Source organism: Bradyrhizobium sp. SPXBL-02 (assembly GCF_051853065.1).
GTDB lineage: Bacteria > Pseudomonadota > Alphaproteobacteria > Rhizobiales > Xanthobacteraceae > Bradyrhizobium.
Genome location: NZ_CP182474.1, coordinates 1126177 through 1239462, shown reverse-complemented (window position 1 = coordinate 1239462; position 113286 = coordinate 1126177). Strand labels below are relative to the sequence as shown.

Here is a 113286-nt window from a genome sequence, read left to right as displayed (position 1 = left end):
TCCCAGCCACACGATTGCCAAACGCTTGACCTAGATCAAGCGGCCTTGGTGGGGATTGAGCCGACCTCGCTGGGGGCCAACCACAGGGCATCGAACATGCGCGTCATCGGCAGGATGCTGTTCGTTTCCGCGATTGCCGTCGCATCGCTGGGCGCGATGTCGCAGCAGCAACACTCGGTTCAACCCGCAAGCGACCAGGAGATCCGCATCGGCAATGTCATGCCGTATTCGGGGCCGCTGTCGGAGTTCGGCGCGATCGGCCAGGCGGAAGCGGCCTATTTCGACATGGTCAACGCGCGCGGCGGGATCAACGGCCGCAAGATCCGGTTCATCACCCGCGACGACAATTCCGATCCGGCGACCGCGCTGGAGCTGACGCGCAAGCTGGTCGAGACGGACGGCGTGCACCTGATGTTCGGCTCGTTCGGCACGCCGGGCAATCTCGCCACGCGCCGGTACCTGAACGAGAAGAAGATCCCGCAGCTGTTCGTTGCCACCGGCGACGAGGAGCTGAGCCAGCCGAACGCGTTTCCCTGGACCATGGGCTGGCAGCCGTCGTTCCGGTCGGAGGGGCGCATCTATGCCAACTACATCCAGGCCTATTACCCCAGAACGAAGATCGTCGTGCTCTGGCAGAACGACCAGTTCGGACGCATGCTGTACAAGGGGATTCAGGAGGGCCTTGGCGATCTCAACCGCCACGTTCTCGTCGACATCGCCTTCGACCTTGCCGATGAGCATCTCGACGGGCACATCTCGATCCTCAAGCGCGCCGGCGCCGATATCTTCGTCTTCCTCGGCGTGCCCTCGACCGCATCCAAGGTGATCAAGCTGGCAGCGTCCATGAATTGGCGCCCGGTCTTCATCGTCAACGATGCCTCCGCCTCGATCGCCAATGCGATGGCACCCGCGGGGCTGGAGAATTCCGCGGGTGTGATCTCCGCAGCCTTCCTGAAGGATCCGAGCGACCCGGCCTGGAAGAACGATCCCGCCATGAAGGACTGGTTCGCCTTCATGGACAAATACCATCAGGTCGAAAGCACCAACAATAGCGCAGCCGTCTATGGCTACGCCGCGGCCGAGGCACTGACGCAGGTGCTGAAGCAATGCGGCGACGATTTTTCGCGCGAGAACATCATGCGCCAGGCGGCCTCGCTCAGGGACGTCAATCCCTCCCTGGCGTTGCCCAACATCCGGATGAGCACCTCGCCGAACAATTATCTGCCGATCAGGCAGATGCGGCTGGTGCAGTTCGACGGCCGGTCGTGGCAGCAGTTCGGGGACGTGATCGAGACGGCGTTCACGGAAGGTGCGGCAAGGTGAGGTGACTCTGACCCTCCCCTGGAGGCGCAGTGCTGTCGCATTTGAGAGCTTTTCCGTGCGGCCATCCTTCGAGACGCCCGCTTTAGGCGGGCTCCTCAGGATGAGGACGGAGTGCGCGGAAGCAGTTTCAACTCGCACTGACGCCAAATAGCCTCATTCCGGCTTAAGCGAGGCCAGCGCGTCTCCAGCAGCGAGCGCACGCGGGTCCTTTTCGTTTGATCACGGATGCTTAAGATCGGCGCGACCTGCAGCCGCTCCGCCGGGAGAGACCCATGACCGAGACCATCCGCATCAAGCGCTTTGTCGCACGCGCCGTGATCGTGCCGATGAACCTGCCGCTCCAGACTTCGACCGGGGCGGTCGCCAAGGCGCCGCTGGTGCTGATCGACTGCGAGACCGACCACGGCGCTATAGGCCATGCCTACCTGTTCTCGATCACGCCCTCGGCCCTGAAGCCGCTGACGGCGATGGTCACGGAAATGTCAGACCTCGTCGCCGGCGACGAGCTGCTGCCGTTCGAGATCGAGCGCAAGCTGAGCCGGCGCTTCACGCTGCTGGGCCTCGCCGGCCTGCAGCGGCTGGCGCAATCCGGCATCGACATGGCGGCATGGGACGCGCTGGCGCGCACGCGCGGCCTGCCGCTGGCGCGCCTGCTCGGCGGCGCGCCGAAGCCGGTGCGCGCCTACAATTCGAAGGGCCTCGGCATCATGCCGGCGGGCGCGGCGGTGGAGGAAGCGCACAAGCTGCTGGCGGAAGGGTTTCACGCCGCCAAGATCCGCGTCGGCCGGAGCGATGCGCGGGAGGACCTCGCCGTCGTGCGCGCGGTGCGCAAGGCCGTCGGCGACGAGGTCACGCTGATGTGCGACTACAACCAGGCGCTGACGGTCACCGAAGCGATCCGCCGCGGTGAGATGCTCGACGACGAGGGCCTCACCTGGATCGAGGAGCCGATCCGCCACGACGATTATGAGGGCAATGCCCGCATCGCCGACGCGCTGCAGACGCCGGTCCAGATCGGCGAGAACTTTGACAGCGCCTTTTCCATGCAGAGCGCCCTCGCCGCGGAGGCCTGCGACTACGTGATGCCTGACGTGCAGCGCATCGGCGGCGTCACCGGCTGGCTGCGGGCCGCATCGCTCGCCCATGCGGCCGGCATCGAGATGTCGTCGCACCTGTTCTCGGAGATCAGCGCGCATCTGCTCTGCGTGACGCCATCAGCGCATTGGCTGGAATATGTCGACTGGGCCGATGCGGTGCTGGCAACGCGGCTGCAGATCAAGGACGGCTTTGCGCTGCCGAGCGAGGAGCCCGGCAACGGGATCGCGTGGGACGAGGCGGCGGTCGCCAAATATCTCGTCAAATAGAACGACCTCCTACGGCCGAACGGCGGCAATCATGTTCAGCTCGACCGGCGCGCCCCGCGGCAACTCGGCGACACCGACTGACGTCCGCGTGTGACGGCCGCGATCGCCGAGGCGCTCGATCAGCCGGTCGGAGGCACCGTTCATGACTTGCGACTGCTGGGTAAATCCGGGCGCTGAAGCAACATATCCAACGACTTGCAAGACCTGGACGATCCTGTCCTCGCCGCCCGTTGCGTGGTTGATCGCCGCAATGCAGAGATCGGCGCAGAGGGCCGCAGCCTCCTGCGCGGCCGCGATATCGACGCCAGCGCCGACCTTGCCTGCATACAGCAGGTCCTCGCCGCGACGGGGCAGCTGACCGCTGACATAGGCAATTCCATCATGGATGATCACCGGCAGATAGTTGCCGCCGGGCTTGTTGATGCTGCTCATCTTGAAAGCCTGCCTTCTTTTCATCTCCGGCACAGCGACGCATTTCGCCGAACGCCGTAACCCGATCGCACCAGGCTCGTTGCCGTGGTGGCCGACCGGACAATGGCAGGCGGCGAGTCGTGGATCAAGGCGGTGCAGATCCAGCTCCGACAAGACCTCGCCTGCACGCATTGCACGGCGGCGGTGCGCGGGAGCAAACGCGACGTTCCGTCATCCTGAGGCGCGAGTGGCGCGATGCAAATGCATCCCGCCGGGAGCCTCGAAGGATGAAGGCCCGGATACAACCGGGCCGTCGCCATTCGAGGGCCGCTGAAGAAGCGGCCACGTCCAGCGACAACGGCTTCGCCGTTGCGCGGGGGTGACGGTCCGCATGTATCTGCCGGCTGCATCAGCATCGTCATTGCGAGCGCAGCGAAGCAATCCAGACTGCTGCCTGCGGAAAGACTCTGGATTGCTTCGCTGCGCTCGCAATGACCGGCCCCATCATTGCCACGGCGAGACAGATCGTCCGCATCGTGCCCGTCATCGTGACCCGCCCACATCGCGCTTGTAGCGGAAGTCGCAATGGGAGGCGCCTTGCATGATGGTCTGCGTGCGCGTGAGCTTGATGTCGGGACCAAAACCTTCCGCGGTGGCAAAGTCCGCGGTGCAGATCAGGAGGAAACCGAGCTCCGGCTCGCCCAGGGCCTTGTAGAACTCGGCATAGGCGCAGCGCGTCACGTCGAAAGCGAACGCGTCATGCGTCTGCTCCACCACATCATAGGCGAGCGCATCGTCGCGGGCATAGGTGCGGAAGGCCGAGGACACGGCCTTGCCGAGATCGCGCTCGTTCTTGGCCTTCCAGAATTCCTCGCCGAAGCGGCGATAGAGATCGCCGAGCGCCTTGCGCACCAGCGCGTTGGCGCGCGTCTCGCCGAGCTCGGCCTGCAATGCCTTGACCAGCGGCACCAGCACCTGCGCCTGGATCTTTGCCTGTTCGATGACGGATACGGTCATGGCAGCCTCGCGTCGGAGACACTATCGTAGACCTGATGGAGCGTGCGCGTAATCCGGGGCGGTGCCCGAGGGGATAGAGCCCTGGATTGCGCTGCGCTCCATCCAAGCTACGGATGTTCCAATGATACCGAGGAGGCCGCACCAGTCCGTCTACGCTCTTCGAGCTACGCCGGACACGCTTCGCAATGAGATTCGCGGCTTGCCGAGCCGAGCTCGCGGCGGCAGCCCGCCTGCGCCCGTTGGGCTTCGGCGCGGCATCCTTCACTCTGCTATCGCGAGCGAAGGATGGTGGGCACGACAGGGATCGAACCTGTGACCCCTACCATGTCAAGGTAGTGCTCTCCCGCTGAGCTACGTGCCCTAGAGGTCATTTCATCGGTGGGGTCCCTATAACGGCTCAGGGGACCCGGCGCAAGGACGGAACGGGGCCGATTTAGGCCGCCAGCATCTTGTTCACTTCGCTGACCAATTCGCGCAAATGCACGGGCTTGGACAGCACCTTGGCGTTCTTGGGGGCGTCCGAATCCGAGTTCAGGGCGACCGCGGCAAAGCCGGTGATGAACATGATCTTGATGTCGGGATCGAGTTCCGAGGCCCGGCGGGCCAGCTCGATGCCGTCCATTTCCGGCATCACGATGTCGGTCAGCAGCATCTCGAACGGCTCTTCCCGCAGCCGCTGATAGGCGGCCATGCCGTTGTCGTGGGACGAGACCTGAAAACCGGCGTTTTCCAGCGCCTTGACCAGGAAACGGCGCATGTCGTTGTCGTCTTCGGCGAGCAGGATCTTTGGCATGGCAGGAAACGTCGAATCCCCAGAGGATATCAGCAGAGGTCACTAAGCCCGACAGAGGGTAAATTTGGGGTGAAAATCTTAACCCTGCGGCGGCCCCGCTGCCGGCTCTTTGTGGACCGTAACGAACTCCGAATCAATCGAGCCGGATCTGCGGGTCCACATCCCGATGCCCGCACGGTTAAGACCTGTTCCAATCGGCCAATACATCTTTTCGCTTGGCAGAATGGTTGCGATTCCGGACAATGACGACACATAAGAGCCGCGTGATCGGCCGAATCATTGAATCCGGAGCTTGTCCGGATCGTGCGGCACGAAGGGACGAAGCCTGAGAAGATGACCCGGTTTGACGGCGACATGTCGCCAGCCTTCGAGATCTTCGAGCCCGCCGAATGGCGTGCGCCTGTCATCTTCAACTCGCCGCATTCCGGCTCGACCTATCCTGAGGAATTCCTGGCGGCCTCGCGGATCGACCTGCCGACGCTGCGGCGGTCGGAAGATTCGTTCATGGACGAGCTGATCGGCCATCTGAGCGCGCGCGGCTTTCCGACGGTGCGGGTCAACTTTCCCCGCTCCTATGTCGACGTCAACCGCGAGCCCTATGAGCTCGACCCGCGCATGTTCACGGGCCGCCTGCCGAGCTTCGCCAACACCCGCTCGATGCGGGTCGCCGGCGGCCTCGGCACCATTCCGCGCGTGGTTGGCGACGGCCAGGAAATCTATCGCGACCGCATCCTGGTCGATGATGCGCTGGGGCGCATCGAGACGCTGTACAAGCCCTACCATCGCGCGCTGCGCCGGCTGATCAACAAGGTGCACCAGATGTTCGGCACGGTGGTGCTGGTGGACTGCCATTCGATGCCCTCGGTCGGCGTCAGCAGGGACGAGCCGCGCCGGCCCGACGTCGTGATCGGCGATCGCTACGGCACCAGCTGTACGCCGCTCTTGCCCGATCGCGTCGAGGAGACCATGAGCGGGCTCGGCTATTCGATCGGCCGCAACAAGCCCTATGCCGGCGGCTTCATCACCGAGCATTACGGCAATCCCGCAAGCGGCCTGCACGCCGTGCAGCTCGAGCTCAACCGCGCGATCTACATGGACGAGCGGCGGCGCGAGCGCAGTGCTCGCTTTGCGCAAGTGGCCTCCGACTTCGGCGTTCTCGCCGACGTGCTGGCGACCACGATTCCGTTCGCCGACCTCGGCCCGTTCCAGGCCGCGGCGGAATAGGACTCAGCTTCTCTCCAACGACGAGACCTTGCGCGCGAGTGCGCTTTCACTTCGCAAGCTTGCGCGCCCCAAAATGAAAACGGCGGGGCTAAGAAAAAAGGGCCGCTCGCGAATGACGCAAGCGGCCCAAGTCTAGGGAGGAAACGCCCAAGGAGGGCAGCGGTAACGCAGAGCGCTACCGCACCGCAACAATATGCGGCCGCGCCGCACAAAGTGCAAGGGCTTTTGCGCCGTTTCCCATGCAAATCGCACATGGCTCAGTTGCTTCCATGGAAACCCAGATTCAGTTTCTTTGATAAGGAAATTCAATGGGTTGATAGTCGTTTGCATACGAACAAGGCAACCTCGGAACTAAGTTTTCAACTCCGTGATCGATATTTGGCCAGCAGATGACTGGAATGGGGCAGCGCGCTTCGGCATCCAAAATACCAGGGCGCAACATCAAGACAGCGCTGCACGCGGCAGGCGAATTGAGCTAGGCAGGAGGCAAGCTTCATCCAACCTTCGCTTCGAGGATTTCGCCTGTGACGGTGATCGACTTCTCCGCCTTCATCGATCGGCTTGCCACCGCCTCCGGCGAAACCATCCTGCCGTTCTTCCGCACCTCGCTGTCGATCGACGACAAGAGCAAGACCAAGGATTTCGATCCCGTGACGGAGGCCGACCGCGCCGCCGAGGCGGTGATGCGGCGGCTGATCAAGGCCAACTTCCCCCAGCACGGCATCGTCGGCGAGGAATTCGGCAGCGAGCGCGAGGACGCCGACTACGTCTGGGTGCTCGATCCCATCGACGGCACCAAATCCTTCATCGGCGGCTTTCCGATCTGGGGCACGCTGATCGCGCTGTTGCACAAGGGCACGCCGGTTTTCGGCATGATGCACCAGCCCTTCATCGGCGAGCGCTTTTCCGGCGACAACGGTTCGGCCAATTATAAGGGGCCGTCGGGCGAGCGCCGGCTCCAGGTCCGCCGCTGCGCTTCGCTGTCGGAGGCCACGACCTACACCACCAGCCCGCTGCTGATGAACGAGAGCGACCGCGCCATCTTCGGCCGCATCGAGAGGAGCGCGCGGCTGTCGCGTTATGGCGGCGACTGCTACTCCTATTGCATGCTTGCCGCCGGCCACGTCGACCTCGTGGTCGAGACCGAGCTGAAGCCCTACGACATCGCGGCGCTGATCCCGATCGTAACCGGCGCAGGGGGCGTCGTCACCACCTGGGAAGGCAAGCCGGCCCAGGGCGGCGGCCGCATCATCGCGGCCGGCGACGCGCGGGTTCACGAGGAAGCGTTGAAGCTTTTGAACCAATAGCAAGGGAAGCGGAGGGCTTGCATGATTCTCTCAAGCAGGCTGCTCGTTACATTGTTCTTGGGATTGTTCCTGCTGCTGCCATCGCTGGCATCGGCGCAGAACTTTCCGGCCAAGCCGATCAAGCTGATCGTGCCGTTTTCCGCCGGCGGGCCCAACGACATCATCGCCCGGGTCGTCGGCCAGCGCATGTCGGAACTGTGCGGTCAGCCGGTGCTGATCGACAATCGCGGCGGACAGGGCGGCGTGCTCGGCACCGACGCCGTAGCGAAGAGCCCGCCCGACGGCTACACCATCGCGATCACTTCGGCTGGCGCCCTCGCGATCAGCGCGAGCATGGAGAAGGTCGCCTACGACACCCTCACCGACCTCACCCCGGTGACGCTGGTCGCGATCGTGCCGGAAATGCTCGTCGTCGCCGCCAACGTCCCCGCAAAGGACGCCGGCGAATTGATCGCGCTGGCCAGGGCGCAGCCGGGCAAGCTCAACTTCGCCTCAACCGGCGCCGGCAGCCTGCCGCATCTCGCCGGTGAATTGTTCAAGCTGACGGCCAGGATCGACATCGTCCACGTGCCCTATCGCGGCGCCGCGCCTGCGGTGAACGACCTCCTGGGGCAGCAGGTGCAGATGGCGTTCCTCGATCTCCCGGCGCTGCTGCCGCAGGTCAAGACGGGCGCCCTGCGCCCCATTGCCGTCGGCTCGGCCGAACGTGCCCCGACCGCGCCTGACGTCCCGACCACCGCGGAAGCGGGCTTTCCCGATCTGCGCATCGAGAACTGGTACGGCATGGTCGCGCCCAAGGGCACGCCGAAGGAGATCATCGCCGCGCTGCATGGCCTCGTCACGAAGGCAATGGCGGATCCCGCGGTGAAGGAAAAGCTGAGCCAGCAAGGCGCGACGCTGATCGGCGATGAGCCGGAGCATTTTCGTCAATTCATCGCCGACGAAACCAAGAAGTGGGCGAAGGTGATCAAGGACGCCGGCGTGGAGACGGCGAAGTAGACTTGCTGACCCTCCCCTGGAGGGGGAGGGTCGATCGCGCGAAGCGCGAGCGGGGTGGGGTGATCTCTCCACGCGGGCACTGTTGGATGTGGAGAGACCGTCACCCCACCCCGTCTCACATTTCGCTCCGCTCAATGTGAGCCGACCCTCCCCCTCCAGGGGAGGGTAAGAGCGCCCCTCACACCGCCTCGGCCCTGAGATGCTCCACCAGCATCTTGGCCGGCCGCGGCAGCGTCTTGAAGCTGCGCGCGCAGATCACGAGGCGGCGGTTGGCCCAGGCATCGCGCAGGCGGACCATGGCAAGCGGCATAGTCTTGGCGCAGCGGCGGGCGGCGGCTTCGGGCACGAGTGCGACGCCGACATCGGCGGCGACCATCTGGCAGATCGCGTCGAAATCGCGCAGGCGGGCGCGGACATGCTGGCGGATGCCGAGCCGCGCCGCGTGCCTGGAAATATGCATCTGGAGCGCGGTGGCGCTGGTCAGGCCGACGAAGTCGCAAGCCCCCGCCTCCTGAAAGTCGATCTGGCGGCGGCCGGCGAACGGACCGCGTTTCGAGGTCACCAGCGTCAGGCGATCCTTGCTGAAAGGGAAGCGCTCGATATGCTCCGGCAGCGCGTGCTCGGCGGCGAAGCCGAGGTCGGCAGCGCCTGCGGCGATCGCCGCCGCGATATCGGTGCTCTCGCGTTCCTCGATGTCGACGGCGACGTCGCGATGCTCGCGCAGGAAGCCGGCGAGCGCCTTCGGCAAATGCTCCGACAGGCCCGACGTGTTGGCGAGGAAATGCACGCTGGCGCGCACGCCGCTGGCAAAGCCGGCAAGATCGCCGCGCATGGCGTCGATCTGATGGATCACGAGCCTGGCATGATCGAGCAGGCTCTCGCCGGCCGCGGTCAACTCGATGCCGCGGCGCCCGCGCTTGAGCAGTACGACGCCGAGCGCATCCTCCAGGCCCTTGATGCGCGCGCTGGCCGAGGCCAGCGCCAGATGCGAGCGCTCCGCACCGCGCGTGATGCTGCGCTGGTCAGCGACCGCGATGAAGAGCTGGAGATCGACGAGGTCGAAGCGCATGAAATGTCTCTTCTTTGTTGTTGGAGTATGATCTTGTCGGAAAACCGCTTCGCACTTTTCCGGATCATGCTCCAGCCTTCGTTGGTAGCGAAGGCTGTCTCCGTAACCTCCAGATTGTGCGCCCGCGCGGCTTCGGTCAATGTATTGAGATGATCGACCCGCTGCTCATTCTCATCGCCGTCGTCTTCCTGCTCGCCGGATTCGTCAAAGGCGTGGTCGGGCTCGGCCTGCCAACGGTGTCCATGGGCCTGCTCGCCGTGAGCATGGCGCCGGGCCGCGCCATTGCCATCGTCATCGTTCCCGCCATCGTCACCAACATCTGGCAGACCTTCGTCGGTCCGTATTTGCGCGACATCCTGCGGCGGCTGTGGCCGCTGATGATCGGCACCGTGATCGGCTGCTGGCTCAATGCCGGCGCGCTGACCGGACCTCACGCGCGCTACGGCACGATCGTGCTCGGCGCCCTGCTGGTCGTCTACGCCGTGATCGGGCTGAACAAGTTCCACTTCCGCGTCGCGCCCGAGAACGAGAAATGGGTCGGTGGCGTGGTCGGCGTCATCACCGGCGTGATCTCGGCCTCGACCGGCGTGCAAGTGATCCCGTCGATGCCGTTCATGCAGGCGATCGGCATGGAGAAGGACGAGCTGGTGCAGGCGCTCGGCGTGTTCTTCACTACCGCCACGCTGGCGCTCGCCTTCAACCTGACCGCGGTCGGATTGCTGACGCCGGCCAATGCCGTGCCGGGCGCGATCGGCCTCGCCATGGCCTTTGCCGGCATGTTTATCGGCCAATCGGTGCGGGCGCGGATGCCGGCCGAAGCGTTTCGCCGCTGGTTCCTGATCGCGATGATCCTGCTCGGCCTGTATCTCGCCGGCAGTGCGCTGGTGAAGGAGTTTGCCTGAGAGAAGACCGGTAGGGTGGGTTAGCGCAGCGTAACCCACCACTGTTCGTATCCGCAGAGACAGAAGAGGTGGGTTACGCCTAGCGACTGCGCTTCGCGCAGCCGCAAGGCTAACCCACCCTACGCAGCCCGCTCATTCGTTCGAGCGAGTTACCGGCTCTCCAGCATGGCGACACGGATGCCGAGATAGATGAAGAGGCCGCCGAGCGCGCGGTTGACCCAGGCAATCGCCGCCTCGGACTGACGCAGCCGGTGCGCGGCCCTGGCGGCGAACGCGGCGAGCACCAGGCACCACAGCGTCCCCGTAAAGATGAAGATCAGGCCGAGCGTCAGGAAGGCGAGCGGCTTGTGCGGGGCATCGGCTGCGACGAATTGCGGCAGGAAGGCCAGGAAGAACAGCGCGACCTTGGGATTGAGCGCATTGGTGAAGACGCCCTGGAGGAAGACCCGCGAGAGCGAGCTGCGCACCGGCTCATCGATGCTCGAAGCCAGCACAGGGCGCGACCACAGCATCTGGAGGCCGGCGACGACCAGATAGGCCGCGCCGACCAGCTTCAGGATCGAGAAGGCCGTGGACGAGGCCATCAGCAGAGCCGAAAGCCCGATCGCCGCGCCCGCGACATGGACGAAGCAGCCGCAACTGATGCCCAGGGCGGCAGCGGCGCCGCCGCGCCAGCCCATCTGCATGCTGCGGCCGATCACATAGACCGAATCCGGCCCCGGCGTGATGTTGAGCAGCACGCCCGAGAGGATGAAAAGCCCGATTTCGTGAATACCCAGCATGAAAGGTGCCCCGCTGCCGTCCTGGCGGTCCCAGTTCCGCTTAGTCGGTTCGCCCGTCCCCGTCCACCGCCGGGATTGCGTAGGATTTACCTCGAATTTGCAATGCGGATCATGCTTCCGCTCCTGCGCATCTGCTCTATAAAGGCGGGGTTCTTGAAATGCGGGATTCGCGGTAACCGCCACGCTGTGGCCGGTCACCTATCCCATGGGAGCTTTGCGGATATGGAAAGACGTCTGGCCGCCATCGTCTGCGCCGATGTCGCCGGCTATTCGCGCATGATGGGCAGCGACGAGGCCGGCACTCATGCCGCCTTCAAGGCCCATCGCGCCGCGATCCATCCCATCATCCTCAATCACGGCGGCCGCGTCGTGAAGAACACCGGCGACGGCTTCCTGCTGGAATTCCCCTCGATCGTCGGCGCCACCGAGGCAGCGATCGCAATGCAGACGCTGATGGCCGAGCGCAACCACCATCTGCCGGCCGATCGCGCCATGCAGTTCCGGCTCGGCATCCACATGGGCGACGTGATCGCCGACGAGGACGAGGTGTTCGGCGACGACGTCAACATCGCCGTCCGCCTGGAATCGGTGGCGAGCCCCGGCGGATTCGCGATCTCGGCCAAGGCCTATCGGGAGGCCAGCAAGCATCTCACCGTGCCGCTGACCGATGCCGGCAACCATCGCTTCAAGAACATCAAGGATGCGATCGAGGTCTTTACCTGGACACCCGAAGGCGCGCCGGCGCTTGCTCCCGAGCTCCGGGAGGCCTCGGTTCTCTCGCAGCAGTACCGTACCGCGATCGTCGGCGTGCTGCCCTTTGCCAATCTCAGCGACGCCCAGGACGAATATTTCTCCGATGGCCTCACCGAGGACCTGATCCATGCGCTGTCGCTGCAATCCTTCTATCGGGTGCTGAGCCGCAACTCGACATTCGCCTTCAAGGGCAAGAACGTCGGCACGCGGCTGATCGCGCGCGAGATCGATGCGACTTACCTGATCCAGGGCTCGGTGCGACGCGCCGGCGCCAAGATCCGCGTCACCGCCGAACTGATCGCGCCGGAGACCGGCGAGCAGCTCTGGACCGGCCGCTACGACCGCGACATCGGCGACCTGTTCGCGATGCAGGACGAGATCACGACCAACCTGTCCGCCGCCATCGCCACCGAGATCGTCCGTGCCGAGGCTTCGGCGCCGGCGCGGCTCTCGACCGACGTCTCCGCCTGGGACCGCTTCCTCAAGGGGCTGTCGCATTACTACCGGCAGACCAAGGAGGATCTGGCGGCCGCCGTCGAGCTGTTCCGCGAGGCCATCGGGCTCGATCCCAAACTGTCGATCGCGCACGCCTATCTCGCCACGATCCAGATCCAGAGCATCCAGTTCGGCTGGGTCAAGGGCACGCGCGAGATGTGGGCCGAGGCGATGAACCTCGCCGAAACCAGCGTGCGGCTCGACCCGCGCTCCTCCTTCGCGTTCTCGATCCTGTCCTGGGCGCATGCGATGGAGGGGCATCACGAGGCGGCGATGGACGCCGCCAAGCGCGCGGTCGCGCTCAATCCCTACGACAATGGCGCACGCGGCGTGCTCGGCATCTGCCATTTCATGATCGGCGAGCACCGCGAGGCGATCGAGCTGTTCTCGATGGCCGCGCAACGCGACAACAGCGACCCGCGCTACCAATGGGCGGCGCTGAACGCGTTCAGCCATTATCTGTTGCGCCAATATGACGCGACACTGTCATGGGCGCGCGAGCAGCTCTACATCAACCCGAATCACATGCAGGCGCTGGCGATCCGGGCCGCGGCGTTGGCGCAGCTGGGACGAAACGACGAGGCCAGCGAAGCCGCCCGCGTGCTGATGGCAAATTATCCAACGCTGAACGTCGACAGGCACTTGCGCAACTTCCACTGGAAGCGGCCCGAGGACCTCGCCCATTATCGCGAGGGGCTGCTGAAGGCCGGCGTGCCGCTCGGCAAGCTGACGCTGGTTCAGAGCGACGTGAAGCGGGCCGCCGAATCCTGAGCGAAAGCCCGCTCTTGTTGACAGGACAGTGAAATCCGCCACACTTCGTCACACGCTGAAGTAGTATATCGTGCTGTCGGTTTGTTAGGACTTTCCGCGCTCTAACGGCGCGCCTGCTTTCCACGATTCGCTGTTTTCAGGATTTGGGCCATGCACGACCCCGCTTCGAAACCGCCCTTCGACCCCTCGATTCAAGTCTCGCCGAACAATCCCTGCCCGTTCCTGCGCGGCCTCGTCGGCGAAGGCTTCGTCGAGGGCGGCATCGTCCCGCTCAACACGCTGTCGCAGACCATCGCCAATGCGAGCGGCGAGACCGGGCTGAAGAAGGTTTCGGCGCGCATCCAGGTCCGTGGCGTTGCGATGATCGCCAACGGCCTCAAGCATATCCTCAAGAGCATCGTTTCGGGCGCGCAGCTCGACGCGCTGCGCGGGGGGCCACTGGACAAGCGCGGCGCCGGCTCGCGCATCCTCGGCGTCGACGGCAAGGTCAACGAGGACGAGATCGCGCGCCTTGCCAGCTTCGGCCGGACCTACACCGACCCGAACACCGGCAACAGCGAGCCCGGCCTCAACGCCGCGGAAATCAAGACCTTCATGCGCGACAACCTCAAGCGCGCCGGCAGCGCCGCACGCTGGTACTACCCGCTGCTGATGAAGTTCGAATGGCCCGTCCTCTTGAAGATCCTCGGCAAGGGCAAGCCGGGCGAAGAGCGCTATCTCAGCGTGGCCGACGTGCGCACGCTGTTCGAACAGCGCCAATTCCCCGACCGCATCAACCATCGGATCGTGTCGCAGCCGCTGCTGTCATCTTGCCAACTCCGCTTTCGCTGGGCGGTCGCGCTCACGGCCGTTGTCATCGGCGTTGGCCTCATCGCCTTGGTCGCCGTCGCCGAATTTCCCAATCAGGTTCGCGCCATGCTGCCCCAGAAGGGCGTGCTGGTGAATCTCCTGCCGCCGCCCCTGCCCGCGATGCCCGAAACCAAGGCTGCCTATTGGCTCGAGCAGAACTGGTCGCTGAAGGACCGGCACTGGTTCCACCACGCCAGCCAGGGCACCGCGACGTTCCCGGTGCCCTATGAGTGGTTCGTGGCGCTGGAGCAGCCGCAGCTTCACCTGTTCTCGAAGCCCGGCATGATCAAGGACAGCGCTTATCTCGAGCGCTTCGGCTTCATCCCGAGCCCGCAATCGGTCCAGGTCGACACGGCGACGCTGCGCCGGTTCGGCTACGCCAATGTCTACGAGACCACGCAAGCGTCGGACTGGTCGACGCGGTGGACGCCGGCGGAGAACGTCGACGGCCTGCCGGTCGGCTTCGCGCGCATGACCGGCGTCGTCGATCCCGCGACGGGTCGGCGCGAAGAGGACAAGATCGGACTAACCTGCGCCGCCTGTCATACCGGCCAGATCCACTATCAGGGCGTCGACGTCCGCTTCGACGGCGGCCCGGCGATGACCGACCTGAAGAAGCTCGAGCTCGCAACCGGCCTGTCGATCGCCTACACGCTGTACGTCCCGTTCCGCTTCCAGCGTTTTGCCGATCGCGTGCTCGGCCCCGACGCCAGCAAGACAGACCGCGCCGCTCTCAAGCAAAGGCTCAGCGCGATCGGCAGCTTCCTGATCGACTGGGCCAAGAACTACGAAAAGACGATCGAGGCCAAGAAGACCTGGGACGGCAAGCAGCAGCAGGACACCGAGGAAGGGTTCGGCCGCCTCGATGCCCTCAACCGCATCGGCAACCAGGTGTTTTCGCAGGATCTCGCGCTGAGCGGCGTCAAGGGATTCGAGAAGAACCTGCACGCCCAGGACGCGCCCGTCAGCTACCCCGCGATCTGGACGGTGCCGTGGTTCAAGTTCGCCCAATACGACGCCTCGATCGAGCAGCCGCTGATCCGCAACGCCGGCGAAGCGCTCGGCGTGACCGCCCTGCTCAACCTGTCCGACGCCTATCCGGAGGACAGGCTGTGGCGCTCCTCGGTCAACATCAGGACACTCGGCTGGATCGAGGACATGCTGAGAGGCCCCGATCCATTCAAGGCGGCTGATACCACAACGGGTCCGAAGTTCGGCGGCCTGCTCGCACCGAAATGGCCCTCGCACATCCTCGGCGACGCCTGGAAGCTGAAGTCAGATCGGGTCGAGCGCGGCCGCGCCATTTACGCGGAGATGTGCTCCGGATGCCATCTGCCTGATATCAACAGTCCGGCCTTCTGGTCGTCGAAGCGCTGGGAGCCGAGCGGCGACAGCAAGGTGCTGAATGCGGTGACGATCCCGCTCGACGAGATCAAGACCGATCCCGAGCAGTCCCTCGTTCTCAGCAAGCGGACCGTCGACGTGCCCGGCTTCCTGAAGGTCAACACGGCCGACCTGCAGACATGGTGGCAGTGCCAGATCCCGACCGCGAGCGCTTCGCCCAACGAGATGGTCTACGCGCTCGGCCTGATGACGGTGGTCGATCTGGTCGCCCGCAAATGGATGGACGACGAGGACATCCCGGAGGCCGAACGGGCGCACATCTGGAATCTCGCGCGCAAGAACTGTCTCAATCCGGCGCCCGATCCGCGCTATCGCGCGCGGCCCTTGAACGGCATCTGGGCCACCGCGCCTTACCTGCACAACGGCTCGGTGCCGTCGCTGTACTGGCTGCTGAAGCCACAGAACGAGCGCCCGCAGAAGTTCTGCATGGGCCGCCGCGACTATGACCCCGACACCGTCGGTTTCGCAGTCACCGCCAACGAGCGCTGCAAGACCGGTGAAACGGAGTTCTCCGCGACGGGCTCCGACGGCGAGCCGATCCAGGGCAACAGCGTGCTCGGCCATTCCTTCGAGCGCAAGGACGGCGAGCCGAAGCGCCCCGGCGTCATCGGTCGCATCTTCAAGGACGACGCCGAGCGCTACGACCTGATCGAGTATCTGAAGACGCTGTAACGCGACCCGTACTTCGTCATTGCGAGCCAACGGGTCCGCGCGAAGCGCGGCCCGATGACAGGCTCCGCGAAGCAATCCAGACTGTCTCCGCGGAAACAGCCTGGATTGCTTCGTCGCAAGAGCTCCTCGCAATGACGGAGAACGAGGATTCTCCCCCTTGTCGCCGCCCTCACTTGAACAGCGGCGTGCCCGGCACGAAGGCGTCGAAGGCGGCCCAGAACTGGGCGCGGTAGCGGTCCTGCTCCTGGAGGATCTCGTGCTTGGCGCCGGCGATCACGAGATGGGAGCCGGCGCGCAAGTGATAGGCGAATTCCTCGATCGCCGCGGTCGAGACCACGGCGTCGTTGGAGGCCGCCAGCATCAGGATCGGCTGGCGGATCTGCGAGGGGTAGTTCACGCGCTTGAAGGTGTGCATGGCCCGAAAGGCGGTATCGGCCCAGGCGACGGTCGGCGAGGCCAGTCCGAGCGTCGGGTCTTCCTCCAGGATCGCGGCATTGCGCGCATAGCGGACGGGATCGCTGGTCAAGGGGTTGTTGATGAAGGGTTCGAGCCCGGTGAGGCGGTCGCTGCCGCCGGGAACGTAGCGGCCGCCCTGCCCCAGCAGGCGCATCGTCTTGAGCAGCGCACGCACCGGCAGCGAGGTGGTGCGCCCGGGCAGGTCGATCATCGGCGCGGACAGCACCATGCGGTCGAACCAGCGCTTGCCGGCATGGGCCACCCGCAGCAGCACCGTGCCGCCCATGGAGTGGGCCAGCGCGAAGAACGGCGGCGGGCAATCCGGCAGTACCACCTGCTGCACGAAGGTCTCGACGTCGATCTCGAAATCGGCGAAGTCGCGCACATAGCCCTTGCGCGGATCGCGCAGGCGGCGCGACGAGTGCCCCTGCCCGCGCCAGTCGATCATCGCCACCGCAAAGCCGCGGTCGCGCAGGTCGCGCACGGTCTCGAAATATTTCTCGATCTGCTCGCTGCGCCCGGTGAAGACGCAGACCGTACCCTTGCGGTTCGCCGGCGGCGCCCAGCGCGCAAAGCGCAGCTCGACGCCATCAGGGGTCTTGATGGTGCCGCTGACGACGTTTTCGGGGACGGGATTGGCGGGAATCGAGACCAGCGTCATTTGGGCGTGCTTGGGCGGGAAGTGCTGCAATTCAAGGGGCCAAAGCGCCGAAAAGGCGCCTGTCCCGCCCTCTTGAACGCCGTCTCGTTCCACCCATATCACCTTCGTGCAGGCCGCTACCAGTGTTTCGGAACCGGAACATCAGGCTGCACACAGACTAAAGCCCGGCCCGATTGGCGGGCGGGTTACCAACAGTCGCTCAATGGAGGACTTGACCATGCGTAGCTACGATCTCACTCCGTTCTATCGTTCCACCGTCGGCTTCGACCGCCTCTTCAACCTGCTCGATCAGGCCAGCTCCGACGGCAGCCCCGGTTATCCCCCCTACAACATCGAGCGCACCGGCGAGAATGCCTACCGCATCACCGTTGCGGTCTCGGGCTTTGCCAAGGATGAGCTCTCCATCGTCGCGAAGGAAAACACCCTGACGATCAAGGGCGAGAAGGTCGCGAGCGAGAACTCGAAATCCGAAGTGCTCTACCGCGGCATCGCCGCGCGTGCCTTCGAGCGCGCCTTCCAGCTTGCCGACTTCGTGCAGGTGAAGGACGCTTCGCTCGAGAACGGGCTGCTTCACGTCGACCTCGTCCGCGAGATTCCCGAGGCCAAGAAGCCGCGCCAGATCGCGATCAACGCCGGCGCAAAGGCGCAGGTGATCGAGAACTCGGCCGCGCAGGCCGCCTAACCAGGCAACAACCGAAACGACTTCCAGGTTGCGAAAACGCCCCGGTGCCCGGGGCGTTTTTTTGCACTGCATCACAGAACGGTGAAGGCGTAACGCTGCGGCCTCGCGCGCCGTCCTTTGGGCATCGACCCCAAACAAGACGGAGAAAGATCATGTCACTCTGGCGCAGCCTTTTCGTCGCCGCGAGCCTTTTGGCGGCTCCCCTCAGCCTTGCTCATGCGCAGACACCGCAGACGGTGAAGGCGAAGAACGTCGTGCTGGTGCACGGTGCCTGGGCCGACGGCTCGAGCTGGTCGGAGGTGATCCCGATCCTGCAGGCTGCAGGCCTGCATGTGACGGCCGTGCAGAATCCGCTGTCCTCGCTCGCGGACTCCGTCGAAGCGACCAAGCGGGCGCTGGCCGAGCAGGACGGGCCGACCGTGCTGGTCGCGCATTCCTGGGGCGGCACCGTGATCAGCCAGGTCGGCACCGACCCGAAGGTCACCGGCCTCGTTTACGTCGCCGCACGCGCGCCCGATGCGAACGAGGATTTCGTCGCGCTGTCGAAGCAGTTTCCGGCCGGGCCGGCGCGCGCCGGCATCGTCGAGCGCGACGGCTACACTAAGCTCTCGGAAGAGGCCTTCCTGAAGTACTTCGCCAACGGCGTGAAGCCGGAGCAGGCCAAGGAGCTCTACGCCGTGCAATGGCCGACCGCGGCCTCGATCTTCGCCGGCCGCACCACGGAAGCGGCCTGGCGCTCCAAGCCGAGCTGGTACGCGGTGTCGAAGAACGACTACACCATCAACCCCGATTTCGAGCGCTTCCTCGCCAAGCGCATCAACGCCACCACGATCGAGCTCGATGCCGGCCACCTCTCGCTGGTGTCGCACCCTAAGGAGGTGGCGAATCTGATCCTGGATGCGGCGGGGTATCCGCGGAGCTGACGCGCAGTCATTTCACGCAAAAGCGCCCGAGGGGTTCTCGGGCGCTTTCCGTTTGCTGACGCCTAGTCCAGCCCCTGCGCGGCGGGCATGTCCTGCGTCGGCAGGATCGTTGGGGCCAGCCTGGCCTGACCCACGGTTGGCGCGGCAGCTTGCGGTGCGGCCTCGGCCGGCTTGGCTTGCACCACGGCAGCTTGCTGCGCGGGCTGGGCCTGCACTGCCTGCACCTGCTGCGCCGCGGGCTCGGCCGGCTTCGCAGCGATCGGCGTCTCGGCGCGCCGCGGGGCGGGCTTGGGCAGCGGCACGGCGCGGCTTGCCACATGCGGGATCGACGCCGGCGGGCGCGGCGGACCGCTGCGGATCACGGTCGGCGGCGGCAGCGCGGTTTGTGGCCCGTAGGGCGCGACCCGGCGTTCGTCATAGGCCGGCGCCATGCCATAGGCATCAGCGGCGGGCATGAAGCGGATGATCCGCCCATCGCGGGCGTCGATCACCAGCCGGCCATCGTCGCCGCTTCTGTCGATCACCGCGATGGTGTAGACGCTGCCGCGCAGGCGCGGAATGCCGAGCGGCGAGAAGCCGTTTTCGCGCAGCACGGCGTAGACCTCGGTCGGCGGCAACACGGCCAGCGCCGGGCCGCGTTCCTCGTAGCCGTAACCGTAGCGCGGCGGCGGAGCGACCTCCGGCGGGGCGTAGGGCCCGTCGAAATCCGACACCGCGATGACGGCCCCTCTCGCAATACCGCTCGCGGGAACCTGGGCATGCCCCGCACCGGCAGCCAGCGCCAGCGCGGCGGCCGCCACACATCTTGTGAAAAACTTCATGATCGAGACGCTCCTGTCAGGCCCCCCGGTGGCCGCCCTCTTTCGCTTCTCGCGGCGTGGCGCGCCTTCCGAAGGGTTGATCCGAAGCTTCATTGGGGATTTCGGCGCCGCCGGGGCCGGATCAGGGCGCGTTTGCCTCAAAACCGGGGCCGCGCAACTTTTGGAAAGCGATTGATTGACTTCTGCGGAATCGGGACTTCCGCGCGCTTGTGTGCTAGACAAAAATTTGGCAAGGTGATGGTTAGGACAGGAAGACTGTCTCATTTTGCCTGCGGTTCCGGCATAGGGATTGCAGCGAGAACTGGTGCTCTCGAGCGCCGGCAAGGTACCAGGCAAAGCCGTTCTCGGGGACGAAGAACGCCTAGGCCTGAATTTAAGAAAATGCGGCTCGCAGAGGACGAGCGGTGGCCCAGGATCGGGTGCCGCGGGACGCCGAAGGTGCGCCGAAGATGGCGGTGAGGCAGCTTGCCGCATGGAGAGGACAGGAACAATGAACGGGTCGCAATTCGAGCGCGCAAACATCGTGGCAGAAGAGCTGTCGGCGACGGTCGCCTCGAAAACGACCGATCCGATCACCTCACCGATTCAAGAGCACAATTCGCGCCCCCAAGCCGAAGGCCTGTACGATCCGAGCCTGGAGAAGGATTCTTGCGGCGTCGGCTTCATTGCCAACATCAAGGGCAAGAAGTCGCACGAGATCGTCTCGGACGCGCTGAGCATCCTCTGCAACCTCGAGCATCGCGGCGCCGTCGGCGCCGACCCGCGCGCCGGTGACGGCGCCGGCATTCTGGTGCAGATCCCGCACGCCTTCTTCAGCCGCAAGGCTGGGGAGCTCGGCTTCACGCTGCCGCAGCCCGGCGAATACGCCATCGGCGCGCTGTTCATGCCGCGCGACACCGCCTGGCGCAACGTCATCAAGAGCATCATCGCCGACCAGATCAAGGAAGAGGGCCTCACCCTGCTCGGCTGGCGCGACGTGCCGACCGACAATTCCTCGCTCGGCGTCACCGTGAAGCCGACCGAGCCCGCCTGCATGCAGGTGTTCATCGGCCGCAACGGCACCGCCAAGACCGAGGATGAGTTCGAACGCCGGCTCTACATCCTGCGCAAGTCGATCTCGCAGGCGATCTACCAGCGCCGCGACCGCGGCCTCGCCGGCTATTACCCGTGCTCGATGTCCTGCCGCACCGTGATCTACAAGGGCATGTTCCTCGCCGACCAGCTCGGCAAGTACTATCCCGATCTGCACGAGAAGGATTTCGAGAGCGCGCTGGCGCTGGTGCATCAGCGCTTCTCGACCAACACCTTCCCGGCGTGGTCGCTGGCGCATCCCTACCGCATGATCGCGCATAACGGCGAGATCAACACGCTGCGCGGCAACGTCAACTGGATGGCGGCGCGCCAGGCCTCGGTGAGCTCCGAGCTCTACGGCAAGGACATCAACCGGCTGTGGCCGATCTCCTACGAGGGACAGTCGGACACCGCCTGCTTCGACAACGCGCTCGAATTCCTGGTGCAGGGCGGCTACTCGCTGCCGCATGCCGTGATGATGATGATTCCGGAGGCGTGGGCCGGCAATCCCTTGATGGATGAGAAGCGCCGCGCCTTCTACGAATATCATGCCGCGCTGATGGAGCCGTGGGACGGCCCCGCCGCGATCGCCTTCACCGACGGCCGTCAGATCGGCGCCACGCTCGACCGCAACGGCCTCAGGCCGGCGCGCTATCTCGTCACCAAGGACGATCGCATCGTCATGGCGTCCGAGATGGGCGTGCTGACGATCCCCGAGGACCAGATCATCACCAAGTGGCGGCTGCAGCCCGGCAAGATGCTGCTGGTCGACCTCGAGCAGGGCCGCCTGATCCCGGACGACGAGATCAAGGCTTCGCTTGCCGCCAGCCATCCCTACAAGGAGTGGCTGGAGCGGACCCAGATCGTGCTCGAAGACCTGCCGAAGGTGCCGACGACAGGCGTGCGCTCGAACCTGTCGCTGCTCGATCGCCAGCAGGCATTCGGCTACAGCCAGGAAGACATCACCATCCTGATGACGCCGATGGCGGCCACCGGCGAGGAAGCCGCGGGCTCGATGGGCAACGACACGCCGATCTCGGCGCTGTCGGACAAGGCCAAGCCGCTGTTCACCTACTTCAAGCAGAACTTCGCGCAGGTCACCAACCCGCCGATCGACCCGATCCGCGAGGAGCTGGTGATGAGCCTCGTCTCGATCATCGGGCCGCGGCCGAACCTGTTCGACCTGCAGGGCATGGCCACCACCAAGCGCCTCGAAGTGCGCCAGCCGATCCTGACCGACGCGGACCTGGAAAAGATCCGCTCGATCTCGGAGGTGGCGGAGTCGCACTTCAAGTCGCGCACGCTGGACACCACCTTCCACGCCGGTCTCGGCGCGGCCGGCATGGACCAGGTTCTCGACGAGCTCTGCGCGCGCGCCGAAAGCGCGGTGCGCGAGGGCGTCAACATCATCATCCTGTCCGACCGCATGGTCGGCACCGACCGCGTGCCGATCCCGGCACTGCTCGCCTGCGCCGCCGTGCATCATCACCTAATCCGCGTCGGACTGCGCACCTCGGTCGGCCTCGTCGTCGAATCCGGCGAGCCGCGCGAAGTGCATCACTTCGCCTGCCTTGCCGGCTACGGTGCCGAAGCGATCAATCCGTACCTCGCGTTCGAAACCATCATCGCGATGAAGGACCGCCTGCCCGGCTCGCTCGACGACTATGAGATCGTCAAGCGCTACATCAAGTCGATCGGAAAGGGCCTGCTCAAGGTGATGTCCAAGATGGGCATCTCGACCTACCAGTCCTATTGCGGCGCGCAGATCTTCGACGCCGTCGGCCTCAAGGCCGACTTCGTGTCGAAGTTCTTCGCCGGCACGCATACCCGCGTCGAAGGCGTCGGCCTCGCCGAGATCGCGGAAGAAGCCGTGCGCCGTCATGCCGACGCGTTCGGTGAGGCGCAGGTCTACAAGACCGCGCTCGACGTCGGCGGCGAATATGCCTATCGCAGCCGCGGCGAGGACCATGCCTGGACTGCCGAGTCGGTGTCGCTGCTGCAGCACGCCGCGCGCGGCAATTCGCAGGAGCGTTACCGCGCCTTCGCCAAGATCCTGAACGAGCAGTCGGAGCGCCTGCTGACGCTGCGCGGCCTGTTCCGGATCAAGAGCGCGGAGGAGGAGAAGCGCAAGCCTGTGCCGCTCGACCAGGTCGAGCCGGCCAAGGACATCGTCAAGCGCTTCGCCACGGGTGCGATGAGCTTCGGCTCGATCTCGCGCGAGGCGCACACCACGCTCGCGATCGCAATGAACCGGATCGGCGGCAAGTCGAACACCGGCGAAGGCGGCGAGGAAGCCGACCGCTTCAAGCCGATGCCGAACGGCGATTCCATGCGCTCGGCGATCAAGCAGGTCGCCTCGGGCCGGTTCGGCGTCACCACGGAGTATCTCGTCAACTCCGACATGATGCAGATCAAGATGGCGCAGGGTGCCAAGCCCGGCGAAGGCGGCCAGCTGCCCGGCCACAAGGTCGATGCCACCATCGCCAGGGTGCGACACTCGACGCCGGGCGTCGGCCTGATCTCGCCGCCGCCGCACCACGACATCTACTCGATCGAGGACCTGGCGCAGCTCATCTACGACCTCAAGAACGTCAACCCGACGGGCGACGTTTCGGTCAAGCTGGTCTCCGAGATCGGCGTCGGCACGGTCGCCGCGGGTGTCGCCAAGGCGCGCGCCGACCATGTCACCATCGCGGGCTTCGAGGGCGGCACTGGCGCTTCGCCGCTGACCTCGATCAAGCATGCCGGATCGCCGTGGGAAATCGGGCTCGCCGAAACCCACCAGACCCTGGTGCGCGAGCGGCTGCGCAGCCGCATCGTGGTCCAGGTCGACGGCGGCTTCCGCACCGGCCGTGACGTCGTGATCGGCGCGCTGCTGGGCGCCGACGAGTTCGGCTTCGCCACCGCGCCGCTGATCGCGGCCGGCTGCATCATGATGCGCAAGTGCCACCTCAACACCTGCCCGGTCGGCGTCGCGACCCAGGATCCGGTGCTGCGCAAGCGCTTCACCGGCCAACCCGAGCACGTGATCAACTACTTCTTCTTCGTCGCCGAAGAAGTCCGCGAGATCATGGCGAGCCTCGGCTTCCGCACCTTCAACGAGATGGTCGGCCAGGTTCAGCTGCTCGACCAGACCAAGCTGGTTGCGCATTGGAAGGCCAAGGGCCTCGATTTCTCCAAGCTGTTCGTCAAGCAGAAGGAAGAGAAGGGCCAGAAGATCTATCACTCCGAGCGCCAGAACCATCATCTGGAGGCGGTGCTCGACCGCTCGCTGATCGAGCAGGCAACGCCTGCGCTCGACCGCGGCGCGCCGGTGAAGATCGAGGCCGCGATCAACAGCACCAACCGCTCCGCCGGCGCGATGCTATCCGGCGCGGTCGCCAAGATCTACGGCCATGCCGGCCTGCCGCACGACACCATCCATGTCAGCCTCAAGGGCACCGCCGGCCAGGCCTTCGGTGCCTGGCTCGCCCACGGCGTCACCTTCGAGCTCGAAGGTGAAGGCAACGACTATGTCGGCAAGGGCCTCTCGGGCGGCAAGATCATCGTCAAGCCGCCGAGGAACTCCGCCATCGTGCCGGAAGAGAGCATCATCGTCGGCAACACCGTGATGTACGGCGCGATCGAGGGCGAGTGCTACTTCCGCGGCATCGCCGGCGAGCGTTTTGCCGTGCGCAACTCGGGCGCGGTCGCCGTGGTCGAGGGCGCGGGCGATCATTGCTGCGAATACATGACCGGCGGCATCGTGGTCGTACTCGGCAAGACCGGGCGCAACTTCGCGGCCGGCATGTCCGGCGGCATCGCCTACGTGCTCGACGAGGCCGGCGACTTCGACAAGCTGTGCAACCTCAGCATGGTCGAGCTCGAGCCGGTGCTGTCGGAGGAGCTGATCAACGCCGGCACCTACAACCATGCCGGCGATCTCGAGGCGCATGGCCGGGTCGACGTGTTCAAGAACCTGCTCGCCTCCGACGTCGAGCGGCTGCACGTCCTGATCTCGCGCCACGCCAAGGCAACCGGCTCCAAGCGCGCCGCCGAGATCCTCGCCAATTGGAAGGATTGGCTGCCCAAATTCCGCAAGGTGATGCCGGTCGAGTACCGGCGCGCGCTGCGCGAAATGGCGGCCAACGCGGACGCCGAGCCGAAAATCGCGATCGGGGCGTAGGGCATCACATCCCGTCATTGCGAGCGCAGCGAAGCAATCCAGAAACTCTCCGCGGAAACAGACTGGATTGCTTCGTCGCAAGAGCTCCTCGCAATGACGGCGAGTAAGAAACGGAACGAACTTAAGCGGCAGGGACTTCGGGTTTAATGGGCAAGATCACGGGTTTTCTGGAAATCGAACGGCACGACCGCAAGTACAGCCCGGTCGCCGAGCGCGTGAAGCATTACAAGGAATTCGTCGTTCCGCTCTCCGAGAAGGAGGTGCGCGACCAGGCCGCGCGCTGCATGAACTGCGGCATTCCCTATTGCCACGGCACCGGCTCGGTCGCGCCGGGCACGCCGGGCTGCCCGGTCAACAACCAGATTCCCGACTGGAACGATCTCGTCTACCAGGGCAATTGGGAAGAGGCCTCGCGCAACCTGCACTCGACCAACAATTTCCCGGAGTTCACGGGCCGCATTTGTCCGGCGCCGTGCGAAGCCTCCTGCACGCTCAACATCGACGACAACCCGGTCACCATCAAGACCATCGAATGCGCGATCGTCGACCGCGCCTGGGACAATGGCTGGCTGAAGCCTGAAGTGGCCGCGGAGAAGACCGGCAAGAAGGTCGCGGTGATCGGCTCGGGTCCGGCCGGCATGGCGTGCGCGCAGCAGCTGGCGCGCGCCGGCCACGACGTCCACCTCTACGAGAAGTACGCCAAGGCCGGCGGCCTGCTGCGCTACGGCATCCCCGACTTCAAGATGGAGAAGGGTGTCATCGACCGCCGCGTCAAGCAGATGGAAGCCGAAGGCGTTACCTTCCACTACAACAGCCACGTCGGCGCTGAAGGCAATGTCGATCCGCGCGAGCTGCTCAACGAGTACGACGCGGTCGCGCTGACCGGCGGCGCGGAGGCTCCGCGCGACCTGCCGATCCCCGGCCGCGAGCTCGCCGGCATCCACTACGCCATGGACTTCCTGCCGCAGCAGAACCGCCGCGTCTCCGAGGAGCCGCTCGGCGGCGTCCAGGAGATTTTGGCGGGCGGCAGGCACGTCGTCGTCATCGGCGGCGGCGACACCGGTTCGGACTGCATCGGCACCTCGCTGCGCCAGGGCGCGCTCTCGGTGACCCAGCTCGAGATCATGCCCGCTCCGCCTGAGCGCGAGAACAAGGGCCTGACCTGGCCGAACTGGCCGCTGAAGATGCGGACGTCCTCGAGCCAGGCCGAAGGAGCGGTGCGCGAATACGCCGTGTTGACCCAAAAATTCTCCGGCGAGAACGGCCAGGTCAAGAAGCTGCATTGCGTGCGCGTCGACGACAAGTTCAAGCCGATCGCCGGCACCGAGTTCGAGCTCGACGCCGAGCTCGTCCTGCTCGCGATGGGCTTCGTCCACCCTGTCCACGAGGGCCTCCTGAAGCTGCTCGCGGTCGACCTCGACCCGCGCGGCAACGTCAAGGCCAACACGCTGGACTACCAGACCTCGCGCCCCAACGTGTTCACCGCCGGCGACATGCGCCGTGGCCAATCGCTGGTGGTCTGGGCGATTCGCGAGGGGCGGCTGTGCGCGCGGTCGATCGATACGTTTTTGATGGGGAAGACGGACCTGCCGCGCTGAGCCTTTTGCTCCGCCGTCAGATCAGCAAACGGTGTCATCGCCCGGCTTGACCGGGCGATCCAGTATTCCAGAGAGAGTTGTCATTGAAACGATAGGCCGCGGCGTACTGGATGCCCCGGTCAAGCCGGGGCATGACAGCGGAGTGGGTGGCGGGCTTCACTCCAAGACGTGCGGAAAGTGCTGCGCGTCCCACTCGTCAAGCCGGAACAGCACCTTGCCGTATTCGAGAAGCTTGTCGCTCGGTCGATAGGGTCGCGTCGAAACTTCAACGTCCGATGCAACTTCACTTGGCATCAAGTGAAAGTGCTCTTTGGTCTCGCTCAGGGCCAGCAATTGCTTCACAAGAACGTCTCGGCCTTCGGGATTAAGCCATAGCTCGAATTCACCGGCCGAGTTGATGTCCAAAGTAATTCGAGCTGCCATCGTAGCTACTCCTCAATTCTGCAGCCTCACCCCCAGCATCACCACCGTCCCCTGCGAGCTCGATCCCGGCTGGTTCGAATCCAGGATGTCGTGGCGCAGCGTGCCCTTGACCCAGATGTTGCGGTTGAGCTTGTAGATCAGGCTGCTTTCGAGCGAGTAGGTCTTGTCGTTGCGGTTCTGGCCCTGGTAGTCGAGCGTGCCGTAGGTGAACTTGCCGACCGCGGTGAGCCAGCGGCGGAAGTCGTGGTCGACTTCGGCGGAGTAGGTGCGCACCAGCACGCCGGAGGAGCCGGGGACCGTGGTCTCCGAGATCTGCGTGTCGGTGAAGAACTTCACCGTGGTGAGGCCGCTGGCGCTCCAGATCAGGGAGCCCGTGGTGAGGAAGCCCGAGAGCCGGCTGAGGCGCGGGTCGGTGTAGCTGCGCGCGGAATAGCCGACCGAGATCTCGCCGGTGAGGATGCGCGAGAACTCGAACGACGAGCCGACCTTGGCATAGCCGCCGTTCGAATCGCGCAAGTAGCCGTTGCGGTCGGCGGCTTGGTCGTGGACGCGCCTGTCGCCCTGGACCTCGACGAAGGGTTTCAGGCCAGGCTTGAGGTCGTAGGAGAAGCGGCCGACGCCGCCATACTGGTTGAAGTTGCGGTCGTCGTTGCTGAAGGTCGAACCATCGGTGAGCTTGGAATCGGTGTAGGCGGTGCGATCGATGGTGGCGCCGGCGGCGACCTGGAAGCGGTTGAAGGTCTGGTCGAAGCCGAGCGTCGTGCCGTAGGCAGCGTAGACAGGATATTTCTGCAGGCCGGCCTGCACGTTGGGGCTGCCGGGATTGTCGGTGGCGAGCCGCAGGCGCAGCTGCGAGGTCAGCTTGAAATCGCGGGTGACGTCGAGCCGGCCGTCGACATGGCCGTTGAAATCGGGACGGTTGGCCTCAACCGGCGACGGCGAGGCGAAGCCGTTGATCGTCGCCGGCATGTCGTTGGTGTAGCCCGAGAACGAGCCGCGCAGATCAGCGACCAGCGCGTGGCGCTCCCAATCGGACACCACGAGCAGATCGGGCGCGACCACATAGGCGGGCGAGCCGACCGGCTTGTTGAGGCGCGTCGGATTGCTGTCGTAGCCGGCGGAGAGCTCGAGCCCGCCCTTGATCAGGAAGCTGCCGGCATAATCGCCGACCGCGCCGAACGGATCGTTATCGGCCTTGAGGCGGCGGCGCAGCGGCTGGCCGGGCGCGTTGCCCGCCATCGCTGCCGGCACCGGCACCTTGTGCGCGGTCTCGGACGGCGGCGTCGCAATGCGCGGTGGGCCGAGCGTCGTGGCCGGCGTTGTTGCGGGTGGCGGCGGCGAACCGGGACCGGCGCGCTTCGGCTTCGGCTGGCCCGGATAGAGCTTGGGCTGCTGCCGCTTGCGGTTGAGCGAATCGTAGCCGGAGCCGCTCGCGCCGGTGGCAGCGGGCAGGCCATAGGTCGGGACCTGACCGACACGCGAGCTCGCCGGCGTCTGCTGGCGCTGGCGCGGGTCGGCATTGGGATCGGGCAGTTTCGGCAACGCGTCGGAGGGCGCCTGCAGAACGCCGGCGGTGCGGCGGGTCGGCAGCGTATCGGGCGAGGCGAAGCCGCCGCGGTTGGGATTGAACAGGTCGGGCGTGAGGCTCTGGGCGGCCGCCGGGCTGCTTCCGAGGGCAGTCAGCGCGAGGCACGGCAAAGCGGCGCGCAGGAAATGCGCGACAGTGCTCCGGCCCCTGCCTGGAGACGACCCCACGATGGAATTACCCCAACGAAATCAAATACTTTCTCGATCATCCCCGCCGGCCGGCCGGAACCATCGTTAATGGAGTTAAAACAATTATGGTTAATGAGCCGTTGAGGGCGCTCGGGCGCGCGTCGCCTCGCTGATCGGGGCGTGCTAAGCAGGCGCCAATGGGCGAACGCCCCCCTTCCCTGGACCAGACCATGCCGAGCTCGAAACCGCTGATGACCCAATCATCCGGCTCCATTCCCGATAGCATCGAATCCGCGCTCCGCACCCTGGAGACGGAGAGCGGCGGCATCAACGCGCTCGCTGCCGCGCTGCGCGGCCCGCTGGGCGAGCCCTTCGCCAAGGCGGTCGAACTGATCCGCAACGCCAAGGGTCGCGTCATCGTCACCGGCCTCGGCAAGTCGGGCCATATGGGCCGCAAGATCGCAGCGACCCTGGCCTCGACCGGCACGCCCGCCTTCTTCGTGCACGCCGCCGAAGCCGGCCATGGCGACCTCGGCATGATCACGCCCGACGACGTCATCATGGCGCTGTCCTGGTCCGGCGAGCAGCCGGAGATGAAGAACCTCGTGAACTATTCGGCGCGCTTCGCGATCCCCATGATCGCGGTGACCTCGAACGCTTCGTCGTCGCTCGGCCAGGCCGCCGATCTCGTCATCGAGCTGCCGAAGGCGCGCGAGGCCTGCCCGCACAATCTGGCGCCGACCACCTCGACGCTGATGCAGGCCGCGATCGGCGACGCGCTAGCGATCGCGCTGCTCGAGGGCCGCGGCTTCACGGCGCTGGAATTCGCGCATTTCCACCCGGGCGGCAAGCTCGGCGCGATGCTGAAATTCGTCCGCGACTACATGCGCACCGGCGCGGAGATTCCGCTCAAGCCACTCGGCACCGAGATGTCGGAAGCCGTGGTCGAGATGTCGGCCAAGGGGCTCGGCTGCGTCTGCATCGTCAACGATGCGGGCGAGGCCGTCGGCATCATCACCGACGGCGATCTGCGCCGCCACATGCGGCCCGATCTTTTGACGGTGACCGTCGACGAGATCATGACCAAGCAGCCCAAGTCCGTTCCGCCCTCGATGCTCGCGACCGAGATGATCGAGGTGCTGAACACGCGCAAGATCACCACGCTGCTGGTGACGGAAGCGAACAAGGTGGTGGGGATCGTGCACCTGCACGATCTGCTGCGCGCGGGCGTGGCGTAGGGTTTGCGCCCTCTCACCTCGTCATTGCGAGCGCAGCGAAGCAATCCAGACTGCCTCCGCGGAGACAGTCTGGATTGCTTCTTCGCAAGGGCTCCTCGCAATGACGGTGGAGAGACCTACGCCGGAAACCGCGCCGCGTTCTTCTCCAGCGGCAAGCGCAGCCCTTTCGCCAGATACGACACCGTGCGATAGAAGCCGCACAACAGCATGATCTCCAGGATCTGCGCCTCGTCGTAATGCACGGAGAGCGCGGCGAACTCCTCGTCCGTAAGTGTCGCGCGATGATGCAGCGCGTCCACGGCTGCGATCAGCGCCCGCTCGGCCGGCGACCAGCAGGCCGACGTCGCATCACCCAGCACCGTCGCATGCACCTCCTCCGCGGTGAGCTTCGCCGGCCCGGCAAAGATCGCGACATGCACGCCCCATTCGTATTCGCATCCGTTCAGCGCACAGGTGCGGTCGATGACGATCTCGCGCTGGCGCAGCGAGAGCGGCCCCGGATCAAGCAGGCCGCCGGCGCGAAACTTGTCCCAGGCCCGGCCATGGCCCGCCATCACCCGGAACAGCACCAGCGGCGGCGCACCGCGCATGATGCGGTCGAATTGCGCCTGGATCTCCGGGGGATAAGGCGGCGAGAGCGGGGCGATGCGCGGTGAGGCCTGGGACATCGCAGCAGACATGGCAGAAGACATGGGCCGTCTCCATTGCTACATTTATCGTAGCAATACGCTACATTATTTGTAGCACAACGCAAGAGGCGACGATGGCGAAACAGGCCGGCTCGACGACACGCAGCGTCCGCGGCTCGCGCACCGGGCGGCCGATCATGGCACTGCTCGACCTGCTCGGCCGCCGCTGGGCCTTGCGGATCCTGTGGGAGTTGCGCGAAGAGCCCCTCACCTCGCGCGCCCTGCGCAGCGCCTGCGACGAGGCCTCGCCCACGGTGCTGCAGGCACGGCTGACCGAGCTGCGCGAGGCGGGCTTCGTAGAGCTGGGTGCCGGTGGAGGTTACGGACTGACGCCGCTGGGCCGGGAGTTGTGCGAGACGTTCATGCCGCTGCACAGGTTTGCGGAGAAATGGCGCAACAAGAACGGCGCCTAAGTCCGGCGACGCCGTCTCAACAAACTCGTCATTGCGAGCGAAGCGAAGCAATCCAGACTGCCGCCGCGGAAAGATTCTGGATTGCTTCGTCGCAAGGGCTCCTCGCAATGACGGCGGTTAAGCCGCCGCCACGGTCAGGTTCGCGCCGTCCACCTGCACCACCTTCACCCGCGTGCCGGCCGGCGTATCGGGGCCCGCAACACGCCACACCGTGTCGCCGATGCGCACGGTGCCGGTGCCGTCGATGATCGGCTTCTCCAGCGTGAACTCACGGCCGAGCAAGGCTTCGGTGCGCTTGTTGAGGAACGGGCTGGCGCTCGCATCCGGCTTCGGCTTGGCGAGGTGGCGCCAGACCGGCACGGCAGCGGCGGCAAAGATCGCGAACATCACGAGCTGGATCTGCCAGGAGATGGCAGCCGCGAACGAGATCAGGCCGACCAGCAGCGCAGCCAGCCCGAGCCAGAACAGGAAGATGCCCGGCGCCAGCACCTCCAGCGCCATCAGGATGAAGCCGAAGATCAGCCAATTCCAGTTGCCGAGCGATACGAACATGTCGGTCATGACACGACCTCTGTAAAATACCCCGTTATTGCGGCGGCACTGCGGGCGGGATCGGACCCGACGACGGGACCGATCCGCCGCGGCGCGCGGCAGCGGCTGCGGCACTCTCGCCGAACGTCGCCTTGGCGATCTCGCCGATACCGGCGAGCGAGCCAAGCATGCTCACGGCTTCCACCGGCAGCATGATGATCTTCTGGTTCGGCGCATCCGCGAACTGGCCGAACGCCTTGATATATTTGTCGGCGATGAAATAGTTCAACGCGGCGACGTCGCCCTTGGAGATGGCTTCCGACACCACTTGAGTCGCCTTGGCTTCGGCCTCGGCGAGACGCTCGCGCGCCTCGGCGTCGCGGAAGGCGGCCTCGCGGCGGCCTTCGGCCTGGAGGATCTGGCCCTGCTTGGCGCCCTCGGCGCGCAGGATCTCGGACTGGCGCTGGCCTTCGGCCGCGAGAATGTCGGCGCGCTTGACGCGCTCGGCCTTCATCTGCCGACCCATGGCTTCGACGAGGTCAGCGGGCGGCACGATGTCCTTGATCTCGATGCGGTTGACCTTGACGCCCCAGGGCGAGACCGCGGCGTCGACCACGCGGAGCAGCCGCTCGTTGATCTCGTCGCGGTGCGACAGCACCTGGTCGAGGTCCATCGAGCCCATCACCGAGCGAATGTTGGTCATTGTGAGCACCGTGATCGCCTGGTTCAGGTTGGCGACCTCGTAGCTCGCCTTAGCGGCATCGAACACCTGGAAGAAGGCGACGCCGTCCACCGTCACGGTGGCGTTGTCCTTGGTGATCACCTCCTGCTCGGGAATGTCGATCACCTGCTCCATCATGTTGATCTTGCGCCCGACGCGATCGAAATAGGGCACGATCAGATTGAGCCCGGGGCTCAGCGTCTGGGTGTATTTGCCGAACCGCTCGATGGTCCAGTCATAGCCCTGCGGCACCGTCTTCACGCCGGCGACCAGCGTGACGATGACGAGCAACACCAGAACGATCGCGAAAATGTCGAAGCCGCTCATTTCTCCTCCAAGGCGGGCAAGACGCCGGGAAAGCCCTTTCCCGCGCTGTCATTGGTCGGGATCACGACCTTACCGGTTCAGCGGTCGCAAGTAACGTCGGTACCGGCGCGATTCTGCACAAGACGCACAGCAAGAGAACGGTCACGATATGTATTTGCGACAGGTTCTTGAAAGAGCGCGGGCGCAGACCTAGCGGCGAACGTTAGGACCTGCGCCGTCACGACGGGCTCTATTCGATGACGTCGTTCGCGATTGCGAGCAGGCCCGGGGCAAGCGTGACGCCAAGCGCCTTGGCCGTCTTCAGGTTGACCGCAAGCTCGAACTTGGTGGGATTTTGCACCGGCAGATCGGCCGGCCGTGCGCCCTTCAGGATCCGATCGATGTAGCCCGCAGCGCGGCGGAGCTGCTCGGCGCTGTCGGTGCTGTAGGACATCAGCCCACCTTCGTCGACGAAGGTGCGGCTCCAGAACACCGCGGGCACGCGCGCCTGTGCAACGGCGGCCAGAAGCTGCGCGCGGTTGGCCATGGTGAAGAAATCCGGCAGGACCAGCAGCCCATCGGCCTTGCGCGAGGCCAGCGCCGCGATCGAGGCCGTGTCATGTACCGGCGCGGGCTCGATCGTCATATGGAGCGCGCGGCCGGCGTCCTCGATGGTGCGCAGCATCAGGGGCGCGAACGGCGCGGTGGCGGGATTGTAGACGATCGCAACGCGGGACACCTTTGGCGTGACCTGCGTCAGCATCTCCAGCCATTTGCCGGCGAGCGGACCGTCGTAGTCGGTAAAGCCGGTGAGGTTGCCGCCGGGATGCGCGAGGTTTTCGACAAAGCCCTGGCTGACGGGATCGGTGACGACGGCGAACACGATCGGGATCGTCGTGGTGCGCCGGCGCAGCTCTTCGACCGAGGGTGTGCCGACCGCAAGCAGGATGTCGGGCTTGAGCGCGATCAGCTCGTCGGCGAGCTGCGCGATGCGGTCACGATTGCCGCCGCCGCTGCGCCAATCAACCTTGAGATTGTCGCGCTCCTTCCAGCCCTGGCCGGCGAGCGCTTCGACCAGGATCATGCTGCGCGTCCGGCCGATCGCATCATCGGCGGCCGTGACCGAGAGCACGCCGAGCCGCCGTATCGCGTTCGGCTGCTGCGCCAGGGTCGGGCCCGGCAGCGCTGTGAGCATTCCAAGAAGCGCCAGGCACCGGCGGCGGTTCATGGGACACCCATCAGATCCAGCCCTGAAGCTCGCGCAGCACCAGGGTGCGGATCACGTCCATGCCCGGTCCGCTGTCGTTGAGGCAGGGGATCGCGGAAAACTGCTCGCCGCCATTGTGCTTGAAGATCTCGGCGTTCTCCTGCGCGATCTCCTCCAGCGTCTCCAAGCAATCGGCGGAAAAGCCCGGCGTCACCACCGCGATGCGGCGCACGCCGTCCTTGGCGAGCCGCTCCATGGTCTTGTCGGTATAGGGCTGCAGCCACTCGTCGTTGCCGAAGCGGGACTGGAAGGTCAGCAGCAGTTTTGTTGCGTCCATGCCGAGCCGGCGGCGCAGCGCCTCGGTCGTCGCGATGCAGTGCTGCTGATAGGGATCGCCCTTGTCGACATAGGCTTTCGGCATGCCGTGGAATGACGCCACGATCAGCTCCGGCTTGAACGACAGCGTCGCCAGATGCCCCTCGATCGAGACGGCGAGCGCCTCGATATAGGCTTCGTCCACGTAATAGGGTGGCGTGATCCGCAGCGTCGGCTGGTTGCGCAGCTGCGCGAGCACCCGGAACACTTCGTCGCAGACCGTCGCCGAGGTCGAGGCCGAATATTGCGGATAGAGGGGGACGGCCAGGATGCGCTCGCAGCCTTTCGCGATCAGCGCGTCGATGCCCGACTTGATCGACGGATTGCCGTAGCGCATCGCCCAATCGACAACGACGTTGTCGCGGTCGGACAAGGCGGCTGCGAGCTTGTCGCGTTGCGACCGCGTGATGGTTTTCAGCGGCGACTCGTTCCGATCATTGTTCCAGATCTTCTGGTAATCGAGCGCCTTGGTACGGGGACGGCTGCGCAGGATGATCCCGTTCAGCACCAGCTTCCAGATCAGGCCCTGGTCCTCGATGACGCGGGCGTCGCTGAGGAACTCCTTGAGGTAGACCCGCACGCCGGGGGCATCGGCCGTATCAGGCGTTCCGAGATTGATCAGGAGCACGCCGACCCTCGGCAGGGCGGATCGGGTGGCCGGTTTCGCAGTCTCGAGGGGGACGACGCTGTTCATGGCTGGTTGGGTCGCGCGTTGGTCCGAACTTGTCAAGATGAGCCAGGGTTCGCTAGGGTCGCACCCAAGGGGGAGGGACGATGACGCTCGCGGAATGGTGTGTCTTCGGGGCGCTGCTGCTCTATCTGTCTACGATCGCCTCGGTCAAATGGATCAGGTTTCGCCGCTTCGACAATTCCCGGCCGCGCGATCCCGCCTTCTACGAGGACGCCCTGTCGCAACGCGCGCTCGGCGCGCACCAGAACGGCATCGAGACGTTTCCGTTCTTCGCGTTCGCGGTGCTGCTCGCCGAATACAGGGAATCGCCGCAGCGGCTGATCGACGAGCTCGCGGCGCTGTTCCTGATCGTCCGGATCGCCTATGTGCTGACCTATCTCGGCAATCGCCCGACGCTGCGCTCGATCCTCTGGAGCATCGGCTTTGCGATCAATCTCGGGATCTTCTTCATGCCGGCGTTGAAGCGGTTTCTGCCAGTGTGAGGCGGCTTCACGTCGAGAGGTGCCGCTCGCGCGTCGCGATCAGCGCCCGCATCGATGCGGGGATCGTGACCGGACGATGGGTCTTCTGGTCCGTGTAGACCCACACGATCTCGCCGGTCACCAGCGCGTCGGCGCCACCCTTCCGGAAGATGGCGAGCTCGAAGACGAGGCTCGAATTGCCGATCCGCGCCACGCGCGAGCCGACGTCGAGCTCCCAGTCGAACCGCACCGGCGCCTTGTACTCGATCAGCGATTTGACGACGTGGAAATCGATGCCGCTCGTCTGCGCATCCGCATATTGGTCAAAGCCCAGCGCACGGAAATATTCGGTGATGGTGGTATCGAAATAGGTCAAATAATGCGCGTTGAAGACGACGCCCTGGCCGTCGATCTCGGAATAGCGCACCCGGAACGGATGGAAGAACCAGAATTGTTCGCGCGACATGGAGTCTCCCGACCAAGATATCTCAGGCTCGTCATGGCGAGGAGCTCGCGACAAAATTGCGTAGCAATTTTGCGCTGATGCGACGAAGCAATCCAGACCGCCGCCGCGGAGACATTCTGGATTGCTTCGCTGCGCTCGCAATGACGGAGCTGGCGCTCGACCGTCTTTGCCCAATTAGCGCCGAGAAGTGCAGATGCACCCTCAAAAACACGTGGTCCGTTCGGCGGCGATGTAGCCGAACAGGAGGCCGACGCCGAACAGAAGGACCAGGCCCGCGGCGCCGAACTCGATGCCGCGCATGAACAGCGCGCCACCGCCGTCGCGGCCGGCGCTGAGACGGGCGGCGATGTCCTTGGCGGAGACGGCGATAACCGCGATGGCAGCGACCGTGATCGCGGTCCCCAATCCCATCAGAAAGGTGGCGGCGATGCCGGCCCAGAACAGGCCCTGGGCGAGCGCGAACACCAGGACCAGGATCGCGCCCGAGCAGGGGCGGATGCCGACGGTCAGGATCGCCGCGAGACCGCGCCGCCAGCCGCCGGGGCCGGCGAGTTCGCTCGGGGTGGGGCCGTGGGAATGCCCGCACTGCTCGTCATGGACGTGATCGTGCCCGTGATGGGCATGGGGATGGGCATGGGCATGACCGTCGTGATGATGATCATGCTCATGATGGTCATGCGCATCGTGATGATGGTGATGGCCGTGACCATGGTCGTGCGGCACGCCCGCCATCACCGGCACCGGTTGGGCGGCCTGAAGTGCGCGGATGAAGGTGCGGCCCTTGACCCAGACCAGGCGCAGGCCGAACAGCGCGATCAGGGCGTAGCTCGCGATCTCGATCACGCCTTCGGCCTTGCACATGGTCTTGGCCGTCGCATTCAGCACCCAGGCCGAAATGCCGACGATGAGGATCGCGACCAGCGACTGCATCAGGGCCGAGGCAAACGACAGCGCGATGCCGCGCCGCGCCGTCTCGCGGTTGGCGACCAGATAGGAGGCGATCACCGCCTTGCCGTGGCCGGGACCGGCAGCGTGGAAGATGCCATAGGCGAACGAGATGAAGAGCAGCGTCCACACCGCCGAGCCGTCGGACTTGGCGGCGCGGATGGTTGCCGACATCTGGCGATAGAATTCCGACTGGTTGGCCAGGAGCCAGCCGATGAGGCCGCTTGCTTCAGGCTCGGCCGCCTGCGCCGGCCGCGGTGCGCCGAACGGGTTTTGCGCAAGGAGATCATGAAGCGCGGCGTCAGTCACGCCGACCACCATCAGCACAGCAGCACAGGCGAGCAGACCGCGCGCGAGCGGAGAGAGTTGCGGCTTCAAGGGCAATCCACCGTGATCTTGTTGGCGAACATCATGCCGAAATTCGAGTTCTCGCCGTCCAGGAAGGTCTGCTCGTTCAGCTTCTGGGCGCTCGCGGTGCCGTCGTTCGGCCGTTCCAGCTTCATCTGGCAGCCCGCGGGCGCACCGACCAGCTTGACCGGACGGTCCTTGGCCATCTGGAAGTCGATGAAGAAGGAGCGGTCGAACACTTCGAGCACCAGCTGCTTGGGCTTGACCGGGTTCTTCAGCGGCAAGGTGAAGTGCAGGGTCAGCACCGTGTCCTTGTAGTCGAGGAAATAGTCGACCGGCTCCTGGAATCGCTCCTTCTTGCCGTCGGCTCGCGCAAAGGTGAAGTAGGCGTATTCCTTCAGCGACTCGACATTGGTCTGCGCCAGCGGCTTGAGCTCCTCGCGCGTGTAGGCGCCCTTGGTCTTGCTCTCGAGCCCCTGCACGGCATAGGCCGAGAACATGTCGTCGAAGGTCCAGGCGTGGCGCACGCCGGTGATGCTGCCGTCAGCGGCATAGAGCAATTCGCTGGTCGCGGTGATCCAGACATGTGGATGCGCATTTGCTGCCCCCGCCGCGAGCGTCATCGCGGCGGCGAACAGCATTCCGAACAGGGCCCGCATGCTCATCAGGCCGCCCTGGCGTCGTCGAGCAGACCGCGGCGGCGGAGCAGCGCATCCGGCTCCGGCGGACGGCCGCGGAACGCCTCATAGGCGGCTTCCGGATCGACCGACCCGCCCGACGAATAGATGTCGTCGTGCAGACGCTTGGCCACGGCAGGATCGAAGATGTCCCCGGCCTCCTCGAACGCGCCGAAGGCGTCGGCGTCCATCACCTCCGACCACATGTAGCTGTAATAGCCGGCAGCGTAGTGGTCGCCGGTGAAGATGTGGCCGAACTGCGTCGGACGGTGACGCAGCGCGATCTCCTCGGGCATGCCGATCTTCTCCAGCTCGCGTCTTTCGAAGGCGCGGACATCCTCCGCGGCGGCTGCCGGCTGGGTGTGGAATTCCAGATCCACCAGCGCCGACGAGACGAACTCGACCGTGGCAAAGCCCTGGTTGAATTTCCGCGCGGCGAGGAAGCGTTGCAGCAGGTCGTCCGGCAGCGGCTCGCCGGTCTGGTAGTGGCGGGCGAACTTCTGCAGCACCTCGGGCCGCTCCTGCCAGTGCTCGTAGAGCTGCGAGGGCAGCTCGACGAAATCGGTGAACACCGAGGTGCCCGACAGCGAGGGATAGGTCACGTTGGAGAGCATGCCGTGTAGGCCGTGGCCGAACTCGTGGAACAGGGTGCGGGCATCGTCGGGCGACAGCAGCGACGGCTCGCCGCCCGCGCCCTTGGCGAAATTGCAGATGTTGAGAACCAGCGGCGCGACGCCGCCGTCGAGCTTCTGCTGGTCGCGCAGCGAGGTCATCCAGGCGCCGGAGCGCTTCGATGGCCGGGCGAAGTAGTCTCCATAGAACAGCGCCTTGTGCTTGCCGTCCGGCCCCTTCATCTCCCAGACCCGGACGTCCGGGTGCCAGACCGGAATGTCCTTGCGCTCCTCGAAGGTGACGCCGAACAGGCGCGTGGCACAGTCGAAGGCGGCGGCGATCATGTTGTCGAGGCCGAGATACGGCTTGATCGCGGAATCGTCGAAATTGGCGCGCTGCAGACGGAGCTTCTCGGCGTAGAAGCGCCAGTCCCAGGGGGCGAGCCTGAAATTGCCGCCCTCTTCCGTGATCAGCGCCTGCATCTCGTCGCGGTCGGCAAGCGCGCGGGCCCGGGCCGGCTTCCAGACCCGCTCCAACAGGTTGCGCACCGCGTCCGGCGTCTTGGCCATGGAATCCTCGAGCCGGTAGGCGGCGTAGGTCGCATAGCCCAGGAGCCTGGCGCTCTCCTCGCGCAGCTTCAGGATCTCGACAATGGTCGCGTTGTTGTCGTTGGCGTTGCCGTTGTCGCCGCGCGCGATGAAGGCCTTGTAGACCTTCTCGCGGAGGTCACGCCGGGCGGAGCTCTTCAGGAACGTCTCGACCGAGGAGCGCGACAGCGTGACGATGGCCTTGCCCGCCATGCCGCGCTCTTCCGCCGCAGCCTTGGCGGCGGCGACAAAGCTCTCCGGCAGGCCCTGGCGATCGGCCTCCCCGAGCTCCATGAACCAGTCCTGCTCGTCGCCGAGCAGATGATGGCTGAAGCCGGTGCCGAGCTGGGCCAGCCGCTCGTTGATCTCGGCCATCCGGGTCTTGGCCTCCTCGGAGAGGCCGGCGCCGGCGCGGTGGAAGCGGGTGTAGGTGCGCTCCAAGAGGCGGAGCTGCTCGGGCGTGAGACCGAGACCCGCGCGGTTCTCGTGCAGATGGGCGATGCGGCCGAACAGCACGGCGTTCATCATGATCGGATTCCAGTGCCGCGCCATCCGCAAGGAGACCTCCTTGTCGATCTCCAGGATGGCCGGGTTGGAATGCGCCGAGACGAGGTCGTAGAAGACCGCCGCGACCTTGCTCAAGAGCTTGCCCGAGCGCTCCAGCGCCGTGATGGTGTTGGCGAAGTCGGGCGCCGCGGGATCGTTGGTGATCGCCGCAATCTCGGCGGAATGGTCGGCGAAGGCCTGCTCGAAGGCCGGCAGGAAGTGCTCCGGCTTGATCTCGTCGAAAGGCGGGGTCGCGAACGGCGTCACCCAGGCCTTCAGCAGCGGATTGGTCTCGGGGTCCGTAATTTGGCGGGGTTCTGACATCACAAGTCCCGGATTTCGTGGCTCTATTGCTGCGGCCAGCTATAGCACGCGTGGGGCTTTTTTGGGCCGTTTGCCCTTGCTCCCGGCCGCCTTTTCGGGGAGATTGCGGCCCTCGAAGCCAGGACCCTCTGAAACCATGAACGCGCCTTCCTCATCGTCCCGCCGGATCGTCTGGCCCAGCGTCATCACCGTCATCAGCGCCGCCATCCTGATCGGCGCGGAGGTGTTCGGCGCGGCCTTTGCGGGCGGCTGGGCGCTCGCGATCCTGTTCGGGCTCGGCGACCAGGGCGCCCATATCCTGCAGGCCGTGCTGTTCGCACTCGGCGTGCTCGTGATGACCGCCTTCATCCGCGGCGCTCAGCGCATCGAGCCTTTCACCAAGCGCGGCTGACGCGTCTCGCGCGTCGGCAACACGCGCAGCGCAGCGAAAACTTAACGCGCGTTCATCTCCCGCGTCGCTCGCGCAACAGCGCGCAAGCAGATGTTAGGCAATTCTGTCCGCAGCCTAAAAAAATTCTTGCGAAGCAGAGTCAAAACGCTTATGTGCGGACTTGCCCAATTTCGCACGTGCCTGTGGTCGTGTGTCAGTCGGTAGGTATCCGGACAAGAGGCCGGACAGCCGCCAAGGGGTGAAGAAGCCGAGGGGCTCTTCGGAAGTGCGGAAGTCGGAAGACCGAGGTCGCAAGACCAGAAAGTCGGAAGACGAAGCAAACCCGGAGCGCCCAGCATCTCTCTCAAAGAGATGCCATGTCGAAGGTGACTTCGCTCTTTGCAACCGTGACTGGCAGCCGGAGGCGAACCGGCGCACCCCGCTCTCAACGGGGGACGCGACTTAAAGCAACGACGGATCGGGCTTTTTTGGTCTCTACCGGCATTCCAACGCCGGCGCGGGCTACTGAAAAGGCTTGTCCTTCATTGCCAGGTGAGCGGGCGGGAAACTCTCCCAACCAATCCACGGCAGCACAGTCTGGTTTGAGTTTTTTGGCCTCGACGCGCCTCCATCGCGCGATGCGGCCGAAGCACTCTCATCAGACGTCATGTTGATACGGCTCCCGTCGCTGGGGCCGTTGGAGAGTGCCATGACCGAACGTATCCAGGAATTCCTGCGCAACCGCCGCAACGAAGGCCTCGACACCGAGCCGTGCCTCGTCGTCGACCTCGAGGTCGTGCGCGACAATTACCAGAGCTTCGCCAAGGCGCTGCCCGACAGCCGCGTGTTCTATGCCGTCAAGGCGAACCCGGCGCCGGAAGTGCTGGCCCTGCTCGCGTCCATGGGCTCCTGCTTCGACACCGCCACGGTCGCAGAGATCGAGATGGCGCTGACCGCGGGTGCGACGCCCGACCGCATCTCCTTCGGCAACACGATCAAGAAGGAGCGCGACATCGCGCGCGCCTTCGCGCTCGGCATTCGGCTGTTCGCGGTCGATTGCGCCGCCGAGGTCGAGAAGGTCGCCCGTGCCGCCCCCGGTGCGAAGGTGTTCTGCCGCATCCTCTATGACTGCGCCGGCGCCGAGTGGCCGCTGTCGCGCAAGTTCGGCTGCGACCCGGAAATGGCGGTCGAGGTGCTCGACCTCGCCAAGCGCCTGGGCCTGGAGCCGTGCGGCATCTCCTTCCATGTCGGCTCGCAGCAGCGCAAGGTGAAGGCGTGGGACCGTGCGCTGGCGATGGCCTCGCAAGTGTTCCGCGACTGCGCCGAGCGCGGCATCAACCTGTCCATGGTCAACATGGGCGGCGGCTTCCCGACCAAGTACCTGAAGGACGTGCCGCCGGTCGTGACCTACGGCCGCTCGATCTTCCGCGCGCTGCGCAAGCACTTCGGCAACCAGATCCCGGAGACCATCATCGAGCCGGGCCGCGGCATGGTGGGCAACGCCGGCATCATCGAATCCGAGGTCGTGCTCATCTCGAAGAAGAGCGACGAGGACGAGGTGCGCTGGGTGTACCTGGACATCGGCAAGTTCGGCGGTCTCGCCGAGACCATGGACGAGTCGATCCGCTACGCCATCCGCACCCGTCATGACGGTGCGGACATGACGCCGTGCGTGCTCGCGGGTCCGACCTGCGACAGCGCCGACGTGCTGTACGAGAAGAACCCGTATCCGCTTCCCGTCACGCTCGAGATCGGCGACAAGGTGCTGATCGAAGGCACCGGGGCCTATACGTCGACCTACTCGTCGGTGGCGTTCAACGGCATCCCGCCGCTGAAGACGTATCACATCTGATCCGCCTCTTGGTTCTAGAGGCCTGACGAACCCGGGAGCCGGTCCGCCGGCTCCTCATCCACCATTTAGATTTCTGACGACGTCTTGGACAGGCGTGCTGCGCGCACGCCGGTTCAAGCGGGGACTGACGTGCCATGACTGCTCCTCGGAAGCCGCAAGTTGCCCTCACCTCGAAAGCCGCTCCGTTCGTGATCCGCGCGGAACGTGCTAGCGACGTCGCGACGCGCGAAACGCTGCTCGATGCCTGCTTTGGCGAGAACCGCCACGGCCGCACCTGCCAGCGCCTGCGCGACGGACGCGCGCCCGCTGCAGGCCTTGCCCTGTCGGCGATGCGCGAGGGCAAGCTCGTGGGAACCGTGCGGCTGTGGCATGTCAGCGCCGGAGGCAGGCCCGCTCTGGTCCTCGGACCGCTGGCGGTCGACCCTGCCTGCCGCGAGCTCGGGATCGGCGCCGCGCTGATGCATCAAGCGCTGGCCGCCGCCCGGGCGCGCGGGCATGACGCCGTGATCCTGCTCGGCGATGCCCCCTATTACGCCCGCTTCGGCTTCTCGGCCGACAAGACGGCCGAACTCTCGCTGCCGGGCCCGTTCGAGCGCGACCGCCTGCTGGCGATCGAGTTCACCGATGGTGCGCTCGATGGCGCCGCCGGGATGATTGTCCCGACCGGCGCGGCCCTGCCCAAACGGAGGTCGGTTCGCGCGCCTGAGGCGCACGCGGCCTGAGGGATCGCTCCTGTAGCGACGACCTAGGCCGCATCGAGCGGCAACGCCCTGCCGCGCCTGCGCGAGGCCCTTCCTTTGGGGTTGCGCAGGCCCCCGAAACGCCCTTTAAACCCCGCGAAACACCCCTTCAGTCGAGGCCCATGACCATGTCCCGTCGCCTGATCTCCACCGGCTCCCCGCTCGAGAAGACCGTCGGCTACAGCCGTGCCGTGATCGACGGCGAGTTCGCCTTCGTCGCGGGAACCACCGGCTATGACTACACCACGATGACGATGCCATCAGATGTCACGAGCCAGTCACGCAACTGCTTCAAGACCATCGCCGCCGCACTGACGGAGGGCGGCTTCGAGATGGCCGATATCGTCCGTGCGACCTACTACGTGACCGACGCCAGCTACATCGACGCCCACTTCGCCGTCTGCGGCGAGGTCCTCGCCGACATCAGGCCGGCGGCGACGTTGCTGGTCGTCAGCGCCCTCGCCAGGCCCGAGATGAAGGTCGAGATCGAAGTCACCGCCAAGCGCCGCGGCACCTAAAAAGCGCCGCAGCATCTGACAAGCGCCGCAGCGCCTGATCCATCCCTCACTGCCAGCACTTTCCGGAGAACCCATCCCATGAGCCCTCCCTCGCAGATCTACGCGAAGATCACCGGCCCCATCGTCATGGTCGGATTCGGCTCCATCGGCAAAGGCACGCTGCCGTTGATCGAGCGGCATCTCGACTACGACAAGTCGCGCATCACCGTGCTCGATCCCAAGGACGAGGGCCGCAAGGCACTTTGCGAGAAGCACAATGTCCGCTTCATCCAGAAGGGCCTGACCAAGGACAATTACCGCGAGGTTCTGACCCCGCTGCTAACCGAGGGCGGCGGCCAGGGCTTTTGCGTCAATCTCTCGGTCGATACCGGCTCGACCGACATCATGGAGCTCTGCAACGAGCTCGGCGCGCTCTACATCGACACCGTCAACGAGCCCTGGCTCGGGTTCTATTTCGATCCCTCGAAGGGCCCGGAAGCGCGCTCCAACTACGCGCTGCGCGAAACGACGCTGGCCGCCAAGAAGGCGCGCCCGGCGGGCTCGACCACGGCGGTCTCCTGCTGCGGCGCCAATCCGGGCATGGTCTCCTTCTTCGTCAAGCAGGCGCTGCTCAATGTCGCCGCCGATCTGAAGCTCAATGCCCCCAGGCCGAAGACCAAGGGCGAATGGGCGGATTTGATGCGGCAGGCCGGCATCAAGGGCATCCACATCGCCGAGCGCGACACCCAGCGCTCGAAGAAGCCGAAGGAGCCTGACGTCTTCGTCAACACCTGGTCGGTGGAAGGCTTCCTGTCGGAAGGCATGCAGCCATCCGAGCTCGGCTGGGGCACCCATGAGAAATGGATGCCCGAGAATGCGCACACCCATGAAGCCGGCTGCGGCGCCGCCATCTACCTGATGCAGCCCGGCGCCAACACGCGCGTGCGCACCTGGTGCCCGACCCGCGGCGCCCAGTATGGCTTCCTGGTCACCCACAACGAGTCGATCTCGATCGCCGATTACTTTACCGTGCGCGATGCCTCGGGCAAGGCGATCTACCGGCCGACCTGCCACTATGCCTATCATCCGGCTGACGATGCCGTGCTGTCGCTGCATGAAATGTTCGGCCGCGCCGGGAAGATGCAGGAGAAGCACCACATCCTCGACGAGAACGAGATCGTCGACGGCATCGACGAGCTCGGCGTGCTGCTGTTCGGCCATGACAAGAATGCCTATTGGTTCGGCTCGCAGCTCTCCATCGAGGAGACGCGCGAGCTCGCGCCCTACCAGAACGCCACCGGCCTGCAGGTGACCTCCGCCGTGCTCGGCGGCATGGTCTGGGCGCTGGAGAACCCGAACGAGGGCATCGTCGAAGCCGACGAGATGGATTTCGAGCGCCTGCTCGAAATTCAGCTGCCCTATCTCGGCCCGGTGAAGGGTTTTTATACCGACTGGACCCCGCTGACGGATCGTCCCGGACTGTTCCCGGAGGATATCGACACGTCTGATCCGTGGCAGTTCCGGAATATTCTGGTGCGGTAAGAGAAGCCCAAGCGTTCCGTCAATCATTGCCGAGTGACGCCGCCCCACACTCCACTGTCATGCCCCGGCTTGACCGGGGCATCCAGTACGCTGCGACTTCTCGACTCCAGCACTGCGGCCTCTGGAATACTGGATTGCCCGCCTTCGCGGGCAATGACACCGAGTGTTGAGAGGGAAGCTACTTCTTCTCAATCGGCGGCGCGATCTTCTCGGCCGGGGCCGGCGGCAGTGCTGGTTTGGCCGCGCCTGCCGCGCCCTGCGTCTGCGGCTCCGGCCGCGCGGGCTCGGGGGCCGGCGTGGTCGGCCGGTCGCCGCCGGGCTTCGCCTCCGCGGGCACCTTGCTCTGTTCGTCGGACGGGGTGCCCTGGAGCGGGGGCGTCGCCTGTGCCAGCTGCATCCGGCTTTCCGCGCGGATTTGCGCCAGCGACATCACCGATACCACAACGCCTGCTGCGAACAGCGCACCGGCGATTGTCAGATTGAGCTTCAGTCTGTGCTTGTCATCTTGGCCGGGCATGTCGATCACCGCCTTTGTCCTGGGGATCAACGAGTTTGGGGCGCGCCGGTTCCGGAACCGAAGACGCGGGGAACCCACGCGCCAAAACGCCGCGCTACTCCGTTGTGCTGACTTGCCAGGTCGCATGCCGCACGCCTGGGAGATGCTGCAGATCGGTCGCGACCGCGTTCAGCTCGTTCGGGTCGACCGCGCTCGCAACCAGCCTGGCGGCGATCTCCAGAATGTCCTCGCTGATCTCGGCGACTTCGATATCGGCCACCGCATATTTCGCCGCCTCGAGCTTGTCGACGAGGCGGTCGCGCATGTCGGGCAATGCGTCGGCCGCCACCGCGAGCTTGAAATAGTAGGTCGCCTCCAGCGCCTTCTCATTCAGCGGGATGCGGTTGATGGCGTTGACCAGCGGGCGCAGCATGGTGTTGCCGGCGATGACGAACACGGTCAGCGCGGCCGCCTGCGCGACCATGTCGGCGCCGGCGCAGGAGCCGACCGCGGCCGAGGCCCATAGCGTCGCTGCCGTATTGAGGCCGCGCACGTCCATGCCCTGCTTCATGATGACACCGGCGCCGAGGAAGCCGATGCCGGAGACGACGTAGGAGATCACCCGCACCGCGCCGTCGGCGCCGGTCAGGTGCATGGCGAGATCGACGAAGGCGGCCGCTCCCACCGCAACCAGCACGTTGGTGCGCAGCCCCGCGGTGCGCTGGCGGTACTGCCGCTCGGCGCCGATCAAGGTGCCCAGCACGAAGGCCGTGGTCAGGCTGATCAGCGTGTCGGCGAAATCGGCAAGCTGGAAGGTCGTCAGAAAGCGCATGAATTGAGCTGCCGTAGGGTGGGCAAAGGCGCGCTCTTCGCGCGACGTGCCCACCACTTTTGCTTTGCGGAGAGGATGGTGGGCACGGCGCAAGAGCGCCTTTGCCCACCCTACGGCCTGAAGGATGACAGTTTAAAGCTCGAGCAGACCGCCGTCCCCATTTTCGTCGGCAAACGCCAGCAGCGTGCCTTTGGCGTTCCAGGCAAGCGCGGCGACGGGAGGCGTGCCGTTGCGACGGACCAGGATCTCCGCGCCGTCCTCCATGCGGACCATCAGCACGGTGCCGTCGCTATAGCCGGCGGCGAGGATGTCGTTCTTGGGATGACAGGCGACCACGGAGACGCGCGCCTGCAGCGGCGCGAGCATCGCGGGCTCCTTGCCCATCGGGCCGTCCTTGCTGCCGAACGGCCAGATGATGACGGTATCGGCGCCCGAGGTCGCGAGCCCCTTACCGCCCGCGCTCCAGGACATCGAGCGGACGCGGCCGGGATAGCCGGTCATGCGCATGTGCCTGTTGTCGGCAAGCCGCCAGCCGTGCAGCGCCGGCTCGTGCATCGCTGTCACAAGAAATTTGTTGTCGGGGCTGAAGGTGACCGCGTGGTGCGAGCCGGCCCAGGGCAGGAATTCGGCCGATCCCGCCATGTTCGGAAACCACAGCGTCGCGCCGTTGTAATGCGCGATCGCGAGCCGCAGGCCCTTCGGCGCGAAGGCAAGGCCGCCGACGGTCGAGGGCACGTCGAGCGACTTCTCCTCGGCCTTGCCGCTCTTGACGGTCGCGGTCTTGCCGGCGGACCAGGCGAAGGCGCCGTCGGCCTGCAGCGCCACCGCGTCGATCCAGCGCCGCTTGGGATCGGTGGCGAGCAACGTCACATCGCCCTTGGCGTCGAGCGAGACCACCTTGCCGTCGTCGCCGCCCATCACGATGCGCTTGCCGTCGGAGGCGGTCGAGAGAATGCCGCCGCCATGCACGGCGACCGTGGTGATCTCGCAATTGGCATCGACGAATGCGACGTTCTCCTCGCCGCCGACGAAGACGGCGCGATCCCTCAGGAAATGCACCGAGGTCACGGCCATACCGAGCGCAACAGGCTTGACGCGGTCGGTGACGGAAACGATCGAAGCGGAATCGGAGGCGGGCGTAAACTCTTTCATCACGAGACGATGCAGCTCTCAAAGCCCTTGCGGATTGCCTCTTCGGGCAATTCGCGGCCGATGAAGACGAGGCGGCTCTCGCGCGGCTCGCCATCCTTCCACTTCCGCTGGTGGTTGCCCTCCAGCATCATGTGGACGCCCTGGAAGACGTAGCGGTCGTCGTCGTCGTGGAAGGAGAGGATGCCCTTGGAGCGCAGGATCTTGCCGCCCTCGACCTGCACCAGGTTCTGCAGCCAGGGCATGAACACGTTTGGATCGAGCGGCTTGTCGGTCTTCAGCGAGAGCGACTGCATGTCCTCATCGTGATAGTGCTTGAGGCCGTGACCGTGGTGATGATGGTCGTGGTCGTGATGGTGGTGATGATCATGGTCGTGATCATGATCGTCGGCCTCGAGGAAATCCGGCTCGATGTCGAGGATGCGGTCGAGATCGAACGCACCGCGATCGAGCACGTCGGCCAGCGCCACCGAGCAGCGCTCGGTGCGGTGCAGCTTCGCATAGGGGTTGATGCCGCGGATGCGCGCCTCGACCTCGGCGAGCTCGCCCTTGTTGACGAGATCGGTCTTGTTCAGCACGATGACGTCGGCAAAAGCGATCTGGTTCTTCGCCTCGGGCGCGTCCTTGAGCCGGTCGGACAGCCATTTGGCGTCGGCGACCGTCACGACCGCATCGAGCCGCGCGTTCTTCTGCACGTCCTCGTCGACGAAGAAGGTCTGCGCGACCGGCGCCGGATCGGCAAGACCGGTGGTCTCGACGATGATGGCGTCGAACTTGCCCTTGCGCTTCATCAGGCCGTCCATGATGCGGACGAGGTCGCCGCGCACGGTGCAGCAGATGCAGCCGTTGTTCATCTCGAACACTTCCTCGTCGGCGCCGATGATGAGATCGTTGTCGATGCCGATCTCGCCGAACTCGTTGACGATGACGGCGTATTTCTTGCCGTGGTTTTCGGACAGGATGCGGTTCAGCAGCGTGGTCTTGCCGGCGCCGAGATAGCCGGTCAGCACGGTCACGGGAATCTTCTGGGAGGTCGCTTCAGACATAACAACTCCGGACTTCAAGGCTTTTTCGCGCGACGCGAGGCGGGGTGGCCCCTGCCCTAGTGGTCAAGCGCGCTGGTCAGGGCCTTTATATTGTGCCTGACCATGTCAATGTAAGTGGGTGCAGGCCCCTTTTCGCCGGTCAAACCGTCCGAAATCAGGGTCCCGCCGACCCTGGCCCCGGTCTCGGCCGCGATCCGCCGGATCAGGCGATCGTCGGTGATATTTTCAAGGAACACGGCCGGGATTTTCTGGGCCTTGATCTGGCCGATGATGGCGGCGATATCGCGCGCGCTCGGCTCGGTTTCCGTGGAGACGCCCAGGGGCGCGATGAACTGGATACCGTACTCGGCGGAAAAATAGCCGAAGGCGTCGTGGGTGGAGATCACCTTGCGCCGCTCGGTTGGGATCTTGCCAACGGCCTCGCGGACCTCGCGGTCGAGTGTTTCGAGCTTTTCCAAATAGGCCTTGGCCCGGTCTTGGAAGAACTCCGCGTCGTCAGGAGCGGCTACGGCCAGCGCATTGGCAATGTCCGTGACGTAGATCTTTGCGTTGGGAATGGACTGCCAGGCGTGGGGATCAGCGGCCGAACCTAATTTCAGCGGCGCAATGCCGGCGCTCGCGGTGATTACCTGCGCCTTGCTGCCCGCTGATTGCACGAGGCGCGGCAGCCAGCCCTCCAGCCCGAGCCCGTTGACGATGACAAGCTTCGCCGCCGCGACCCGCTTCGCATCGCTAGGGGCCGGCGTATAGACGTGGACGTCGCTGTCAGGCCCGACCAGCGTCGTCAGGTTGATGCGGTCACCACCGACATTGCGAACGAAATCGCCGAGGATCGAGAAGCTCGCAACGACGTTGAGCCGCTCCGCGGCCTCAAGCGGCGAGGCGATCAGCAACAGTGCACAAAGCAGGATGAGCCGCATTGTCATGCTTCCAGATGCCGGCCGGGAAATAGCTGCCGGACGATGCCGCCGACGCGGCCGAACAGGACGGAGACGATGTAGAGCACCGTCGCCACCAGAATGATCGCGGGGCCTGAAGGCACGCGGGTCTGGAACGAGAGCACGAGGCCGGCATAGCCCGACACCGCAGCGGCCACCACGGCGATGCAGATCATCGCGGTGAGATCGCGCGACCAGAACCTTGCGATGCCCGCGGGCAGGATCATCAGCCCCACCGCCAGCAGCGTGCCCAGCGCCTGAAAGCCGTTGACCAGGTTGATGACGACCAGCGCGAGGAAGGCGAGATGGGCCGGGCCGCCGGCCCGGCTCACGGTGCGCAGGAACAGGGGATCGACGCTCTCGATCACCAGCGGGCGGTAGATCACTGCGAGCACCAGCAGCGTCACCGTGGCGTTGAAGGCGACCACCAGCAGGGTCTGGTCGTCCATCGCGAGGATGTTGCCGAACAGCACGTGCAGCAAGTCGATATTGGTGCCCTTGATCGAGACGATGGTGACACCGAGCGCAAGCGAAGCGAGATAGAAGGTCGCGAGCGAGGCGTCCTCCTTCAGGCCGGTCGAGCGTGCGACCACACCGGCGAGGATCGCGACGGCAAAGCCGGCGATCAGGCCGCCAGCGGTCATCGCGAACAAGTTCAGGCCGGAGAGCAGGAAACCGACCGCCGCGCCCGGCAGGATCGCATGCGCCATGGCGTCGCCGACGAGGCTCATCCGGCGCAGCATCAGGAACACCCCGATCGGCGCGCCCGCCAGCGCCAGTGCGATCACCGCGGCGAGCGCCCGCCGCATGAACTCGAATTCGGTGAACGGACCGATCAGCGCGTCATAGAGCATCGGAGATCAGGCCGCCCGCGAGCTTATATCATCGGCCGCGCAGGCCGCCGCGCTGTCGTCGAAGGCCTCGCACATCCGCATCGCGACCAGCAGGTTTTCCGGCGTCAGCACCTCCGCCGTCGGTCCCCACGCGACCGGGCCGCGCGCCAGCACCAGTGTTTCGGCGAAATGGTTGCGCACCATCTCCATGTCGTGCAGCGCGGCGAGCACGGTGCGGCCCTCGCCGTGCCAGCGCTTCACCAGCGCGAGCAGATCGGTGGTGGTCTTGCTGTCGATGGCGTTGAAGGGCTCATCCAACACGATCAGGCTGGCATCCTGGAGCAGCACCCGCGCGAACAGCACGCGCTGCATCTGGCCGCCGGAAAGCGTGCCGATCGGGCGGTTCTCGAACCCGCTGAGGCCAACGGCTCCGATTGCGCGGAGTATCTTGTCGCGCGCGGCCTTGCCGATGCCGCCGAACAGGCCCGTGCCACGCCACAGCCCGGTGCCGACGAAATCGAACACCGAGATCGGGAAGCTGCGGTCGATCTCCGCACTCTGCGGCAGATAGGCGATGTCCCTGCTGTCGAGCCCGCCGAGATGGATGCTGCCGTCGAGCGGCCTCAGGATGCCGACGATGCCGCGCAGCAGCGTCGACTTGCCGGCGCCGTTCGGACCGATCACCGCAACCAGCGCACCCGGCGCGACCTCGCCGCTGAGATGATGCACGGCGGGGTGCCGGTCGTAGCCGAGCGTGACATTGTGGAAATGCAGCGCTGCCATCCTCACCTCATTGCCAGCAAGACGATGCCCCACAGCACGGCACAGACGGCGAGCGCGGCCGCGAGGCGGCCCGCCATGGTCATGCGCAGGATCGACCAGGGCGCGGCCTGGGCGGGGTGCGGCGAAGCCGCATCGTGGACATGGGCGTGGGTGTGATCGTGCCCGTGAGAATGCTCGTCGCCATGACCATGGGAGTGGCCATGAGCATGGTCGTGCTGATGGGCGTGGGACGCGGCGGGAGCCATTTGCGGACGTTATATTATAACATTACGCCTGTCCACGGCTGGACCGACATCCCGGCTCAGGGCTTGCCGATCACCATGGCGATGGCGGCTGCCACGAACGGGAACGGCACCGAGACGGCGCAGCGGAACCAGACGAAACGGGCGGGCATGAACGGGATCTCCCACAAGATCACCCGCTGGAAGGCAAACAGCGCCCAGGCGACGACATAGGCGACCACCTGCGGCATCCCACCGCCCGACTTCAGCGCGACCGTGCCGATGGAGAAGCCGACCACGGGCCCCCCGGGCGTGGCCGCACCGGCGACCACGGCGGTGGCAACCCCGAGCCAGCCGCTATCCGGGCCGAGCCAGCCGGTGATCACCTCCTGCGGAATGATCGCAGCGATGTAGCCGGAGCCGATCACGCCGAGCGCAATCCGCGGCACGATGTTGACGAAGTCCATCGTGCCTTCGCGCAAGGAGGCCTTGAACACCGGCGCGCCGCGGCGAAAGGCGATCAGCCCGACGCCGAGCACCGAACCCCACAGCAGAACGTCGATCAGGAGCGCTGCGCTCAACTCTCGTCGTCCTTCGCGAGTGGCTTCGGATAGAGCCTGACGTAGACGAAGCGGCCGAGGGCGCCGGCGAGCACGGGCAGCGGCAGCGAGATCAAAATCCGCCACAGCGTGAAATCGGTCCCCATGATCGGGATTTCCCAGGCGACCGCCCGCCCATAGCCGATCAGGGTCCAGCTCACGACCATGGCGATGGTTGCGCCGAAATCGGCGCCGACCGCGAGCAGCGCGCTCGCCACCGGATAAGCGGTGAAGGGACCGCCGGGCAGAATTGCCCCGAAGGCGGTGCCGATCAGCAGGCCCATCAGCCCGGATTTCGGCCCGAGCGAGCGCGAGACTTTCTCGTGCGGCAGGATTTCCGAGATGAAGGCGCCGAGCAGGCAGCCGGCGAGCACGCGCGGCAGGATGCCCGAGAACAGCGAGAGATCGTGGGTGAGTATGTCCAGAACGCCGTCGGTGCCGTCGCGCCGCCAGACCAGTGCCGCACTCACCGCCACCAGAGCTGCTATGATGATGGTCGACCAGCCGATCGGCTTGCGGACCCGGCCCGGCCGCGGCTCGGATTCCGCGTCGCCGCCAGGCGCCGGATTGTTCGGGGAAGGTTCTGACAACGGGCTGGGTCGCTCGAGGATGATGCCCGCCCTGATTAAGGGCCGTGTTCCCCCGATGCAAACGGTACGATGACAGACCCGTGCGCGCTCGGCGCAGGGCAATTCCGCACAGCAAAAAAGGCGGTCGCGCCTGCGACCGCCTTTGTTTCTGTCATTCCGGGGCGGCGCGTCAGCGCCGAGCCCGGAATCCATCGGGCGTCACCCGAACGGACAATGGATTCCGGGCTCGCGCTTTCGCGCGCCCCGGAATGACATCGTCACGCCTTCTCGAACAGGGACTCCACGTATTCCCAGTTCACGAGGTTCTCGACGAACGCCTTGAGATAATCAGGGCGGCGGTTGCGATAGTCGATGTAGTAGGAGTGCTCCCAGACGTCGCAGCCGAGGATCGGGGTGGCGCCGTGCACCAGCGGATTCTCGCCGTTCGGGGTCTTTGAGATCTCGAGCTTGCCGTTCTTGACCTGGAGCCAGCACCAGCCGGAGCCGAACTGGCCGACGCCGGCCGCCTGGAAGTCCGTCTTGAACTTCTCGAAGCCGCCGAGGTCCTCGTTGATCTTCTTCTCGATCTTGCCCGGCAGCTTGGTGCCGCCGCCATTGGGCTTCATCCAGCTCCAGAAATGGATGTGGTTGTAGTGCTGGCCGGCGTTGTTGAACACCGCAGGGTTCTTGCCGAACGAGCCCTTGACGATCTCTTCAAGGGACTTGCCTTCCCATTCGGTCCCCTTGAGCGCGTTGTTGCCGTTGGTGACGTAGGCCTGATGATGCTTGTCGTGGTGATATTCCAGCGTCTCCTTCGACATGTACTGGCCGAGGGCGTCATAGGCGTAAGGAAGTGGGGGCAGCGTAAAGGTCATGGCTTCTTGTCCGCAACTGGTGGGGAACGAGTTCTAACGGTCACCCCTTATAGAAGGTTCCGCCGCCATTAAATACCTCAGAATTTGCGAAAAGGCGTGACGGGGTGCGCCGTGCCCGAATGCACAAATTGATCGCAATCGGCCACCGTCGATCAGGCCTGCGGGCCGTGGTAAAATATCATTGCCTTTGAAGCGCTTAAGACAGAACAAGCGCGCCACGAAACGGAGCTGTGGAGGACCACGCCATGAGCATCGAAATCGACATATTGAACGGCGACGCCTCGTGGCCGATCGCGGAGCCGCTGCTTCAGGCGGTCTGGGCACCGCAGTTGGTCGCAGGCAAGCCCTGGGCTCACGTCAAATGGGCCAATGCCGATCTCCGCGTGCTGCTCGAGACGCCCGAGGACGGTCTCGTCTGCCACGTCGGCATCTACTTCCGCACCATCACCTGGAACGGACAGAAGGTTCATGTCGGCGGCATCGGCGGCGTCTCCACGCGCGAGGACCGGCGCGGCCGTGGCTATGCAACCACGGCTATCGAGGCAGCGGTGCATACGATCCGCGCCAACGAGGCGGTCCGTTTCGCCCTGCTGGTCTGCGAGCCGCACAACGCGGCCTTCTACCAGGCCCGGAGCTGGCTGCCCTTCAACGGCGAGATCTATTGCGAGCAGCCGGAAGGGCGGATCCGGTTCACCTACATGGCGCCCTATGTCTTCCACATCGTGCGCGCGCCGACGCTGGGCACGATCGACCTATGCGGCCTGCCGTGGTGAGCCCTGCATGAGCCAGGGCTGCGCCGGCCGCCTCATTCTCTTATAATATGTCGATCATCATTTAATATTCCGCCCGGTGAACATGACGATCGACGCCCCCGCAGATGCCGCCCCGCCGGTTGCGCCGGTCGCCTCCCCCATCGCAAGCCTCCTGACCGCGCCGATCCTGCCGACATTGCTGCGGCTCGCGATCCCCAACATGATCGCGATGGTCGGCAGCACGCTGGTTGCGGTGGCCGAGACCTCCTATATCGGCCGCCTCGGCACCATCCCGCTCGCCGCGATCGCGCTGGTGTTTCCGTTCGCGATGCTGACGCAGATGATGAGCGCCGGCGCGATGGGCGGCGGCGTCTCCTCTGCGATCAGCCGCGCGCTCGGCGCAGGGGATCGCGACCGCGCCGCGACGCTGGCGCTGCATGCCGCCATCATCGGCCTTTGCGGCGGGCTGTTCTTCACGGTGATGATGCTCGCCTTCGGTCGCTCCTTCTTCGCGCTGCTCGGCGGACGCGAGCGCGTCCTCGAGGAGGCCAGCGGCTATTCACAGGTGCTGTTCTCCGGCGCGGTCGCGATCTGGCTCGTCAACACGCTGGCCTCGGTGATCCGCGGCACCGGCGACATGCGCCTGCCTTCGATGACGTTGATCGGGACGAGCGTGCTCCAGATCGTGCTCGGCGGCACGCTGGGCCTCGGGCTGTTCGGCGTGCCGCAACTCGGCATGCCGGGCGTCGCCAGCGGCCAGCTGATCGCGTTCAGCTGCGCCGCGCTGTTCTTCCTCTGGTATCTCCTGTCCGGCCGCAGCCGGCTGCCGCTCGATCTCCGCGCCTTCCATTTCGAGCGCGCGATGTTCCTGGACATTCTCAAAGTCGGCGCGGTGGCCTGCCTGTCGCCGCTGCAGACCGTGCTCACCATCCTGATCTTCACAAGGATCCTCGCGACCTTCGGCACCGAGATGCTGGCCGGCTACGGCATCGGCTCGCGGCTGGAATTTCTGCTGATCCCGATCACCTTCGCCTTCGGCATCGCCTCGGTGCCGATGGTCGGCATGGCGATCGGCGCCGGACATGTGAAGCGCGCGCGGCGTGTGGCCTGGACCGCGGCTGCGGCCTCAGGACTCACGGTGGGCCTGATCGGCCTCGCCGTTGCGCTCGCTCCGTCGCTGTGGGTCGGGCTGTTCACGCGCGATCCCGACGTCACCGCCGCCGCGCACAGCTATTTCCACTGGGCCGGTCCAGCCTTCGTGTTCTTCGGCATGGGCGTGTCGCTTTACTTCTCCTCGCAAGGCGCCGCACGCGTCGGCGGGCCCGTGCTCGCCTCCACGGCACGGCTTCTAATCGTGGCGGTCGGCGGCATCGGACTGATGACCGCGCAGGCTCCGGCCTGGACCCTGTTCGCGCTGGTCGGCGGCGCCATGGTCGTGTTCGGGCTCTCGACCGCCGCCTCGGTCGCTTTCGCGCGCTGGGGCAAATGATCGCAGGCAAAATGTTCGGGCAACTGAACGCAGGAATGTGATTCCATCAGGCGTTGCGCGCGCTCGATTTGCTGCTATGGAGGCGCCTCCATTCCGGGGCTCCTCTCCATGACATTCAGATTCGCCGTTCTCACCGTCATTCTGGCTGCGCTGATCGGTGCGCCTTCCGCCTATGCGCAGAACGCCGAAGGGACCTGGCTCACCCAGGCGGGCGATGCGCGCGTCAAGATCAGCAAATGCGGCGGCGGCATCTGCGGCCACATCGTCTGGCTGCGCGAGCCCTTGGACACTGCGACCGGCCAGCCCGCCACCGACAGCAAGAATCCCAATCCCGCGCTCGCCAGGCGTCCGATGATCGGCCTGCCCTTGTTCAGCGGCATGGAGCCGGCGGGACCGAACAAATGGTCGGGCCAGATCTACAATGCCGACGACGGCGGCACCTATGCGAGCAACATCAGCCTGACTGGCGCGGACGCGCTGCGGGTCGAAGGCTGCGTCGGCGCGCTCTGCGGCGGCGAGACCTGGACGCGCACGGGCCGCTAACCCGCTGCCATCATCGCCTTCAACGCCGTCGCCGCCGAGGCATAGCCGCCGCGCGCGCCGTCGATGAAATGGACGTGATCGCTGCGCAGTGCCGACGGCGTGAAGCAGGTCATCATCGCGGCGTCCTGCCGATGCAGGCCGTAGCGCACGATGCCTTCGCGCGCGGCGGCTTTGAGACGATCGTTCAACGCGCGCTCGAGCTGCGGCGTGCAGTCCAGTATCATGCGCAGGCCGTCGTCATATTTGCGGAAGTCCGAGTTCTCGACGACCTGGCGCTTGTAGAGGCTGGGCACGAAGCCGCCGATCTTGATGTCGAAGCGCATGATGAGATAGGCGAACAGCGTATAGGCCAGCACGCTGGCTCTGCGCGCGAGCAACGGCCCCCCACGCCTGGTGCGGGCCTCGAATTCTACGCCCTGCGGCGGCCATTTCAGCGGCGGCCCCTGCGGCGGCACCGGGCGCCCGCCCTCCGGGCTGCGCTCGACGAGATGGATGATGTCCTCGATCACCTTGCGGAAGGCCTGCGGATCGACGCCGCGCGCCGGCATCACCAGCACCGACAGGATCAGGCCGCGCGCAGCCGGCATCACCTCGAAACGGCACGACAGGCCCGAGAGGTCCGGCTGCGTGCCGGCGGGCGCCTCCTCGACGGCAAACTCGCCGCGCTTCATCGCGGCGTCGGCCCAGGCGAGTCCGCCGCCCGAGAACATCGCATAGGACAGATTGGGCGACGGCCCGAACCGGGCGACGCGCACGTCGAGGCCCTGTGCGCGAATGACGCTGACCGGCACCAATGCGACGCGCATGGTCAGATCGAGGTCTTCCCGCACCCAGGTCGCGGTCGCCGCCAGCGCCTCGCGGGCAAGTTCGACATCGTCAGGCGCCACCGCGAAGCTGGCGCCGTCGCCGCCGAACACGAAGGGGAATTCCCGCCCCTGCAGCGCATTGGTTACCGCCGCGATCACGGCGGCGCCCGCCATGTTCACGGCCTTGTAGCGCAGCGCCGCGATCGCCTTGGTCGAATCGACGATATCGGCCACACCGATGCTCCAGTCGTCCGGCAGCGGCGCATAGAGCGCGGGATCCATCAGGCTGGTGAAGCCTCGGAAGACGGGAATGCCGCCATAGAAGGACTCGCCTGAGCTCATCGGGATTACCGGATGGTTGGAATGCGAAACAAAATACGTGGCAGGATCGATCCGGGTTCGCTGGCCGGCACCCGCTTTCGATCATTGGCCGAAACCGGCCCGGACAACAAGATGCGGCCGCGTTGCAATGGCGCGACGGGATCATTGATCGGCATCAAACGACCGCCCGGGGAGAGCGGCTATCGACGGTCGGCTCCAAGAGGTTGAGGGCCGCCGGAATTTTCACACGAACGAATCGACTTGCCGAAGCAGCGACCGTGAGCGGCTAGTGCAGCTGCTCGTCCTCGCGCTTGCGCAGCCGGGATGCAGGGACATCGTGGCAGCCGACGAGACGCACGAATTGCTGCGGATACATCTCGTGACCGTGAGCGCCGGAATTCTGATGCGACATCGGCGGACAGCGAACCTCATCCGGCTTTACACGGACTGGCTCCGTCAGGGCCCGATTTGAAGCGGTCATGTTTGAAGTGGCCATCGACTGCTCCTCTTCGACTAGGGCAGATCGATTGACGTAACCCAATCGATTGCGGGGCATCTTACGACCAAATCCGGCTGGCTGTCATTGCGCCCGATCAACGCAATTGTGGCAGCCGGGTTCCGCTTACGCCGTGTTCCCGGCATCGATGGTGAACACGGTGCCGGTGACGTTGCGGCCGCCGTCGCCCAGAAGGTATTCCACCATGCGCGCGACGTCGTCCGTCTCCGGCAACCGGCGCAGCGCGCTGCGGCCGGCGATGCGCTTGCGGCCTTCGTCGGAGAGAGTGTGCGTCAGCTCGGTGTCGATGAAGCCCGGCGCGATCGCGTTCACGGTGATGCCGAGCTTGCCGACCTCGCGCGCGAGCGAGCGGGTGAAGCCGGTCGCGGCGGCCTTGGTCGCGCCGTAGACGGACAGGCCGTTATAGCCTGTCGTCGCGATGATGGAGGAGATGTTGATGATGCGGCCGGCGCCGTCAGCCATCATCTGCCGGGCCACGTATTTAGTGAGGATGATCGGCGACAGCACGTTGAGCTGCACCAGCGCCTCGATCTCGGAATTGTGCATGGTGGCGAGCAGGCCTTCGGTGCCGAGACCGGCATTGTTGACGAGGCCGTGGATCGGGCCGAATTCGTCGCGCACGAGCTTCGCGAAAGCCGGGATCGCATCGATTACGGCAAGATCGCAGGCGCGGAAATGCAGGCGGCCGTCGGCGGCAGCGATGGCCGCGTTGAGCTCGTTGCTTTCGCGCCGCGCCGCCGCGATGACGTTGAAGCCGGCCGCGACCAGGCGCTTGCCGATCGCAAGCCCGATGCCGCGGCTGCCGCCGGTGACCAGAACGTTATGCATCGGTGCGCGCCAGTTTTCCGGCCGGGGTGACGTCGAGCGCCTCGACGAAGCGGAGCACCGCCGGCACCTTGTGGGATGCGAGCTGGGCGCGGCACAGCGCGAGGATCTGGTCGCGGATCTCTTTCGCGCGCGCAGGATCGGTGCCCTCAGCGAGGATCACGTCCGCGACGACGATGCCGCCGGTGATCGGGCTCTTGCGCGACTTCGCGCGGGACATCCGCACGTCGGGATGGCGGTTGATCACCGCCTCGATCTCCTCGGGGTGGACCTTCAGCCCGCCGATATTGATGATGCCGCCGCGGCGGCCGACGAAATAATAGCGGTCGCCGCGCAGCTCGACGATGTCGCCGCTGTCGACGAACCCGTCGCCGTCGGTGAGCGCGGCGGCATTGCGGCCGATATAGGCATGGGCGGTGCGCGTCGAGCGGATGCGCAGCGAGCCGTCGACGACCTTCATCTCGACGCCGTTGCGGTTGCCGAGATAGTCGGCCGGAAAGCCTTCCAGCCCGTCATTGACGGCGAAGCCGACGCCGGCCTCGGTCGAGGCATAGGCATGGCCGACGGACGCATTGGGGAATGCCGCCTTCAGGCCGTCGAGCACGGCCTGGTCGGCGATCTCGCCGGAGAGGCGGACGTAAGCCGGGGCGAATTGCGCGGCCGAGCCGCTCATCAGGAGCTTGCGCCAGTGCGAGGGCGTGCCGGAGATATGCGAGACATTGCGCGCCTTCAGCCGCGCGACGTGATCGGCGAGCGCCTCATGTGGATCGGATAGCACCAACGAGCCGCCGGAGAGGATGGCGCGGAGAAAGATTTGCAGGCCGCCATAGCGGCGGATGTCGTAGAACGTCGCCCAGACCGGTGCAGGTCCGCGTGCGGGGCCTTCGGCGACGATCGCGCCGGTCAGCGCTTCCAGCGTATGGCCGGCGATCTTTGGCACGCCCGAGGTGCCCGAAGTCAGCATCAGCCATTCGGTGGCGCGCTCGGTCCTGGCCGGCGCGGCGGCTTGAAGCGGCAATTGCGCGGTGACGATCAGCGGCACGTCGGACGCAGCCCAGCGATCGGGCTCATCGGTGACGACAGCATCGATCCCGGCGTCCGCAATCAATGCATCGAGATGCGCGGGATTGAGGTCCGGCGGACACAGCAGCATGCGGCGGGCGATGCCGTCGAGCTCGATCATGGCAAGGCCGGACCGAAGCTGGTCCGACAGCTTGAGCAGCACGGCGCGGCCCGCCAACTCACGCAGGCGGCCGCCCAGAACCGTGTGCGACAGGATGTCGGTCAGCGACACGACATCGTGCGCATCGGAGATGGTGCGGCCTTTCAGCTCCGCGCCGAGATGGTCGCGAAGCGCAAAGATCTCACGCGGGGACATTTTCGTAGGCCCGCACGAAATCGCCCACCGTGGCGGGGAACGCGGTGTCCTCGGAGATGGTGAAGGGGTCGACGCCGGTCTCGTCTTCCAGACGCGCGACAAGAATTGCGAAGGCGAGTGAGTCAAAGCCCGTCTCGTGCAGGGACAGATCGTCCGAGAGGGCGGGAAGCGTGACGTGCTGCTCCTTGGCGATCTGCTGGATCGCTTCGATGACCTTTGACCTTACCGACATGGCTGGCTCGCTTTTGTTATCGATCTCGTTGTTGCGGCGGCTCTTGATGACCGCCTCCCCATGGCAGCCTGTTTACCCGACAGAAGTAAATGGCTTCTTGGACAATTCAGATAAAATTGGACCTATCTCTCGATTTTGGTTGCTCTACAGCCTGATCGTACCGTCCGAGATTGCCGCATACGCCTTCTCGTCCAGCGCGACGTAGGCGCCGGATGTCGGGTCGAGCATGAACAGTGGATCGGATACCGCGGCCGGGGTAAATCCCTCTCGGGCGAGTTCGCCCTTCTTCTGCTTGAAGGTCTCGGTGGCATCGAGCTCGCCCGAGATGCGGATGAAGAGCGGGCGGGCGTAGACCGGAAGGCGCTGCGCCAGATGAGCGGGCAGCGCGCTGATGTCAAACCCCTCGTTCACGACGATGGCGCTCATGCCGGCCCGGCCGTCGGCGCCGGGAATGCTGACGCCAAAGGTGGTGGCATCGACCACGCCGGTGAAATCGCGCACGGCGTCGTTCACCTCGGAGGTCGCGACATTCTCGCCCTTCCAGCGGAACGTGTCGCCGATACGATCGACGAAATGGAAAAATCCCTTGTCGTCCATCCGCATCAGATCGCCGGTGCGGAACCAGGCATCGCCTTTGGCGAAGACGTCGCGCAGGATTTTCTTCTCGGTCTCACCCTCGTCGGTGTAGCCCTCGAACCGTCCCCCGCCCTCGTCCGCGGTGCCGATGCGGCCGATGGCTTCGCCGGCCTCGCCGCGGCTGCAGGCGATGCAGAAGCCCTCGTCATTGCGCAGCGGCGCGCCGCTATCGGGGTCGAGCTTGACGAGACTGGCAGGAAAGCGGTGCGCGAGCAGCGGCGGGATACGGCCGATCGCGCCTGGCTGGCCCTCGACGTTGAACAGCGAGAAATTGCCTTCGGTCGCGGCGTAGAATTCGAGGATGCGCGGAATGGCGAAGCGCGCCTGGAAATCCTCCCAGATGTCGCCGCGCAGGCCGTTGCCGCAGGCGAGCCGCAGGCGGTGCCGGTTTTCGTATTCCGAGGGCGCGGCCTTGAGCAGATAGCGGCAGAGCTCGCCGATATATTGAAACAGCGTGCAGTCGTGCTGGACGATGTCGGACCAGAAATGCGAGGCCGAGAATTTTTCCGCAATCACCACCGAGCCGCCGGCGGCCAGCATGCTGCACGGCGCGACGATGCCGCCGACCGAATGGAACAGCGGCAGACAATCGTACAGCCGATCCTGCGGCGTCGCGCCGGTGAGGCCGGCGAACCAAAAGCCCCAATTGAGGATACGGCGGTGGCTGATGCTGGCTGCTTTCGGCAGGCCGGTGGTGCCGGAGGTGTAGATCAGCAACGCACGGTCGTCGATGGTGACCTCGCCATGCTCCTCCGAAGCGAGCGGGCCGTCGTCAAAAACGGCAAGCGCGTCATCGATCGCGCGCTCGCCGCGGCCATCGCCATGCGTCCAGATTTTGGCCTGCGTCTTCAGATGAGGCGCCGCGCTGTCCAGCATCCCCGTCAGCGCATGCGCAACGATGAGATGCGACGGCTTTGCCACGTCGAGGCAGTGCGCGAGCGATGGCCCGACGAGCTTGGTGTTGATCAGCGCGACCACGCCGCCGACACGGCTGATGCCGAGCCAGGCCGCGACATAGTCGATGCCGTTCGGCATGATCAGCGCGACGGTGTCGCCCTTGGCAAGGCCGACCGAGCGCGCCCAGCGGGCGTAGCGGTTGATCCTCCTCGACAGGCCTTCGTAATCGAGGCTTGCCTCGTCCGCCACCAGCGCAACGCGGTTCGGTTGGCGCTGCGCCCAATCGTCGATGACGTCGGCGAACAGACGGCCCGGCAGCGTTTCGATCCGCGCCGTGAGCTCGATCGCCCTCAACCAGATCTTGGAAGCCGACGGTGCGCGCGCGGCTTTCGGCTGCTCGATGACGCCGGTGGTCATATTGTTCACTCTTTCGGGCGGTCTGCGGTTTCCGGCAGCTTAGCCCGCGCGCCCTGACCCAGGCGTTAAGAGACAAGGTAAAACCCGGTTAGGGCGCGATTAACCGTCGTCGGCAGCGCGCAGCCAAGGTCGCGCCCGCCGGCAGCGCGCCAACGGGTGTGATCAGGCTGAAAGAGCGATGAATGCAGAAGTCCTGGGCTCGCTTACCTAGTGCACCTTCTTGGGACGCCGGCGCGGCGGCGGCGATTCGTTGAAGGCGTAATAGGGATTGAGGTCGCAGGTCGCGGCAAGGCCCGAGGCCGTGGCGCGGCACTGCTCCAACGAGGTGAACGAGCAGTCGAAATAGTCACTGCCTCCGCCACCAGGGCCGCCACCGACGTAGCGGTGCATGCAGACGGGATAGGCCGGATCGTATCGCTGCGCGCTGGCATCCGCTGCGCCCAGCAGCGTGAAGATCGCGGTAAGAGTGAGGAATGACAAGCGCATGGGGAAATCCTCGAATAGTGACGTCGCTTCATATGACACATCATCTCGTCGTTCGCGACTGTTCCTCGGGCCAATTGACGTCAAGTTGAGTGGGACGCGCAGCGCCAGAGCCGATGCGCGCCGAACGGTTTGACGACCCGGGCGGCCCCCGGTCGGAACGATGCTGCGAAGCGGCGCTAGCCGCCGAGTCCCTGCAAGACGAGCCGGTTCAGCCGCGCCGCGAACGCTGCCGGGTCTTCCGGCAATTCGCCGTCCAGGATCTGCGCCTGTTCGAGCAGGAGCAGACTGAGATCGTCGACGACCGTCGAGCCAGCCTGCGCCTTGGTGACCGCGGTGACCAGCGGATGGCGCAGATTGATCTCGAGGATCGGCTTGGTCTTCATGCCGCGATTCTGCTGCGACAAGATGCGCTCGAGCTCGCGGCTCGGGCCCTGGCTGTCGGCGACGAGGCAGGAGGCCGAGCTGGTGAGGCGCGTCGAGGCCTTGACGTCGCTGACGCGCTCGCCGAGCGCGGCCTTGATCACGGCGATGGTGGTGGCTTCGTCCGCAGCCGGCTCGTCCTTCTTCGGCTCGTCCTTTTCGTCGATACGCGGGATCAGGTCGAGGTTGAGATCGCCCTGGCTCAGCGACTTCAGCGGCTTGCCCTCGAACTCCGAGGGCATCGAGGTCCAGAACGCATCGACGGGATCCGACAGCAACAGCACCTCGATGCCGCGCGCGGTGGCAGCTTCCAGCCGCGGATTGGACTTCAGCCGCTCGATGCTGTCGCCGACGAGATAGTAGATCTCGGTCTGGTTCGGCTTGAAATCGCCGATCACCTGCTTCAGCGACCGCTTCTCGCCTGACGTGGTGGTGAAGCGCGACAGCGCGAGCAGCTTTTCGCGGCGCTCGAAATCCTCGTAGATACCTTCCTTCAGCACCGCGCCGAAGGCGTCCCAGATCTTGGCAAAATTCTCCGGGTCTTTCTCGGCGAGGCTTTCCAGCTCGGACACCACCCGGGTTGCCACGGCTTTGCGGATCTGCGCCAGCTGCGGATTGTTCTGCAGCATCTCGCGCGAAATGTTGAGCGGGAGATCCTCGCTGTCGACGACGCCGCGGATGAAGCGCAGGTACCCCGGCAACAGGTCGGCGTCATCGGTAATGAAGACGCGCCGGACGTAGAGCTTTACCCGCCCCTTGCGGTTCGGCTCGAACAGGTCGAACGGCTTGGTCGAGGGCGCAAACAGCAGCACGGCGTAGGAGTAACGCCCTTCCGCGCGATAGTGCAGCGTCATCGCGGGATCGTCAAAGGCGGAGGCGGTCTGCTGATAGGCCTTCTTGTAGTCGTCAGCCGTCAGCTCGGATTTGGAGCGTTGCCACAACGCGCTCGCCGAATTGATCTGGCGCGGCTCGCCGTCTTCGGGCACCAGCTCGATCGGAAACAGGATGTTGTCGGAATAGGCGGTGACGATGCGCTCGATCTCGTAGGTCTCGAGATATTTCTTGGCGTCGTCCTTCAGGTGCAGGACGATCTCGGTGCCGCGCGTCACGCGCGCCGTCTCCTCGTCGCTGGCACGGGCGATCTCGAAGCCGGAGCCACCCTGGGAGCTCCAGGTCCAGACGTCGCTCTCGCCGGCGCGGCGGCTGATCACGACGATCTTGTCGGCGACCATGAAGGCGGAATAGAAGCCGACGCCGAACTGGCCGATCAGGCCGAGCCCGTCCTTGGCCTCTTTCAGCTTGGACACGAACGCCTTGGTGCCGGAGCGGGCGATGGTGCCGAGGTGGTCGATCAGCTCCTGCCGCTCCATGCCGATGCCGTTGTCGGCGATCGTGAGCGTCTTGGCCGTCTTGTTGGGAATGATGCGGATCTTGAGCGCGTCGCCTTCGCCCAGCAGGGCGGGACTTGCGATGGCCTCGTAGCGCAGCTTGTCGCAGGCATCGGAGGCGTTGGAGATGAGCTCGCGGAGGAAGATGTCGGTTTCCGAATAGACGGAGTGCACCATCAGGTGCAGCAGTTCGGAAACTTCGGCCTGGAAAGGCTGCGTATGCACAGCCGTATCTGACGTCGTCATGCGCTTACCCGGTCAAACAAAAGGGAGGGAACCCGGATATAGCGCGAGGCAACGGCGGATCAAGAGGATGTGAAGTCTGGGTCCGCCAAGCCACCCTGGCGGCGCGGGTCAGGTCACGCAGCGACCGGGCTGGAGCAGCCTTGCGACCTCGGTCAGGGAGCTGACCATCGGCTCACAGGCGATCGTCGGCTTGTTGCGGGGCTTCTTCTGGTTCTGGAGCAGCACCGGCGACTTGGCATTGCCGGTCTCGATGACGGCGGGGACCCTCAGCAGCACCGAAGTATCGGCGAGGTCGTTCAGGCGCATCGACACCGTCCGGGTGGGCACAGCTGCCGGCTTGATCTCGGCGAGCCGGTCTGCCTTGGCGACACGATTGACGTTGTGCCCCGGGGCGATGCTGGAGCTGTGGCTGGAGATGTCGGCGACCGCCTGCCAGCGGTCGGCGAGATCGTGGCCGGAGGCCAATTGCACGGCACCGAGCGTCGCGGCGATCGCGATGGCGCTCAAAAAAACCTTTTGAATCTGTGACATGGCTGTCGATCCCTCGCCCCATGGCGATCGCGGGAACAACTCCGCCGAAGGACCGGGGGTTCTTGGCCGTTACGATCACTTAACCGTGTGCGAAAAATGCAGCAGACCGGCAAAATATTTCGCGACGTGTGGAACGACTTTCGCGCACGGGAGTCGTCTCAGCAGCCGGCTATTCCCCCCTGCCCCATAAGCCGGCGACGTAGGGCGCGACTGTGGTGATGCCAGTCGCGCCTTACTTTTGTCTGGCGTCTACTTCGCCTTTGCCGGCGAGCCACTCGCGCCCTTCCCTATAGAGCTTCTCGACCTCAGTGCCGGTGAGGCCCGGCATGTCGCGCTTGACCTTGTAGCCGATCAGCTCCTGCATGTAGGCGAGGTGGCGGTAGCCTTCGGGGAGTGCAGCGAGCGCTGTCTGGTCGAGGCGAAGCGTCGCGGCGGGATCGACCGGATCGATCCGGTCTTTCTCGTAGATCGGCTGGCGACGGACGATGCCCCATTTGCCAATACCTGATGGGTCATGCCGCTTCTCCAGGAAATCGTAGAAGCGTCCGGTGCAGACGACGTCGCAGAGCACGTCGTGCACGAGGCCGCGCTGCGAGATCGTCATCTTGGTCTGCGCGATGGCCCGCTCGCCGGCGAGATCGATGCTGGTGCCACCGAGGAAATGCAGGATGCGCACCCCCTTGGCAAACCCCTCCTGGCTGACGCGCATGAAATCCCGCGCCGGCCCCTGAAACCAGGTCGCGGACATCCAGCCTCTTCGTGCCAGACAGTGGCAAAGCGCTCCCAATCGCCGGCATCGCGCCACACCGCCCAGTTCTCGACGAGGTCGCGGATGGCGAGACGGTCGAGGAGTTGCTGGTCCATGGGCCCGTCTCCGATTGGGCTGGTCGCACGCGCAGCTGCGGCATCAGCTATGGGCGGCGAATTCAGCGCCCGTCAAGCGGGCGGGCGGCATGAAAAATCCGGCGTGCCTCGCGGCACGCCGGACCAAACTCGCCAATAGGCAAGCCGCTAGCGCCCTGTTACGCCGCCGGCGCCTTCGGCGTACGGTTGCGCGAGTTGCGCTGGAAGAACAGGGCCTGGCTCGCCACCGCCGACACCATCGCGGGCTGGAACGGCTTTGAGATCAGGAACGCCGGCTCGGGACGCTCGCCGGTGAGGAAACGCTCCGGGTAGGCGGTGATGAACACCACCGGCACTTCGAAGGTGCGCAGCAGCTCGTTGACGGCGTCCAGGCCCGACGAGCCGTCGGCAAGCTGGATATCGGCGAGGATCAGGCCGGGCCGCCTGTTCTTGGCCAGCGCCACCGCATCGGCGTGGGTGCGGGCGACGCCGACGACGTTATGGCCGAGATTCTTCACGAGGCTCTCGAGATCCATGGCGATGAAGGTCTCGTCCTCGATGATCAGCACGTCGGTGGCGATCTCGGCGGCCATCTCGCGTCCGGCTGCGTCGGCAAGACGGCGCGTCTCGGCGACGTCGGTGCCGAGAATGAAGGCGACTTCCTCTTCGGAAAAGCCCTCGAGCGAGAGCAGCAGGAAGGCCTGTCGCGGCAGCGGGGTGATGTTCGACAGCCGCCGCTCCGGAGGCATCGGCAGGGTCGTCACCTCGGCATCGTCATTGATGGAGACCGAATTCCAGATCTGGGTGAACAGCCGGAACAGGCCGGCCCGGGGCCCATGGCTCTCGTCGAGCACCGAGGGATCGCCCAGCATGGCTTCCAACATGGCGGCGACATAGGCGTCACCGGAGGCCTGGCTGCCTGTCAGAGCCCGCGCGTACCGGCGCAACAGCGGCAAGTGTTCAGCAACTACCTGTGAACGGGACATCCCCACTCCATTCGTCTTCGGGCCAACCTTGAGGTCCAATCCTGAGGTCAGGCATCACGCGGGGGGCCCAGGTTCCCCTGCTGGGCTGTCTACGCCTCACCTCAACAAAAGTTCCGCCAAGCTGGGAACTTTTTGGCGCAGCTGGAATTGTGCCTATCCAGGGAACGGCTCCCGGTTGAGAAAACTTCTCGATTTTACAGTCACTTAACTCGGGGAAACGTGGAACAGGTCATGAAAGATCTCAAGTCTCAAGCCAGCAGAAGCACGACCCCCGGCAAGGGAGGCCTCACTCCGGAAATTCAATCCCGGATTGGGCACCAGTTGCGCGCCATGTACGACGATGTCGTACGACAGGGGGTTCCAGATCGGTTCGCAGAACTGATCAAGAAGCTTGATGCGCCGGGAGCGTCACCCCACGTGGAAAATGAGGGCGGATCCAACGACAACAACAATGGGAGGGATTAATGCCTCTCACGGACTCCCTGCGTAACGACATCTTGGCGGCCGTGCCCAGTCTGCGCGCCTTCGCCATCTCGCTCAGCGGCAATGCGGACCGCGCCGACGATTTGGTCCAGGAGACGCTGCTGCGCGCGCTCGCCAACATCGACTCGTTCCAGCCCGGCTCCAACCTGCCGGCCTGGCTGTTCACGATCCTGCGCAACCTGTTCCGGTCCGACTACCGCAAGCGTCGGCGCGAGGTCGAGGATGCCGAAGGCAACTATGCCAAGACGCTGAAGACCCAGCCTTCGCAGAATGCGCATCTCGAATTCGAGGAGTTTCGCACCGCGCTCGACAAGCTTCCACAGGATCAGCGTGAAGCCTTGATCCTGGTCGGCGCGTCCGGTTTCTCCTATGAGGACGCGGCCTCGATCTGCGGCTGCGCGGTCGGCACCATCAAGAGCCGCGTCAACCGCGCCCGCTCGAAGCTCGCCGCGCTGCTCTATGTCGACGGCGCCGAGGATTTCGGCCCGGACGAGACCGTGCGAGCCGTGATCGGCGGCAGCGGCGGCTGACCCGCCGGCGTCAATCGAACGGGACGAGAGGAAGACGGCCGTTTCCACGGCCGTCTTCGCGCGCGCGTCCGACGCCGATGGCATCGGGCTCACGGCGCGCGATCACACATCCACGAAGGTCGCGGTCTCGGCCACGCTCGCCCGCGAGGTGCGGTAGCTGTTGACCTTGTGCGCATGGTCCGCATAGCCGAACGAGATGCCGCAGACGACGCGGCGGTCGCCGGGCAGATCGAAGTGGCGGCGGATCAGTCCCGAATGCCGCGCCAGCGCGGCCTGCGGAATGGTGCCGAGCCCGAGCGCCTGCGCCGCCAGCATGAAGTTGGAGACATAGGCGCCGCAATCGATCGCACCATAGATGCCGAGCGGCTCGTTGGTGTGGATGATGGCGACATGCGGTGCGCCGAAGAAATTGTAGTTCTCCAGCGCCTGCTTGGCGTAGGCCGCCTTGTCACCGCGGGCGATGCCGAGCGTGTTGTAGAGCTGGAAGCCGCTCTCGCGGCGGCGATCGAGATAGACGCCGGCATATTCGCGCGGTGGCGTGAAGTCGTAATCATCGCCGAGACCCTTCGAGGCTTCGGCGTAAATCGCCTTGCGAAAGCGCTCCTTGGCCTCGCCGCTGGCGATGATGATCTGCCAGGGCTGGCTGTTGCACCAGGACGCCGTGCGCTGCGCGGTCGCCAGCACGTGCTCGATGATGGCGCGATCGACCTCCTTAGGGAGAAAGGCGCGAACGGAGTAGCGCTCGTTGAGGAGCTCTTCGAGCACGCCGATGCGGTCGTTTTGTTTCACTTGTGCGTCCATCACTCAGCTCGCCCTTTTTTCTTCTGGTTGGGCAATGGCGCCAGGCGCCGTACCCCTCGGCCATACTTACCTCGATGCACCTGCATATGGTAGGCGTGCTTCGCTTTGCCCACCCTGCGGGAGGCGGTGACGGCGACCATTACTTGGTCAGCAGGGCATAGGCGCCGGTCCAGCCCTCCGGCGGCGGCTCGATCTGGAAATCCTTGATCCGCGCCTCGTAAAGCCTGAACAGCTTCTCCAGCGTGTCGGCGTCCTCGCTCTTGCGGCCGCGCTCGATCGCGTCCAGCGCGCCCTGCCAGTCGCGGCTACGGTAGCAACCGAGCATCTCGATGGTGATGTTGCGCAGGCGCTGGAACGCGGCCGAATGCATCACGTCCTCGCGGCCGGCGATGGCGTAGATCACTTCCGGCTCGGACTTGCCCTTGACCATGATGAAGTCGAGCTCGAGGATCGCGAACTTTTCCTTGGCGGCGAGCGCGGTGCGCGAGCCCACGATGATCGGGAAGCCGTATGCCTTCGACTGGCCCTCGAGGCGCGAGGCCAGGTTCACGCTGTCGCCGAGCACCGAATAGTTCTTCTTCAGGTCGGAGCCCATGTTGCCGACCACGCCGATGCCGGTGTTGAGACCGATCCCGACATTGAGCGGGATGTAGACGTGGCCGCCGTCGGCGGCTTCCTGCTCGCGCTCCTTGTTGACCTCGTCGATCTGCTCCAGCATCTGGATCGCGGCTTCGCAGGCGTTGATCTCGTGCTCGGCATCGTCGAGCGGCGCGTTCCAGAACGCCATGATGGCGTCGCCCATGTACTTGTCGATGTAACCCTTGCGCTCGATGATCACGTCGGTCAGCGGCGTCAGGAAGCGGTTCATCAGCGCGATCAGCCCTTGTGGATCGTGCTTGTAGCTCTCCGAGATCGTGGTGAAGCCGCGCACGTCGGAGAACATGATCGTCATCTCGCGCTCCTCGCCGCCGAGCACGAGCTTTTCCGGCGATTGCGCCAGCTGCTCGACCAGCACCGGCGACATGTATTGCGCGAACTGCCCGCGGATCTGCACGCGCTGGCGCTGCTCGCGCACGAAGCTGGCGAAGATCAGCGTCAGATAGACCGCGGTGGTCGACAGCAGCGGATAGGTGAAGTCGATGAGCTGGCGGTGCTGCACGTAGAAGAACCAGGACACGCCGACCAGGATGGCGGCGAAGGCCCCACCCGCAAGCACCAGGCGGACGGGGCCGAGATTCGGCGTGAAGATGATGACGAGCAGGCCGATCACCAGCGCCGTGATCAGCTCGATCCCGAGCGCGTAGTTCGGCTGCGAGATCACTGCGCCGCTGAGCACGCTCTCCAGCACCTGGGCATGGATCTCGACACCCGGCATGGTCGCGGACACCGGCGTCGTCTTGATGTCGTTGAGCCCGGCCGCGGAGGTCCCGACCAGCACCAGCTTGCCGGCGAACTTGCTCGGCGACGCGCTGTTGTCGAGCACGTCGGCCGCGGAGACGTAGATCGAAGGATCCCTGCGGGCATAGTGCACCCAGAACTGGCCGTTCTTGTCAGTGGGGATCTCGACGCCCTTGAGGCGCACGGCCCGCACGCCGGTCTTGTCGGTCCTGATCAGCAGCGTCGGTGTCCCCGTGACGACGCGCAGGATCTCGAGGCTGAGCGATGGCATGATGTTGCCTTGGGCACGCATGACCATCGGCACGCGGCGGATGAACCCGTCGCGCTCCTTTCTGATCGAGAACAGGCCGCGGCCGGCGGCCGCCATTTCGATCACCGGCACGTTGCGCAGCAGGCCTGGAAATTCGAACAGGAAGCGGTCGGCGCCCTCCTCCCCGACCGTCGCCACGCCCGTGAGCGGAAGTGACTTGTCGGGCTCGGCCAGGATATCGGGCAGACCCGTCTCGCCCAGCACCACCCGCGAGCGCTTGATCGCCTCGGCGAGGATCTGGTCGTTGGTCGGCAGCCCGCGCAGCTTGGCGCGCGTGGCGTCGTCGAGATAGCGCATCTGGCCCGCGACCAGATCCGGATTGAGTCGGTCGGGCTCCGAAAACACCACGTCGAAGCCGATCGCCACCGCGCCGTTGTTGGTGAGGCTCTGGATCAGATCGGCGATCCGCGTCCGCGGCCACGGCCATTGCCCGAGCTTGGCGAGGCTCTTGTCGTCGATGTCGACGATGGTGACCGGCCGCGCCGTCTTGTGCCTGGGATCGATCAGCTGGAACATGTCGAAGGTGCGCAGCCGCAATTCCTGGATCGGCGGCGGATCCCAGAGGCGCGCAACGGCGAATAGAACCAGCAGCGCAAGGCACATCAGCCGCGCAAAGCCGAGCTTCCGCGCAAACCACCGCCGCAGGATCCTCAGACGTTTCATGCCAGCCGAACTTCCCGCCCCGCACCACGCCGGGCGCACCGATCATGGAGCCTCGGCCCGCGATTGGCTATTCCCTGACGGTGGTAGACGGTGAATTTTTTGCCGCGGTCAAGCTACGCGCCTGTTGGCCGATAGGACCCGCACGTCCTCACGTGACATGCGTGCCGAAGATGAAATCGCTGGCCTGGAGATTTGCGGCGACCACGTTCTTGAGCAGGAGCGACTCGTGCTCCTGTATCAGTCCGGATTGCTGCGAGACCTCCTGATTCCAGGTGATCAGGGTGTCGCCATTTTGCTGCTGGGCGATGGCGAGGTCGCCCTTGCAGCCGACGTCGGAGAACTGCCGCAGATCGATCTTGTCGAGCCCTACCTTGAAATCGGTGATCGTGTGGGAGAAATCGGTGACGGGTTGCCCGTTGTCGTCATACAACAAGCCCGGCGCGAACACGAACTGATCCTTGCCCTCGCCGCCTGTCAGCGTGCTGTTCGTATCGGTCGCGAAGATGACGTCCTTGCCGCTGGTGCCTTCCAGGGCAACGGCCTGGCTGGTGTCGCCGGCCTCGTGGAAGATGAAATGGACGGTGTCGAACAGCCCCGTGGCCTGGTCCGTCACAGTCAGCGTGATCTGCTCGATGTCCGGCGGCTGGGCTTGAGGATCGGAGCTGGCCGCTGTCGGATTGTAGGTGGCGCCGGTCTCGAAACCGAGGTTGATCTCCTCGAGCGAGCCCGACGCCGGATAGAAGTCCACCTGACTAAGACCTGGATGCGCCGTCGACATGGTGACGCTGAAGTCGTGGTCCGCCGAGCCGGTGACCATGAGATCGGTGATGATGTCGGAGTTGTTCTCGATGATATGCTCGACCTGGAAGCTCTCGGTGTTGATCACCGGGCCGTCGGCGGGAGCAGTCACTTCCGTGCCGATGGTGGTGAGATCCTGCGAGACCGGAGTCTCACCGCCGGTGCCGGTCACTGAAAGATCGATTGTCGCGGTCGACAGATCAGTCGTGATGGCGCCGGTATAGGTGTCGTCGAGCGCGTGGACTCCCAGCGCGCCCGGCGTCCCGGAAAGGCCGTTGGCGGGCACGAACCGGATCAGCGTATCGGGGCCCAGCACCAGCGCGTTCGTGTTGCTGACCGACCCGATATCGACCCATTGATCCGTGCCGGCGAGCTCGTACTGCCAGACGCCCTGCGCTGCGGTGGCGGCGTCGGAGGTCACCGCGAGGGCTTTGAATGTCGCACCGGTGTCGGCGTCGTGGAACTTGTCCGTGAACAGGCTGCTGATCGCAGCTCCGCTCGGATCGCTGTCGTTGCCGGCGACGGAAGCCAGCGTCGCATCATCGAGCGTCGGCGCGTCGTTGCTGCCCACGATGTCGATCGTGACGGTGCTGCTGGTGCCGGCGCCATCGGCATCCGACGGGATGATCGTGTATTGCAGCGACAGGGTCTGGCCGGCGGCGAGGAAATCGAAGTCCTCCCCCTGCGAGTTGAAGGTCCAGGTGAACTGCGCGTGGGTGGCGGTGCCGTTCAGGATATCGGCGGCCGGAACGGTCAGATAGTTCAGTAGATCGGTGTTCGACAGCCCGCCGACGTCGTCGGTCTGCAACACACCGTCAAGATAGACCGAGAGGTGATCGCGCGCGACGCTCACATGATCGGTGGCGTCCGCGTCGGACAGGGTCAGCGTGCCGGTCTTGTCCAGCCCCGCATTGGTCTCGTCCAGAGTCGCGCCGGCGCTGTCGCCGCTTGCGACCGTGATCACCGGCGCGTCGTTCTTGCCGGTGATGGTGACCGTCACCGCGGCCGTATCGGTCTTGCCCTGATGGTCCGCCAGCGTGATGGTGGAGACCACCGTCACGGTCTGGCCTTCGCCGAGGAAATCCAGCGCGCTGTCGGCGATCGAATAGCTCCAGCCGATCGCGCCGTTGTTCTTGTTGCCGGTCGCAGAGAGCGTCAGCGCCTGCTCCAACGCGGTGATTTCGTCCGGCGACAGCGTCAACTGCGTGGTGTGGTCGGCGTCGAGCCAAGTCAAGGCATACGCGACGTTCGTCACCGTCGGACGATCGGTGAGGTCGATGTCGGTGAAATGGATCGCGCCCGTCCCACCCGAGACCGGATCGAGCGTCGGATCGCCGGTGGTGCTCTCGAGCTCGGAGAAGCTCACGCTCGGCGAGGCCTCTGCCGCGGTGAAGACCGGTGCATCATCATCCGCATTGAACGTGATCAGGGTGCCGCCATGGCCGTCGCTGCTGCCGGCGAAATGGGCGTTGCTGTAGTCGGCACCGGTCAGATTCAGATCGATGTGGTTGCCATCGGCGTCGGTGACCGTCAGCACGCCTCCGGTCGCAGGGTCGGCATTGGCGACATAGACCGCACTGGTGCCGAGACCGTACTTGATCGTGGACAGGTCGATCGTGTCGCCCGCGGACAGCCCCGCGATCGATCCGCCGAAGGACGACGTATCGATCTGAAGCGCGGCGCCATCACCGGCGAGCGTGACCGTTTGCGTGACCGTGCCTTCGAGCTTCAGGAGCGCGCCGGCATCGACGGTAACCGACCCCGCGCCGGACAGCGAGCCGAACAGCGTCAGGATCCCGGCGTTGACCTCGATCGTACCGGCGTTGGTGATGGCGCCGGAGATCGTCGCCGTGCCCCAGCTGTCGATCTCATGATAGTTCGCAATGCTCAGGCCGGTCCCGGCAATCGAGGCCGCATCGAGCAGGTCGATATCGCCCTCGTTGACGATCGACGACAGGCTGCCGAACACGCTGGTGCCGGAGACGGTCCAGATGCCGCCCGCGTTGTTGTTGAAGGTGGCCGTGGCGACGGAGATGTTGCCATTGATGTCGCCAGAGTTGTTGATCGTGATGGCGCCGCCGGTCTCGACGATCGCATAGGTCGTCGAGGTCACGCTGGATGCGTCCGCAGCACCGATCGTGCCGGAATTGTCGATCGTCGCCGTGCCGGTCGCGTTCTCCTGGATGTAGATCGCTGCGTGACCGGTGGGAGCCGAGATCGAGCCGGAATTGGTGATGTGCGTCGAGCCGGTCGCGCCGGCCCCATTCTGCGTGACGCTGATGCCGGCGAAGCTCGTGCTGCCGATGTCGCCATGATTGACGATGGTGACGTCGCCGGCGCCGGTGGCGAGGGCAGCCACGCCGACCGCCCCGGAGGCCGAACCGTCATTGGTGATGCTGACGTCGCCGCCGCCATGATCGAACGCCGCGATCGCGGTGCCTGCGGCGGAGATCTGTGAATTCTGGCCGGTCGCGACGGTGATGTCGCCAACACCCCAGGTGAACGCCTCGATGCCATAGCCGGCAGCCGCGGTGATGTTCGCATCGCTGTTGACGACTACGTCGCCGTTGACCGCGTTCGAGAATGTGCCGTTTCCGCCGGGCTTGTAGCCGGCGATGATCGCGCCCGGCGTGGTGCCGTCGTTGTTGAGCGTGGTGCCGGAATGAATCGTGCCGTGTGCTTCGACCGAGATCGTGCTCGCAACGCCGGCGGCAATGGCCGTCGCAAAATTGACGGCCACGATGCCGGAGCTGCCGGAGGTGATGCTGTCGCCGTTCGCCAGGGTGACGCTGATGTCGCCCTGGTCGATGCTGTGGGCCCTGATGCCGCAGCTCGCCGCACCCGAGATCGTGACATTCTCGCCGAGCGTGACCGTGACGTCACCGGTGCCGCCGCTCAATGCTGCGGCGTTGATTCCCATGCTCTGCGCCCCGGACACCGAGATCGTGGTGCCGGCGAAGCTGGTCACCGAGACGTCGCCGCTCCCGTAATTATAGGCGTTGATGCCGTAACCGGCCGCGGCGGTGATGTTGCCATGGTTGTTGACGACCACCGAGCCGTTGACGCCGGTATTGGCGTGGGTGCCACTGGTGGCGCCGGTGTAGCCGGCTTCGATGCCGGCCGGAACATTGCCGGCCAGGTTCGGGCTGCTTCCCGAATTGATCGTGCCGTAGCTGGTGACCGTGACGCTGCTATCGGCCGCAGCGTTGATCGATGTCGCGCGATTGACGGCGACGATGCCCGAGCTGGCCGACGTAACGATGCTGCCGGCCTCCGTCGTGACGGTCTGGCTGCCGCTGCCATAGCTGCGCGTCCGGATGCCGTAGATGGAGCCGCCGGTGATCGAGCCACCGGCGTCAATGTCGATGTCGCCGTGGCCCAGCGTCGCTGCATCGATGCCATACGCGCCGCCCGCCGCGCCGCCGAGCTGAGTGATCGAGATGTCGCCGCTATTGGCAGCGTTCAAATTCTCGACGAGAACGCCGACCGAATTCGTGCCGGTGCCGGTCGCCTTGCCGGTGAGATTGTTGACGGTGACGTCGCCGGAGCCGGTCGCACTGTCGCGCAGCGTGATGCCGTTGCCGGCGAGGCCCGTGATGTCCTTGGTTGCGGTCAACGAGACGTCGCCGGCGCCGTTCTGGGTGACGACGAGCCCGCTGGCCGCGCCGGTCAGTGCGCCGGTTGGCGTCAGAATGACGTCGCCATGGTTGCCGCTGGTTCCGCCGGATGCAGCGAGCACGAGCGCGTCGCCGCTCGCGCTGGCGATATCGGCATCACCGGTGACGGTGAAGGTACCGCCGGTCGAGGCCCCGGCCGTAATGGTGCCGGTGAAGTCATGGCTCGTGGCATCGAGCCGGAGCGTGTTGGTACCGCCGGCAAAGGTGACGGTCTGCGCATCCGCGCCGCCCAGCGCGAGTGTCGCGCCGTCGTCGACGAGCAGCGTCCCGACGCCGGTGATGCCGCCAGCGAGGTTCAGCGTGCCGGCCTGCACCTCGATCGTGCCGGTGTTGGTGACCGCGCCCGTGATCGTGCTGCTGCCGGAGACGCCGTAGAGATGACCGGCATTGCTCAGGGTGCCGCCGTTGATCGAGACGTCGGTCAGATAGAGCTTCGAGGCGCCGTCGACCGCGATCGTACCGCCGGCATTGCTGACGGTCGCGGTCGCGAGCTTGAGGATGCCCCCGCCCGCCGCCTCGATCAGCCCGAGATTGGTGATGGCATGAAGCAGGCCGGGATCGATCGTCAGCGTGCCGCTGGTCACGGAGATCGTGCCGGTGTTGTTGAGGTCGGCGCCGTCGACTGCGCTCGTGCCGGTCGATTCCAGCGTGCCCGCGATCGTCACCGTGCCGCCGCTGATGGTCGAACCGGCGAGATCGAGCGACGAGCCCGATGCGACCGACACGGTGCCGCCGGTGTTGGTCACCGTCATCGCAGTCAGCTTCAGCGTGCCGCCGTTGATCGCGGCCAGCGTGCCGGTGTTGGTGACGGCCTGATGGTCGATATCGAGCTCGGCGCCGTTGGCGCGGAGGGTGCCGGCATTGGCAATGGCGGCCGAGGTCGTGGCGGCGAGCGTCAACACGCCGCCGATCGCCTCGATCAGGCCGTTGTTGGTGATGGACGCATTGGTGACGGTGCTGGCGCCGGACGAGGCCAGCGTACCGAGCACGTTAAGCTGGCCGCCGGTGACGCTCGCGCCCGAGAGCGTCAGTTTCTTGCTCGCATCGATCTTGACGGTGCCGCCATTTGCGATCGCGGTCCCCGCAACGGTGACATCGTCGAGCGTCAGCGTCACCCCGCTTCCGACGGTGACGGCGCTCGTGCTCAATGTCGCCCCGCCGTCGATCCTGCTGGCGCCGGTGACGTCTATGTTGCCGCCACCGTCGATCATGCCGCCGCTGATGGTTGCGCCGCTGATCGACAGCTTGCCCGAGGCATCGACCGTGACGTGGCCGGCGTTGGCGACGCTGGATCCCTGGTCGATCGTCAACCAGCCATTCGCCAGTACCCTGATCGTGCCGGCGGAGGTGTTGGAGACCGTCTCATTGGCAAATTCGACCGTGCCCTCGACGTTGACCGTACCGGAATTGGTCAATGAGCCGTTCTCGATCAAGCTGGCGCCGTCGAGTTCCAATGTCCCGAGAATCGTGACCGTGCCGCCGTGGACGGCCGCATTGTCCACGATCAGCGTCGTGCCCGCGTCAGCCTTCAGCGTGCCGCCGGCATTGGCAATGTCGGCCAGCATCTTCAAGGTGCCGCCCGACAGCTCCAGCGTGCCGGAATTGGTGATCGTGGTACCGGCAGCGAAATCGCCGCCGCCTGCGAGCGTCAAGTGGCCCGCATTGGTGAGCACGCTCGTGTCCAATATCTCGGCCTTGCCGCCGACCGACATCGTGCCGGTCGCGGCGTTGGTGAGGATCGAGTCCGCGCTCATGTTGAGCGCACCGGCAATAGTCAGCGAGCTCTGGTTGATCAGCTTCGGCGGCGGGCCGCCGAAATCGTTCATCGTCAGCGATTTCGCATAGGCGGCCGCATCGATCGTCACCGGATAGGACGGCGTCAGACCGTGCAGCTGATCGGTGATGACAATGACGTCGTCATCGATGGTCGGGACGGTCCCGGTCTCCCAATTGGCCGCGTCCTTCCAGAAGCCGCCGGAGGGCGCGCCCGCCTTGTCGGTCGCGATCCAGACCACGGCGGGCGCGTCGGTGCCGGTGATCGTGACCGTGATCGTCTGCTGGGCCGTCGCGCCTTGCGAGTCCGTGACGGTGACGGTGTAGACCAGCGTCAGCACCACGCCCTTCGGGATGAAGTCGGCGAGATAGACCGGGAGATCGGCCAGTGACCAGTTGATGGTGCCGGTGCCGTCACCGGTGCTGTCGGCGCCCGCAGCGATCGCGACCGACATCGCGCTCTGGAATGCCGCGAGCGGACCGGGCGGAACGGTGCCGCCGGGCAGGGTCGCGCTGGTCAGCGCCACCGACACCGTATGCTTGTCGGTGAGATCGACGTCATCGAAGCTCAGCGTGCCCGAGGTCGGAACGTCGCTGGTGAGCGGGCCACCCGGCACGCTGGTGCCGCCTTCGAAAGTGATGACGGGAACGTCGGTGGTGACCACCGGCTTGTCGTTCGTTCCCGTGATCGTGATCGTGATCGGGATGAACTTGGACTCGGGGTTCACCGAGAAATTGGTGTCGACGCGGACCATGTAGGTCAGCGTCAGGGTCTCGCCGGCCGCGAGGAAATCGAAGACCTTGTCCGGGATCGTGTAGGTCCAGACCGCCGAGCCGTTATTGTTGTTGGCGGGGTCGGCGACGACACTGATCTGAATCTGCGTCGCCGCGATGTCCTGCTTCTGCAGCGCGGTGAGCGAGCCGGTGACATCCTGCTGGCCGGCGCTCTTGTAGACGTAGTTCGGCGCCTCGGCGAGGCTCACGCTCACCGTCGGCAGGTCGCCGAGGTTTTGATCGAGGAATCTGATCAATCCGGAAATCGTGTCGGCGTGCGTATCGCCCGTGGTGTCCGCCCGTTCGGTCAGCGCGAACGCCGTCTTCACGTTGCCGCCGAGGTCGAAGCTTTGCGCGATCGGCTGACCGGGAATGCGGCCGGGCGTCGGCGTCGACGTGGTCGGGCCTTCCTGCGTCTGCGGATTGAGATTGACGAAGGTCGCGGTGACGATCGGACCGGACCCCGACTTGAGCACCACCTCATGGCCGAACGGCGTGATCGTGTCGGTGTAGTTCGTGGTCAGCTTGGTGTTGGTGTTGTTGTCGGTGAACTTCAGCGTGAACACGTCCGTGATCAGCTTCTGCACATCGGGCGACATCAGTGCATTGGTGACCGAGACGTTGCCGCCGCTGATCTGGATCATCTGGCCGGCCTGGTTGACCGTCGCGATCGGCAGCAGCGTGACCTTGTCGAACAGGATGTAGGAGCCGGTCGTGCCGTTCGGCTCGACCAGCACCTGGAAGCTCGCCTGCGGCTGCGGATCGCCGCCGCCGGCGGGAACGACGAAGTTGATCTGTGTCAGCACCGCCGTGCCGCGGATGCCCATGGTGGCGACCGGCGTGTCGACCTTCATGTCGCCGTGCTTGGCGGTTTCGCCGGCGACGAAGGTGATGGTGCCCGCGACCAGGCTGAGCAGCGAGGAATTGTTCGACCCGTTGGGGTCGTAGACCATCTCGTTCAGCACCATCCGCGCATTGGAGGACAAGCCGAACACGGTGCCGTCGATGAAGGTGATGCCGAGCGTCGAATCGGCGCCGGTCGAGACCACGTCGCCCTTCTCGACGTTGTCGCCGTTGTTCAGGATCACCGAGACGCCGTTGCGGATGGCGGTCGCGCTGCCCACGAGCTTGGTGACGTGACCGATGACCTGGGCCGCACCGGCGCCGGGCGCGGCCTGGGCGACCTGGACGTGGCCGGTGAGGGCGTTGACGACGTCGCCGCCGAGGTGGGCGCCGTCGGGCGAAGCGATCGCGGCGCGCTTGTCGCCCCTGAAATAATCGTGAACGACGAACTCGTGACCGTCGTGCGACAGCACGAGGTCGAGCCCGGCACGCTTGAACTCGCCGTTGAAGATCAGATTGGCGTCGGGAACGACGAATGCACCGTCGGGCACATGGCCATGCGCCTTGGCAATGAAGGGCTTGGCGGCAAAGGAATCGACGTGGACAAAGACGGGCGAGTTGGAACTCTGGCCGTCCAAAGACGTCGCGGCGTCAAATTTGCCAGCGTAATTCAACCGGGCACCGTAAAAAGGGTTAAAATTTATGTAAGTATCGACGACCTAAGCTTGCTTAGCATTACCAAGTCCTTAGCGAAACCATCTATTGCTTGTGTGATTTCGCGTCACTTGACCGTAAGAGCCTGCGCCGGGCGGTGCATTCCCAGAGGAGCGGAAGTCATATTCCAAGAATTCGGAAGTCGAAACAGGGTTAGATGCACGCATTTCCCGCCGTCCCAAGTCATTCGAAGTAAAGCTGGTAGAACAGATACTTGCGTCATCTTTTGTTCGTGATGCCCTGCAACATCCTGCGGCAAATACGGCGTTAAATCTGTGACCTAACTAACAGAACCCGTGAAATAGCGGGTCGTTAGCCATAGGTGAGATTCGGCGCCCGTCGCAACTTCTGCCTGCAATTGGTTCCATTTCGCGGCAGCGAGGCTCTCCTAGCCGTCGAATCGTAAAATTTTACGCAATTCGCGCGGGTCCGATTCAGCCTGCCACCCGGTTTTGAGACCCCTGCCGGGCGCGTTAAGCAGAACAAAACGGCCCGTCTCGCACTATCTCCGCGAAAGCAACAAAGCCCGGCACGACGAGATCGAGGGGGATCTCGCGAAGCCTGGGAAGGGGATGTCAGATGGAGACCGCTGCTCGCTCGCGCGCCTTTCGCGCAATCCTTGTCATGTGCGGCTTGATCCTGCTCGGCTCGGCCGCCGAGCTTCGCGCCGGCACGCTGCTCTCGCCGGGCGCCGGCGTCCTCGTGCGCAAATCCGCCGAACCGTTTGGCGTGTTCGCCTTCGCCATCTCATCCGGCAGCCTGCAGCAGAAATGGTCCGCGCTGAAGGACAAGCTCGACGACGACATGGTGCAGCTCGCGCTGTGCGACGGCGACCGGGACAATTGCGCTTCACCCGCGGCGCTCGAGCTGCTCGCCATCGTCGATCAGGCCCGCGCCCGCGACGGCCGTGCGCGGCTCGGCGAGATCAACCGCGCCATCAATCTCGCCATCCATGCCGCCAACGACGGCAGCGCCGACCTCTGGAGCTCGCCGCTTGCGACCTTCGCGCGCGGCGCCGGCGATTGCGAGGACTATGCCATCGCCAAGCTGGCCGCGCTGCGGCTGGCGGGAATTGCCTCTGAAGACCTCCGCATGGTCGTGGTGCGCGACGTCAGGGCCGGCGAGGCGCACGCCATTGCCGCAGCAAAGCTCGACGGCCAATGGCTCATGCTCGACAATCGCCGCATGGCGATGATCAGGGACGACGCGACGCGGAGCTATCAGCCGCTGTTCGTGCTCCACCAATCGGCCGTGCTGAAATATGTCGACGAGCCGGTACAGGTCTCGATGGCGGCCGCCGAGGCGCGTTGATCGAATCGGCCTCCTAGCCCGGCTAGAGCGCAGCGAAATCCGGGACTCTTGCCACTCGCACCGCCCCCGGATTACGCTTGCGCACCATGCGGGCTACAGACCTCCCGCTGCTCTTCCGCACAAACCCATTTCACCGCGCAAGACCAGACGCTAGCATGGCGCCTTCCGTGCGGGGGCGACTGGAATGCGATTCATCGTGCTGTCTGTGCTTGCGCTGCTGGCATTGCCGGCGGCGTCCGCGTCGGCGCAATCCGACCGCGCGATCGCCGACAGGCTGCCGCTGTTCTCCAGGAACAACTGCCAGCAGATTCGCGACCCCGGCAATCAATTGTTCTGCGGTGATGCGACCCTTGCCGCCGCCGCCGAGAAGCTGAGCGTCGCGATCGAGGCGCGGCTCGCCCGCCTGCCGGATCGCCTGCCTGGAATCGAGGAGAATGCGATCTGGGTCCGCCAACGCAACCTCAGCTGCGGCATCGTCGGCCAGACCGCGATCCGCCCGGACGAATTCGACCAGGTCAAGGCGTGCCTGCTCAAGGTCACCGAGGAGCGCGCCGCGATCGTTCGCGATCCGGATTTCGACTGCCTTGCGGCCAACACCGCTGCGGGCGCGGTGATCTGCGCCGACCCCACGCTGGCGCTTGCCGAAACCGAGCTCAATGGCCTGGTGCTCGGCCTGATCGGCAAATTGGACCCGACCGCGGCACGCTTTGCCTTCGCCGAATATGGACGGTGGACACGCGAGCGCGACCGCAAATGCAATCTGGTCGGCAAGGAGAACGTGCCGCTGCATGAGCTGGAATCCGCGGAGGACTGTCTCGCCGAACATTTGAAGCGCAAGACCGACGAAATCCGCGCGGCGAAAGGCGATCCCAAGAAGGTGTTCGGCCGGCAGGTCGCGGCCCGATCACCCGACACCGACGCGGTCGATTTCTGCGCCGCGCGGATTCATGCGGCCAATTCCTGCGGCAATTTCCTGCGCATCAACCGCGTCTATGCGCTCGACAGCCAGGTGAGCGACCAGGAGGCGCAGGTCACCGGCGAAATCGAGATGGCCGTGCTGGCCCCCTTCACCGTGTGCAGCAAGATCGCCTCCATCTGCACCGGCACCTGCTGGGACCCCACGACGGGTCGTCCGCAGCCGGGAGCCGGCAACAAGGAGCGCGCCGCAGACGCCTTCAACGTCACGCGCCGGCTGAGAATTCAGCGAACCTTCGCCTTCGTCAAAGCCGACGATGGCTGGCGCTGCCGGGAAGACGAGCTCGCCCCGGTGAGCTCGGGCACCGCAGGCGGGGGATCGTAGGGGCTATCTTCCTTCTCCCTCTCCCCGTTCTTACGGGGAGAGGGTTGGGGTGAGGGGCTGCCTCCGCGATCACGGTGAGAACTGGACTCGCGGAGAGTCCCCCTCACCCGCATCGCATCTTGGATGCGCTGCGGCCTCTCCCCGCGAGCGGGGAGAGGCAAGAGATCAAAACATCAGATTGTCCTTCACCAGCACCCAGCGGCCGTTCTTGACCTGTTGGACCTGGGTGACGGTGGTCGCGAGATGGTTGGTCTTCGAGAACACCGTCGGCGGCGAATTGAAGATGTCCTGGAACTTGTCGCCGGACTCCAGCGCGTCGAGCATCTTCTGGCCAGTCAGATCCTTGCCAGCCTTGTTGGCATAATGCGCGAACGTCATCACTGCATTGTAGCCGATGATGGCCTGGGTGTTGGCGTCGGCGCCAAACATCTTCTTGTAGTTGACGAGCCAGTCCTTCACCTTTCCCTTTGCGGTGTCTTCATAGGGAATTTCGAAGTTCGAAGCAGCATACAAGCCTTCCACCGTTTCCTTGCCGAGCGCCGGCACCTCGAGCACGTTGACGGGCGTGGCGCCGAGGAAGGTGACGTCCCAACCGAGCTTCTTCGCTTCACTCATCGTGCCGATCGGCTCACGGAGCACCGCGCCGAGCACGACGAGGTCACAGCCGTCGGACTTCATCTTGGCGACTTGCGCCGAGAAGTCGGAGGCGCCGCGCTTGTAGCTCGTGATCGAGGCCGGCTGCACCTTCATGGCGGCGAGCTGCTGGTTAAAACCATCGAGCACGTTTTTTCCGTACTCGTCGTCCTGATGCATGATGCAGGGCTTCTTGAAATTCTTTGCCTCAATCATGTATTTGAGCGCCGCGCGCGTGCTCTCGACGTAAGGAAGCAGGTTGTTGAACTTCAGCCGCTCCTGCGGCTTGGCGGGATCGAACTTGAAGGTGAACTCGGCCGCCGTCAGCGGGAAGAGCTGCATGACCCCGGCGTCGAGCAGGATATCCTGCGCGGCGAGCACGGTGGGCGATCCCATCGGTCCCACCATCGCGAAGATCTTGTCGCGCTCGATCAGCTTCTGCGAAGCCAGCACGGCCTTCTTCGGATCGTAGCCGCTGTCCTCGACCACCAGGCGGATCTTGCGGCCGTTGATGCCGCCGGCGGCGTTGACCTCCTCGACGGCCATCTTCATGCCGTTGGAGACCGGCACGCCCCAGCCCTTGATCGGACCCGACAGGTCCTGATGGGTGCCGATGACGATCTCGGTTGCCGAAATGCCTTCATTGGTGATCTTGGTTTGCGCGACGGCCGGCAGACAAGTGAGCGCGATAGCGCCCATAGCAAGGCCGAACGCGTGGAACGACTTCGACATTGAGGTCTCCTCTCCTTTTGGGCCCGTATTGTGCGAAGGGCGGGGCCATCCCTCCCTCGCTTTTTCGCTAGGTATTCACGCCACCGCACGCTCGCGATACATCGCCTCGATCTCGGCGGCGTAGCGCTTGTTCACGAAGCCGCGCTTCAGCTTCATGGTCGGCGTCAGCTCCTCGTCCTCGGGGGTGAGCTGGCGCTCGATCAGGTAGAACCTCTTGATGGTCTCGACGCGGGCAAAATTGCCGTTGACCTGTTCGATCTCGCGCCCGATCAGGTCCTGGATCTCCCTCGCCCGGCACAGGCTGGCATAATTGGTGAAGGGGATGTCGTGATCCTGGGCGAACTTCTCGACGTTCTCCTGGTCGATCATCACGAGGCAGGTGAGATAGGGCCGCTTGTCGCCGATCACGACGGCGTCCGAGATGTAGGGCGAAAACTTGAGCTGGTTCTCGATCTCGGACGGCGTGATGTTCTTGCCGCCGGCGGTGATGATGATGTCCTTCATCCGGTCGGTGATGCGGACGAAGCCCTCGTTGTCGATGGTGCCGACGTCGCCGGTGTGCAGCCAGCCGCGGGGATCGATCGTCTCCGCGGTTTTCTCCGGCTGGTTCAGGTAGCCCATGAACAGGAAGTCGCCCTTGATCAGGATCTCGCCGTCGGGCGACAGCGCGACCTCGCCCCAGGGCACGGCGGTGCCGACCGAGCCGAGCTTGATCCTGTCCGCGGGCATCATGGTGGCGACCCCGCAATTCTCGGTCTGGCCGTAGACCTCGTGCATGTCGATGCCGAGTGCCAGATACCAGCGGATCAGCTCCGGCGCGATCGGCGCTGCGCCGGTGAATGCGATGCGGCAGCGGTCGAGCCCAATCATGCGGCGGATGTTGCGGAACGCGACCACATAGGCGATGCGGTTGGCGATGCGCAGCGACAGCGGCGGCGCCCTGCCCTCGAGCCGGCAATCGACCATGCGGTAGCCGATGCCAATGGCGCGGCGATAGACCCATTGCTGCAGCGGCGTCGCATCCTTCAGCGCGATGGTGATGGCGGAATAGAATTTTTCCCAGACGCGCGGCACCGCCAGAAAGGCGGTGGGCTGCACCTCGCGCAGATTGTCCGGCACGGTTTCCGGGCTTTCGGCAAAATTCATCACGGAGCCGAGCGCGACCGAGATGTAATAGCCGCCGACGCGCTCGGCAACATGGCACAGCGGCAGGAACACCAGGCGATCCTCGTCCTCCCGCGCCGGGATGAAGTCGTTGGCATGCCGCATCTGGTGGGTCACGCTGCGATTGGCGTGCATCGCGCCCTTGGGCGGACCGGTGGTGCCGGACGTATAGACGAGGATCGCGAGATCGCCGGCGACACGGCTGTCGATCATCTCCTGCCACAACGCCTCGCGGCCGACCATGTGGTTGCGGCCAAGCGCGCGAAACTCGTCGAGCGACATCACCATGTCGTCGGAGAAGCCGCTGAGGCCCTCCATGTCGAACACGATGATCCTCTGCAAGCTCGGGCAGCGCGCGCGGCAGGTGAGAATCTTGTCGAGCTGCTCCTCGTCCTCGGCGAAGATCACCCGGGTCGCGGAATCGTTGACGAGATACTCGACCTGGGACGCAGAATCGGTCGGATAAATTCCGGAGGAGACGCCGCCGGCGCACAATATGCCCATGTCGGCGTAGACCCATTCGGGGACGGCATTGGCGATGATGGAGGCGACGTCGCCGGGCATGAAACCGACGGCGCGAAGCGCGTAGGCGATCTCCTTCGAGATCGCGAGCCACTCTCGCCAGCTCGTCGGCTGCCAGATACCGAACTTCTTCTCGCGGATCGCCGGCCTGTCGCCCCGCGTCTCGGCGGCGCGCAAGAAGCTCTTCGCGATCGTATCAGCGACCGTCAGCACCGCCGGTCCGGCCATGCACCTCTCCTCCTTGTCGCCTACCTCCGCTGCCTGCCTTGCCGGCGGTCTTTGCTTAGCGTTGGGCAAGCTCATCTTACTGCCAGCTCGCCCTCACCGCCACGTCTTCTTCTTCTTCCAGCGCCGCTCGCCGCGCGCGCCCGCTTCCTTGGCGCCAAGGTAGAATTCCTGGATGTCCTGGGAATGCATCAAGCGGTCGCAGCTGTCGTTCATCACGATACGGCCGATCTCGAGCACATAGCCGTAATGGGCGGTTTCCAGCGCCACCTTGGCGTTCTGCTCGACCAGCAGGATCGACATGCCCTGCTCCTCGTTGACCCGGCGGATGATGGTGAAGATCTCCTTCACCAGCAGCGGCGACAGGCCGAGCGAGGGCTCGTCGAGCAAGAGCAGCGTCGGCCGGTTCATCAGGGCGCGGCCGATCGCGAGCATCTGCTGCTCGCCGCCGGAGAGCTGGCCGGCCGGCTGGTTGATGCGCTCCTTCAGGCGCGGGAAATAGCCGTAGACACGCTCCAGATCCTCAGCGACGCCGTCCCGGTCCTTGCGCGGATAGGCGCCCATCATCAGGTTCTCGCGCACTGAGAGGAACGGGAACACCTCGCGTCCCTCCGGCACGTGGCTGAGGCCGAGCCGCACGATGCGGTCGGCCTCCATGCGCTGGATCGGCTTGCCCATGAACTCGATCGCACCCTTCTGCGGATCGAGGATGCCGGAGATCGTCTTCAGCACCGTGGTCTTGCCGGCGCCGTTGGCCCCGAGAAGCGTGACGATGCGGCCGCGCGGCACTTCCAGCGAAATGCCGCGGATCGCCATGATCGGCCCGTAATAGCTCTCAATGTTGGAGAGTTTTAAGATGATATCCGGAGTCGCCGCGGCATCCATTGCTTCAGGCTCCCAGATATGCGGCGACGACGTCGGGATGCTGCTGCACTTCAGCGGGCGAGCCCATCGCCAGCACCCTTCCGTAGTTCAGCGCGATGACGCGATCGGAGACGCGGTTGACCAGCGACATGTCGTGCTCGACCATCAGTACGGTGACGCCGAGCTCGCTCTTCATGTCGCGGACCCAGAACGACATGTCGTCGGTCTCCTCGACATTGAGGCCGGAGGACGGCTCGTCGAGCAGGATCAGCTTCGGCTCCGAGCACAGCGCGCGCGCCAGCTCGATCACCTTGCGCACGCCGTAAGGAAGGCCCGAGATCAGCTTGTCGCGATAGGGTTCGAGGTCGAGGAATTCGATGACCTGCTCGACCCTGCGCCGGTGCACCTTCTCGTTGGCCCGCACGCTCGGCAGAAACAAGAGTTCCTGCCAGAGCTGCGTGGTCGAATGGCGGTGGCGGCCGACCAAAAGATTCGACAGCACGGTCGCATTCTCGAACAGCTCGATGTTCTGGAAGGTGCGGGCGATGCCGAGCTTGGCAATGTCGTAGGGAGGCTGCTCCGTGATGTCCTGGTCCTCGAAGAAGATGCGGCCCGAGGTCGGCCGGTAGATCCGCGAGATCAGGTTGAAGATCGAGCTCTTGCCGGCGCCGTTGGGCCCGATGATCGAGAGAATCTCGCCCTTCTCGACCGCGAACGACACCGCATCGACCGCCTTGAGGCCGCCGAAATGCAGCGACAGGTTCTCGGCGCGGAAATAGCTCATCGATTGCGCTCCGACTTCACATAGATCTTATGCCGCTTGAAGGTGGCGCGCTTGTAGAGCGGAAACAGCTGGAAGAAGAGCTTGATCTTGAGCCAGCGGCCGTAGAGGCCGAGCGGCTCGAACAGCACGAATAGCACGATGATGACGCCGTAGATCGCGCCCTTCAGGCCGTTGAGCGAGGCGAAGGCCGCGACCTTCGCCTGGATGTTGCCCGCCGTCGCCGTGCCCGCTCCGAATGTCGCGGCAATGCCGGCGATGATGCCGGGCATGTCGTCCTTCAGATAGGTCAGGAACGGATCGATCATCACGATGAAGATCGCTCCCAGCACGGCGCCGTGCAGGCTGAAGGTGCCGCCGATCAGGATCACGATGATGAACTCGATCGAGAGCTGCAGCGTGAACATTTCCGGCGAGATGAAGGAGAGCTTGTGCGCGAACAGCACGCCGGCAAAGCCGGTGATCGCGGCCGAGATCGCGAACGACTTCACCTTGTAGAGCGCAACATTGACGCCCATGCTGCGCGCCGCCGTCTCCGAATCGCGGATCGCGACGAAGGCACGTCCCGTCGGCGAACGCAGCAGATTGAGCGTGCCGACGATGGTCAGCACCAGCACGGCAAGGCAGAGATAATAGAAGGTCGGGCTGTCGCGCGGCACGGCGACGCCGAGCAGCGACAGCGTCTTGACCCGCATGCCCTCGTTGCCGTGGGTGACGCTCTCCCACCGCGCCAGGATCTCCTCCACGATCAGGGCAAAGGAGATGGTGGCGATGACGAGATAGATGCCGGTGAGGCGTAGCGCAGGAAAGCCGACCATCGCGCCGATGATGCCGGTCAGGAGCCCGGCGGCGAGGAAATAGACCGGGAACGGCACATTGTACTTCTGCAAGTAGGCCGCGGTGTAGGCCCCGATGGCGAGGAAGGCGGCATGGCCGAGCGAGGCCTGGCCGGTGAAGCCGGTCAGGATCAACAGCGCCACGCCGACGGTCGCATAGATGCAGACGAAGACCAGCTGGCTCATAAGATAGCTGGAGAGCACGTAAGGCGCGATCAGCAGCAGCGCGAGCAGGACGCCGTAAGTGGCGACGTAGCCCGAATGCGGGAACAGCTTGATGTCGTCCTCGTAGTCGGTCTTGAACAGGAAGCGCATGGCGTTCAGACCTTCTTGCGGACGTGCAGGCCGAACAGGCCCTCGGGCTTCAGCAGCAGCACGGCGAGCAGCACGATGTAGGGCGCAACGTCCTTCCAGCCCTCGGGCAGGTAAAAGCCGGCCATGCTCTCGATCACGCCGATCAGAACGCCGCCGACCACGGCGCCCGGGATCGAGCCGAAACCGCCGAGCACCGCGGCGGGAAACGCCTTCAGACCGAGCACGAGGCCGACATTGGAATGGATGAAGGTGATCGGCGCCAGCAGCACGCCGGCACAGGTCGCGACCGCCGCGCTGATCGCCCAGACGACCGAAACCACGCGCTTGACCGGAATGCCCATGTAATAGGCTGCCAGCATGTTCTCGGAGCTGGCGCGCATCGCTGTGCCGAGCGTGGTCTTGTTGAAGAACAGCCAGAGCAGCGTGCACAGGATCATCGTCGCCGCGATCACCGAGAGCTTGTCGTAGGCGAGCACCAGCGAACCCATGCGCAGCACGCCCTGGCTGAATGGCGTCTCGATCTTCAGGTCGTCGGTGCCCCAGATCATGCCGGCGATCGAGCGCAGGAAATAACCGAGGCCGATCGTGGCCATGATGATGGAGAATTGCGGATAGCCGAGGATCGGCCGCACCACCACGCGCTCGGCCAGCATGCCGAACAGCGCCATCGCCGCCACCGCACCGGCAAAGCCGATCCAGTAGTTCAGGCCCATCATGCCGATGAAGGTGAAGGCGAAGAAGCCGCCCAGCATCATCAGGTCGCCCTGGGCGAAATTGACGACCTCGGTGGCCTTGTAGACGAGCACGAAGCCGAGCGCGATCAGGCCGTAGACGCAGCCGAGCGCAACACCGCTGACCAGCTGCTGAACGAAATCCAGCATTGACGCGCGTCCTCCCGATGCATCCGGCGGTTCTTTTGGCCGCCTTGCCGCATCTTGTGTCCAGTCGCTACGCAGTCGTTTCGCCGCGTTCGCGCCATTTGTCCGGAATCAATTCAGCCTGAACGCCCGCGCGCTGTCAACAAACGGTGACTTGTCGGGATGCCTTGTCTTTAGTCCAATCCGGTTGACGGAATTTGCGGCAGTGCGATTCACGGTGCCGAAATATCTTCGGGTCATGGTCGCGGGCGATGCAAACCGGATGGTATGGCCGTCATGAAGCCGGACAACTCGGCGCTGGAAGTGGTGGGGTTAACGAAGCGTTTTGACCGTCTGGCGGTCGACAGCCTCGATCTCACCATCCACGCCGGCGAATTCTACGCGCTGGTCGGCCCCAACGGTGCCGGCAAGACCACCACCCTGCGCATGGTTGCGGGCCTGCTCAGGCCCGATGCCGGCGCCGTCTCCATCTTCGGCATCGATGCGCTCCAGGATCCCGTCGCCGCCAAGCAGGTGATGGCGTGGGTCTCCGATGAGCCCATGATCTACGACAAGCTCACCCCGCTCGAATATCTCGAATTCGTCGCCGGCCTCTGGGGCATCGCGCCGTCGATCGCGCAACCGGTCGCCGAGGACCTGCTCGATTCGCTCGGGCTGGAGGCGCACCGGCACGAGCGCTGCGAGGGCTTTTCCAAGGGCATGCGCCAGAAGGTCGCTCTCGCAGGGGCGCTGGTGCACGACCCCCGCCTCATCATCCTCGATGAACCCTTGACCGGGCTCGATGCCGTCTCCGCTCGCCATGTGAAGGGCCTGCTCAGCGCGCGTGTCCGCGCCGGCTGCACGGTCATCATGACCACGCATATCCTCGAGGTCGCCGAGCGCATGGCCGACCGGATCGGCGTGATCGCCTCCGGCCGCCTGGTCGCCGAAGGCACGCTTACCGAGCTGCGCCAGCAGAACGGCCATGCCGACACCAGCCTGGAAGATCTCTTCATCGCGCTGGTGACGCTTCAGGAAGCGGCATGAGCTCGGCCACCGCGCTGTCCTGGTTTGCCCGCCACGAGCTGCGGCTCGCCTGGCGCGAATGGCTCGCCATGATGACGGGCGGGCGGCGCAAACGGGCGCGCGCGGCAATGATCGGCCTCGTCTGCTTCGCCGCGCTGCTGCACCTGCCGGCCTGGGCGGTGATCGGCCGTTTCGCCGACCTGCAGCTGCCGCTCGACAAATCCTCGCTGATCGTGATTTCGGCCACGATCTTTCTCGCCTGGACCTTGATGCTGTCGCAGGCGATCGAATCGGTGACACGGGTATTTTACGCCCGCGCCGATCTCGACCTGATCATGTCCTCGCCGGCGCGGCTCGCCAATCTGTTCTCGGTCCGCATCGCCGCGATTGCGCTGACCGTCACCGTGCTCGCGCTGCTGTTCTCGACACCCTTCATCGACGTGCTGGTGATCGGCGGCGGCGCGCGCTGGCTCGCGGCCTTCGGCGTCGTCATTGCGATGGGCCTGTCGGCCGCGGCGATCGCGATCGCCGTCACCATTCTCCTGTTCCGGCTGATCGGCCCGGCGCGGACGCGCCTGATCGCCCAAATCCTCGCAGCGATCATCGGCGCGGGCTTCGTGATCGCGCTTCAGGTCGCGGCGATCATGTCCTACGGCACGCTTTCGCGCTTCACCATCCTGACCTCAGGCAGCGTTGCCGCCTACGCCCCCCACGTCGACAGCATCTGGTGGTGGCCGGCGCGGGCAGCGATGGGCGACAACGAGGCGCTGTCGCTGATTCTCGCGCTCGCGCTCGTGATGCTCGGCAGCGTGATGGCGATCTTCTCGCACCGCTTTGCCGACACGGCGATCGATGCGGCGGCCTACGCCACGTCGGGCCGCGTCCATACCGAGGAGCGCGCGTTCCGCGGCGGATCGCGCCAGCAGGCGCTGCGCCGCAAGGAATTCATGCTGCTGTGGCGCGATCCATGGCTGATCTCGCAGACCTTGATGCAGCTGCTCTATCTTGTGCCGCCGGCGCTTCTGCTCTGGCGCAACTTTGCCGACAGTTCGGCGGCGCTGACGCTGATCACACCTGTCATCGTGATGGCGGCCGGACAGCTCGCCGGCGGGCTCGCCTGGCTGACGATCTCGGGCGAGGACGCCCCCGACCTGGTCGCGACCGCGCCCTTGATGCCGTCCGCCGTCATTCGCGCCAAGATCGAGGTGGTGCTGATCGCGATCGCCGTGATCTTCGGTCCGCTGCTGGCGGCACTGGCCTTTGCCTCGCCATTCCAGGCCGCGGTCAGTGCCGGCGCGATCATCGTCAGCGCGGCCTCGGCGACCGCGATCCAGCTCTGGTTCCGGGTGCAGGCAAGGCGCAGCCAATTCCGCCGCCGGCAGACCTCATCGCGGCTCGCGACCTTCGCCGAGGCCTTCTCCTCGATCGGCTGGGCAGCCAGCGCCGCACTGCTGCTCGCCCTGCCGCTCGCCGGCCTCATCAGCGGCCTGATCACCGCAAGCCTCGTTGCCATCACTTGGAAGTTCAGCCCGCGCCGGGAGTGAGCGGCGCCCCTTGAAAGTAAGGAGAAATTCCCTTACTTATCGAAGGATCTCAAGGATTGAGGAATCCCATGAGCACGCTCACCGTCACGGCGAAGGGGCAGGTTACGCTCCGGAAAGACCTTTTGGAGCACCTTGGTGTGCATCCCGGCGACAAGATTTCGATAGAAAAGCTCCCTGGGGGTCGAGTTGAGGTGAGGGCAGTTCGGCCCACCGGAAAGATTTCGGATGCGTTCGGCTTCCTGAAAGGGAAAACGAACGGTCGATCGCTTTCGATCGAAGAGATGAACGAGATCATAGCTGACGGCTGGTCCGGCAAGCGATGAAGATCACACCAGACACCAATGTCCTGGTACGGGTTCTGGTCGGGGATAATGCCGAACAGAGCAAAGCAGCCGAAGCCGTTCTCAAAAAGGCAGACGTAGTAGCCATCTCGATCTCGGCACTGTGCGAGTTGGCCTGGGTCCTCTCGCGAGGCTACAAAACTTCCGCTGTGAATATCGCGGCGTCTATCCGGCACTTCATCAGCGCCTCCAATGTGGTCGTCAACCGTCCCCTGGCTGAGGCTGGGTTGGCACTCCTCGAAGCTGGCGGCGATTTTGCCGATGGGATCATTGCTCATGAAGGCTATTGGCTTGGGGCCGAGACCTTCATTTCATTCGATAAGAAGGCCGTAAAGCTGGTAGAGGCAAGCGGCGGATTGGCGCGGCTGCCGTAGCGGCGCATGACGTCGCGCAAATTCGACGATACACTCTCGCCGAATGCGCAACGGGTGATCGCGTTATGCCTCGACTGGTCCTGACGATCTTTGCCTTCTTCGGCTTGCTCCTCTCGCCTGCCCTCGCCCAGCAGCCACAGCGCAGCGAATGTCTGGCGATGGCCCATGCTGCTCCGCGGGCCATGCCGGTCGCGTTCCGGCCGGCCGCCGGCTCTGCCGAGGTCGAGATCACCTATGCGGGCCATTCCACCTACTACATCGACACGCCCGGCGGCTTGCGCATCGCCACCGATTATAGCGGCGCCTATCAGGTCGGACGGCTGCCCGACGTCGTCACCATGAACCGGGCGCACAGCACCCACTACTCCTTATACCCGGACAAGCGCATTCCCCACGTGCTGCATGGCTGGAGCGACGACGGCAAGCCGGCCATCGTGTCGCAGCGCATCGGCGATACCTTTGTCCGCAACGTCACGACCGACATCCGCCGCTATTACGGCGACGATGTCGGCGCGGACATGATCCGCGACGGCAATTCCATCTTCATCTTCGAGGCGGCCGGCCTCTGCATCGGCCATCTCGGCCATCTCCACCACAAGCTCGACGACAGCCATTTCGCCCAGATCGGACGGCTCGACATCGTGATGGTGCCGATTGACGGCACTTACACCATGTCGCTCGAAGGGATCTCGGACATCACCAAGCGCTTGCGCGCCTCGGTGGTGCTGCCGATGCACCGCTTCGCCACCCCGCTCGACGACTTCATGCGCCGGATCGGCCAGCAGTTCGAGATCGACCGGCGCATCGAGCGCTCGTTCCGGATGTCGCGGGATACGCTGCCGACGAAGCCGACGGTGATCATCCTCGACGGGGTCTGAAGCGCAATTTTCTCCAAGCCGGCCGTTGGCGGGTCATGCTGATCTCCCTGCAACAGGAGAGCGATATGACCGACTTTGCGCGACTATTGCACGCGAACGGACCCAACCCCGAGCACGCCGCGGCGCTCCAGCTCTACGGCCGCTTCGTCGGCGACTGGGACGCCGAGATCACCGCCTTCGGGCCGGACGGAACGAGCCACACCGCGCCGGGCGAGATCCATTTCGGCTGGGTGCTCGAAGGCCGCGCGGTGCAGGACGTCTGGATCATTCCCCGGCCGGCGGGCGGCGCGGCCTTTCCGATCGCCGGCAATTGGTATGGCACGACACTGCGCGTTTACGATCCGGGTATCGATGCGTGGCGGATTTCCTGGTTCGATCCGGGCCGCCGCGTGTTCAGGCAACAGATAGGCCGTCCCCGTGGCGACGACATCGTGCAGGAAGGCACGACCGAAGCCGGCGACCTGACGCGCTGGAGCTTTACGGAGATCACCGGCGACTCCTTCCTTTGGCGTGGGGAGGTCAAGCCAGCCACGGCAGCGGAATGGCGGTTGATGGTCGAGGTCAGAGCAAGACGGCGCAAGGCCTAAGGCAAACAGATATTGATTGGATCGATCGGGCGGCAAACAACCTCTCCGGCTGGCGGGCCCCGCAAGCGGGAGGGAGCGCACCTCCTCCGCCGCCGCCATGGTGCTCTGAACAACGCGCGCTGCTGTGCGTCAGAATGAGGTGCTAAGCTCCGGGTACAAAAAATCAGGGAGCGAAGGCCGATGGCAGCAAGCGGTGTGCCCGCCAACACGAGCGGGCTGTTCGTCGATCCGCGCGAGGACTGGCTCGCGCTGCATCGGGAGGAGATCATCGATCCCTTGCGGCCGATCGTCGATCCCCATCACCATCTGTGGAATCGCGGGCACCGCTATCTGATCGAGGAGATGGCCGCCGATATCGCCTCCGGTCACAACGTCATCGCCACCGTCTATGTCGACTGCCGTTCGATGTATCGCGCGCATGGGCCGGAAGCATTCCGCCCCGTGGGCGAGGTCGAGTTCGCCAACGGCGTCGCCGCCATGAGTGCGAGCGGTGGCTACGGCAAGGCCGCGATCTGCGCCGGCATCGTCAGCCACGCCAATCTGCTGCTCGGCGACGCCGCAAAGGGCGTGCTGGAAGCCGAGATCGCCGCCGGCAACGGCCGCTTTCGCGGCATCCGGCATTCCTCGGCCTGGGACGAAGATCCTGTCGTCGCCGGCATGTATGCGAACAGGCCGAAGGGATTGTTGCAGGACCCGACCTTCCGCAAAGGCTTTGCCTGCCTCGCGCCCCTCAAACTCAGCATCGATGCCTGGCTGTTCCATCCGCAGATCGGCGAGCTCACAGCGCTGGCGCACGCCTTCCCCGACACCAGGATCGTGCTCGACCATTGCGGCGGCCCGGTCGGAACCGGCCGCTTCGCAGGGCGGCGCGAGGAGGTGTTTGCGCAATGGCGCGCCTCGATCCGGGAGATCGCGAGATGCGAGAACGTGGTGGTGAAGCTCGGTGGTCTCGCGATGTGCCTGCTTGGTTACGACTTCCATTTGCGCGAGAGGCCGCCGACATCCGAGCAGCTTGCCACGGCCTGGCGGCCCTATGTCGAGACGTGCATCGAGGCGTTCGGCCCGAAGCGCGCGATGTTCGAAAGCAATTTCCCCCCGGACAAGGGCCAGTGCAGCTACCAGGTGATCTTCAACGCCTTCAAGCGTATCACCTCAAAGCTGAGCGAGGCCGAAAAGACGGCGTTGTTCTCGCAGACCGCGATCGACGTCTACCGGCTCGAGCTGCCGTCATGACGAAAAGAGGGGCCGGGACATTGATCCCGACCCCTCTTCGTCGTGGCCGCTGGGAAGCGTCCTTGAAACGCGCTTGCGAGCTCTAGCCGGCGCCCATCAACGAGGCCGGGCGGCGCTCGCCGGTGGGGGTGAAGATCTTCTTCAGCTTGTTGACGACGCGGATCAGGAAACCGATCATCACCGGATTGGTCTTGCGGCAGAAGGCGATCTTCTTGACGTGGCCTTCGACATGCCATTTGGCATGCGCGCCGTCGCGGAAGAAAATGACGTCGCCGGGGCCGTAGCGCTTGGGCGGCATGCCGTCGCTTTCGAGCACGATCGATCCTTCCATGATCATGATCGTCTCGTCGATGTCGTAGTACCAGTTGAAGCGGCCTTCGGTGCAATGCCAGATGATCGTCTGCGCGGTGCCGTCGGCGCTGGTCGACAGGACGCGAGAGCGGGATACCGGATTTCCCTCGATGATCCAGGACGGCTCGATCGGCCGCAGCTCGAGGTCGACATTGCAACTACCAATTTCAATCAATGCGCGCGACATCTGCTTCCCCAGGAGATATAATATGAATGACCGGGTCTCGGCCCGGATTGCTTTCGAAAGAAGCTGGGACGCTAGTTGCCGGTTTTTAATTCTTTCTTACGCGGGGCTCGACAATCAGCCCTGAGTTGCGGCTGCGAAACGGTTAACGTCACGATTTCCTCTGCGAATTCGCACACATGAACCGATCCTGTCCGGGGTGCGACAAAGTGCGCAAAGTATTGGAAGGAGCCGCACCGATGCCCCTCACGCCCGAGATTCTGACAGCCAACAGCGAGGTCGTCGCCAGGCTCCGCAGTCTCGATGTCTCCTTCGCGCCGGACGAGGAGCCCTGGTTCACCATCGACGGCGTCGAAGGCCCACGGCACGTCGGCAGTGACGGCTCCGGCAGCGCGTTCGTGCTGCTGCCGTCGCAGACTGTGCTCTATGTGTCATCGGAGGGCCGCGCAGGCATCATCGCGGAGAGCTTTGAAGCATTCATCCAGCTCGTCCTCGTCCGCCCCTACTGGCGCGACATCCTCAAATTCTCCGGGGGCGGCGACCTTGCCGAAATGCGGCGCGCGGCGGATGCGCTGGAGGCGACGCTCGACGATGAGGACGAGGTCAACGTGGCCCGCGAAGACATCCGCGGCGCGCTCGCGCTGCCGGGGGCGGATGATCCGGTCGGCGCGCTCTACGAGGCGGTGGCGGCGTCCGACGCGATCGTGCGGGCCACCGACGGCTGCCCGTTCACGACACTGTTCAACCGCTTCAGCATCGACAACAACCCCACCCTGCGCAACGCGGCGGCGTGAGAGCGCGCTTCACGTGAGTCTCCTGAAGTCTATAGGCCGATCCTTACCTCTCCCCAGCGGGGAGAGGTCGGATTGCGCAGCAATCCGGGTGAGGGGCCGCGGCGTTCGGTGAGACCGTAACCCCTCACCCGGATCGCATCTATCGATGCGATCCGACCTCTCCCTACGGGAGAGGTGAAGGCTACTTCGCCCATTCGCCCTTGCGGAAGACGGGCACCTTGCTGCCATCGGCCAAGATGCCGTCGATGTCGGTCTCGGCCGAGCCGATCATCCAGTCGATATGGATCAGGCTCTGGTTGCCGCCTTGCGCCGCGATCTGCTGCGGCGTGAGCTGGGCGCCGTTGACGAAGCATTTCGAATAGCACTGGCCGAGCGCGATATGCGAGGCCGCGTTCTCGTCGAACAGCGTGTTGTAGAACAACAGCCCGCTCTGCGAGATCGGCGAGGAATGCGGCACCAAGGCCACTTCGCCGAGGCGCCGCGCGCCCTCGTCGGTATCGAGCACCTTGTTCAGCACCTCGGCGCCGCGCGAGGCCTTGGCGTCGACGATCTTGCCGTCCTCGAACCGCACCGCGATGTTGTCGATCAGCGTGCCCTGGTAGGACAGCGGCTTCGAGCTCACGACATGGCCGTAGACGCGGCGGCAATGCGGCGTGGTGAAGACCTCTTCGGTCGGGATATTGGCGTTGCAGCTGATTCCGTTCTTGGAGAGCGAGGCGCCGCCTTCCCATTCGTGTCCGTCGGCAAGGCCAATGGTGAGATCGGTGCCGGGACCCGAGTACTGAAGCGCGCGGAAGCGCTGGCCGTTGAGCCAGTTGGTGCGCTCGCGCAGCACCGCATTGTGGCTCTCCCAATTGCTGATCGCGTCCTCGCGATCGACCCGGGACGCTGCGAAGATCGCATCCGCGAGCTTGCCGATGGCGATATCTTCCGGATCGTTCGGGAACACCTGCTTGGCCCAGGACGGACTCGGATAGGCAATGATGTTCCAGTTGGTGTCGAAATTGACGATCTTTTCCAGCGCGGGCTGGTAGGCCATTGAATTGGCCTTGCTGGCGCGCGCGACCTTGGAAGGATCTTCGCCCGACAGCAACATCGGGTTGTCGCCGACGATGGCGAGCCGTGCGGTGTTGTCCGAGAACGCCTTGGCCATGCCCTCGTAGAGCCAGCTGGCGGCACGATCGAAACTGTTGTCGTGGCCATGACGGTAGCGCGCCAGCGTCATCTCCTCGTCCGACAGGATCGGCGTCACCAGGCCGGCGCCGGCCTTGTAGGCATGCACGGCGATCCGCCGCACCAGCGGCAGCGCGATTGCGGGCGCCGTCAGAAGCAGATCCTGTCCCGGCCGCAAGCCCAGGCCCACCTTCACCGCCACCTCGGCCAACCGGTCGAGCTTCGCGGGATCGATGGGAGTGGAAGTATTGCGTTGGTCAGTCATACCGGGCCCTCTGCCGAAAGTCGCTCACTCAATTTAAACCTAGCACCGCGAGACACAAGTATGCGAGCGTCTTGCGGCCTTGGAAAGATACGCGGTTTCACGCATTTTGGTTTTCAACGCGTTGCCGATGCCAGCACCCGGTCGACCATGGCAGGCGCGAGCCCGAGGTAATTTTTCGGTGAGGTGAGCGCCTCGATTGTGGCGCGATCGATGCGGCTCGATATCCGTGAATCTGCGGATAACGCATCAGCAAGGCTCATTCCCTTCTCGTTGGCCTGACGGCAGGCGTCATAGACGACGTCATGCGCCTCCTGCCGGCCGATCTGCGGGGCGAGGCCCATCATGACCGCTTCGGCCACAATCAGGCCGCGGCTGATGGCGAGATTGTCGTTCATCTTCGCCTCGTCCACGATGAGGCCTGCGAGCGCGAACTTCGCCTGGTGCAGCGCGCCGGCGGTCAGCACGAAGCTTTCCGGGATCGCCATCCATTCCGCGTGCCAGGGGCCGGTGGCACGCTCGAAATCCTGCACCATGGCGTCGAGCATCAGGCCGGCGTGCTGGCGCACCGCCTTGGACGCCGCAAGCATCAGCTCCGAGGAGATCGGGTTGCGCTTCTGCGGCATGGTCGAGGAGGCGCCGCGCCCCTTGACGAAGGGCTCGTAGACCTCGGCGAACTCGGTCGAGGCCATGATCATGATGTCGAGCGCGATTTTGCCGAGCGAGCCGGTGACGAGGGCGAGGAAATTCACGGCCTCGGCAAAGCCGTCGCGCGCGACGTGCCAGGTCGAGGCGGGAACGCCGAGCTTCAGCTCGGCACAGAGCGCCTTCTGCACGTCGAACCCCTTGTCGCCGAGCGAAGCCAGCGTACCGGCCGCGCCGGCAAACTGGCCGACCAGCACGCGCGGCTTCAGCTGCGCCAGCCGCTCGGCGTGGCGGTCGAACATCGCAAGCCAGATCGCGGTCTTGTAGCCGAAGGTCACCGGCAGCGCCTGCTGCAGATGGGTACGGCCCGCCATCGCCGTGTCGCGATGGCGCTTCGACAGATCGGCGAGGATCTTGCGCAGCTCGGCGATGTCGCGCTCCACGATCTCGAGCGCGGCACGCAGTTGCAGCACCACGGCGGTGTCCATGATGTCCTGCGTGGTGGCGCCCCAATGCACGTAGCGGCCCGCCTCGCCGCATTGCTTCACCATCTGATGCACCAAGGGCAGGATCGGATAGCCGACGACATCCGTCTCCTGCCTGAGCAGATCGAAATCCAGCGCGGCGACGTCGGTCCGCGCCGCGATCGCTGCGGCCGCCTCCTGTGGGATCACACCGCACTTCGCCTCCGCCTTCGCCAGCGCCACCTCGACCTCGGCATAGCGCGCGACCGTCGCGACGTCGGAGAACACCTCGCGCATCTCGGGCGTGCCGAAGGCGTCGCGAAACAGCAGGGAGTCGAGCACGGTGGTGGCGGCGGGAAAAGCAGGCATGGCGTTTCTTCGTGGTTGGTGTTTTCTGTAAGCGGTAACTTACGCAGGCCACTCAATTCGGCAAAGGGCGTTCACCCTTCGCCACATCTATTGTGGGGGCATTGTGCCGAGGCGCCTGAGGATGACGGTGTTCGGCGAAGCAGATTTCGGCGGCCCGCGGCCGCAACATTCCAGTTGCGGTTGTATTCCCGTCTGAAAACGGCATGGCAGCCATCACGCGATTGCGATGAACCAAGCGCCCCCTTCAGCAGACACACGGTTTTCGACCCAAATTTCATTTTGTTTGTTTGCCCGATTTCGCAATGAGGCCTGAGTTTTCGACGTGCAGTTTCTGTTCCAGGACCACCTTCTCGACACCGACCGGCGCGAGCTGAGCCGCGAGCAGGTTCCCATTGCCGTGGAACCGCAGGTTTTCGACCTCGTCGTCCATCTCATGCAGAACCGCGACCGGGTCGTCAGCAAGGACGAGCTGATCGATAAGATCTGGCACGGGCGCAGCGTCTCCGAATCCACCCTGACCAGCCGGATCAACGCGGCGCGCAAGGCGATCGGCGACAATGGCGTGAGCCAGTCGCTGATCCGCACCATCACGCGCAAGGGTTTTCGCTTCGTCGGCGATGTCCAGACACAAATCGGCGCGGTCGCGTCGGGGCCGGTCCGTATCAGCCCGCCCCAGGCGGCCTTCGCGCTGCCCGAGCGGCCCGCGATCGCCGTGCTGCCCTTCACCAATATGAGCGGCGAGGCCGAGCAGGATTATTTCTCCGACGGCATCAGCGAGGACATCATCACCGCGCTGTCGAAGCTGCGCTGGTTCTTCGTCGTCGCGCGCAACTCCTCCTTCGTCTACAAGGGCCGCGCCGTGCACATCCACGAGGTCGCGCGGGAGCTCGGGGTGCGCTACGTGGTCGAAGGCAGCGTGCGGCGGAGTGGCGAGCGGGTGCGCATCTCGGCCCAGCTCAACGACGTCTCGACCGGCAGCCATCTCTGGGCCGAACGCTACGACCGCGAGCTCGCCGACATCTTCGCCGTGCAGGACGAGATTACGGAAGCGATCGTCGCCGCGATCGAGCCGCAGCTCTACGCCGCCGAAAGCTTCCGGGCCCAGCAGAAGCCACCGGGCAGCCTGGATGCGTGGGACCTCGTGATGCGCGCGCTGTCGCATTATTGGCGCATCACCCGCGAGGACAATGCGGCCGCCCAAAAGCTGCTGGAAGAAGCCGTCGCGGTCGATCCCGCCTATGGCAAGGCGCTGGGCCTGCTCGCGACCAGCCATATCTTCGGCGCGCATATGGGCTGGGCCGACATGGCTGCCACCGTGCCGGTCGCCGAGCGTGCGGCGCTCGCGGCGGTGGAGGCCGATCGCGAGGATGCCTGGGCCCATCACGGCCTTGCTTACACATACCTGTTCCGCCGCCGCTTCGACGACGCGCTGGCTGAATTCGAATTGGCCTTGCGGCTCAATCCGAATTTCGCGATGGCGCATGCCTTCCACGGCGTGACGCTGTGCTATGCCGGGCGTTGGCAGGACGGCGATGCCGCCGCCCGCCGCGCGCTGCGGCTGAGCCCGCGCGACCCGCTCGCGGCGATCTATTGCGGGGTTGCGGCCTATGCCCGGTTCGTCGGCCATGACTACGGGGGCGCCGTGCAGATGGCTCGGGAATCGATGCGCCAGCGCGGAGATTTCGTCGGTGCGCACCGCGTGCTGACGGCGGCCGCCGGCATGCTCGACGATCCGGCCCTGGCGGCATCCGCCCTGGAAGGCCTGCGCCGCACCCAGCCCGAGGTTTCGCTTGCCTGGATCACGCGCGAGCTGCCGATGCTGCGGGACGAGGATCGCGCGCATTACCTCCAAGGCTTGCGCCGTGCAGGCATGACGTAGGGCACAATGCTGACGGCATACCCCCCTTTGTGGATGGGGAGGAATTGCACTGTGCCGATCCGCAAAGCACGAAACTTGCAAGCACTCCGCGACGTGAATGATCGCGGAGCGCTCGTCTATGTACGACACCATCATCGTGGGCGCCGGCTCGGCCGGCTGTGTGCTGGCCAATCGGTTGTCGGCCGATCCAAATCGCAAGGTTCTGGTGCTGGAGGCCGGTCGCGCTGCCCCGCCCGCCTCGGACATTCCGTCCGACTGGCCGACGATGTTCAATACGGCGGTCGATTGGGGGTTTCATACCGAGCCGCAAGCAGGCTGCCGCGGACGGCGCATCTTCTGGCCGCGCGGCAAGATGGTCGGCGGCTCCGGCGCGATGAATGCGATGATTTATATCCGCGGCCTGCCGTCGGATTACGATGCATGGGCGCGGGCGGGCTGCGCAGGCTGGGCTTGGGGCGACGTGCTGCCGAAATTCATCGCCTTCGAGAACAATGCCCGCTTCGCCGACGATCCCTTCCACGGCACCAGCGGGCCGCTGCACGTTGCCGACGTCCCTTTCGTCGATCCCAACGAATTGAAATGGCTGGAGGCAGCCCAGGCGGCAGGCCTTCCGTACAACCCCGATTTCAACGGCGCCACCCAGGAAGGCGCCGGCTTCTTCCAGTTCGTCATCAAGGACGGCGAGCGCTTCGGCACCGGCAAGGCCCATCTGCGCCCGGCGCTGGCGCGTCCCAATCTCGTCCTGAAGACCGGCGCACGCGTCACGCGCATCATCATCGAGCGCGGCCGCGCGATCGGCGTGACCTTTCTCGACAATGGTGAACTGAAGAGCGCCTTCGCCACCACCGAGATCGTGCTCGCCTCCGGCGCCATCGGCTCGGCACAACAGCTCCTGCTATCAGGCGTCGGCCCGGCTGACGAATTGAGGGCGGTCGGCGTCGACGTCCTGCATGAGCTGCCCGGCGTCGGCAAGGATCTCCAGGACCACATCAACATTCCCATCACCTTCTACACCAAGGAGAGGATCGGCGTCGGCGCCTGGACCGACGAAAGTCTCGCGGCGAGCCTTGCAGAGTGGCAGGCGCATCGCACCGGTCCCCGCACCTCGCCCTGGGTCGCCGCCGGCGCCCATGTGCGCAGCCGCCCCGACGTCGAGCCCGATCTCCAGCTCTATGGCGCGATCAGCCCGCACCGCGACTATGTCCGCTTCCTGTCGTCCAGGCCGGGCATCACCCTGCATGCGACCTTGCAGCGACCGAAGAGCCGCGGTGAGATCACGCTGCGCTCGTCCGATCCGATCGAAGACCCTGCGATCGACCCCGGCTATTTCGCGTCGGACCCGAACGGCAGCGACATCGCGACCATGATCGAAGGCGTGCGCATCAACCGACGCATCGCCGCGCAATCACCGCTCAAGGAGATGATCGACACCGAGGTTACGCCGAGCGCAGAGGCGATCAGCGATGCCGAGATCGCCGATTATATCCGCGGCCATTGCACGACGCTCTATCATGCCGCCTCGACCTGCCGGATGGGCATGGACGACCTCGCCGTCGTCGATCCCAAACGATTGCAGGTGCGCGGCATCGACGGTCTGCATGTCGCCGATGCCTCGGTGATCCCGATCATGATCTCAGGCAATATCCAGACGCCGACGATCTTGATTGCCGAATGCGCCGCGGCGGCGATCCTGGCTTAGACGCTAATCGTCGTCAGGCCCGAACAGCTTGATCTGGGGGAAGCCGCCGCGCGGCCGGCTCGCGACATCGCGCGCATCCGAATCCTCGCGGATGTTGCGTGCGACGTCATCCCAATCGGTGCGGTCGCGCATGCCGCGCGGCTCGCGGGACTCGTAATAATAGCGGCGCTCGGCCCAGCGCTCGCGACGCTCGGCTCGGCGCCGTTCGGACGCGGCGCGCTTCACGTCGGAATCCCTCGCCTTGGCATAGGCGTTGTTCGAGGAGGACGACGGCTCGGTCGGAGCCTGCTGCTCGGCAGGCTTTGCAGCCAGTGGCGACGATGCAGCGGCGGGCTTGGGCGGCTCCTTGGGCGGCTCGACGGCGGCGGCTTGCGAGGGCTGCGGCGCCGCCGGCGCAGCATTTGCCTGCGTGGCTTGCGTGTCGGGCTTTGCGGCTTCAGGCTTTGCTTCGGCCTGCGCCGGCGCTGCGATCATCGTGCCGAAGGCTTGCGAGCCGGTGAGATAGTTCACGCGCTCGGAAGGAGCGTTCGTCGTCGCCGCAGCTGATGTCGCCGTGCGCTGCGCCACCTTGCTGGTGTCCGGCCCCTGCTTGGACGCCACGGGATTCATGATGTTGCCGGCCACGATACCGCCACCGAGACCAATGGCGATGGCCCCGATGATGGTTCCGGCACCGACAAAATAGGCTGTCGAGGCGCGCATTCATCCACTCCCTCTTTTGGAGCGGGCAACGCGTGGGGATTGCCAGATGTTCCTGATGGCCGCGGCTCCTCGATGAGGAACCGCGCGTATCAGATCTGCTGTGCGACCTTCTCGAGCCCGATCAGGCGGGCGAGCTTGCGCACTTCTTCCTTCTGGTCGTCGCGAAGCTGGAACAACAATGGCATCGCGGCCGACTTCAGCTGCTGCACCTCGTCGCAATTCGGATCGATCTGCGCGCTGGGCGGCGCATTCGGATTCGACAGCCTGTTCGCCTGCATCTTGCGGGCAACGTTGCGCAGTGCGGTCTCGACCGAGGGCCAGTAATATTCCTGCGACGAGGAGAGTTTCAGGCGATCCCTGATGCCCGCGATCTGCACGTCGGACAGCAGCGAATAGGATTTTTGCGGCTGCGGCTTGGCGACGACCTTCGGCTTGGCCGGAACTTCGACGGCCGGAACCTCGGCAGTAGCAGGGGCCTCGTGCGCGCTCGCCTTCGGCATCGGGAAATCGGAGGGGGTGGCGGCGGCGAAGGCCTGACGCAGCGGCTCGGTCAGGACCGGTGCCTGCGCCAACTTGTCGGCGGCGACCTGGACCGGCTCGATCGCGGCCGAGGCCAGTGCGAGCGTCGGAACCAGGCGGTCGGCCTTGGCGGCGCGGTTGGTCGCGAGCGGCTTGGGCGGGGGCGTCTCGGCGATCATCTCGGCGCTGACGCTGGGAACGCTGTCGCGGCCGAGGATGGCGGCTGTGGCGGCGCCGAGGACGAGGAAACAGGTCAGCGCGACGATGGTGATGGCTTTGGACAAACGTCTCTCCGCGTCCGACTTCAAGTCCACGTGATCACTGCCCGGTAACTGGGCGATAATTAAGGCTGAACCGTGCCAATGCGGCGGCAATCGCGCGGACTACGGCGACATCCCCCGGAAATCCCAGCGAAATCAGGCCGCCGCCGCAAGATCATAGGCGTCCTGGATGTCGGCCACGATCTCCGAGGCCTCCCAGACTGCGCGCGGCTCGACCGATTGCAGCGTCACCGTCCAATTTCCGCCGCGGCGGGTCTGGGGGACGCTGACGATGTCGAAGCGGACGTTGCGGCACAGCGGGTGGCGGGCCAGTGCGTGGGCGACGCGGACGCGGATCTCGTCCATGGTCGCAGCCGTCTTGCTGTTGAGATAATTGAAGTCCATCGCCTGTCCTCTCGTCCTGATTGGCGGCCACGAGGGGATTCTTGGCTGGCGATGGTTAATCCGCCGTTAAGTGGGGCGGACTGGAGGCATGCGGGATTAACCGTGTGCGATGCACCGTGGGAGAGGCGACGACGCTACCGCCCACCCGCCCGGTGATATTCCGCGACGGTCCGCGCGACGAGATCGTCGACCGCGAGCACCTCGGTGACACCAGAGGTCGAATGCCCGCCGCTCCAGACGTCGCGCCAGCGCTTGGGACGGCTTTCGCGCGCGGCGACGTCGATATCCTCAGTGATATCGATCGCGCCGCGCGCCGGCAGATCGTCGGGATCGAGCCCGGCGGCCACGATCGACGGCCTCAGCATGCTGGTCTGAAGTCCCGTGAACGCGGTGGTGAGCAAGATGTCGTCGGCGCTGCTCTCGACCAGCATCTGCTTGTGACGTTCGTCCGCCATACTCTCGCGCGTTGCGATGAACTTGGTGCCCATATAGGCGAGATCGCAGCCGAGCACTTCTGCCGCGTGCAGCGCGCAGCCGTCGCCGATGCCGCCCGCGAGCACGATGATGCCGTCATAGAACGCGCGCACCGCGCGGACGAAGGCGAACGGGTTGAGCCAGCCGGTCTGCCCGCCCGCGCCCGCGGCGAGCAGCACCAACCCGTCGGCGCCTGCTTGTGCCGCGCGTTCGGCATGGCGGATGGAAGCGACGTCCGCCAGCACCAGCGCCCCGGCGTCGTGCAGCGGCTTCAACACGGGCGCGGGCGAGCCGACCGATGTGATGACGATCTCCGGCCTGTGCCGCAGCAGCACGGCAAGATCCTGCTCCAGCCGCGCATTGGAGCGGTGCACGATCAGATTCGGACAAAGCGGCGCGGCCCTGCGGCCGGCCTGATCTTCGTACCGGCGCAAGCGCGTCTCGATCGCGGTCAGCCATTCATCGAGCTGGTCCGCGCCACGGCAATTCGCCGTGGGGAAGCTGCCGATCACCCCGTTGCGGCAGGCCGCGACCATGAGCTCGACGCCTGAGACCAGAAACATCGGCGCCGCGATCAGCGGCAGTGCGAGACGATCGCGAAAGCGTTGCAGTCGATCCGATGGCATGCGTGCCTCCCTCTCGCGGGCGTTTCGTGTCCTCTCGCAGTCTCTGTGCCAGCGTCGTCCCCGGCTTGTGGCAAAGGTGCTGCGCGCCGGCTTCTGGAGCGGGCAGTACCGGATGGTAGAGCAAATACTCCGGAATTCTACGGTGTCATTGTTGCTCCGGCACCACAGCACGCAGCGGAGTCTACGGCGACGATGCCCGCGCAATTGCCGGCGAATCAGGGAATCAACTAGACCGCTGACGGGGCTGGGGAAGCGGAGAGTGAAATGAGAGTCGCTTCCCTGGAAAGTGCGGTCGCCGCGATTACGTTGATCACGGCTATCATCGTGGTGCTGTGGGGGATCAAGATCTTCTACGGTGTGTGAACTGGCAGGATGGCGAGCATCCCTTCCGCGGCGGCGGAAGCCTGCCGTTCATCCGGAAGGAGCGATCGCGGCCCCGCCGTGACGCTCACCGCTTCTCGATCACCAGACTCTGCACCGCGCGGCCGAAATAGCCCTGACGGTCGGCGAGGCGCGACATCGCAAGGCCCGCGCCGTCGGGGCCGATCCAGGAATCGCCGTCGAGCAGGATCCACTCGCCGACCGGCTGGCGCGCAAAGCTCACGGTGAGGTCGGCGTTGATGTAGGTCCAGGCGCGAAAGTCGAGCGTCGAGGCGGTGCCGTTGGAGAAGTCGGCAGCGACCACGGCGCGCATCGCCTGCGAGATGGCCTCGCCTTCGATGAGCGGATGGTCGACGCGAAACCAGATCGCACCGGCGCCGGCCTGGCCGAAGCGGCCGCGCGCGGCGCGCATCGAGACCGATCGCACGAACGGGCTGGTGGCGGCGTGACCGTCCTCGACCAATGAATCCTCCGGCGCGGGCAACGTGACCGGCAGCTCCTCGACCTCGTCCGGCAGCGTCAGCTCCTGGCGCCTGATCTTCAGCACGGTGGCGCCGACCACCTGCACGCCATCGGCGAGCAGCTTGATTCCGCAGAGCTGGATCTTGCGGCCCTCGCGCAAGACCTCGGTCGCGATCGTGAGCGGCGCCACCGGCACCGGGCGCATCAGATCGATGGTCACGCGCGCGACGTCCATCGGCACCGCCGTCGGGATGCGCTCAGCCGCCCACGTCACCAGCGATGCCGGTGCCGAGCCGTGCTGCATGCGCCGGTCCCAGGGGCCGGCCGCATCGGGGCTGGTGACGACGTTGTTGCCGTCGATGCGGTAGATGGCGGTCATGCTGCACTCGATCCGGGAGCGATCACAGCGGCGGATCGATCGCTTCGTCGTATTCCTTCTTGAAGCGCGCGATCAGCTCGGCGGCGGGCACGATGCCCTCGACGCTGCCGATGCCCTGGCCGCTTCCCCAGATCTCCTTCCAGGCCTTCGGCTTGGCGCGCTCGCCTGAGGCGTCGGTGCCGAAGTTCATCTTGGAGGGATCGGACGTCGGCAGGTTTTCCGGGTCCATGCCTGCGGCCAGGATCGAGGGCTTCAGATAATTGCCGTGCACGCCGGTGAAGAGATTGGAATAGACGATGTCGTCGGCGCTCGAGCCCGCGATCATCTCCTTGTACTTCTCGACCGCATTGGCCTCCTTGGTCGCGATGAAGGCCGAGCCGATATAGGCGAAGTCGGCCCCCAAGATGCGCGCGGCGCGGATCGCCTTGCCGTTGCCGATCGCACCCGACAGCGCGATCGGGCCGTCGAACCATTTGCGCGTCTCGGCCACGAAGGCCAGCGGCGAGATGGTACCGGCATGGCCGCCGGCGCCGGCCGCGACCAGGATCAGGCCGTCGGCCCCCTTCTCGATCGCCTTGTGCGCGAATTTCTGGTTGATCACGTCGTGGAAGACGATGCCGCCCCAGCCGTGCACGGCCTGGTTCAGCTCCTCGCGGGCGCCGAGCGAGGAGATGATCATCGGCACCTTGTACTTGGCGCAGAGCTGCATGTCGTGATCGAGCCGGTTGTTCGACTTGTGCACGATCTGGTTGACCGCGAACGGCGCCGACGGCTTGTCGGGATGGGCGCGGTCATAGGCCGCGAGCGCTTCGGTGATCCGCGCCAGCCATTCGTCGAGCAGCTCCGGCGGCCGCGCGTTCAGCGACGGAAACGAGCCGACCACCCCCGCCTTGCACTGCGCGATCACCAGATCGGGCACCGAGATGATGAAGAGCGGCGAGCCGATCACGGGGATCGACAGGCGCCCCTTGAACAAGGCAGGCATGGACATTGCGGAACGATCCTTTGTTGGCCGGTCGAATTGAAAGCTGGGAGCCATACCAACAAGGCAATCTTTCCACTGTCAAGTATTGCGTTTTGGCGCCGTGTCCGATGCGGCCACCGCAATTCCAAGCAGCGGAATTCGGGCCTTCCAGGTCTACCCGCCCGTCATTGCGAGCGAAGCGAAGCAATCCAGAAATGTATCCGCGGAGACGGTCTGGATTGCTTCGTCGCAAGGGCTCCTCGCAATGACGCGGCGGGAGCTGCAGATGACACCCTACCCGATCAGATCCGGATTGATCAGCCGCTCGAACGAGAACATCTCGTCCCACTTCTCCTGCGTCAGCAGCTTGCGCTCGACCACCACGATCTGGTGCAGCGACTTGCCGCTCTTGTAGCCCTCGCGCGCGATCTCGGCGCATTGCTTGTAGCCGAGCAGCGGCTTCAGCACCGTGACGATGCCGAGCGAGTTCAGCACCATGTTGCGGGTGTGCTCCTCGTTGGCGGTGATGCCGACGACGCAATTCTCGCGCAGGCTGTTGACCGCACGCTCCATGGTGCGGATCGAGAAGAACAGCGCGAACGAGATCACCGGCTCCATCACGTTGAGCTGGAGCTGGCCGGCGGATGCCGCGAGCGTCACCGTGGTGTCGAGCCCGATCACGAGGAAGCTGGTCTGGTTGACGACCTCGGGGATCACAGGGTTGACTTTGCCCGGCATAATTGAGGAGCCCGGCTGCAGCTGCGGCAGGTTGATCTCGTTGAAGCCGGCGCGCGGGCCCGAGGCGAGCAGGCGCATGTCGTTGCAGATCTTGGTCAGCTTGCTCGCGGTGCGCTTCAACACGCCGGAGAGCTGCACATAGGCGCCGGTGTCGGAGGTCGCCTCCACGAGATCGCCGGCGAGGATGAAATCGACGCCCGTGAGCGCGCTGAGGTGGCGGACGGCGAGCTTGGGATAGCCGACCGCCGCAGTGACGGAGGTGCCGATCGCGGTGGCGCCGAGATTGATCTCGCGCAGCAGCGCGCGCGCTTCCGAGATGCGGTCGACCTCCTCGCCGATCGTGGTGCCCCAGCCCCGGAATTCCGCGCCGAGCGACATCGGCACCGCATCCTGCAGATGGGTGCGGCCCATCTTCAGCACCCGGTCGAACTCGCGCCCCTTGGCGAAAAAGGCTTCCTGGAGCTGGCGCAGCGCCGTCATGTAGCTCTCGAGCCGCAGGATCAGGGCGAGGCGAAAGGCGGTCGGATAGGTGTCGTTGGTGGACTGGCCGTAATTGACGTGATCGTTCGGACTGACGTGCTGGTAGTCGCCCTTGGCAAAGCCGAGCGATTCCAGCGCGAGGTTCGCGATCACCTCGTTGGCGTTCATGTTGGTCGACGTGCCGGCGCCGCCCTGGATGAAATCGGTGACGAACTGATCCATCATGTCGCCGGCGATGACGCGGTCGCAGCCGAGGATGATGGCGTCCGCGACCTTGGCGTCGATCGCGCCGAGGTCGCGATTGGCCATCGCGGCGGCCTTCTTGACGTAACCGAGCGCCTTCACGAAGTAAGGCTCCTGGTTCATCGGAATGCCGGTGATGTGGAAGTTCTCCTTACCCCGGATGGTCTGGACGCCGTAATAGATGTCGTCGGCGATCTCGCGCTGTCCGAGGAAGTCCTGCTCCGTACGGCTCATGGGCGCTCCTTGGTTCTCGCGCGAGGGCCTTCAGTTCTGGCACAGCGCGCTGGTCACGAAAGTGTCGGTGCGGCAGTCGTCCGGCTTACGTTGCCGGCCGGGGATCAGGACCTTGGCGGAGCATTTTTCCGCGGAATCGGCGTTCAGGCTCTTGCCTTCCTTGTAGCCCTTGCCCTGGCAGAGCTGGTCGGCCGCCTGCTTGCAGTCGGGTGCGCCGTTCGCAGAGACCGGGCAGATCACGCGCCCCGACACCATGGTCGAGGGCTTGGCCAGCCGCGACAGGTCGTCCATGGTTTCGCTGGGGCTTTTGATCGGCGGCAGGATCGAGGGCAGCTTGTCGAACAGCTTGCCCATTTCGTTGATCAGCCCGGGATTCTCCTCAGCTGCCGGCGGCGCCGATGGAGCGGGCGTCGACGGCGGCGGGGCGGCCTGCGCCCCCTGCTCCCGAAGGCCGAGCGTCGGCGGGGCGGATTGCGGCCGGGCTGTTCCGCCGGCCGCGAGAAGGAGCAGCAGCGCTGCCGACATCAGCGTCCCAGACCGTGCGGCCGGATTGCCGGATCGAACCATCATGACGGCAACCGTAACCGAAGCCGGCGCGGCGGCAAAGCCGCCGCCCTAGATCAGCTTGACCGCGATGACGAAGCCGAGCACCAGCACCGCGGCGCCGATCGCAACCCAGAGACCGAGATGCTTCTCGATCCGAACCCGGATCCAGTCGCCATAGCGGTTGAGCAGGATCGCGACGACGAAGAAGCGCCCGCCGCGCGCGACGATCGAGCACAGGATGAACAGGATGATGTTGTAGCCGGCAAAGCCCGAGGTGATAGTGACGAGCTTGTAGGGGATCGGCGTCAACCCCTTGAGCAGGATGATCACCGCCCCCCATTCGGCATAGGAGGCCCTGAAGGCGTCGACCTTGTCACCGAGGCCGTAGACCTGGATCAGCCACTGGCCGACCGAGTCGAACAGCAGCGCGCCGATGGCATAGCCGACGACGCCGCCGATCACCGAGGTGATGGTACAGACCGTTGCATACACCCAGGCGCGCTGCGGGCGCGCCAGCGACATCGGGATCAGCATCACATCCGGCGGGACCGGAAAGAAGGAGCTTTCGGCGAAAGACACGATGCCCATGATCCAGAGCGCGTAGGGCTTGTGGGCGGCGTCGATGCACCAGTCGTAGATACGTTTCAGCATGGCGCCGCGATGAAGCACCATGGGACGGATTTGTCCATCGCCAGTTTTTGGGCGATTTGTGACGTTTTCAGTGGCGCTTGCGCGCGGCGCGGCCGTCGAGCGCGACAATAGGCCGCCGCGAGGCCATGCGCGGTGACGCGACTTTGGGCAATTTCGCCGGCGTCTTCGGCAGTTTCTCGGCAATACCGAGCATGTCCTCCCGCCGCGTCATTTCCCGCCAGACGTCCTCGGGGCGTACTCCGGCCGAAGCCCACAGCACGGTGAGATTGTAGAGCAGGTCGGCACTTTCCCGGATCACGGCCTCACTATCGCCATTGACCGCATCGATGACGACCTCGATGGCTTCTTCGGCCAGTTTCTTCGCCATTTTTGAGGGCCCACGCTGAAACAGCCGGGCTGTGCGCGATGTTGCCGGATCAAGATCTCTGGCCGCGAGCACAGCCAGATATAGCCGCTCAAGCGAATCACTCATGGTACTCAAAACTACTCGAAACAAATGGCCGGCGTGTTAACACGCGGCAATATAAGCAAAAAACAAGCCGCCGCGGCAAGCGCGACGGCCTGTTCGCCGATGACGTATGGCCGATCGGTTAATAGCAGCTATAGCCGGAATAGCCGTGGGCGCAGGGGTTTTTGTAGCCGCCATAGGTGTAGCGGTTGCCGGAGTCGTAATAATAGGGACCATAGCCGGGGCTGCTGTAATAGACCGGGCCGCCCTCGTAATAGTAACCCGGACCCGGATCATAGGCGTAGGCATTGCGGCTGGCTGCGATCGCGAGGCCGGTCGCGGCCAGGCCGAACATCGCGGCAGCAGCGGCGCCGCCACCACCGCCATGCCAATGACGGCCGCCCGCGTAGGAGGCGCTGGGGGCAGCGGCGGTCAGGGCCACCACGGCAGCCGTGGCAAGAACGGCCTTGCGGCCGACGAACTTCGAAAAGCTGTCAAACATGATCTGGACCCTCCTTGGGACCTCGGATTGTGCCTGACGACAGGCTGATGTCTGTCAAACACTCGCCCCCTAAGTAGGTTCCCCAACCCCAACACAAGCTGAACGGGGTTGCGTAACGATGCCGCAAGCCCGCTCATCCACCGTTCATGTTCGCGCGCGCACGCTCGTCGCGGGCCGGCGCTGCAAGCCGTCACGAAACCATAACAATGCGGGGCCGGCGCGACCGATGTCCGGATTCAAGACGATCGCCCTTCAGTGCCTGCTGGCCCTTGCAATCCCGTTCGCCGCATTGAGTGTGCCCAAGGCCATCGCGGCCGAGAGCGGCGCTCCCTCGACTGCGATCCACTTCACCTTCGACCGTCCCATCGATGCGAGCATGGCGCCGTTCTTCCTTGCGGCGAAGGACGGCAGGTTCGGCGCCGAGCGTCTCAACGTCTCCTTCAACAGCGCGAGCGGATCGCCGGAGGCGCTCGCACGCCTCGCCAAAGGCGACAGCGAGCTTGCGCTCGTCGACATCAACGAGCTGATCCGCTTTCGTGACAAGGACGACGCGGCGCCGGTCAGGGCCGTGTTCGTGCTGTTCGACCGCGCGCCTTACGCGATCGTCGCGCGCAGGAGCCGCGGTGTCCGCGTCCTGCCCGATCTCGATGGCAAGACCGTCGGCGTTGCCGACGGCGATCTATCGATGCGGCTGTGGCCGGCACTGGCGCAGCAGAACGACATCAAGGCATCGCACGTCAAATTCCACAAGATCGGCGCCGCGGTGCGCGAACCGATCCTGTCCGCAGGACAGGTCGATGCCGTCGCCGGCTTCAGCTACCTCTCGGCGGTGAACCTGCGCGATCGCGGCGTGCCCGAAGCCGATCTCGTCGTGCTGCGCTACGCCGACTACGGCTGCGAAGCCTACGGCTTTGCCGTGGTGGCCAACACCGCCTTCGCCGCGTTGAAGCCGGATGCGGTGAAGGGCTTCGTCCGCGCCTTGATCGCGGGCATCAAAGCGACGGCCAGGGAGCCGGCGCGGGCGGCGGAGGAGGCCGCGAGCCGCATCGACGACGGCGACCGCAATCTGGAGCTGGAGCGCCTGCGCGCCGTCCTTGCCGACAACATCCTGACCGAGGAGGTCAAGCGCAACGGCGTTGGCGGCATCGATCCGGCGCGCCTGGAGCGCTCGATCGATCAGATCGCGCAGGACTTCAAATTCCGCAAACGGCCGGCTTTTCGCGACGTGTTCGACGACCAGTTCCTGCCGCCGCTGGCAGAGCGGCTGATCAACTGAGCAAAACTGCAAGCTTGCGCTGTATCTCGCGGCGGTCCCTGCTTAG

102 protein-coding genes, 1 tRNA gene and 1 pseudogene are annotated in these 113286 nt (G+C 65.1%); 39 read left to right on the top strand and 65 right to left on the bottom strand.

Annotation, left to right across the window (positions count from 1 at the left end; translation table 11 throughout):
• The first annotated feature begins 96 nt into the window (after window positions 1-96).
• A complete protein-coding gene (locus ACNJYD_RS05805) occupies window positions 97-1323 on the top strand; it encodes an ABC transporter substrate-binding protein (protein WP_439365640.1) in 1227 nt (408 codons plus the stop codon).
• Window positions 1324-1595: 272 nt separating this feature from the next.
• Window positions 1596-2687, top strand: a complete 1092-nt coding sequence (locus ACNJYD_RS05800) for an enolase C-terminal domain-like protein (RefSeq protein WP_439365639.1) — start codon at window positions 1596-1598, stop codon at window positions 2685-2687.
• 9 nt (window positions 2688-2696) lie between these two features.
• Here ACNJYD_RS05800 and ACNJYD_RS05795 read toward each other — a convergent pair whose 3' ends face one another.
• The 4 genes from ACNJYD_RS05795 to cpdR all read right to left on the bottom strand — a co-directional run bounded on the left by ACNJYD_RS05795 (window position 2697) and on the right by cpdR (window position 4908).
• Entirely contained in the window at window positions 2697-3119 is a 423-nt protein-coding gene (locus tag ACNJYD_RS05795; RefSeq protein WP_212254098.1) for a RidA family protein, read from the bottom strand.
• 522 nt (window positions 3120-3641) lie between these two features.
• The gene (locus tag ACNJYD_RS05790) at window positions 3642-4115 is read right to left on the bottom strand and encodes an L-2-amino-thiazoline-4-carboxylic acid hydrolase (protein WP_439365638.1); all 474 of its coding nucleotides are present in this window, start codon (window positions 4113-4115) and stop codon (window positions 3642-3644) included.
• Window positions 4116-4401: 286 nt separating this feature from the next.
• A tRNA-Val gene (locus ACNJYD_RS05785) sits at window positions 4402-4476 on the bottom strand.
• 72 nt (window positions 4477-4548) lie between these two features.
• Window positions 4549-4908, bottom strand: coding sequence for a cell cycle two-component system response regulator CpdR (gene cpdR, locus ACNJYD_RS05780; RefSeq protein ID WP_007597092.1), 360 nt, complete (start codon window positions 4906-4908; stop codon window positions 4549-4551).
• Window positions 4909-5241: 333 nt separating this feature from the next.
• Between cpdR and ACNJYD_RS05775 the strand changes: the two genes are divergently transcribed.
• From ACNJYD_RS05775 to ACNJYD_RS05765, 3 genes are all read left to right on the top strand, one after another.
• Entirely contained in the window at window positions 5242-6132 is an 891-nt protein-coding gene (locus tag ACNJYD_RS05775) for an N-formylglutamate amidohydrolase (protein ID WP_172784984.1), read from the top strand.
• Between the two features lie 524 nt (window positions 6133-6656).
• On the top strand, window positions 6657-7439 hold the full coding sequence (hisN, locus tag ACNJYD_RS05770) for a histidinol-phosphatase (RefSeq protein WP_439365637.1): 783 nt from the start codon (window positions 6657-6659) through the stop codon (window positions 7437-7439).
• Between the two features lie 21 nt (window positions 7440-7460).
• A complete protein-coding gene (locus ACNJYD_RS05765) occupies window positions 7461-8438 on the top strand; it encodes a Bug family tripartite tricarboxylate transporter substrate binding protein (protein ID WP_212254095.1) in 978 nt (325 codons plus the stop codon).
• Between the two features lie 178 nt (window positions 8439-8616).
• On the opposite strand, the gene ACNJYD_RS05760 is transcribed toward ACNJYD_RS05765, so the two are convergent.
• Window positions 8617-9507, bottom strand: coding sequence for a LysR substrate-binding domain-containing protein (locus tag ACNJYD_RS05760; RefSeq protein ID WP_212254094.1), 891 nt, complete (start codon window positions 9505-9507; stop codon window positions 8617-8619).
• Between the two features lie 149 nt (window positions 9508-9656).
• Here ACNJYD_RS05760 and ACNJYD_RS05755 point away from each other — a divergent pair, with 149 nt between their 5' ends.
• Window positions 9657-10409, top strand: a complete 753-nt coding sequence (locus ACNJYD_RS05755) for a sulfite exporter TauE/SafE family protein (protein WP_212254093.1) — start codon at window positions 9657-9659, stop codon at window positions 10407-10409.
• Window positions 10410-10558: 149 nt separating this feature from the next.
• Here ACNJYD_RS05755 and ACNJYD_RS05750 read toward each other — a convergent pair whose 3' ends face one another.
• The gene (locus ACNJYD_RS05750; RefSeq protein WP_439365636.1) at window positions 10559-11191 is read right to left on the bottom strand and encodes a LysE family translocator; all 633 of its coding nucleotides are present in this window, start codon (window positions 11189-11191) and stop codon (window positions 10559-10561) included.
• Window positions 11192-11413: 222 nt separating this feature from the next.
• Between ACNJYD_RS05750 and ACNJYD_RS05745 the strand changes: the two genes are divergently transcribed.
• Window positions 11414-13210, top strand: a complete 1797-nt coding sequence (locus tag ACNJYD_RS05745) for an adenylate/guanylate cyclase domain-containing protein (RefSeq protein WP_172784990.1) — start codon at window positions 11414-11416, stop codon at window positions 13208-13210.
• 150 nt (window positions 13211-13360) lie between these two features.
• Complete coding sequence (locus ACNJYD_RS05740; protein WP_439365635.1) at window positions 13361-16135, top strand: di-heme-cytochrome C peroxidase; 2775 nt, start codon at window positions 13361-13363, stop codon at window positions 16133-16135.
• Window positions 16136-16304: 169 nt separating this feature from the next.
• On the opposite strand, the gene ACNJYD_RS05735 is transcribed toward ACNJYD_RS05740, so the two are convergent.
• Window positions 16305-17252 carry an alpha/beta fold hydrolase gene (locus tag ACNJYD_RS05735; protein ID WP_172784992.1) on the bottom strand — a complete coding sequence of 316 codons (948 nt, stop codon included), beginning with the start codon at window positions 17250-17252 and terminating at the stop codon, window positions 16305-16307.
• 217 nt (window positions 17253-17469) lie between these two features.
• On the opposite strand from ACNJYD_RS05735, the gene ACNJYD_RS05730 reads away from it, so the two are divergent.
• The gene (locus ACNJYD_RS05730; RefSeq protein WP_439365634.1) at window positions 17470-17934 is read left to right on the top strand and encodes an Hsp20 family protein; all 465 of its coding nucleotides are present in this window, start codon (window positions 17470-17472) and stop codon (window positions 17932-17934) included.
• 152 nt (window positions 17935-18086) lie between these two features.
• Window positions 18087-18857, top strand: coding sequence for an alpha/beta fold hydrolase (locus tag ACNJYD_RS05725; RefSeq protein WP_439365633.1), 771 nt, complete (start codon window positions 18087-18089; stop codon window positions 18855-18857).
• A gap of 62 nt (window positions 18858-18919) precedes the next feature.
• On the opposite strand, the gene ACNJYD_RS05720 is transcribed toward ACNJYD_RS05725, so the two are convergent.
• Window positions 18920-19678 carry a hypothetical protein gene (locus ACNJYD_RS05720; RefSeq protein ID WP_439365632.1) on the bottom strand — a complete coding sequence of 253 codons (759 nt, stop codon included), beginning with the start codon at window positions 19676-19678 and terminating at the stop codon, window positions 18920-18922.
• Here ACNJYD_RS05720 and ACNJYD_RS05715 point away from each other — a divergent pair.
• From ACNJYD_RS05715 to ACNJYD_RS05705, 3 genes are all read left to right on the top strand, one after another.
• Entirely contained in the window at window positions 19677-19853 is a 177-nt protein-coding gene (locus tag ACNJYD_RS05715) for a hypothetical protein (RefSeq protein ID WP_439365631.1), read from the top strand. The genes ACNJYD_RS05720 and ACNJYD_RS05715 overlap by 2 nt on opposite strands.
• 315 nt (window positions 19854-20168) lie before the next feature.
• Entirely contained in the window at window positions 20169-24914 is a 4746-nt protein-coding gene (gene gltB, locus ACNJYD_RS05710) for a glutamate synthase large subunit (protein ID WP_439365630.1), read from the top strand.
• A gap of 146 nt (window positions 24915-25060) precedes the next feature.
• Window positions 25061-26512 (top strand): glutamate synthase subunit beta, encoded by a 1452-nt coding sequence (locus ACNJYD_RS05705; protein WP_212254085.1) that lies wholly within the window; start codon window positions 25061-25063, stop codon window positions 26510-26512.
• A 156-nt stretch (window positions 26513-26668) separates the two neighbouring features.
• On the opposite strand, the gene ACNJYD_RS05700 is transcribed toward ACNJYD_RS05705, so the two are convergent.
• Window positions 26669-26935, bottom strand: a complete 267-nt coding sequence (locus tag ACNJYD_RS05700; RefSeq protein ID WP_212254084.1) for a hypothetical protein — start codon at window positions 26933-26935, stop codon at window positions 26669-26671.
• Between the two features lie 12 nt (window positions 26936-26947).
• On the bottom strand, window positions 26948-28690 hold the full coding sequence (locus tag ACNJYD_RS05695; protein WP_439365629.1) for an outer membrane beta-barrel protein: 1743 nt from the start codon (window positions 28688-28690) through the stop codon (window positions 26948-26950).
• 191 nt (window positions 28691-28881) lie between these two features.
• Between ACNJYD_RS05695 and ACNJYD_RS05690 the strand changes: the two genes are divergently transcribed.
• Window positions 28882-29889, top strand: coding sequence for a KpsF/GutQ family sugar-phosphate isomerase (locus ACNJYD_RS05690; RefSeq protein ID WP_439365628.1), 1008 nt, complete (start codon window positions 28882-28884; stop codon window positions 29887-29889).
• Between the two features lie 116 nt (window positions 29890-30005).
• Here the strand turns inward: ACNJYD_RS05690 and ACNJYD_RS05685 are convergent, their stop codons facing one another.
• The gene (locus ACNJYD_RS05685) at window positions 30006-30557 is read right to left on the bottom strand and encodes a carboxymuconolactone decarboxylase family protein (protein ID WP_439367415.1); all 552 of its coding nucleotides are present in this window, start codon (window positions 30555-30557) and stop codon (window positions 30006-30008) included.
• A 95-nt stretch (window positions 30558-30652) separates the two neighbouring features.
• Here ACNJYD_RS05685 and ACNJYD_RS05680 point away from each other — a divergent pair, with 95 nt between their 5' ends.
• On the top strand, window positions 30653-30991 hold the full coding sequence (locus tag ACNJYD_RS05680) for a winged helix-turn-helix transcriptional regulator (RefSeq protein ID WP_172785000.1): 339 nt from the start codon (window positions 30653-30655) through the stop codon (window positions 30989-30991).
• A 117-nt stretch (window positions 30992-31108) separates the two neighbouring features.
• Here ACNJYD_RS05680 and ACNJYD_RS05675 read toward each other — a convergent pair whose 3' ends face one another.
• The 4 genes from ACNJYD_RS05675 to hemH all read right to left on the bottom strand — a co-directional run bounded on the left by ACNJYD_RS05675 (window position 31109) and on the right by hemH (window position 34825).
• Complete coding sequence (locus ACNJYD_RS05675) at window positions 31109-31552, bottom strand: NfeD family protein (protein ID WP_260381985.1); 444 nt, start codon at window positions 31550-31552, stop codon at window positions 31109-31111.
• Window positions 31553-31577: 25 nt separating this feature from the next.
• On the bottom strand, window positions 31578-32570 hold the full coding sequence (locus ACNJYD_RS05670) for an SPFH domain-containing protein (RefSeq protein ID WP_439365627.1): 993 nt from the start codon (window positions 32568-32570) through the stop codon (window positions 31578-31580).
• Window positions 32571-32799: 229 nt separating this feature from the next.
• On the bottom strand, window positions 32800-33777 hold the full coding sequence (locus tag ACNJYD_RS05665; RefSeq protein ID WP_439365626.1) for an ABC transporter substrate-binding protein: 978 nt from the start codon (window positions 33775-33777) through the stop codon (window positions 32800-32802).
• Window positions 33778-33787: 10 nt separating this feature from the next.
• Window positions 33788-34825: a ferrochelatase gene (gene hemH, locus ACNJYD_RS05660; protein ID WP_439365625.1), complete on the bottom strand. Its 1038-nt coding sequence runs from the start codon at window positions 34823-34825 to the stop codon at window positions 33788-33790.
• A gap of 80 nt (window positions 34826-34905) precedes the next feature.
• On the opposite strand from hemH, the gene ACNJYD_RS05655 reads away from it, so the two are divergent.
• Window positions 34906-35304 carry an MAPEG family protein gene (locus ACNJYD_RS05655; RefSeq protein ID WP_172785005.1) on the top strand — a complete coding sequence of 133 codons (399 nt, stop codon included), beginning with the start codon at window positions 34906-34908 and terminating at the stop codon, window positions 35302-35304.
• A 7-nt stretch (window positions 35305-35311) separates the two neighbouring features.
• On the opposite strand, the gene ACNJYD_RS05650 is transcribed toward ACNJYD_RS05655, so the two are convergent.
• From ACNJYD_RS05650 to ACNJYD_RS05635, 4 genes are all read right to left on the bottom strand, one after another.
• Entirely contained in the window at window positions 35312-35749 is a 438-nt protein-coding gene (locus ACNJYD_RS05650) for an acyl-CoA thioesterase (protein ID WP_172785006.1), read from the bottom strand.
• Between the two features lie 201 nt (window positions 35750-35950).
• A complete protein-coding gene (locus ACNJYD_RS05645; protein WP_439365624.1) occupies window positions 35951-37072 on the bottom strand; it encodes a nickel/cobalt transporter in 1122 nt (373 codons plus the stop codon).
• A complete protein-coding gene (locus tag ACNJYD_RS05640; protein ID WP_439365623.1) occupies window positions 37069-37707 on the bottom strand; it encodes a DUF1007 family protein in 639 nt (212 codons plus the stop codon). The genes ACNJYD_RS05645 and ACNJYD_RS05640 overlap by 4 nt, the downstream gene beginning before the upstream one ends.
• Window positions 37707-39788 carry a M3 family metallopeptidase gene (locus ACNJYD_RS05635; protein ID WP_439365622.1) on the bottom strand — a complete coding sequence of 694 codons (2082 nt, stop codon included), beginning with the start codon at window positions 39786-39788 and terminating at the stop codon, window positions 37707-37709. The genes ACNJYD_RS05640 and ACNJYD_RS05635 overlap by 1 nt, the downstream gene beginning before the upstream one ends.
• A 136-nt stretch (window positions 39789-39924) precedes the next feature.
• Between ACNJYD_RS05635 and ACNJYD_RS05630 the strand changes: the two genes are divergently transcribed.
• From ACNJYD_RS05630 to ACNJYD_RS05610, 5 genes are all read left to right on the top strand, one after another.
• Window positions 39925-40179: a hypothetical protein gene (locus ACNJYD_RS05630; protein WP_172785010.1), complete on the top strand. Its 255-nt coding sequence runs from the start codon at window positions 39925-39927 to the stop codon at window positions 40177-40179.
• A 688-nt stretch (window positions 40180-40867) separates the two neighbouring features.
• The gene (locus tag ACNJYD_RS05625; RefSeq protein ID WP_439365621.1) at window positions 40868-42010 is read left to right on the top strand and encodes a type III PLP-dependent enzyme; all 1143 of its coding nucleotides are present in this window, start codon (window positions 40868-40870) and stop codon (window positions 42008-42010) included.
• Between the two features lie 134 nt (window positions 42011-42144).
• Window positions 42145-42732 (top strand): GNAT family N-acetyltransferase, encoded by a 588-nt coding sequence (locus ACNJYD_RS05620; RefSeq protein ID WP_260381977.1) that lies wholly within the window; start codon window positions 42145-42147, stop codon window positions 42730-42732.
• 146 nt (window positions 42733-42878) lie between these two features.
• Complete coding sequence (locus ACNJYD_RS05615) at window positions 42879-43268, top strand: RidA family protein (RefSeq protein WP_172785229.1); 390 nt, start codon at window positions 42879-42881, stop codon at window positions 43266-43268.
• 78 nt (window positions 43269-43346) lie between these two features.
• Window positions 43347-44789 carry a homospermidine synthase gene (locus tag ACNJYD_RS05610; RefSeq protein WP_212254072.1) on the top strand — a complete coding sequence of 481 codons (1443 nt, stop codon included), beginning with the start codon at window positions 43347-43349 and terminating at the stop codon, window positions 44787-44789.
• A gap of 178 nt (window positions 44790-44967) precedes the next feature.
• On the opposite strand, the gene ACNJYD_RS05605 is transcribed toward ACNJYD_RS05610, so the two are convergent.
• The 11 genes from ACNJYD_RS05605 to ACNJYD_RS05555 all read right to left on the bottom strand — a co-directional run bounded on the left by ACNJYD_RS05605 (window position 44968) and on the right by ACNJYD_RS05555 (window position 53130).
• Window positions 44968-45306: a hypothetical protein gene (locus ACNJYD_RS05605; protein ID WP_439365620.1), complete on the bottom strand. Its 339-nt coding sequence runs from the start codon at window positions 45304-45306 to the stop codon at window positions 44968-44970.
• Between the two features lie 94 nt (window positions 45307-45400).
• Window positions 45401-46117 (bottom strand): MgtC/SapB family protein, encoded by a 717-nt coding sequence (locus ACNJYD_RS05600; protein ID WP_172785015.1) that lies wholly within the window; start codon window positions 46115-46117, stop codon window positions 45401-45403.
• A gap of 132 nt (window positions 46118-46249) precedes the next feature.
• Entirely contained in the window at window positions 46250-47269 is a 1020-nt protein-coding gene (locus ACNJYD_RS05595) for a WD40 repeat domain-containing protein (protein ID WP_212254070.1), read from the bottom strand.
• Window positions 47269-48312, bottom strand: coding sequence for a CobW family GTP-binding protein (locus ACNJYD_RS05590; RefSeq protein ID WP_212254069.1), 1044 nt, complete (start codon window positions 48310-48312; stop codon window positions 47269-47271). Before ACNJYD_RS05590 ends, ACNJYD_RS05595 begins: the two co-directional genes overlap by 1 nt.
• 56 nt (window positions 48313-48368) lie before the next feature.
• A complete protein-coding gene (locus tag ACNJYD_RS05585) occupies window positions 48369-49232 on the bottom strand; it encodes a metal ABC transporter substrate-binding protein (RefSeq protein ID WP_212254068.1) in 864 nt (287 codons plus the stop codon).
• Between the two features lie 2 nt (window positions 49233-49234).
• Window positions 49235-50104, bottom strand: coding sequence for a metal ABC transporter permease (locus tag ACNJYD_RS05580; RefSeq protein WP_212254067.1), 870 nt, complete (start codon window positions 50102-50104; stop codon window positions 49235-49237).
• Window positions 50105-50110: 6 nt separating this feature from the next.
• Complete coding sequence (locus ACNJYD_RS05575) at window positions 50111-50866, bottom strand: metal ABC transporter ATP-binding protein (protein WP_172785019.1); 756 nt, start codon at window positions 50864-50866, stop codon at window positions 50111-50113.
• 2 nt (window positions 50867-50868) lie between these two features.
• Entirely contained in the window at window positions 50869-51111 is a 243-nt protein-coding gene (locus tag ACNJYD_RS05570; RefSeq protein ID WP_172785020.1) for a hypothetical protein, read from the bottom strand.
• A 56-nt stretch (window positions 51112-51167) separates the two neighbouring features.
• Window positions 51168-51668, bottom strand: coding sequence for a hypothetical protein (locus ACNJYD_RS05565; RefSeq protein ID WP_172785021.1), 501 nt, complete (start codon window positions 51666-51668; stop codon window positions 51168-51170).
• A complete protein-coding gene (locus ACNJYD_RS05560) occupies window positions 51665-52276 on the bottom strand; it encodes a permease (RefSeq protein ID WP_212254066.1) in 612 nt (203 codons plus the stop codon). Before ACNJYD_RS05560 ends, ACNJYD_RS05565 begins: the two co-directional genes overlap by 4 nt.
• Before the next feature lie 257 nt (window positions 52277-52533).
• Complete coding sequence (locus tag ACNJYD_RS05555; RefSeq protein ID WP_172785023.1) at window positions 52534-53130, bottom strand: superoxide dismutase; 597 nt, start codon at window positions 53128-53130, stop codon at window positions 52534-52536.
• A 245-nt stretch (window positions 53131-53375) separates the two neighbouring features.
• On the opposite strand from ACNJYD_RS05555, the gene ACNJYD_RS05550 reads away from it, so the two are divergent.
• The 3 genes from ACNJYD_RS05550 to ACNJYD_RS05540 all read left to right on the top strand — a co-directional run bounded on the left by ACNJYD_RS05550 (window position 53376) and on the right by ACNJYD_RS05540 (window position 55914).
• A complete protein-coding gene (locus ACNJYD_RS05550; RefSeq protein ID WP_212254065.1) occupies window positions 53376-53903 on the top strand; it encodes a GNAT family N-acetyltransferase in 528 nt (175 codons plus the stop codon).
• 82 nt (window positions 53904-53985) lie between these two features.
• Entirely contained in the window at window positions 53986-55371 is a 1386-nt protein-coding gene (locus ACNJYD_RS05545; protein ID WP_212254064.1) for an MATE family efflux transporter, read from the top strand.
• 108 nt (window positions 55372-55479) lie between these two features.
• Window positions 55480-55914: a DUF2147 domain-containing protein gene (locus tag ACNJYD_RS05540; protein WP_212254063.1), complete on the top strand. Its 435-nt coding sequence runs from the start codon at window positions 55480-55482 to the stop codon at window positions 55912-55914.
• Here the strand turns inward: ACNJYD_RS05540 and ACNJYD_RS05535 are convergent.
• From ACNJYD_RS05535 to ACNJYD_RS05480, 12 genes and pseudogenes are all read right to left on the bottom strand, one after another.
• The gene (locus tag ACNJYD_RS05535; protein ID WP_212254062.1) at window positions 55911-57062 is read right to left on the bottom strand and encodes a DUF3095 domain-containing protein; all 1152 of its coding nucleotides are present in this window, start codon (window positions 57060-57062) and stop codon (window positions 55911-55913) included. The two genes, ACNJYD_RS05540 and ACNJYD_RS05535, sit on opposite strands and share 4 nt — an antisense overlap.
• A gap of 5 nt (window positions 57063-57067) precedes the next feature.
• Entirely contained in the window at window positions 57068-57217 is a 150-nt protein-coding gene (locus ACNJYD_RS05530; protein WP_212254061.1) for a hypothetical protein, read from the bottom strand.
• A gap of 110 nt (window positions 57218-57327) precedes the next feature.
• Entirely contained in the window at window positions 57328-57537 is a 210-nt protein-coding gene (locus ACNJYD_RS05525) for a hypothetical protein (protein ID WP_172785028.1), read from the bottom strand.
• Between the two features lie 126 nt (window positions 57538-57663).
• The gene (locus tag ACNJYD_RS05520) at window positions 57664-58386 is read right to left on the bottom strand and encodes an SDR family NAD(P)-dependent oxidoreductase (protein WP_439365619.1); all 723 of its coding nucleotides are present in this window, start codon (window positions 58384-58386) and stop codon (window positions 57664-57666) included.
• On the bottom strand, window positions 58379-59761 hold the full coding sequence (locus tag ACNJYD_RS05515) for a class I adenylate-forming enzyme family protein (RefSeq protein ID WP_212254059.1): 1383 nt from the start codon (window positions 59759-59761) through the stop codon (window positions 58379-58381). Before ACNJYD_RS05515 ends, ACNJYD_RS05520 begins: the two co-directional genes overlap by 8 nt.
• Complete coding sequence (locus ACNJYD_RS05510) at window positions 59748-59993, bottom strand: acyl carrier protein (RefSeq protein WP_212254058.1); 246 nt, start codon at window positions 59991-59993, stop codon at window positions 59748-59750. The genes ACNJYD_RS05515 and ACNJYD_RS05510 overlap by 14 nt, the downstream gene beginning before the upstream one ends.
• A 144-nt stretch (window positions 59994-60137) precedes the next feature.
• Complete coding sequence (locus tag ACNJYD_RS05505; protein WP_212254057.1) at window positions 60138-61952, bottom strand: long-chain-acyl-CoA synthetase; 1815 nt, start codon at window positions 61950-61952, stop codon at window positions 60138-60140.
• A gap of 198 nt (window positions 61953-62150) precedes the next feature.
• On the bottom strand, window positions 62151-62429 hold the full coding sequence (locus tag ACNJYD_RS05500; RefSeq protein ID WP_172785032.1) for a DUF3551 domain-containing protein: 279 nt from the start codon (window positions 62427-62429) through the stop codon (window positions 62151-62153).
• A gap of 176 nt (window positions 62430-62605) precedes the next feature.
• Window positions 62606-64483: a molecular chaperone HtpG gene (htpG, locus tag ACNJYD_RS05495; RefSeq protein WP_439365618.1), complete on the bottom strand. Its 1878-nt coding sequence runs from the start codon at window positions 64481-64483 to the stop codon at window positions 62606-62608.
• A gap of 108 nt (window positions 64484-64591) precedes the next feature.
• Window positions 64592-65014: a hypothetical protein gene (locus ACNJYD_RS05490; RefSeq protein WP_172785034.1), complete on the bottom strand. Its 423-nt coding sequence runs from the start codon at window positions 65012-65014 to the stop codon at window positions 64592-64594.
• A gap of 232 nt (window positions 65015-65246) precedes the next feature.
• Window positions 65247-65878, bottom strand: a pseudogene (locus tag ACNJYD_RS05485) (nuclear transport factor 2 family protein).
• Window positions 65879-66036: 158 nt separating this feature from the next.
• Window positions 66037-66843, bottom strand: coding sequence for a response regulator (locus tag ACNJYD_RS05480; RefSeq protein WP_172785067.1), 807 nt, complete (start codon window positions 66841-66843; stop codon window positions 66037-66039).
• 231 nt (window positions 66844-67074) lie between these two features.
• Here ACNJYD_RS05480 and ACNJYD_RS05475 point away from each other — a divergent pair, with 231 nt between their 5' ends.
• On the top strand, window positions 67075-67308 hold the full coding sequence (locus ACNJYD_RS05475; RefSeq protein WP_025032292.1) for a NepR family anti-sigma factor: 234 nt from the start codon (window positions 67075-67077) through the stop codon (window positions 67306-67308).
• Complete coding sequence (locus tag ACNJYD_RS05470) at window positions 67308-67856, top strand: sigma-70 family RNA polymerase sigma factor (protein WP_018316216.1); 549 nt, start codon at window positions 67308-67310, stop codon at window positions 67854-67856. Before ACNJYD_RS05475 ends, ACNJYD_RS05470 begins: the two co-directional genes overlap by 1 nt.
• A gap of 102 nt (window positions 67857-67958) precedes the next feature.
• Here ACNJYD_RS05470 and ACNJYD_RS05465 read toward each other — a convergent pair whose 3' ends face one another.
• The 3 genes from ACNJYD_RS05465 to ACNJYD_RS05455 all read right to left on the bottom strand — a co-directional run bounded on the left by ACNJYD_RS05465 (window position 67959) and on the right by ACNJYD_RS05455 (window position 79444).
• Window positions 67959-68657: a nitroreductase gene (locus ACNJYD_RS05465; RefSeq protein ID WP_212254054.1), complete on the bottom strand. Its 699-nt coding sequence runs from the start codon at window positions 68655-68657 to the stop codon at window positions 67959-67961.
• Window positions 68658-68796: 139 nt separating this feature from the next.
• Window positions 68797-71028: a CHASE2 domain-containing protein gene (locus ACNJYD_RS05460; RefSeq protein ID WP_172785069.1), complete on the bottom strand. Its 2232-nt coding sequence runs from the start codon at window positions 71026-71028 to the stop codon at window positions 68797-68799.
• A 148-nt stretch (window positions 71029-71176) separates the two neighbouring features.
• On the bottom strand, window positions 71177-79444 hold the full coding sequence (locus tag ACNJYD_RS05455) for a VCBS domain-containing protein (RefSeq protein WP_439367414.1): 8268 nt from the start codon (window positions 79442-79444) through the stop codon (window positions 71177-71179).
• Window positions 79445-80186: 742 nt separating this feature from the next.
• Between ACNJYD_RS05455 and ACNJYD_RS05450 the strand changes: the two genes are divergently transcribed.
• Entirely contained in the window at window positions 80187-80918 is a 732-nt protein-coding gene (locus ACNJYD_RS05450) for a transglutaminase-like cysteine peptidase (RefSeq protein WP_439365617.1), read from the top strand.
• 184 nt (window positions 80919-81102) lie between these two features.
• Complete coding sequence (locus ACNJYD_RS05445; RefSeq protein WP_439365616.1) at window positions 81103-82218, top strand: lysozyme inhibitor LprI family protein; 1116 nt, start codon at window positions 81103-81105, stop codon at window positions 82216-82218.
• Window positions 82219-82383: 165 nt separating this feature from the next.
• Here the strand turns inward: ACNJYD_RS05445 and ACNJYD_RS05440 are convergent, their stop codons facing one another.
• The 6 genes from ACNJYD_RS05440 to ACNJYD_RS05415 all read right to left on the bottom strand — a co-directional run bounded on the left by ACNJYD_RS05440 (window position 82384) and on the right by ACNJYD_RS05415 (window position 89171).
• Window positions 82384-83583, bottom strand: a complete 1200-nt coding sequence (locus ACNJYD_RS05440; protein ID WP_172785073.1) for an ABC transporter substrate-binding protein — start codon at window positions 83581-83583, stop codon at window positions 82384-82386.
• A gap of 75 nt (window positions 83584-83658) precedes the next feature.
• A complete protein-coding gene (locus ACNJYD_RS05435) occupies window positions 83659-85497 on the bottom strand; it encodes an AMP-dependent synthetase/ligase (RefSeq protein ID WP_439365615.1) in 1839 nt (612 codons plus the stop codon).
• 93 nt (window positions 85498-85590) lie between these two features.
• Window positions 85591-86379 carry an ABC transporter ATP-binding protein gene (locus tag ACNJYD_RS05430; RefSeq protein ID WP_212254049.1) on the bottom strand — a complete coding sequence of 263 codons (789 nt, stop codon included), beginning with the start codon at window positions 86377-86379 and terminating at the stop codon, window positions 85591-85593.
• A gap of 4 nt (window positions 86380-86383) precedes the next feature.
• The gene (locus tag ACNJYD_RS05425) at window positions 86384-87142 is read right to left on the bottom strand and encodes an ABC transporter ATP-binding protein (RefSeq protein ID WP_439365614.1); all 759 of its coding nucleotides are present in this window, start codon (window positions 87140-87142) and stop codon (window positions 86384-86386) included.
• Window positions 87139-88290 (bottom strand): branched-chain amino acid ABC transporter permease, encoded by a 1152-nt coding sequence (locus tag ACNJYD_RS05420; protein WP_439365613.1) that lies wholly within the window; start codon window positions 88288-88290, stop codon window positions 87139-87141. The genes ACNJYD_RS05425 and ACNJYD_RS05420 overlap by 4 nt, the downstream gene beginning before the upstream one ends.
• Window positions 88291-88295: 5 nt before the next feature.
• Window positions 88296-89171 carry a branched-chain amino acid ABC transporter permease gene (locus ACNJYD_RS05415; protein WP_172785078.1) on the bottom strand — a complete coding sequence of 292 codons (876 nt, stop codon included), beginning with the start codon at window positions 89169-89171 and terminating at the stop codon, window positions 88296-88298.
• Window positions 89172-89444: 273 nt separating this feature from the next.
• On the opposite strand from ACNJYD_RS05415, the gene ACNJYD_RS05410 reads away from it, so the two are divergent.
• The 7 genes from ACNJYD_RS05410 (at window position 89445) to ACNJYD_RS05380 (ending at window position 95130) form a co-directional block, all read left to right on the top strand.
• On the top strand, window positions 89445-90194 hold the full coding sequence (locus tag ACNJYD_RS05410; protein ID WP_172785079.1) for an ABC transporter ATP-binding protein: 750 nt from the start codon (window positions 89445-89447) through the stop codon (window positions 90192-90194).
• Entirely contained in the window at window positions 90191-91717 is a 1527-nt protein-coding gene (locus ACNJYD_RS05405; protein ID WP_439365612.1) for a permease, read from the top strand. The genes ACNJYD_RS05410 and ACNJYD_RS05405 overlap by 4 nt, the downstream gene beginning before the upstream one ends.
• 68 nt (window positions 91718-91785) lie before the next feature.
• Window positions 91786-92040, top strand: a complete 255-nt coding sequence (locus ACNJYD_RS05400) for an AbrB/MazE/SpoVT family DNA-binding domain-containing protein (protein WP_172785081.1) — start codon at window positions 91786-91788, stop codon at window positions 92038-92040.
• Window positions 92037-92432, top strand: a complete 396-nt coding sequence (locus tag ACNJYD_RS05395) for a type II toxin-antitoxin system VapC family toxin (protein ID WP_439365611.1) — start codon at window positions 92037-92039, stop codon at window positions 92430-92432. The genes ACNJYD_RS05400 and ACNJYD_RS05395 overlap by 4 nt, the downstream gene beginning before the upstream one ends.
• Before the next feature lie 65 nt (window positions 92433-92497).
• Complete coding sequence (locus ACNJYD_RS05390) at window positions 92498-93310, top strand: MBL fold metallo-hydrolase (RefSeq protein WP_172785083.1); 813 nt, start codon at window positions 92498-92500, stop codon at window positions 93308-93310.
• Window positions 93311-93375: 65 nt separating this feature from the next.
• Window positions 93376-93897 (top strand): hypothetical protein, encoded by a 522-nt coding sequence (locus ACNJYD_RS05385; protein ID WP_439365610.1) that lies wholly within the window; start codon window positions 93376-93378, stop codon window positions 93895-93897.
• A gap of 180 nt (window positions 93898-94077) precedes the next feature.
• Window positions 94078-95130, top strand: a complete 1053-nt coding sequence (locus ACNJYD_RS05380; RefSeq protein WP_439365609.1) for an amidohydrolase family protein — start codon at window positions 94078-94080, stop codon at window positions 95128-95130.
• A gap of 82 nt (window positions 95131-95212) precedes the next feature.
• On the opposite strand, the gene ACNJYD_RS05375 is transcribed toward ACNJYD_RS05380, so the two are convergent.
• A complete protein-coding gene (locus ACNJYD_RS05375) occupies window positions 95213-95668 on the bottom strand; it encodes a cupin domain-containing protein (RefSeq protein ID WP_172785086.1) in 456 nt (151 codons plus the stop codon).
• Between the two features lie 236 nt (window positions 95669-95904).
• On the opposite strand from ACNJYD_RS05375, the gene ACNJYD_RS05370 reads away from it, so the two are divergent.
• Entirely contained in the window at window positions 95905-96459 is a 555-nt protein-coding gene (locus tag ACNJYD_RS05370) for a hypothetical protein (RefSeq protein WP_212254043.1), read from the top strand.
• 181 nt (window positions 96460-96640) lie between these two features.
• Here the strand turns inward: ACNJYD_RS05370 and ACNJYD_RS05365 are convergent, their stop codons facing one another.
• Together ACNJYD_RS05365 and pcaB are read right to left on the bottom strand one after the other, a co-directional pair.
• Window positions 96641-97897, bottom strand: a complete 1257-nt coding sequence (locus ACNJYD_RS05365; protein WP_439365608.1) for an aminopeptidase — start codon at window positions 97895-97897, stop codon at window positions 96641-96643.
• A 113-nt stretch (window positions 97898-98010) separates the two neighbouring features.
• On the bottom strand, window positions 98011-99372 hold the full coding sequence (gene pcaB, locus ACNJYD_RS05360) for a 3-carboxy-cis,cis-muconate cycloisomerase (protein WP_439365607.1): 1362 nt from the start codon (window positions 99370-99372) through the stop codon (window positions 98011-98013).
• A 322-nt stretch (window positions 99373-99694) separates the two neighbouring features.
• Between pcaB and ACNJYD_RS05355 the strand changes: the two genes are divergently transcribed.
• Together ACNJYD_RS05355 and ACNJYD_RS05350 are read left to right on the top strand one after the other, a co-directional pair.
• A complete protein-coding gene (locus ACNJYD_RS05355; RefSeq protein WP_439365606.1) occupies window positions 99695-101251 on the top strand; it encodes a winged helix-turn-helix domain-containing tetratricopeptide repeat protein in 1557 nt (518 codons plus the stop codon).
• A 118-nt stretch (window positions 101252-101369) separates the two neighbouring features.
• Window positions 101370-102950 carry a GMC family oxidoreductase gene (locus tag ACNJYD_RS05350; RefSeq protein ID WP_212254039.1) on the top strand — a complete coding sequence of 527 codons (1581 nt, stop codon included), beginning with the start codon at window positions 101370-101372 and terminating at the stop codon, window positions 102948-102950.
• Between the two features lie 3 nt (window positions 102951-102953).
• Here ACNJYD_RS05350 and ACNJYD_RS05345 read toward each other — a convergent pair whose 3' ends face one another.
• From ACNJYD_RS05345 to ACNJYD_RS05295, 11 genes are all read right to left on the bottom strand, one after another.
• Complete coding sequence (locus tag ACNJYD_RS05345) at window positions 102954-103652, bottom strand: hypothetical protein (protein ID WP_212254038.1); 699 nt, start codon at window positions 103650-103652, stop codon at window positions 102954-102956.
• An 89-nt stretch (window positions 103653-103741) separates the two neighbouring features.
• Window positions 103742-104455: a hypothetical protein gene (locus tag ACNJYD_RS05340; protein WP_172785093.1), complete on the bottom strand. Its 714-nt coding sequence runs from the start codon at window positions 104453-104455 to the stop codon at window positions 103742-103744.
• Window positions 104456-104587: 132 nt separating this feature from the next.
• Entirely contained in the window at window positions 104588-104836 is a 249-nt protein-coding gene (locus ACNJYD_RS05335; RefSeq protein ID WP_172785094.1) for a hypothetical protein, read from the bottom strand.
• 134 nt (window positions 104837-104970) lie between these two features.
• A complete protein-coding gene (locus ACNJYD_RS05330) occupies window positions 104971-105936 on the bottom strand; it encodes an NAD(P)H-dependent flavin oxidoreductase (RefSeq protein WP_439365605.1) in 966 nt (321 codons plus the stop codon).
• Window positions 105937-106384: 448 nt separating this feature from the next.
• Window positions 106385-107158 (bottom strand): thioesterase family protein, encoded by a 774-nt coding sequence (locus ACNJYD_RS05325; protein ID WP_439365604.1) that lies wholly within the window; start codon window positions 107156-107158, stop codon window positions 106385-106387.
• Between the two features lie 22 nt (window positions 107159-107180).
• Window positions 107181-108149 (bottom strand): NAD(P)H-dependent flavin oxidoreductase, encoded by a 969-nt coding sequence (locus ACNJYD_RS05320; protein ID WP_439365603.1) that lies wholly within the window; start codon window positions 108147-108149, stop codon window positions 107181-107183.
• 267 nt (window positions 108150-108416) lie between these two features.
• A complete protein-coding gene (locus ACNJYD_RS05315; protein ID WP_260381948.1) occupies window positions 108417-109817 on the bottom strand; it encodes an aspartate ammonia-lyase in 1401 nt (466 codons plus the stop codon).
• A gap of 30 nt (window positions 109818-109847) precedes the next feature.
• Complete coding sequence (locus ACNJYD_RS05310; protein WP_439365602.1) at window positions 109848-110387, bottom strand: hypothetical protein; 540 nt, start codon at window positions 110385-110387, stop codon at window positions 109848-109850.
• Between the two features lie 45 nt (window positions 110388-110432).
• Window positions 110433-111014, bottom strand: a complete 582-nt coding sequence (locus ACNJYD_RS05305; protein ID WP_246570560.1) for a YqaA family protein — start codon at window positions 111012-111014, stop codon at window positions 110433-110435.
• 67 nt (window positions 111015-111081) lie between these two features.
• Complete coding sequence (gene hisE, locus ACNJYD_RS05300; RefSeq protein ID WP_172785232.1) at window positions 111082-111486, bottom strand: phosphoribosyl-ATP diphosphatase; 405 nt, start codon at window positions 111484-111486, stop codon at window positions 111082-111084.
• A gap of 118 nt (window positions 111487-111604) precedes the next feature.
• Entirely contained in the window at window positions 111605-111964 is a 360-nt protein-coding gene (locus ACNJYD_RS05295) for a hypothetical protein (protein WP_172785101.1), read from the bottom strand.
• A gap of 226 nt (window positions 111965-112190) precedes the next feature.
• Here ACNJYD_RS05295 and ACNJYD_RS05290 point away from each other — a divergent pair, with 226 nt between their 5' ends.
• Window positions 112191-113240 (top strand): ABC transporter substrate-binding protein, encoded by a 1050-nt coding sequence (locus ACNJYD_RS05290; RefSeq protein WP_439365601.1) that lies wholly within the window; start codon window positions 112191-112193, stop codon window positions 113238-113240.
• Window positions 113241-113286: the final 46 nt, after the last annotated feature.

Coding starts and splice junctions, on each gene's coding strand:
- ACNJYD_RS05805 (WP_439365640.1), top strand. CDS start 97: ATGCGCGTCATCGGCAGGATGCTGTTCGTTTCCGCGATTGCCGTCGCA.
- ACNJYD_RS05800 (WP_439365639.1), top strand. CDS start 1,596: ATGACCGAGACCATCCGCATCAAGCGCTTTGTCGCACGCGCCGTGATC.
- ACNJYD_RS05795 (WP_212254098.1), bottom strand. CDS start 3,119: ATGAGCAGCATCAACAAGCCCGGCGGCAACTATCTGCCGGTGATCATC.
- ACNJYD_RS05790 (WP_439365638.1), bottom strand. CDS start 4,115: ATGACCGTATCCGTCATCGAACAGGCAAAGATCCAGGCGCAGGTGCTG.
- cpdR (WP_007597092.1), bottom strand. CDS start 4,908: ATGCCAAAGATCCTGCTCGCCGAAGACGACAACGACATGCGCCGTTTC.
- ACNJYD_RS05775 (WP_172784984.1), top strand. CDS start 5,242: ATGACCCGGTTTGACGGCGACATGTCGCCAGCCTTCGAGATCTTCGAG.
- ACNJYD_RS05765 (WP_212254095.1), top strand. CDS start 7,461: ATGATTCTCTCAAGCAGGCTGCTCGTTACATTGTTCTTGGGATTGTTC.
- ACNJYD_RS05760 (WP_212254094.1), bottom strand. CDS start 9,507: ATGCGCTTCGACCTCGTCGATCTCCAGCTCTTCATCGCGGTCGCTGAC.
- ACNJYD_RS05755 (WP_212254093.1), top strand. CDS start 9,657: ATGATCGACCCGCTGCTCATTCTCATCGCCGTCGTCTTCCTGCTCGCC.
- ACNJYD_RS05750 (WP_439365636.1), bottom strand. CDS start 11,191: ATGCTGGGTATTCACGAAATCGGGCTTTTCATCCTCTCGGGCGTGCTG.
- ACNJYD_RS05745 (WP_172784990.1), top strand. CDS start 11,414: ATGGAAAGACGTCTGGCCGCCATCGTCTGCGCCGATGTCGCCGGCTAT.
- ACNJYD_RS05740 (WP_439365635.1), top strand. CDS start 13,361: ATGCACGACCCCGCTTCGAAACCGCCCTTCGACCCCTCGATTCAAGTC.
- ACNJYD_RS05735 (WP_172784992.1), bottom strand. CDS start 17,252: ATGACGCTGGTCTCGATTCCCGCCAATCCCGTCCCCGAAAACGTCGTC.
- ACNJYD_RS05730 (WP_439365634.1), top strand. CDS start 17,470: ATGCGTAGCTACGATCTCACTCCGTTCTATCGTTCCACCGTCGGCTTC.
- ACNJYD_RS05725 (WP_439365633.1), top strand. CDS start 18,087: ATGTCACTCTGGCGCAGCCTTTTCGTCGCCGCGAGCCTTTTGGCGGCT.
- ACNJYD_RS05715 (WP_439365631.1), top strand. CDS start 19,677: ATGATCGAGACGCTCCTGTCAGGCCCCCCGGTGGCCGCCCTCTTTCGC.
- ACNJYD_RS05720 (WP_439365632.1), bottom strand. CDS start 19,678: ATGAAGTTTTTCACAAGATGTGTGGCGGCCGCCGCGCTGGCGCTGGCT.
- gltB (WP_439365630.1), top strand. CDS start 20,169: ATGAACGGGTCGCAATTCGAGCGCGCAAACATCGTGGCAGAAGAGCTG.
- ACNJYD_RS05705 (WP_212254085.1), top strand. CDS start 25,061: ATGGGCAAGATCACGGGTTTTCTGGAAATCGAACGGCACGACCGCAAG.
- ACNJYD_RS05700 (WP_212254084.1), bottom strand. CDS start 26,935: ATGGCAGCTCGAATTACTTTGGACATCAACTCGGCCGGTGAATTCGAG.
- ACNJYD_RS05690 (WP_439365628.1), top strand. CDS start 28,882: ATGCCGAGCTCGAAACCGCTGATGACCCAATCATCCGGCTCCATTCCC.
- ACNJYD_RS05685 (WP_439367415.1), bottom strand. CDS start 30,557: ATGTCCCAGGCCTCACCGCGCATCGCCCCGCTCTCGCCGCCTTATCCC.
- ACNJYD_RS05680 (WP_172785000.1), top strand. CDS start 30,653: ATGGCGAAACAGGCCGGCTCGACGACACGCAGCGTCCGCGGCTCGCGC.
- ACNJYD_RS05675 (WP_260381985.1), bottom strand. CDS start 31,552: ATGACCGACATGTTCGTATCGCTCGGCAACTGGAATTGGCTGATCTTC.
- ACNJYD_RS05670 (WP_439365627.1), bottom strand. CDS start 32,570: ATGAGCGGCTTCGACATTTTCGCGATCGTTCTGGTGTTGCTCGTCATC.
- ACNJYD_RS05665 (WP_439365626.1), bottom strand. CDS start 33,777: ATGAACCGCCGCCGGTGCCTGGCGCTTCTTGGAATGCTCACAGCGCTG.
- hemH (WP_439365625.1), bottom strand. CDS start 34,825: ATGAACAGCGTCGTCCCCCTCGAGACTGCGAAACCGGCCACCCGATCC.
- ACNJYD_RS05655 (WP_172785005.1), top strand. CDS start 34,906: ATGACGCTCGCGGAATGGTGTGTCTTCGGGGCGCTGCTGCTCTATCTG.
- ACNJYD_RS05650 (WP_172785006.1), bottom strand. CDS start 35,749: ATGTCGCGCGAACAATTCTGGTTCTTCCATCCGTTCCGGGTGCGCTAT.
- ACNJYD_RS05640 (WP_439365623.1), bottom strand. CDS start 37,707: ATGAGCATGCGGGCCCTGTTCGGAATGCTGTTCGCCGCCGCGATGACG.
- ACNJYD_RS05635 (WP_439365622.1), bottom strand. CDS start 39,788: ATGTCAGAACCCCGCCAAATTACGGACCCCGAGACCAATCCGCTGCTG.
- ACNJYD_RS05630 (WP_172785010.1), top strand. CDS start 39,925: ATGAACGCGCCTTCCTCATCGTCCCGCCGGATCGTCTGGCCCAGCGTC.
- ACNJYD_RS05625 (WP_439365621.1), top strand. CDS start 40,868: ATGACCGAACGTATCCAGGAATTCCTGCGCAACCGCCGCAACGAAGGC.
- ACNJYD_RS05620 (WP_260381977.1), top strand. CDS start 42,145: ATGACTGCTCCTCGGAAGCCGCAAGTTGCCCTCACCTCGAAAGCCGCT.
- ACNJYD_RS05615 (WP_172785229.1), top strand. CDS start 42,879: ATGTCCCGTCGCCTGATCTCCACCGGCTCCCCGCTCGAGAAGACCGTC.
- ACNJYD_RS05610 (WP_212254072.1), top strand. CDS start 43,347: ATGAGCCCTCCCTCGCAGATCTACGCGAAGATCACCGGCCCCATCGTC.
- ACNJYD_RS05605 (WP_439365620.1), bottom strand. CDS start 45,306: ATGCCCGGCCAAGATGACAAGCACAGACTGAAGCTCAATCTGACAATC.
- ACNJYD_RS05600 (WP_172785015.1), bottom strand. CDS start 46,117: ATGCGCTTTCTGACGACCTTCCAGCTTGCCGATTTCGCCGACACGCTG.
- ACNJYD_RS05595 (WP_212254070.1), bottom strand. CDS start 47,269: ATGAAAGAGTTTACGCCCGCCTCCGATTCCGCTTCGATCGTTTCCGTC.
- ACNJYD_RS05590 (WP_212254069.1), bottom strand. CDS start 48,312: ATGTCTGAAGCGACCTCCCAGAAGATTCCCGTGACCGTGCTGACCGGC.
- ACNJYD_RS05585 (WP_212254068.1), bottom strand. CDS start 49,232: ATGCGGCTCATCCTGCTTTGTGCACTGTTGCTGATCGCCTCGCCGCTT.
- ACNJYD_RS05580 (WP_212254067.1), bottom strand. CDS start 50,104: ATGCTCTATGACGCGCTGATCGGTCCGTTCACCGAATTCGAGTTCATG.
- ACNJYD_RS05575 (WP_172785019.1), bottom strand. CDS start 50,866: ATGGCAGCGCTGCATTTCCACAATGTCACGCTCGGCTACGACCGGCAC.
- ACNJYD_RS05570 (WP_172785020.1), bottom strand. CDS start 51,111: ATGGCTCCCGCCGCGTCCCACGCCCATCAGCACGACCATGCTCATGGC.
- ACNJYD_RS05555 (WP_172785023.1), bottom strand. CDS start 53,130: ATGACCTTTACGCTGCCCCCACTTCCTTACGCCTATGACGCCCTCGGC.
- ACNJYD_RS05550 (WP_212254065.1), top strand. CDS start 53,376: ATGAGCATCGAAATCGACATATTGAACGGCGACGCCTCGTGGCCGATC.
- ACNJYD_RS05545 (WP_212254064.1), top strand. CDS start 53,986: ATGACGATCGACGCCCCCGCAGATGCCGCCCCGCCGGTTGCGCCGGTC.
- ACNJYD_RS05540 (WP_212254063.1), top strand. CDS start 55,480: ATGACATTCAGATTCGCCGTTCTCACCGTCATTCTGGCTGCGCTGATC.
- ACNJYD_RS05535 (WP_212254062.1), bottom strand. CDS start 57,062: ATGAGCTCAGGCGAGTCCTTCTATGGCGGCATTCCCGTCTTCCGAGGC.
- ACNJYD_RS05530 (WP_212254061.1), bottom strand. CDS start 57,217: ATGCCGATCAATGATCCCGTCGCGCCATTGCAACGCGGCCGCATCTTG.
- ACNJYD_RS05525 (WP_172785028.1), bottom strand. CDS start 57,537: ATGGCCACTTCAAACATGACCGCTTCAAATCGGGCCCTGACGGAGCCA.
- ACNJYD_RS05520 (WP_439365619.1), bottom strand. CDS start 58,386: ATGCATAACGTTCTGGTCACCGGCGGCAGCCGCGGCATCGGGCTTGCG.
- ACNJYD_RS05515 (WP_212254059.1), bottom strand. CDS start 59,761: ATGTCCCCGCGTGAGATCTTTGCGCTTCGCGACCATCTCGGCGCGGAG.
- ACNJYD_RS05510 (WP_212254058.1), bottom strand. CDS start 59,993: ATGTCGGTAAGGTCAAAGGTCATCGAAGCGATCCAGCAGATCGCCAAG.
- ACNJYD_RS05500 (WP_172785032.1), bottom strand. CDS start 62,429: ATGCGCTTGTCATTCCTCACTCTTACCGCGATCTTCACGCTGCTGGGC.
- htpG (WP_439365618.1), bottom strand. CDS start 64,483: ATGACGACGTCAGATACGGCTGTGCATACGCAGCCTTTCCAGGCCGAA.
- ACNJYD_RS05490 (WP_172785034.1), bottom strand. CDS start 65,014: ATGTCACAGATTCAAAAGGTTTTTTTGAGCGCCATCGCGATCGCCGCG.
- ACNJYD_RS05480 (WP_172785067.1), bottom strand. CDS start 66,843: ATGTCCCGTTCACAGGTAGTTGCTGAACACTTGCCGCTGTTGCGCCGG.
- ACNJYD_RS05475 (WP_025032292.1), top strand. CDS start 67,075: ATGAAAGATCTCAAGTCTCAAGCCAGCAGAAGCACGACCCCCGGCAAG.
- ACNJYD_RS05470 (WP_018316216.1), top strand. CDS start 67,308: ATGCCTCTCACGGACTCCCTGCGTAACGACATCTTGGCGGCCGTGCCC.
- ACNJYD_RS05465 (WP_212254054.1), bottom strand. CDS start 68,657: ATGGACGCACAAGTGAAACAAAACGACCGCATCGGCGTGCTCGAAGAG.
- ACNJYD_RS05460 (WP_172785069.1), bottom strand. CDS start 71,028: ATGAAACGTCTGAGGATCCTGCGGCGGTGGTTTGCGCGGAAGCTCGGC.
- ACNJYD_RS05450 (WP_439365617.1), top strand. CDS start 80,187: ATGGAGACCGCTGCTCGCTCGCGCGCCTTTCGCGCAATCCTTGTCATG.
- ACNJYD_RS05445 (WP_439365616.1), top strand. CDS start 81,103: ATGCGATTCATCGTGCTGTCTGTGCTTGCGCTGCTGGCATTGCCGGCG.
- ACNJYD_RS05440 (WP_172785073.1), bottom strand. CDS start 83,583: ATGTCGAAGTCGTTCCACGCGTTCGGCCTTGCTATGGGCGCTATCGCG.
- ACNJYD_RS05435 (WP_439365615.1), bottom strand. CDS start 85,497: ATGGCCGGACCGGCGGTGCTGACGGTCGCTGATACGATCGCGAAGAGC.
- ACNJYD_RS05430 (WP_212254049.1), bottom strand. CDS start 86,379: ATGGATGCCGCGGCGACTCCGGATATCATCTTAAAACTCTCCAACATT.
- ACNJYD_RS05425 (WP_439365614.1), bottom strand. CDS start 87,142: ATGAGCTATTTCCGCGCCGAGAACCTGTCGCTGCATTTCGGCGGCCTC.
- ACNJYD_RS05420 (WP_439365613.1), bottom strand. CDS start 88,290: ATGCGCTTCCTGTTCAAGACCGACTACGAGGACGACATCAAGCTGTTC.
- ACNJYD_RS05415 (WP_172785078.1), bottom strand. CDS start 89,171: ATGCTGGATTTCGTTCAGCAGCTGGTCAGCGGTGTTGCGCTCGGCTGC.
- ACNJYD_RS05410 (WP_172785079.1), top strand. CDS start 89,445: ATGAAGCCGGACAACTCGGCGCTGGAAGTGGTGGGGTTAACGAAGCGT.
- ACNJYD_RS05405 (WP_439365612.1), top strand. CDS start 90,191: ATGAGCTCGGCCACCGCGCTGTCCTGGTTTGCCCGCCACGAGCTGCGG.
- ACNJYD_RS05400 (WP_172785081.1), top strand. CDS start 91,786: ATGAGCACGCTCACCGTCACGGCGAAGGGGCAGGTTACGCTCCGGAAA.
- ACNJYD_RS05395 (WP_439365611.1), top strand. CDS start 92,037: ATGAAGATCACACCAGACACCAATGTCCTGGTACGGGTTCTGGTCGGG.
- ACNJYD_RS05390 (WP_172785083.1), top strand. CDS start 92,498: ATGCCTCGACTGGTCCTGACGATCTTTGCCTTCTTCGGCTTGCTCCTC.
- ACNJYD_RS05385 (WP_439365610.1), top strand. CDS start 93,376: ATGACCGACTTTGCGCGACTATTGCACGCGAACGGACCCAACCCCGAG.
- ACNJYD_RS05380 (WP_439365609.1), top strand. CDS start 94,078: ATGGCAGCAAGCGGTGTGCCCGCCAACACGAGCGGGCTGTTCGTCGAT.
- ACNJYD_RS05375 (WP_172785086.1), bottom strand. CDS start 95,668: ATGTCGCGCGCATTGATTGAAATTGGTAGTTGCAATGTCGACCTCGAG.
- ACNJYD_RS05370 (WP_212254043.1), top strand. CDS start 95,905: ATGCCCCTCACGCCCGAGATTCTGACAGCCAACAGCGAGGTCGTCGCC.
- ACNJYD_RS05365 (WP_439365608.1), bottom strand. CDS start 97,897: ATGACTGACCAACGCAATACTTCCACTCCCATCGATCCCGCGAAGCTC.
- pcaB (WP_439365607.1), bottom strand. CDS start 99,372: ATGCCTGCTTTTCCCGCCGCCACCACCGTGCTCGACTCCCTGCTGTTT.
- ACNJYD_RS05350 (WP_212254039.1), top strand. CDS start 101,370: ATGTACGACACCATCATCGTGGGCGCCGGCTCGGCCGGCTGTGTGCTG.
- ACNJYD_RS05345 (WP_212254038.1), bottom strand. CDS start 103,652: ATGCGCGCCTCGACAGCCTATTTTGTCGGTGCCGGAACCATCATCGGG.
- ACNJYD_RS05335 (WP_172785094.1), bottom strand. CDS start 104,836: ATGGACTTCAATTATCTCAACAGCAAGACGGCTGCGACCATGGACGAG.
- ACNJYD_RS05330 (WP_439365605.1), bottom strand. CDS start 105,936: ATGCCATCGGATCGACTGCAACGCTTTCGCGATCGTCTCGCACTGCCG.
- ACNJYD_RS05325 (WP_439365604.1), bottom strand. CDS start 107,158: ATGACCGCCATCTACCGCATCGACGGCAACAACGTCGTCACCAGCCCC.
- ACNJYD_RS05320 (WP_439365603.1), bottom strand. CDS start 108,149: ATGTCCATGCCTGCCTTGTTCAAGGGGCGCCTGTCGATCCCCGTGATC.
- ACNJYD_RS05315 (WP_260381948.1), bottom strand. CDS start 109,817: ATGAGCCGTACGGAGCAGGACTTCCTCGGACAGCGCGAGATCGCCGAC.
- ACNJYD_RS05310 (WP_439365602.1), bottom strand. CDS start 110,387: ATGATGGTTCGATCCGGCAATCCGGCCGCACGGTCTGGGACGCTGATG.
- ACNJYD_RS05305 (WP_246570560.1), bottom strand. CDS start 111,014: ATGCTGAAACGTATCTACGACTGGTGCATCGACGCCGCCCACAAGCCC.
- hisE (WP_172785232.1), bottom strand. CDS start 111,486: ATGAGTGATTCGCTTGAGCGGCTATATCTGGCTGTGCTCGCGGCCAGA.
- ACNJYD_RS05295 (WP_172785101.1), bottom strand. CDS start 111,964: ATGTTTGACAGCTTTTCGAAGTTCGTCGGCCGCAAGGCCGTTCTTGCC.
- ACNJYD_RS05290 (WP_439365601.1), top strand. CDS start 112,191: ATGTCCGGATTCAAGACGATCGCCCTTCAGTGCCTGCTGGCCCTTGCA.